Annotated in this window: 62 protein-coding genes, 10 tRNA genes, 1 rRNA gene, 4 pseudogenes, 1 riboswitch and 1 other annotated feature (2 of these 79 running past the window's edge); of the genes and pseudogenes, 23 read left to right on the top strand and 54 right to left on the bottom strand. The window is 38.5% G+C overall.

Annotation, left to right across the window (positions count from 1 at the left end):
- Positions 1-1490: ribosomal RNA gene (locus ACIFUW_RS12175) — 16S ribosomal RNA — on the bottom strand (it extends 70 nt beyond the left edge of the window).
- A 561-nt stretch (positions 1491-2051) separates the two neighbouring features.
- Here ACIFUW_RS12175 and ACIFUW_RS12180 point away from each other — a divergent pair.
- A complete protein-coding gene (locus ACIFUW_RS12180) occupies positions 2052-3011 on the top strand; it encodes an IS30-like element IS6770 family transposase (RefSeq protein WP_002297271.1) in 960 nt (319 codons plus the stop codon).
- Positions 3012-3081: 70 nt separating this feature from the next.
- Here ACIFUW_RS12180 and ACIFUW_RS12185 read toward each other — a convergent pair whose 3' ends face one another.
- The 11 genes from ACIFUW_RS12185 to ACIFUW_RS12235 all read right to left on the bottom strand — a co-directional run bounded on the left by ACIFUW_RS12185 (position 3082) and on the right by ACIFUW_RS12235 (position 15376).
- On the bottom strand, positions 3082-4392 hold the full coding sequence (locus ACIFUW_RS12185; protein ID WP_002303183.1) for a glycoside hydrolase family 28 protein: 1311 nt from the start codon (positions 4390-4392) through the stop codon (positions 3082-3084).
- A gap of 11 nt (positions 4393-4403) precedes the next feature.
- Positions 4404-5822 carry an MFS transporter gene (locus ACIFUW_RS12190; protein WP_002303182.1) on the bottom strand — a complete coding sequence of 473 codons (1419 nt, stop codon included), beginning with the start codon at positions 5820-5822 and terminating at the stop codon, positions 4404-4406.
- A 239-nt stretch (positions 5823-6061) separates the two neighbouring features.
- Entirely contained in the window at positions 6062-7630 is a 1569-nt protein-coding gene (locus tag ACIFUW_RS12195; protein ID WP_002286026.1) for a glycoside hydrolase family 43 protein, read from the bottom strand.
- Between the two features lie 3 nt (positions 7631-7633).
- Complete coding sequence (locus ACIFUW_RS12200) at positions 7634-7915, bottom strand: DUF4064 domain-containing protein (RefSeq protein WP_002303181.1); 282 nt, start codon at positions 7913-7915, stop codon at positions 7634-7636.
- On the bottom strand, positions 7912-8835 hold the full coding sequence (locus ACIFUW_RS12205; protein WP_002286024.1) for a pectinesterase family protein: 924 nt from the start codon (positions 8833-8835) through the stop codon (positions 7912-7914). Before ACIFUW_RS12205 ends, ACIFUW_RS12200 begins: the two co-directional genes overlap by 4 nt.
- Positions 8832-9710, bottom strand: a complete 879-nt coding sequence (locus ACIFUW_RS12210; RefSeq protein WP_002294494.1) for a dienelactone hydrolase family protein — start codon at positions 9708-9710, stop codon at positions 8832-8834. The genes ACIFUW_RS12205 and ACIFUW_RS12210 overlap by 4 nt, the downstream gene beginning before the upstream one ends.
- Positions 9697-11034 carry a glycoside hydrolase family 28 protein gene (locus tag ACIFUW_RS12215; protein ID WP_002303180.1) on the bottom strand — a complete coding sequence of 446 codons (1338 nt, stop codon included), beginning with the start codon at positions 11032-11034 and terminating at the stop codon, positions 9697-9699. The genes ACIFUW_RS12210 and ACIFUW_RS12215 overlap by 14 nt, the downstream gene beginning before the upstream one ends.
- A 2-nt stretch (positions 11035-11036) precedes the next feature.
- Entirely contained in the window at positions 11037-12140 is a 1104-nt protein-coding gene (locus tag ACIFUW_RS12220; protein ID WP_002286016.1) for a glycoside hydrolase family 88/105 protein, read from the bottom strand.
- 73 nt (positions 12141-12213) lie between these two features.
- Positions 12214-13722: an extracellular solute-binding protein gene (locus ACIFUW_RS12225; protein WP_002286015.1), complete on the bottom strand. Its 1509-nt coding sequence runs from the start codon at positions 13720-13722 to the stop codon at positions 12214-12216.
- Positions 13688-14380: a YesL family protein gene (locus ACIFUW_RS12230; RefSeq protein WP_002286012.1), complete on the bottom strand. Its 693-nt coding sequence runs from the start codon at positions 14378-14380 to the stop codon at positions 13688-13690. Before ACIFUW_RS12230 ends, ACIFUW_RS12225 begins: the two co-directional genes overlap by 35 nt.
- 21 nt (positions 14381-14401) lie before the next feature.
- Positions 14402-15376, bottom strand: coding sequence for an ABC transporter permease (locus ACIFUW_RS12235; protein ID WP_002286009.1), 975 nt, complete (start codon positions 15374-15376; stop codon positions 14402-14404).
- A 299-nt stretch (positions 15377-15675) separates the two neighbouring features.
- Between ACIFUW_RS12235 and ACIFUW_RS12240 the strand changes: the two genes are divergently transcribed.
- A complete protein-coding gene (locus tag ACIFUW_RS12240) occupies positions 15676-16548 on the top strand; it encodes a carbohydrate ABC transporter permease (protein ID WP_002286008.1) in 873 nt (290 codons plus the stop codon).
- 581 nt (positions 16549-17129) lie between these two features.
- Here the strand turns inward: ACIFUW_RS12240 and ACIFUW_RS12245 are convergent.
- Positions 17130-19328: a helix-turn-helix domain-containing protein gene (locus ACIFUW_RS12245; protein ID WP_002303179.1), complete on the bottom strand. Its 2199-nt coding sequence runs from the start codon at positions 19326-19328 to the stop codon at positions 17130-17132.
- Positions 19329-19559: 231 nt separating this feature from the next.
- Between ACIFUW_RS12245 and ACIFUW_RS12250 the strand changes: the two genes are divergently transcribed.
- From ACIFUW_RS12250 to ACIFUW_RS12285, 8 genes and pseudogenes are all read left to right on the top strand, one after another.
- Positions 19560-20552: a LacI family DNA-binding transcriptional regulator gene (locus ACIFUW_RS12250; RefSeq protein ID WP_002303178.1), complete on the top strand. Its 993-nt coding sequence runs from the start codon at positions 19560-19562 to the stop codon at positions 20550-20552.
- A 59-nt stretch (positions 20553-20611) separates the two neighbouring features.
- Positions 20612-22033, top strand: a pseudogene (locus ACIFUW_RS12255) (tagaturonate reductase).
- Complete coding sequence (locus ACIFUW_RS12260) at positions 22026-23525, top strand: UxaA family hydrolase (protein WP_002286002.1); 1500 nt, start codon at positions 22026-22028, stop codon at positions 23523-23525. The pseudogene ACIFUW_RS12255 and the gene ACIFUW_RS12260 overlap by 8 nt, the downstream one beginning before the upstream one ends.
- Positions 23526-23563: 38 nt before the next feature.
- On the top strand, positions 23564-24958 hold the full coding sequence (gene uxaC, locus ACIFUW_RS12265) for a glucuronate isomerase (RefSeq protein WP_002303177.1): 1395 nt from the start codon (positions 23564-23566) through the stop codon (positions 24956-24958).
- A 230-nt stretch (positions 24959-25188) separates the two neighbouring features.
- A complete protein-coding gene (locus ACIFUW_RS12270) occupies positions 25189-26484 on the top strand; it encodes an ISL3-like element ISEfa11 family transposase (protein ID WP_002297218.1) in 1296 nt (431 codons plus the stop codon).
- A 154-nt stretch (positions 26485-26638) separates the two neighbouring features.
- Positions 26639-27322 carry a rhamnogalacturonan acetylesterase gene (locus ACIFUW_RS12275; protein ID WP_002294493.1) on the top strand — a complete coding sequence of 228 codons (684 nt, stop codon included), beginning with the start codon at positions 26639-26641 and terminating at the stop codon, positions 27320-27322.
- A gap of 1 nt (position 27323) precedes the next feature.
- On the top strand, positions 27324-28160 hold the full coding sequence (locus ACIFUW_RS12280; protein ID WP_002285996.1) for a sugar phosphate isomerase/epimerase family protein: 837 nt from the start codon (positions 27324-27326) through the stop codon (positions 28158-28160).
- A gap of 10 nt (positions 28161-28170) precedes the next feature.
- Entirely contained in the window at positions 28171-29925 is a 1755-nt protein-coding gene (locus tag ACIFUW_RS12285) for an ABC transporter ATP-binding protein (protein WP_010729265.1), read from the top strand.
- A 275-nt stretch (positions 29926-30200) separates the two neighbouring features.
- Here the strand turns inward: ACIFUW_RS12285 and ACIFUW_RS12290 are convergent, their stop codons facing one another.
- Both ACIFUW_RS12290 and ACIFUW_RS12295 read right to left on the bottom strand, forming a co-directional pair.
- On the bottom strand, positions 30201-30542 hold the full coding sequence (locus tag ACIFUW_RS12290) for a YlbF family regulator (protein ID WP_002285994.1): 342 nt from the start codon (positions 30540-30542) through the stop codon (positions 30201-30203).
- A 67-nt stretch (positions 30543-30609) separates the two neighbouring features.
- Positions 30610-32781, bottom strand: coding sequence for a PBP1A family penicillin-binding protein (locus tag ACIFUW_RS12295; RefSeq protein WP_002294492.1), 2172 nt, complete (start codon positions 32779-32781; stop codon positions 30610-30612).
- A gap of 210 nt (positions 32782-32991) precedes the next feature.
- Between ACIFUW_RS12295 and ACIFUW_RS12300 the strand changes: the two genes are divergently transcribed.
- A complete protein-coding gene (locus tag ACIFUW_RS12300; RefSeq protein ID WP_002285989.1) occupies positions 32992-33849 on the top strand; it encodes an RluA family pseudouridine synthase in 858 nt (285 codons plus the stop codon).
- Between the two features lie 70 nt (positions 33850-33919).
- On the opposite strand, the gene ACIFUW_RS12305 is transcribed toward ACIFUW_RS12300, so the two are convergent.
- The 3 genes from ACIFUW_RS12305 to ACIFUW_RS12315 are packed head-to-tail and all read right to left on the bottom strand — an operon-like array spanning position 33920 to position 38766.
- Positions 33920-34777 (bottom strand): ROK family protein, encoded by an 858-nt coding sequence (locus ACIFUW_RS12305; protein ID WP_002285988.1) that lies wholly within the window; start codon positions 34775-34777, stop codon positions 33920-33922.
- Positions 34762-37464, bottom strand: a complete 2703-nt coding sequence (locus tag ACIFUW_RS12310) for an alpha-mannosidase (protein WP_002285985.1) — start codon at positions 37462-37464, stop codon at positions 34762-34764. The genes ACIFUW_RS12305 and ACIFUW_RS12310 overlap by 16 nt, the downstream gene beginning before the upstream one ends.
- Positions 37465-37476: 12 nt before the next feature.
- Positions 37477-38766, bottom strand: a complete 1290-nt coding sequence (locus ACIFUW_RS12315; RefSeq protein WP_002294491.1) for a glycoside hydrolase family 125 protein — start codon at positions 38764-38766, stop codon at positions 37477-37479.
- Positions 38767-38915: 149 nt separating this feature from the next.
- Here ACIFUW_RS12315 and ACIFUW_RS12320 point away from each other — a divergent pair, with 149 nt between their 5' ends.
- Together ACIFUW_RS12320 and ACIFUW_RS12325 are read left to right on the top strand one after the other, a co-directional pair.
- Positions 38916-39962: a GntR family transcriptional regulator gene (locus ACIFUW_RS12320; protein WP_002302559.1), complete on the top strand. Its 1047-nt coding sequence runs from the start codon at positions 38916-38918 to the stop codon at positions 39960-39962.
- 1 nt (position 39963) lies between these two features.
- Positions 39964-42117 (top strand): GH92 family glycosyl hydrolase, encoded by a 2154-nt coding sequence (locus ACIFUW_RS12325; protein ID WP_002302560.1) that lies wholly within the window; start codon positions 39964-39966, stop codon positions 42115-42117.
- A 472-nt stretch (positions 42118-42589) separates the two neighbouring features.
- Here the strand turns inward: ACIFUW_RS12325 and ACIFUW_RS12330 are convergent, their stop codons facing one another.
- From ACIFUW_RS12330 to ACIFUW_RS12365, 8 genes are all read right to left on the bottom strand, one after another.
- Positions 42590-44041: a response regulator transcription factor gene (locus tag ACIFUW_RS12330; RefSeq protein ID WP_002304851.1), complete on the bottom strand. Its 1452-nt coding sequence runs from the start codon at positions 44039-44041 to the stop codon at positions 42590-42592.
- A complete protein-coding gene (locus ACIFUW_RS12335) occupies positions 44038-45762 on the bottom strand; it encodes a sensor histidine kinase (protein WP_002285976.1) in 1725 nt (574 codons plus the stop codon). The genes ACIFUW_RS12330 and ACIFUW_RS12335 overlap by 4 nt, the downstream gene beginning before the upstream one ends.
- Positions 45755-46369, bottom strand: a complete 615-nt coding sequence (locus tag ACIFUW_RS12340) for a DUF624 domain-containing protein (protein WP_002285975.1) — start codon at positions 46367-46369, stop codon at positions 45755-45757. The genes ACIFUW_RS12335 and ACIFUW_RS12340 overlap by 8 nt, the downstream gene beginning before the upstream one ends.
- Positions 46370-46713: 344 nt before the next feature.
- A complete protein-coding gene (locus tag ACIFUW_RS12345; RefSeq protein ID WP_002285974.1) occupies positions 46714-48171 on the bottom strand; it encodes an ABC transporter substrate-binding protein in 1458 nt (485 codons plus the stop codon).
- Positions 48172-48211: 40 nt separating this feature from the next.
- Positions 48212-49132 (bottom strand): carbohydrate ABC transporter permease, encoded by a 921-nt coding sequence (locus tag ACIFUW_RS12350; RefSeq protein ID WP_002285972.1) that lies wholly within the window; start codon positions 49130-49132, stop codon positions 48212-48214.
- Positions 49133-49143: 11 nt separating this feature from the next.
- Positions 49144-50091 (bottom strand): ABC transporter permease, encoded by a 948-nt coding sequence (locus tag ACIFUW_RS12355; RefSeq protein ID WP_002285971.1) that lies wholly within the window; start codon positions 50089-50091, stop codon positions 49144-49146.
- Between the two features lie 478 nt (positions 50092-50569).
- Complete coding sequence (locus ACIFUW_RS12360; RefSeq protein WP_002285969.1) at positions 50570-51289, bottom strand: pseudouridine synthase; 720 nt, start codon at positions 51287-51289, stop codon at positions 50570-50572.
- A gap of 48 nt (positions 51290-51337) precedes the next feature.
- Positions 51338-52984, bottom strand: coding sequence for a putative polysaccharide biosynthesis protein (locus ACIFUW_RS12365; RefSeq protein WP_002285966.1), 1647 nt, complete (start codon positions 52982-52984; stop codon positions 51338-51340).
- 178 nt (positions 52985-53162) lie between these two features.
- Here ACIFUW_RS12365 and ACIFUW_RS12370 point away from each other — a divergent pair, with 178 nt between their 5' ends.
- Together ACIFUW_RS12370 and ACIFUW_RS12375 are read left to right on the top strand one after the other, a co-directional pair.
- Positions 53163-53753: a YitT family protein gene (locus ACIFUW_RS12370; RefSeq protein ID WP_002285964.1), complete on the top strand. Its 591-nt coding sequence runs from the start codon at positions 53163-53165 to the stop codon at positions 53751-53753.
- 91 nt (positions 53754-53844) lie between these two features.
- Complete coding sequence (locus ACIFUW_RS12375) at positions 53845-55350, top strand: UDP-N-acetylmuramoyl-L-alanyl-D-glutamate--L-lysine ligase (RefSeq protein ID WP_002294486.1); 1506 nt, start codon at positions 53845-53847, stop codon at positions 55348-55350.
- An 83-nt stretch (positions 55351-55433) separates the two neighbouring features.
- Here ACIFUW_RS12375 and celB read toward each other — a convergent pair whose 3' ends face one another.
- From celB to ACIFUW_RS12400, 5 genes are read right to left on the bottom strand one after another with little or no spacing between them, the layout of a single operon-like run.
- Positions 55434-56786, bottom strand: a complete 1353-nt coding sequence (gene celB, locus ACIFUW_RS12380) for a PTS cellobiose transporter subunit IIC (protein ID WP_002285961.1) — start codon at positions 56784-56786, stop codon at positions 55434-55436.
- Entirely contained in the window at positions 56786-57304 is a 519-nt protein-coding gene (locus ACIFUW_RS12385; protein WP_002285960.1) for a hypothetical protein, read from the bottom strand. The genes celB and ACIFUW_RS12385 overlap by 1 nt, the downstream gene beginning before the upstream one ends.
- A gap of 15 nt (positions 57305-57319) precedes the next feature.
- Positions 57320-57646, bottom strand: coding sequence for a PTS cellobiose transporter subunit IIA (locus ACIFUW_RS12390; protein WP_002285954.1), 327 nt, complete (start codon positions 57644-57646; stop codon positions 57320-57322).
- Between the two features lie 12 nt (positions 57647-57658).
- A complete protein-coding gene (locus ACIFUW_RS12395) occupies positions 57659-59638 on the bottom strand; it encodes a BglG family transcription antiterminator (RefSeq protein ID WP_002285949.1) in 1980 nt (659 codons plus the stop codon).
- A 20-nt stretch (positions 59639-59658) separates the two neighbouring features.
- Complete coding sequence (locus tag ACIFUW_RS12400) at positions 59659-59973, bottom strand: PTS cellobiose transporter subunit IIB (protein WP_002285948.1); 315 nt, start codon at positions 59971-59973, stop codon at positions 59659-59661.
- Between the two features lie 167 nt (positions 59974-60140).
- On the opposite strand from ACIFUW_RS12400, the gene ACIFUW_RS12405 reads away from it, so the two are divergent.
- Positions 60141-60434 carry an antibiotic biosynthesis monooxygenase family protein gene (locus ACIFUW_RS12405; RefSeq protein ID WP_002285944.1) on the top strand — a complete coding sequence of 98 codons (294 nt, stop codon included), beginning with the start codon at positions 60141-60143 and terminating at the stop codon, positions 60432-60434.
- A gap of 77 nt (positions 60435-60511) precedes the next feature.
- Here ACIFUW_RS12405 and ACIFUW_RS12410 read toward each other — a convergent pair whose 3' ends face one another.
- Positions 60512-61624, bottom strand: a complete 1113-nt coding sequence (locus tag ACIFUW_RS12410; RefSeq protein WP_002321621.1) for an FUSC family protein — start codon at positions 61622-61624, stop codon at positions 60512-60514.
- A 152-nt stretch (positions 61625-61776) separates the two neighbouring features.
- On the opposite strand from ACIFUW_RS12410, the pseudogene ACIFUW_RS12415 reads away from it, so the two are divergent.
- Positions 61777-62616: pseudogene (locus ACIFUW_RS12415) on the top strand (transposase); the annotation flags it as partial.
- 361 nt (positions 62617-62977) lie between these two features.
- On the opposite strand, the pseudogene ACIFUW_RS12420 reads toward ACIFUW_RS12415, so the two are convergent.
- The 4 genes and pseudogenes from ACIFUW_RS12420 to ACIFUW_RS12435 all read right to left on the bottom strand — a co-directional run.
- Positions 62978-64141 (bottom strand): annotated as a pseudogene (locus ACIFUW_RS12420) (MSCRAMM family protein); the annotation flags it as partial.
- A gap of 2 nt (positions 64142-64143) precedes the next feature.
- Positions 64144-67215, bottom strand: a complete 3072-nt coding sequence (locus ACIFUW_RS12425) for an MSCRAMM family protein (protein WP_016249808.1) — start codon at positions 67213-67215, stop codon at positions 64144-64146.
- Positions 67216-67886: 671 nt separating this feature from the next.
- Positions 67887-68180 (bottom strand): annotated as a pseudogene (locus tag ACIFUW_RS12430) (IS607 family transposase); the annotation flags it as partial.
- A gap of 941 nt (positions 68181-69121) precedes the next feature.
- The gene (locus tag ACIFUW_RS12435) at positions 69122-69883 is read right to left on the bottom strand and encodes a MerR family transcriptional regulator (protein WP_002285922.1); all 762 of its coding nucleotides are present in this window, start codon (positions 69881-69883) and stop codon (positions 69122-69124) included.
- Between the two features lie 99 nt (positions 69884-69982).
- Between ACIFUW_RS12435 and ACIFUW_RS12440 the strand changes: the two genes are divergently transcribed.
- Positions 69983-71704: an ABC transporter ATP-binding protein gene (locus ACIFUW_RS12440; RefSeq protein ID WP_002285920.1), complete on the top strand. Its 1722-nt coding sequence runs from the start codon at positions 69983-69985 to the stop codon at positions 71702-71704.
- A 14-nt stretch (positions 71705-71718) separates the two neighbouring features.
- Positions 71719-73503: an ABC transporter ATP-binding protein gene (locus ACIFUW_RS12445; protein WP_002285918.1), complete on the top strand. Its 1785-nt coding sequence runs from the start codon at positions 71719-71721 to the stop codon at positions 73501-73503.
- A 380-nt stretch (positions 73504-73883) separates the two neighbouring features.
- Here ACIFUW_RS12445 and ACIFUW_RS12450 read toward each other — a convergent pair whose 3' ends face one another.
- The 3 genes from ACIFUW_RS12450 to ACIFUW_RS12460 all read right to left on the bottom strand — a co-directional run bounded on the left by ACIFUW_RS12450 (position 73884) and on the right by ACIFUW_RS12460 (position 80644).
- Positions 73884-75437 (bottom strand): WD40/YVTN/BNR-like repeat-containing protein, encoded by a 1554-nt coding sequence (locus ACIFUW_RS12450; protein ID WP_002285917.1) that lies wholly within the window; start codon positions 75435-75437, stop codon positions 73884-73886.
- A gap of 347 nt (positions 75438-75784) precedes the next feature.
- Entirely contained in the window at positions 75785-78199 is a 2415-nt protein-coding gene (leuS, locus tag ACIFUW_RS12455) for a leucine--tRNA ligase (protein WP_002285916.1), read from the bottom strand.
- A 150-nt stretch (positions 78200-78349) separates the two neighbouring features.
- Positions 78350-78556 (bottom strand) — a binding site (T-box leader).
- A gap of 69 nt (positions 78557-78625) precedes the next feature.
- On the bottom strand, positions 78626-80644 hold the full coding sequence (locus ACIFUW_RS12460; protein WP_002301403.1) for a LysM peptidoglycan-binding domain-containing protein: 2019 nt from the start codon (positions 80642-80644) through the stop codon (positions 78626-78628).
- 369 nt (positions 80645-81013) lie between these two features.
- Between ACIFUW_RS12460 and ACIFUW_RS12465 the strand changes: the two genes are divergently transcribed.
- The 3 genes from ACIFUW_RS12465 to ACIFUW_RS12475 are packed head-to-tail and all read left to right on the top strand — an operon-like array spanning position 81014 to position 83192.
- Positions 81014-81670: a phosphatase PAP2 family protein gene (locus ACIFUW_RS12465; RefSeq protein WP_002285911.1), complete on the top strand. Its 657-nt coding sequence runs from the start codon at positions 81014-81016 to the stop codon at positions 81668-81670.
- On the top strand, positions 81670-82626 hold the full coding sequence (locus ACIFUW_RS12470) for a TIGR01212 family radical SAM protein (protein ID WP_002285909.1): 957 nt from the start codon (positions 81670-81672) through the stop codon (positions 82624-82626). Before ACIFUW_RS12465 ends, ACIFUW_RS12470 begins: the two co-directional genes overlap by 1 nt.
- Positions 82626-83192: a class I SAM-dependent methyltransferase gene (locus tag ACIFUW_RS12475; protein WP_002285906.1), complete on the top strand. Its 567-nt coding sequence runs from the start codon at positions 82626-82628 to the stop codon at positions 83190-83192. The genes ACIFUW_RS12470 and ACIFUW_RS12475 overlap by 1 nt, the downstream gene beginning before the upstream one ends.
- Before the next feature lie 204 nt (positions 83193-83396).
- Here the strand turns inward: ACIFUW_RS12475 and ACIFUW_RS12480 are convergent, their stop codons facing one another.
- Both ACIFUW_RS12480 and ACIFUW_RS12485 read right to left on the bottom strand, forming a co-directional pair.
- Positions 83397-85166 carry an ABC transporter ATP-binding protein gene (locus ACIFUW_RS12480; RefSeq protein WP_002303072.1) on the bottom strand — a complete coding sequence of 590 codons (1770 nt, stop codon included), beginning with the start codon at positions 85164-85166 and terminating at the stop codon, positions 83397-83399.
- A 2-nt stretch (positions 85167-85168) separates the two neighbouring features.
- The gene (locus ACIFUW_RS12485) at positions 85169-86881 is read right to left on the bottom strand and encodes an ABC transporter ATP-binding protein (RefSeq protein ID WP_002285883.1); all 1713 of its coding nucleotides are present in this window, start codon (positions 86879-86881) and stop codon (positions 85169-85171) included.
- 114 nt (positions 86882-86995) lie between these two features.
- Between ACIFUW_RS12485 and ACIFUW_RS12490 the strand changes: the two genes are divergently transcribed.
- Positions 86996-87664 (top strand): TetR/AcrR family transcriptional regulator C-terminal domain-containing protein, encoded by a 669-nt coding sequence (locus ACIFUW_RS12490; protein WP_002303070.1) that lies wholly within the window; start codon positions 86996-86998, stop codon positions 87662-87664.
- 66 nt (positions 87665-87730) lie between these two features.
- Here the strand turns inward: ACIFUW_RS12490 and ACIFUW_RS12495 are convergent, their stop codons facing one another.
- The 13 genes from ACIFUW_RS12495 to ACIFUW_RS12555 all read right to left on the bottom strand — a co-directional run.
- Positions 87731-88519, bottom strand: coding sequence for an alpha/beta hydrolase (locus ACIFUW_RS12495; protein ID WP_002295567.1), 789 nt, complete (start codon positions 88517-88519; stop codon positions 87731-87733).
- 82 nt (positions 88520-88601) lie between these two features.
- Entirely contained in the window at positions 88602-90074 is a 1473-nt protein-coding gene (locus ACIFUW_RS12500; RefSeq protein WP_002295566.1) for an MDR family MFS transporter, read from the bottom strand.
- Positions 90075-90203: 129 nt separating this feature from the next.
- Positions 90204-91397 (bottom strand): methionine adenosyltransferase, encoded by a 1194-nt coding sequence (gene metK, locus ACIFUW_RS12505; protein ID WP_002289731.1) that lies wholly within the window; start codon positions 91395-91397, stop codon positions 90204-90206.
- A riboswitch (SMK box riboswitch) is annotated at positions 91395-91474 on the bottom strand. It overlaps the preceding gene by 3 nt.
- A 188-nt stretch (positions 91475-91662) precedes the next feature.
- Positions 91663-91734: transfer RNA gene (locus ACIFUW_RS12510), tRNA-Glu, on the bottom strand.
- Positions 91735-91745: 11 nt separating this feature from the next.
- A tRNA-Ile gene (locus tag ACIFUW_RS12515) sits at positions 91746-91819 on the bottom strand.
- 12 nt (positions 91820-91831) lie between these two features.
- Positions 91832-91902, bottom strand: a tRNA-Gly gene (locus ACIFUW_RS12520).
- A 4-nt stretch (positions 91903-91906) separates the two neighbouring features.
- Positions 91907-91979, bottom strand: a tRNA-Phe gene (locus ACIFUW_RS12525).
- A gap of 3 nt (positions 91980-91982) precedes the next feature.
- A tRNA-Asp gene (locus ACIFUW_RS12530) sits at positions 91983-92055 on the bottom strand.
- Between the two features lie 18 nt (positions 92056-92073).
- Positions 92074-92147: transfer RNA gene (locus ACIFUW_RS12535), tRNA-Met, on the bottom strand.
- A 12-nt stretch (positions 92148-92159) separates the two neighbouring features.
- Positions 92160-92249: transfer RNA gene (locus ACIFUW_RS12540), tRNA-Ser, on the bottom strand.
- Positions 92250-92271: 22 nt separating this feature from the next.
- Positions 92272-92343, bottom strand: a tRNA-Glu gene (locus tag ACIFUW_RS12545).
- Between the two features lie 21 nt (positions 92344-92364).
- A tRNA-Ser gene (locus ACIFUW_RS12550) sits at positions 92365-92452 on the bottom strand.
- A 24-nt stretch (positions 92453-92476) separates the two neighbouring features.
- Positions 92477-92500 (bottom strand) — tRNA-Ile (locus ACIFUW_RS12555) (it continues 50 nt past the right edge of the window).

Consider the following 92500-nt stretch of genomic DNA (forward strand, 5'->3'; position numbering starts at 1 on the left):
ACCTTAGGCGGCTGGCTCCAAAAGGTTACCTCACCGACTTCGGGTGTTACAAACTCTCGTGGTGTGACGGGCGGTGTGTACAAGGCCCGGGAACGTATTCACCGCGGCGTGCTGATCCGCGATTACTAGCGATTCCGGCTTCATGCAGGCGAGTTGCAGCCTGCAATCCGAACTGAGAGAAGCTTTAAGAGATTAGCTTAGCCTCGCGACTTCGCAACTCGTTGTACTTCCCATTGTAGCACGTGTGTAGCCCAGGTCATAAGGGGCATGATGATTTGACGTCATCCCCACCTTCCTCCGGTTTGTCACCGGCAGTCTTGCTAGAGTGCCCAACTGAATGATGGCAACTAACAATAAGGGTTGCGCTCGTTGCGGGACTTAACCCAACATCTCACGACACGAGCTGACGACAACCATGCACCACCTGTCACTTTGCCCCCGAAGGGGAAGCTCTATCTCTAGAGTGGTCAAAGGATGTCAAGACCTGGTAAGGTTCTTCGCGTTGCTTCGAATTAAACCACATGCTCCACCGCTTGTGCGGGCCCCCGTCAATTCCTTTGAGTTTCAACCTTGCGGTCGTACTCCCCAGGCGGAGTGCTTAATGCGTTAGCTGCAGCACTGAAGGGCGGAAACCCTCCAACACTTAGCACTCATCGTTTACGGCGTGGACTACCAGGGTATCTAATCCTGTTTGCTCCCCACGCTTTCGAGCCTCAGCGTCAGTTACAGACCAGAGAGCCGCCTTCGCCACTGGTGTTCCTCCATATATCTACGCATTTCACCGCTACACATGGAATTCCACTCTCCTCTTCTGCACTCAAGTCTCCCAGTTTCCAATGACCCTCCCCGGTTGAGCCGGGGGCTTTCACATCAGACTTAAGAAACCGCCTGCGCTCGCTTTACGCCCAATAAATCCGGACAACGCTTGCCACCTACGTATTACCGCGGCTGCTGGCACGTAGTTAGCCGTGGCTTTCTGGTTAGATACCGTCAAGGGATGAACAGTTACTCTCATCCTTGTTCTTCTCTAACAACAGAGTTTTACGATCCGAAAACCTTCTTCACTCACGCGGCGTTGCTCGGTCAGACTTTCGTCCATTGCCGAAGATTCCCTACTGCTGCCTCCCGTAGGAGTTTGGGCCGTGTCTCAGTCCCAATGTGGCCGATCACCCTCTCAGGTCGGCTATGCATCGTGGCCTTGGTGAGCCGTTACCTCACCAACTAGCTAATGCACCGCGGGTCCATCCATCAGCGACACCCGAAAGCGCCTTTCAAATCAAAACCATGCGGTTTCGATTGTTATACGGTATTAGCACCTGTTTCCAAGTGTTATCCCCTTCTGATGGGCAGGTTACCCACGTGTTACTCACCCGTTCGCCACTCCTCTTTTTCCGGTGGAGCAAGCTCCGGTGGAAAAAGAAGCGTTCGACTTGCATGTATTAGGCACGCCGCCAGCGTTCGTCCTGAGCCAGGATCAAACTCTCATAAAAAGTTCGAACAATCTTGCGATTGTTAAGCTCAATTTGTTTGCTAGCATATTGCTTGCTTGTTAAAAATGTTTATTGTCTTGAATTGAATCAAGACGCCCTACACATTTGGTTTGTCTTACTTTGTTCAGTTTTCAAAGATCTACTTCATCGGGAGTGTTTCCCGATTCGTTTTTGGCTGCCGTAGCAACTTTTATATCATATCAGAGAGACAAGCGATTGTCAACTCTTTTTTAAAAGTTTTTTTCGATTTCGTTTTTCGAAATCTTTCAGCAACTCATTTATCATAACTTATCGTTTGTTATTTGTCAAGAACTTTTTTGAAGTTTTTTTTCGATAGAATCAAGCTTCGCAAGTGGTTCTTTTTAACGACTTAGTTATCTTATCACGTCTAAAAACATGTGTCAACTCTTTTTTGGAATTTTCATAAAATGTTTCAATGAAGCGCGACAACGTTGTTTAATATATCGCGAATTGTAAAATTAAGTTAGAAAAATAAAAAGGCATTTATGGTACACTCAAATTGTATTTCCGACGAAAGAAAACAAAGGAGTGTAACCATAAATGACCTACAAACATCTTACCATAGACGAACTGACAATGATAGAATCATATTATCTTCAACATAATAAGCCGGTTGAAATCGCTAACCGAATGGGACGTGCTATACAAACTATTTATAATGTAGTCAATAAGTTCAAGCAAGGCAAGACTGCTCTTGATTATTGGCACCAGTATAAAGAAAATAAGAAAAAATGTGGTAGAAAAGTCATTCAATTACCTGCTCATGAAGTAGATTACATTAAAGAGAAAGTCACTCTTGGTTGGACGCCTGACGTCATTATCGGGCGAAAAGAAAGGCCTGTTTCATGCGGTATGAGAACACTTTATCGTTTATTTTCTAAAGGAATATTTGATATTGACACACTACCGATGAAAGGTAAAAGAAAACCCAATGGCCATCAGGAAAAACGGGGAAAACAACAGTATCAGCGCTCAATCCATGATCGACCTGATAATTATCCTGATTTCAATTCTGAGTTTGGTCACCTTGAAGGTGATACGATCGTTGGCATTCATCATAAAAGTGCCGTCATTACTTTAGTTGAAAGATTATCTAAAGTCATTATCACGATTAAACCCAACGGCCGTAAGGCATTAGATATTGAAACTGCCCTTAATCAATGGTTTTCTCGCTTCCCTAAAAACTTCTTTAAATCTATTACGTTTGACTGTGGAAAAGAATTTTCTAACTGGAAAGCCATTAGTAACCAACATGATATTGATATATATTTTGCGGACCCTGGAACACCTTCTCAACGCCCATTAAACGAGAATTCTAACGGGATTCTGCGTCGTAATGGACTGCCGAAATCAATGGATTTTAGAAAAGTGAATCAGACATTTATTTCCAGTGTCAGCAATCAACGTAATCATATTCCAAGAAAATCATTGAATTACAGAACACCAATCGAAATATTTTTGAGCTATGTACAAGAAGCATTTTATTCTAGCTTAATTTGACAAATCATATATCATTAAAAAAAATAAAGGTCAAGCTAAAATATTATTTAAGCTTGACCTTATTATAATTTCAACGATTGTCAAAAGTATTGTTTGCAGCTGTGTTGCCAGTTTCTATAGATAAATCACAGCTTTTGAAACATAAGTTTTGTACTGCTTCGATTCGCCCGAATTCTTTTGCAGTTATTTGGCAATGAGAAAAGCAGACATCTTCTATAGGCTTTTCAGGAAATGCTACTAAATCAAAAGCTCGGGAAGGAAGTGAGTAACCTGGAGAAAGGCATGCCTGTACGTTTTTGATGTGTATGTCTTTGACTTTCGTCATTTGCTTTGATTCAGGTATTTCTTCAGCCACTGCTTGCCAACTTTCTGGCATTTGAGCAAGGTCATTGCTATTTTTTCTATTGTATTCATTATGCCAGTCCATTATCCAAGAAAAAGGAAATTGTACATCAATCATATTCAGATTTTCTACCCTGATATTTTCGATCACTCCCCCTCTTTCTTTTGAAGATTTCATTCGAATACCACAGTCTGACTGAAAAAAATTGATATCGTGAATATATACGTCACTAACTCCAGCACTAACTTCGCTACCAATAGTTACACCGTATCCTGAACGGATTTTACATCTAGCAACCTCGATTCTTGATGATTTTCGATTGACTCTTGCACCATTGCCATCTCTGCCAGACTTAATAGCAATACAATCATCACCACAGGCCAAATCACATTCATAGACACGCACATTTGTTGAAGAATCAATATCAATCCCATCTGTACTTGGTCCATCATTGTTGCGGATGATTACTTTTTCTACTAATACATCGTTAGAATAAGTGATTTGCAAGTTCCAAAAACCTGATTTCTGAAAAATCAAATCACGAACAACAACATGTTCTGCATGATACAGTAAACAAGCGCGTGGACGTTTAATAGCATAATCCGCAATCCAACGAAGTCCCTTTTGATCGTATTCAGCTCTTGTCCCGCTTTTTTGATCTTTTCCCCAATACAGCTCCCACCAATGGTCTCCTTGACCGTCGATTATTCCTTTTCCTTCTATAAGAATATCTTTCGCCGAGAGAACATTCAAAATCGCTGCTGGCCATTTCATTTCTACGCCGGCTACTCGTGTATCGATTTCTGGAAATGCTTCGATATCTGTTCTCCCCTTGAGGACTGCACCTTCTTCAAAGATAAGATGACTCTTATCTTTTAAAAAAAGGGCTCCGACTAAATAAATGCCTTTTGGAATAAATACAGGTAAGTGTTCTTTCGCACCTTGATCGATTGCTTTTTGCAGTATTATTGTATCATCTTGTTGAGTGTCGTTTGTTTTAAAGTTCAAAGCATTGATAATCCCTTTTTTTGTCCGCAATACGTTTCTCCCTATCTTTCATTGATTTTTTTCAATTCTTCACCAATAAATACAGTTTTTGAACGATTCAGTGGGTAACCTACTAGCAAAATGATTGCGGATACAAATAAGCAGAATGCTGGTAACAAGTTTGCCATCGTATAAATCCTTTCTTGTACTAAAACTGATTGGATGGCTCCACCTGTTGTAGACGATTGGTAACCAATGAGTGCCAGCATAAATCCGCCTACCGCTCCTGCACATGCTTGTCCTACTTTTCTCGCAAAAGAATTTACTCCATATACTGTTCCATCTTCTCTTAAGCCTGTCTTATATTGATGATAATCAATCACGTCAGTAATGAATGCCCAGACCATCAAATTGAATAAACCAGATCCTAAAGTAGCGATAAATAAAAGAATCAGATATACCCATGCATTTGTTATATGAAGGAAATACATCAGCAAGTACATACATGAAGAAGCAAGTAACGCAAATACGCTTGCTTCCTTTTTACCAAATAATTTTGTCAGCTTTGTAGCAAATGGTGCTAAAACTACTACTGTTCCGTAAGTAAATAAAAGAGCAACAGACATTGCTTGTTTATTATGGAAGTAATCATTGAATAAATAAGTCATATTCGTCCCAGCTAAAATCTGATTGATCACAATGAAAATGTCAACAATGACTAAAATAATCAGTGCTCGATTAGCTAACAAACCTTTTACCAACTGAGAAGCAGATACTTTTTCGTTTTTGACAACTCTTACTCTTTCAGTAGTCAATTTACAAGTTAACATATATGCGACAAATGCTATTGCAGCACATCCGATTGAAATCCAAAAGAAATGATTCCCTGAAACGACTTGTTGTCCACTCTTGTTATGGGTATACATTAAAATCGGAATGAAGAATCCTGTAGTTGATCCGCCAATCGCAGAACCAATGCTTCGGAACGTGGACAACGAGGTGCGGTCATTAGGATTTGAGCTAATTGCTGCTGCCATTGCTCCATACGGGATATTGATTGTTGAGAGAAAAATCCCATAAACAATGTATGAAACAAAAATATAAGCAATCTTCACCGTCATTGGAAGATGTTGGACGAATGGCAAAAACAAAATGACAGTCACTAAGCAAAATGGATACTTCATTTTTCTGATCCAAGGAATAAATCGGCCAGTTTCTGTTAACTCTGAGACATCACATAATCTTCCAACCATCACATCAGCAAACGCATCCAAAATTCTCGAAATCAAGAATAACGTACCTACGATTGCCCCTGAAACGCCAAGAACATTCGTATAATAAATCATCAAGAAACTATTGACTAAACCTAAAATAAAACAGTTACCTAGATCACCGAACATGTAGCCTATCTTATCGGAAATCCCAAATTCCTTTTTTTCTTTTTTTACTGTATTTGCTGTAACAGCATTTTGTGAAAGCATTTGAATTCCTCCTACCTCTTCTAGTAAACGTTTTCAAAATTATAACTCTTTTTTTCTTGTTTTTATATTCACAATGTTGGCTTTTTATTGCATTATCTTGACAGATAAAAAACAAAAAATAATCTAAAAACATTGATGCATAAGATTGATAACTTTTTTTACATAACAATATATACAAACAAAAAAATTCACTAACTAGTGAAAATAAGTTAGTGAACCTCATTTATTAAAGAATTAAATTACAGATGATCTTTTCCATCATACTTGAAAAACTCAAAATCAGCATAACTTCCTCTTTTTTTATTTAGATCATGCACTGCTATCCCGATAAAATTTCCAGTAAACCCTCCTGAGAGTATACACATGTTTTTTTGCGGACCTACTTTCTTCCATTCTTCAGTTGATACGTCTTTCAAATGAAACTGTGCTGTCTCTTTCTTTACAGTGACTTTCAAAAAAGTCTTCTTTTCTGTGAGTGGAATCGTCCAATCTTCTATTTGTGCTACTCCGTTTTCTGATTCTATCATACGTAGGCATTTTCCCTTGTCCTCATTCCAAGTAACATAACAATAAATATAATTGGATTCATTTAAGTACAGTACCAGTCCAGCCATCTGATTAAAATTATTAGGCATGTATTCAAATGCTGTCTCCGCATCAAAAGTAAAATCCGTTTGCCGAATAGCTAACAAATGATGTTCGAAGGTAGATTGAAGAGATTCACCGGAAATCAGACGTAAAAAACCTGGTCTACATTTTGTATCACACCAATCAGCATTTGGCAAAATGCGTCTGGCATTCCAGTTCTTCTTTAGCTCTCCTTCAAATGTATCCATAAACTGATGATCTTTTTCTTGTTGTACCTCTTCATTTGTCTCAATCATTATTTCTTCCATCGGAGTTGTCTGGCTATCTTTAAGTCTTAACCAATCGTCGGACGTCCAATACACTTCTTGAATAGCGGTTTCTCTTCCCAAAATAGCCGCACCGTTTAATGGTCTGGTACAAAGATATGTCATGTACCATCTTCCTGACGGGGTTTGTACTAAGCTCCCATGTCCTGTACATTGCAATGTAGAAGCAGGTTTGTCACTAGCTGTCAGCATAGGAAAACCAGGATCAAGCTCGTAAGGACCAGTAATATTCTTTGCTCGGCAAACTGTAACTGAATGTCCTCTTCCTGTACCGCCTTCTGCCGTCATCAAATAATAATACCCGTTACGAAAATACAAATGTGGTGCCTCCGTTTTCGCTAATTCTGTACCTGCAAATATTTTATAGATGGGACCATCAAGCTTCTTCTTCTCTGCATCATATTCTTGTAATACGATACCGCTGGATTTATTCGGTGTGTCCAGACGATAATCCCATAGTTCATTGACAAGCCATTTTTTTCCCGTTTCAAGATCATGGAACAAAGAAGGATCAAAGCCGTTACTATTTAAATAAATTGGTTCGGACCAAGGACCTGTGATCTCAGATGCAGTGATCAAATAATTGTGGACATCTTTAAACGGACGGCCTGCACTTTTGACATCTGTGTAAACAAGATAAAACAATCCATCAGCATAACTGATCTGTGGCGCCCATATACTTCCATTTGTAGGATTTCCTTGCAAAGATACTTGAGTGGTCAAAATATCCGTTGTATGTGACCAGTTGACTAAATTTTTCGACTCATATACTCGGATTCCTGGAAGCCATTCAAAAGAGGAGACAATAATGTAATACCGCTCTTTCACTCTTAATATATTAGGATCTGGATTGAATCCTCTTAAAATAGGATTTTTCACTTTGATAGTCTGCATGATTCAGGCTCCTTTTCTCATTCTTACTCGATATAAACTGAATGCCCCAGCTGCTAAAAAAGCAAGTGAAATAAACAACACAACGGCAAACAGACCAGTCATGTCCTGTAATAATCCAAATGTATTTTCTAAAGACAAAGTTGAATGATCTACAGCAAGCGACTGATAACTTTTTTTAAACTCTGACGCAGACATATTACTTAAAGTAACTGCTAACCCGCCAAAGAAAATCAAAGATAGACTGCCACCGACCATTCCTAGCAATAGTTCCCATTTTCTTTTCATTTCTGAACCCCCTGCTTTTCTAAATGTATCCATTCAGGTCTTTTGATCGATGTTTCATAATTGTTATTACGTTCAGAGAATTTGACAGTCTGTTCATTTTTCTTGTCATCCCAATTATCCCAACCAGTTGGGTGAACATGCCCACCTATCTTACACGCTTCAAATAAGACATTTGCATACGGACGCCACGGTCTTCCTAAATAGACGTTTCTAGTATCAGGTTCTGCAGTCAAGGTACAGCTTTCAAAACGATACCCTGTTTTTTGATTTTTCGGCGTAGATGCTGCTGTGATGTATCCAGGATTTTTACTGGCTAAGCTATGGATATGACACTGATGAAAAACGGCATCTGCCCCACCAAATATGAAATCCACCGTTCCTTCAATCCAGCAATATTCATAGGTCTGACGACAATACTCAGGATTGGCAGAAGCCGGTGTACAAAAAGGAGTACCATCTTTTTGCAAATCAGGCAACGGACCCGTGCATAAGGTATCCTGATAACCAGATAGTCGACAGTTTTTTAAAGATACGCGATCTCCTGAATTGAATAAAGCAACAGCCTGTCCTACCTTTTCTCCTGGACCTGCTGTATTTTCGATGTGAAGATTTTCTAATACGACATTCGATCCTTCTAAGAAAAAAGTAGCACTTCGGAAAGTCCCTAACTGGCTACCGTCAAGATACTCCTGTTTTGCAAAACGATTACCGGAGATAACTACTGTTCCTGCTCCCACAAGTTTAAAATTGGATAATCTGCTTTCTATATATTCATCATATCTTCCTTCTTTTACTATCAAGACCTTTGGATGGCTATCCGGCAGGCCTGCCAAATAATCGATTCCTTCTTGGATAGTTTCAAAATCCGTCGGGGTATCTATAGCATTCTTTCCAATTATCAGTTTGTCTTTCATCCTCATAAATGCTCCCTTATGAATTGTTTCCAAATATTTCTCATTTCTTGTGTTTCCATATGACCGCCTGTTAAAGAAAAAGAAGAAAAGTTTTCTGGACTACCCATTGATTGATACTTTTTGTCCAGCCCTTTTCTCAGCTTCAGTACGCCTTCGTCCAAGCACATCGTATCGTTTTTTCCAACTAAGCTAAGACGAGGGCGCGGAGCGATTTTTTCTTGGATTGCTAACGTTGTATAAGCTGTCAATAGATTTGGCACATAGTAATAAAACCCATGATGATCTAGGCGGCGATGTAGCAAAAGTGTTTCGATGTCCACCTGTGCCGCTAGATCAATACAAACTTTGACACGAGAATCCAATGCTGTCACCCACCAGCTTAATAAGCCTCCCATAGAAAGACCAATCGTTGCGAGCCGTTGAGTATCTGTGTCTTCCCTTGTCTCCAAATAATCGATCAAGCTGATCACATCATAAATACGCATTCCCCATAACGTTTTTCCTGTTAATAAAAATTGTTTGAACAACTCGCTTTCAGAAATACCTCCGCGTTCTTCAAATCCCCAAGCATCAATCGACCAAACAGCATATCCCATTCCTGTCAGTACTTCTGCAAAAGATGGAGAAGCTAAGTAAGGAGCACCATGGATCAATTCACTTTTCCCGACTGAAAAATCTCCGCCGTGAGAATGCAGGTAAAGGACCGTCGGAAACGGTCCTTCTTTTTCTGGATAAGCATAGAGGGCTGGTACTGTTTCCAATTCATTTAAGTACAATTGATAGTATTCAAGCATAAAACCGTTTTGTTTTTCTCGGTATAATCGTTTTCCACTAGGGGTATGTCTGCTAGATGGAGCACCTAAAAAATCATTCAACTGCATAAGCAAAGTTTTTACGAACAACCAGTTCATCCATATTTTCTGATTGATTTGATTGGAATTTCTCAATACTGATTTCTTTAGTATTTTCTAATAGAAATGCTGGTCCCTCGTGATTTTCAATCGACATCTGGTTAAAGGAAACCTTACCCGCAAAGCCAATATAAAATCCTTGTCTGCTCATTTCCTCTATTCCTGTCATCATAGCAGGAACACCGGGAACTGCATCTTGGGCCATCGAGACATCGATATTGTCAAATGTGATTTCTTGTATGAATTGTTCCGCTAATCCATAAATAAAACCTGCAGAAGCATGGACATTCCTTGCCGTGATATTCGAAAAATGGATCCTTCTGAATGCTGATGTCCGTTCATCTATCGGATAAGCCTTTTTTTCCCATACATACGGTTCTTTCCCTCGCGGACCACAGAAATAATAAAGATTCAGTATAAATGGACACATCACATTATCCATGACTATATTGGATACTCGAATATCTTCAACGATCCCGCCTCGACCTCGTCTAGATTTCAATCGTATTCCTCGATCAGTTTCTTGGAAGATACAATTTGAAATGGTAATATTACGAATACTACCACTCATTTCACTTCCTAATACGACACCGCCATGTCCATGGACCATCGTGCAATTTGTGATCGTGATATTTTCGCAAGCGATCCTTTCGTACGTATCTTCAGTCCCTGCCTTGATTGCAATACAGTCATCTCCCACGTCAATATGGCAATTACTAATACGCACATTTTTGCATGATTCTGGATCAATTCCGTCTGTATTTGGTGAATCCGCTGGGTTCAAGATCGTCAAGTTATCAAACGTTGCATTACTGCAAAGAATCGGGTTGATCGTCCAACTTGGTGACTGGATCAATTTAATATCTTTCACAGTAATTCGATGACAGTTATGGAAACTCATCAATTTAGGACGAGGATAAGCGAGATTATCTGGTTCATTTCTAAAAGTATGCCACCATTTTTTTCCATTTCCATCTAATGTACCGAAACCAGTGACAGAGATGTTCTCTACATTTTGAGCATAGATACAGGAAGCATAAACTTTTCGATGGACTCCTTCCCAACGTGAATGAACAACAGGATAATCTTTTGGATCGTCAGAGAATTTCAGAACCGCTCCTGCGCTTAAATGAAGTTCGACATTGCTTTTTAAAAATAAAGCTCCTGTTAGAAATTCACCTGCTGGAACAACTACGGTCCCGCCTCCGTCACTTGCTGCAGCATCAATGGCTTGTTGTATTGCTTCAGTATTCAATTCATCAATTGATGCGCCAAATGTCAAAATATCATACATATTTATAATGCCTCCACTTCAATCAATGCTTGCAAGAATGCACCAACGCCTTTTTGATCATTACAAATAATTGGTTCACTGATGTAGTAAGCATATGAACCATCTCGCTGATCTGCTCCGCCTAACCCTGCTACTTGACAGTTTTTATTCAAGTTCAGCCAGCCTTCTTTTGTTTCCAGAACAAATTCATCAAGTAATCCTTGATGTGATTTCTTCACTTGTGGAAGCCATTCTTCTTTGTTCAGCAGTCCCAAACGTATTCCTTTAGCCATTGCGTAAACAAACATACTACTGCCGGAAGCTTCCAGATAATTTCCTTTCCGTTTTGTTTCTGTTGTTACTTGATACCATGTCCCGCTGTTTTCTTCTTGATATGGAAGTAATGCAGCCAGTGTCTTTTCTAGAATTTCTTTCAGCAAAGAACAATCTGTTTCTTCATGAAGTAATTCATAGGTATCTGCTGCAGCCATCAAATACCAGCCAATCGATCGGCTCCAAAAATGATGGGATAGACCTGTTTTTGGATCAGCCCATGGTTGGACCTTCTTTTCATCCCATGCATGAATCAGCAAATTTGTTTTTGGATCGAATAGATGTTTATAACTGATTTCAAACTGTCTCAAAACATCTTGGTAATCTTTTTCTTCACTAAAATTCTGGATAAATTCAGCATAAAAAGGAGAACCCATATATAAGCCATCCAACCAAATTTGATAAGGATAAATTTCTTTATGCCAAAAAGCTCCTTCGGATGTGCGTGGATGGTTTGCCAACTGCTGGGAAAGGAGTTCTGCTGCTTTTTTATATTTTTCTTCGCCTGTTTCTTTGTACAATAAAAAGAAAAGCTTTCCTGTATTTACATGGTCGATATTGTATTCTTCAACGCTGTAGCCACGGATCGTTCCATCTTCTTGCACGAAATAGTCGATATTGTCTTTTATGAAATCAAAATAAATTTTTTCTTGGGTTCGTTCCCAAAGTAATTGGAACCCTTTAAGTACGACGCCATAGTCATAAGACCATTTTCCTTTATACCACTTTTCTTCATATAAGCGAGGTGTTCTTTCCATGATACTTTTTGCTAATTTCTTTGACCAGTTTTCCATTATTTGCTCTCCTTTAAAAATTAAAATAGGATTTGGGACAAATACCAAGAAGTATTTGTCCCAATCGTCTATATTACTGTGCCGCTGCTTTGTATGCTTCCTCGTACTCTTGTGTGATTCGATCGCCTCCTTGTGCTTTCCAGTCTTCTACAGCTTTTTTGAATCCATCTTCGTCAAGCTGTCCCATGATGTATTGCACCGTAGCATCAATGACGATTTTTTCAATTTCTGATCCTACTTCATTGTTCGTCGGTGAATCCAATGGCACAGAAGGATCCATTACAGCAAATTCTTCATTTTCTTTGATCAATTGATTAGAGAATTCTTTTTCAGGGTCTGTATCTTTGAAAGAGAACGTCACTTCACTAGGACGAGAGCTTGATAACGGTTGCACCTCTTGTTGCCAAAGATCCATATCGATAAATTCGATAGAACCATCATCATTCAATTCATAATGCGTTCCTTCGATACCGCCAGTCATCAATTTATACACATCTTCTTCTAAAAGATCATCAACAAATTGAAGTAATTTCTTCAATTGTGCTTCGTCTTTTACTTGAGATTTGGGAAATGCTAGCAAGCCGCCAATACCATTTCCTTCTGACCAAACATGATAACCGCCGCCTTCACCATCTGAGATCTTGTTTACAGGCACTAATTCCATATCATCTTGAATACCTTGACCCATCGTCTTCAGATTCTTGATATCCACCATTCCAGTGTAGATTCCAGTTCTTCCTTGTGCAAATTGTTCTTGCTGATCAGTCTTTTGGGTAACTGCAAAGTCTTGTGCCAAATAGCCATTCTCAAATAGATCTCTTGAAAAATTCAAAGCTTTCATATACTCTTCTGTATCAAATTCTGGAGTGAATTTGCCATTATCGTCTACAGCCCAGCCATTTGGTGCTCCAAAATAAGAAGTGAAAAGTTTAAAGCTGGTATAACGAATATCACTAGGCGCACGATCGCCAAAACCAACTGTGTCGTCCACACCATTTCCATCAGGATCGTTTTCTGTAAATTGTTTAGCTACTTCATAAAGCTCATCCATGGTAGTTGGAACATCTAGTCCTAGATTATCCAACCAGTCTTTTCGAATGACTAAGCCAGCACGAGCGTAGTCTTTTTGTATCGGTACGCCGTACAAGGCACCGTCGATACTCGCAGCTTCGATTCTATCTTCAGAAATTTGACTTAAATTTTTATAGTCTTTTAAATATTCTGATACATCCCAGAATACGCCTGATTTTAACGCATTGCGGACAGAAGAGTTTTTCAACATCGCAATTTGAAGTGTAACGATATCTCCTAGTTCATCAGAAGCCAATGCAGTTGTTAATCTTTCTTCTTTTGAAGCATCAGGAATCCAGTTGAATGTCAGTTCCGTATCGGTTTTTTCTTCGATCAAGTTCACAATCGTGTCTGTAGGCGGTGAAGCATGATGCAAAATATTTAACCAAGTGATTTTAGCTTTTCCATCTTCTGTCTCTGAAGAACTGTTACTTGAACTGCTGCCGCATGCGGCAAGTGCTAGAATTCCTGCAAAACTAAGACCTAATTTTACGAGCGTTGCTTTTTTCATAAATTTTCTCCTTCACTGTTTTAATAATATTTTTGTTTTCTTCTGTTTTTTCTGTATATGAGTTCTTCCATTCCAAATGGCAAAATATAGAATTTGCTGTCCACGTGACTGCGGAAAAGAAGAGACTGCCACCGATAAAGGTTAAAACACCTGGCATTGTTTGGATGATCATCAGATAAATCCCTACCATACTTAATATCAACACTAATGAGTAATGAAGATGTGAGAATCCGAATAAAAATGCCATTTTCATTTTGAAAAAATATCCTTTCCAATCATAATGAGCCATGATTGGGAAAATATAGAGTGCTGAGAGCACATATATGAACGCAGCAATATACAAAGCGATCCTAAGATACCAATTGTGTATGAAAGAAAGATCCACAAGTAAAACAATCCCGATGGCGCCATATATCCAGCTCATCAGCAAGGTTTCACGATAGTTTTCTTTAAAATATGTGAAGTACGTTTTCGTCAAAGGAAACGTTTCTTTTGAGCGCAGCCATTTTCTAATCACTGCAACCATCGCATACGATGCAGGACCGAAAGTAAAAACTCCCAAACCTGCGATGACTAAACCGCCCCACAGAAAATTCAAATAAACCAACTGTAAAATACGATTTAGCCTTCCGTTTATTTTATCTAATGACTGCAGCATATCTTTCCCTCTCTTTCTATCTTAGTAAACGCCGTCTTCTCCTAGCTTTTTGGCAATCTTATTAGCTAAAATTACCATAAACAATCCTACGACCCCTTTAAACAATCCCATTGCTGTACTGAAACTTAACTGTCCATTCTTCAATCCAGCTGTATAAATATAGGTGTCGAAAATTTCTGCAACGCTTCGATTCAATGAATTCAATAACAAGTACATATGCTCGAACCCTAAGTCTAATGTCTGACCGATTTTTAGAATCAGCAAGGTAATGATTACTGGACGAATTGCCGGCAATGTAACATGCCATGTTTTGCGTAAGCGTCCTGCTCCATCCATTTCTGCAGCTTCATACAACTGTGTATCGACTGCAGTTATCGCTGAAAGGTAGATGATCGTAGACCAGCCCAACTCTTTCCAGATCACTTGTCCGATATATACTGTGCGTGTCCATTCAGGGGATGTTAGAAAACTGATTTTTTCAAATCCCATTGTTGCAAGGAATTCATTCAATACCCCTCCGTCAACATTCAAAAATACATAAGTAATCGAAACAATGATTACCCAAGACATGAAGTGAGGGATGTAAATGATCGTTTGAATCCCGTTTTTCAATCGTTTGTTCGTTACTTCATTTAATAGTAAAGACAAAATGATTGGCATCGGAAAAAACACGAAGATATTTAATCCGAACAAGATCAACGTATTTCTTAATAATGTAAAGAATGTCGGTTCTGTAAACAAACGAATGAAATGTTTGAAACCGACCCAAGGACTTCCCATTATTCCTAAAAATGGTTGATAATCTTGAAAAGCAATAACGAGTCCCCCCATAGGAAGATACCTAAAAATCAAGAAATAAAGGACTCCCGGCAGAATCATCACATATAAAAATTTATTCGTTTTGATTCCTGCAATTATTTTTTTTCGTCTTCTGAGCTTTTCTTCTTTTTTCGATAGCGTCAGTTGAAATGGTTCTTGTTTCTTTACACTTTCCATAAGCCCCTCCTTAGTTTTGTGAATGTTTGCTGCTTATGACTTCATGATAGATAACTATCTGAATTACGTATATAATCATTTTTATCGTAAGTAAAAACGCTTACATAGCAATGATTTTTGTGCTATACAAAACGATAAAGTGTATTTTTTCACAAATAAACTACGCATAGCAAACCTTCTATTTTTTTCTATCTGACACTTAGCATAGGAAATGATTATATACGTAATCTTTCACCGATGATAAATTGAACATATAGAAACAGAAACATTTAATTTATTTTGAGGAGGAGCCTATCTATATGAAAAAGAAAGTCTCTATAGGAGAAAGAAGTTTTACACTTTTCAACAATACGTTTCTAATTTTGCTAGCTTTGATCTGTATCGTTCCTTTTTTAAATATCATCGCTACATCTTTTGCTTCTACACAAGAAGTCGTCGCGAAAAAGTTTATCCTTTTTCCTACTACCTTTTCTTTAGACGCGTATCGCTACATTCTTTCTACGCCGACCATTTTTAGAGCACTTGCTGTTTCGATTGGTGTTACAGGTGTCGGAACGATCGTCAGTATGTGTGCAACTTCACTGATGGCCTACGGTCTTTCCAGAAAGTATTTGTTTGGTCGAGGTTTCGTCAACTTTCTTGTTGTATTTTCTATGTTGTTCAGCGGGGGGATGATTCCAACGTTCTTAGTTGTTCGTTCTCTAGGGCTGGTCAATTCTTACTGGGCCATGATCCTGCCTGTGGCTGTTAATGCAATGAATATGATCATTATGAGAAACTTTTTCCAAGCCTTGCCGGATAGTTTGGAAGAATCAGCAAAAATGGATGGTTGCACAGATTTTGGTGTATTTTTCAAAATTATGCTGCCATTAGCTTTACCGTCTATTGCTACTATCTCGCTTTTTTATGCTGTTACTTACTGGAACACTTATATGACTGCTATTTTGTATATCAACGATTCATCTAAATGGCCGATACAGATTCTTTTACGCCAAATCGTCATTGTATCAAGTGGGATGCAAGCAGAAAGTAGTGCCGTTGATGTGATTCCACCAGCACAAACAGTTAAAATGGCTGTTATCGTTATTGCAACAGTGCCTATGCTGATTGTTTATCCTTTTGTTCAGAAATATTTTGTCAAAGGAGCACTCGTAGGTTCTGTCAAAGGGTGATTATGTACTGAACGCAAAATGGTAGTTGTGTCAGAAGTGGTCAGCTTCAAGAAATAAGAAGGCATTTACGAAAATTGCTTCTTAAATTTTTGTGAAATTTCGGCTTATTTTTCGAAGAATCTACTCCTGGAACACCGTGTATCAGAGGTTGTGAAAGAGACGTTCAGCCTTGAGCGATGATAAAAACTCTCACAAACATTGCGACGAGTAACCCACAGGAGCAATAAGAAGCGATTTTGAAAAATAGCTTCCCATATTTCACAAAATTATGCCTTATTGTCGATAGCCTGTCTCTTGAACGCCATTTATTCGTAAAAAAGAACTGTGACAAGACTTTTGTCACAGTTCTTTTTGCGTGCTTAGCCTTGAAATTTAACTATCCATAAATACAAATACTAGGGTTATTCTAACTTCTTTTATTGCTTGAATCAGTCCACAAGAAAAACAGCCTCTTGATTAAACGGCGTTTATCTTGTTGATTCTGCGGCAATAAAATCAGCCAGCAGCAAAACATGAAGTGCTGTTTTTTGCTGTCCTCTTTTATTGCTTGAATCAGATCACAAGAAAAACAGCCTCTTGATTCACAAATATTTTTTTCGATATTCTCCCGGCGTAATCGATTCCTTCTTTTTAAAGAAACGAATAAAATTTTGCGGATTTCGATATTGCAATCTTTCTGCAATCTCTTTTACGGAGAGGTTAGTCTCTTTCAACCATTTTTTTGCTACCTCTAAACGATGATTTTGAACAAAATCACCAAATTTTTCTCCTGTTTCCTTTTTAAATACATTACTTAAATAGTTAGGGTTATAATGCAACCTATCAGCGATCACATCTAAAGACAGATCACGATCATATTCTGTGTAGACGATATGCATAATATTCTCCGACAAATTTTTAAATTCATGATCAGTGATTGCTTGAGAGCATTCTGTGATTGGCAGAACTAATTGTTCTAAAACAAGTTTTTCTAGTTCTTTGGGATGATAATTGTTCAGTGCTTTTACATAAATTTGTTTCATGTTATCAAAGTTTTTTGAATCTACTCCCAATAACTGTCCTAATTGAACGAGTTCATTGATCAAGCGGACCGAAACTACTTCCCGACTCAAAGGATTTTTATTTTGTGCAAACAATGCATCAATCAATTCATGTACTAAATTCTTCACTTCCTGATTTCCAGAACGAATGGCTTCAAACAATCGATTTTGTTCTTCTATCGGATATCTAATAAGTGTTTTTTCATGAGCAGCAGGAACGATTTCCTGATAAAAAATAATTGAACTTGGACCAGTATTTACACGATAATACAGGGCTTCTTTTGCCCGATCAACCGATTGCTTGCTTTCATTCAGCGTTTCGAACCGGTTACTGATGCCTATACTGATAGTTAAATTCAAGTATTCTTTTACACGTTTTTGAATGAGTCGGCAATACTCCATGACTTTTTTGCTTGCTTCTGCATCATCTTTATCCATTCGATAAATAGTGGCTTGCATTTCTTCATTCAAAACGATCGGCAGCATTCGATTTTCCTTTGGCACAATTTCCGTGATCATGTTGTTGATCGCTAAAAGTAGCAAATCACGCTCCCCACCGTGACTATCTTCTAACAGATCGATTTGAACCAAAGCTGTATAATAGCAGTCATTTTGAGAACTATAACCAAATTGCTGCAACCGCTGATCTAGTTCTCGCCTTTCTACTCGATTTCTAAATAAACTAAGTACAAATAGCGTTTCCAGCTGTGGCTTTTGGGTAACTAAGTGTGCACTTAACGCTTCTTTTTCTCCTATGATCCGACTGACTGATTGAGCGACCAAATCTAGTTCTTTCCCACTGAATCCTTTTGATTTAAGATTCAGACGTTCCTGTATTTGAGAAATCGGACGGGCAAATCTGTCCGAAAATAAGTAGGAAAAAAGACCAATGAGTCCTACCAGTGTTAAAGACACTGCAACTAGCCCGATTCTCAGATTGCGGATCATTGCGCCAATTGCACTAGAGTCAACTTCTAATCTGTAAATCCAATTATTATAATCTGATTTCAGTACTATATACGTTTTATCTTTTTCTCTTATCACTTTCAGCTGATTGTAATCTAGATCCACGTCCGTTAATACAGTTGGTTGCTCTTTATTTTTTACTGTCTGAGTAGTAAAAAGGTTGCCAACTTCGTTTTCAATAGAAAGTATGTCTTCTCCACTTTCACCAACAACTTGTTCTATTGTATGTTTCTCTATCGTAGCAATTCCCAATGCATATTTTTCTTTTTCAAACATTGGCAAAGAAATCACCATTTCGATTCCTTTGTTTTTCTTTTGCCAAAATAAATTATTTTTGTTATTTATGTACTTCTGTTGATACTTTTCAACTTCCTCTTCGGTCAGTTGACTCAACGATCCATTGATTACTCCCCATTTACCAGCCAAACTGACTAAATCATAATTATTATCATCCATAACAATCGTTTCTATAAAATTTAGTTCTTTCCTGATTTCAGAATAAGTGGAGTAATCTGTATATGTCAGCGGATGCTTGAATATGTCCGAGAAATTTTTGGTCGAACCATACGTAGAAAACGAATATTCAATCGTTCTAATTTTCCATTCAACGTTAGTTTTAACTTGCCTGAGCAAATTCTTTTTGTCTGTTAAATAACTCGATTCGATCGATTCATAGGTATTCTGGTAAATGAATAAACTAAATCCTATGACAAGTACGGCTCCTAATAAAAACATCGGTAAAAATATTTTATAAAATACTGTACTTTTCTTCATTTTCTTCCTCTCCTCCTTTTAAAATAAAAGGCTTTCATTTTTCTGTAAAATTGATACTCATCTAATTAAATGAGCATTCCCCGCTTTCAAGAATAGCATAATTAAAAATAAAAATCCAAGTAATTTTTAACGTGTGCAATCTTTTCATATCAAAGATCTATTGACTTATCGTAGTTATCGTAATATGATGAATGCGTTAACAAAAAGTGAAAAAGTAAGGAAAATGATGGAATGGTAACGATCAAAGATATCGCTAAAGCAGCTGGCGTTTCTCATACGACAGTTTCTCGTGCTTTGAATAACAGCAGTTTAATAAAAAATGAAACAAAACAAAAAATACGACAACTAGCTAAGGAAATGAATTATTCGCCAAACTATAGTGCAAAAGGTTTAGTGAATCAAAAAAAATATCTAATCGGACTATTTTTCTCAAGTTTGCATAAAGGAACTTCATCAAATTTCCTAGCAGATTCCATTGCAGGCATCCATTCAGTATTAGACACAAATTACAGTTTATCTGTTGAAAGTATCGATGTTGTTGATTTAACAGAAATCAACCTGCAACGCTACGATGGACTGATCGTTATGAGTCAAAGTGATGATGATCAGCCTTTCATCGACTATCTCAAAGAAAAAGAATTTCCTTTCGTTGTTGTCAATCGTCACATCAATGATCCAGCGGTTATCAACGTCACTGCCGATGATGCGGCCGGTGTTATGCAGGCAGTAGATTACGGTATTGGATGCGGACATACGAAGATCGCTTATATTGGCGGAAAGAAAAATTTTCGTTCGACAAAAGAACGGGAAAAAGGGGTATTGAAAAGTCTAAAAAAAGCGAGCATCCCTGTCAATCTAGCCTATTTTTTAACAGGAGATTACAGCTTAGAAAGCGGCCTCCAAAACATGGAATACCTATTATCACTTTCTGACCTGCCTACTCTGGTTTTTTGCGGCAACGACGACATAGCGATTGGTGCATTGAGAGCTGTACATTTAGCTGGCCTCCGTGTTCCCCAGAACATTTCTCTGATCGGGTTCGATGATTCTCCAGTCGTCTCCTATCTCAATCCGCCGCTTACCACCGTACGTAAGCCTTTGAAAGAAATGTGTCAAGAAGGAACAAAGCTTTTACTAGATTTGATCGAAGGCAGGACGATCGAACAATCTAAAATTGAGCTCTCCACCTTGTTGATCCTTCGTGAGTCGATCAATTACTTGTAAACTACAAGTAATTTTATATAAAAATGTTAACGTGTGCATAACACAGAAAGGAAGTTTATATGAAAAAACTGACAAAAGAATTAGTGAAAAAAAACGAAGCACCTGTAAAAGTTCTTTAGTTTGGTGAAGGCAATTTTATGCGTGGATTTATTGATTGGCAGATTCAGCAGCTGAATAACCAACAATTGTTTAAAGGTAATGTTGCAATCATTCAACCTTTAGAACAAGGTCTTGGAAATATGATGAACCAGCAAGATAATTTATATACGGTCATTTTACAAGGACTCAGCAATGGCGAAATCGTTGATACTTCCGAGATTATCACCGTAGTAGAACAAATGATCAATCCTTATGATGAATGGGATGCTTATCTATCTCTAGCAGAAAATGACGACTTGGCCTATATCGTCTCCAATACAACAGAGGCAGGAATCCAATTCGTGGAGACTGATAATTTAACAGATACTCCCCCACAGAGCTTCCCGGGCAAACTGACAGCCTTTTTATACCGACGTTTCAAATTAAACAAAGCTGGCTTTACCATCATTCCTTGCGAACTGATTGACAGAAACGGCGAACGTCTAAAAGAAATCATTTTACGCTACGCAGAAAAATGGGATTTAGAACCTGCTTTTGTTGAGTGGTTAGAAAAAGAAAATGTTTTCTGTTGTAGTTTAGTTGATCGCATCGTCCCAGGTTATCCTCGCGAAGATGCAGGTGTTTTCAATCAACGGCATAACTATGAAGATCAATTGATGGTCAAAGCAGAACCATTCATGCTTTGGGTGATCGAAGGGCCTAAAGAATTGGAGAATCAACTACCATTCAAACAGGCTGGCTTGAATGTCATCATCACAGATGATATGACTCCTTATCGTGAACGTAAGGTGCATTTGCTTAATGGACCGCATACAGCGATGGTCCCTCTTGCTTTGTTGGCGGAATTGGAAACTGTAGAAGAAGTAATGAAAGATCCTTTATTCTCCGCATATGTTGATCAGTTATTCAATCTAGAATTGATTCCTATGCTTTCTTTACCTAAAGATGAATTAGCCATTTATGCTGACCAAATCAAAGAACGTTTCTTGAATCCTTTTGCCCATCACAAATTAGAAGCGATTTCATTAAATAGTGTTTCAAAGTTCAGCACCCGTCTGCTTCCAGTGTTCAAGAAGTATATCGAAGAACAAAATCAGGTACCACCGTTAATCACTGTTTCACTAGCTGCGCTACTTCTTATGTATCGAGGCGATCAAGTAAAGCCACATGATGATGAAAAGACGATAAGCGAATTTACTGATGCTTGGTCTGATAATGGAACAGCTATTCCTCGATTATTGCAAAACGCTGCGCTTTGGGGAGAAGATTTGTCTCAAATACCGAATGTGACAGATACAGTTCAAGAAATAGCTGCAAAGATCGATCAAAAAGGTGTCCGGTCAGTATTACAAGAAATGAAAGGAACGATGGTCCATGCTTGAAACCCTGCAACCAACAATGAAATTAAATCGACGAGACAGTGTGGTCGTCGCATTAACCCCTATTCCAAAACAAACACAACTGACGATTGATCAGCAAACGATCACCACTCTTGAAGATATCCCGCAAGGTCATAAGATTGCATTGGGTGATTTGAAAGCTGGAGACAACGTGATCAAATATGGCTATCCAATCGGTCATGTGACGACAGACGTAACTGCCGGTCAATGGCTGCACACTCATAATGTAAAAACCAATCTTTCTGGTGAATTGGATTATCGATATGAAAAAGATGTCCATCCAAGTCATTACCTTTTTGAGAACCGAACATTTCAAGGTTACTTGCGAAAAAATGGAAAAGTAGGGATTCGTAATGATTTGTTTTTAGTACCTACCGTTGGGTGTGTGAATGGCATTGCTGAACTGATCGTCAAACAGTTCAAGGAAAAACATCCAGATCTGGGACAGTTTGACCATATTACGATTTTAAAGCATCCTTATGGCTGTTCGCAGCTTGGAAAAGATCATCAAAATACTCGAGAAATTTTAGCGGACGCAGTAAATCATCCCAATGCCGGAGGAGTTTTAGTATTTGGATTAGGTTGTGAGAACAATACAGTTCCTGAATTCAAAAAAATTTTAGGTGAATATGATGAAGAACGAGTGAAATTTCTAGTGGCTCAAGATGTTTACGATGAGATCGAACAAGGTGTGGCTCTATTAGAAGAGCTTTTAACAGCGGCGGAAAATGACCAGCGCATATCAGTCCCGCTCTCTAAGTTGAATGTCGGTTTGAAATGCGGCGGTTCTGATGGTCTATCGGGAATAACTGCTAATCCTTTACTTGGTGCATTTTCTGACTACTTGATTGCTCAAGGAGGCAGCACGATCTTAACAGAAGTGCCAGAAATGTTTGGCGCAGAACAAGTATTGATGGCACGAGCGGAAAATGAAGAAGTTTTTGACTCAATCGTTGACTTGATCAATGACTTCAAACAGTATTTCTTGTCTTACGGGGAACCAGTTTACGAAAACCCATCTCCTGGTAATAAAGCAGGTGGGATCACTACATTAGAAGATAAGTCTTTAGGCTGCACGCAAAAATCAGGAAGCTCTCCTGTCGTTGATGTGCTACAATATGGCGAAAAAATCAGAAAACCAGGGCTTAGTTTATTGCAAGCTCCCGGGAATGATCTTGTAGCTGCCTCTGCTCTTGCTTCATCCGATTGCCAGTTGGTCTTGTTTACCACAGGAAGAGGGACTCCGTTTGGCTCATATGTCCCAACGGTCAAGGTATCTACGAATACAACTCTTTTTGAACGCAAAGGTCATTGGATGGATTTTAATGCAGGCGTCTTATTAGAACAACCAATGGAAGTAATCTTAGAATCGTTTGTTCAAAAAATCATCGCTGTAGCTAGTGGAGAAGAAACGAAAAATGAACAAAATGACGTTCGAGAAATTGCCATTTTTAAAAACGGAGTAACACTTTGATTTTCATAAAACAGTATAAAAAGAAAGAAGGAAGATTTATGTTTTTATCTGATGATTTTTTATTAAAAGACGATTGGGCGAAAAAGCTTTACCATTCCTACGCAAAAAACATGCCCATTATTGATTATCACTGTCACTTAGATCCAAAAGAAATTTACGAAAACAACAATTTCAGCAATCTGACAGAAGCTTGGTTAGGAGGCGATCATTACAAATGGCGCTTGATGCGAGCTTGCGGCGTGCCTGAAGAAAAAATCACAGGAAATGCTTCTGATTTTGAAAAATTTTTAGCTTGGTGTCAAACCGTACCAAAAATTATCGGAAATCCGCTTTACAGTTGGTCACATCTTGAATTGAAGCGTTTCTTCGGTATTGACTTGTTGATAAATGAAGAAAATGCAGAGAAAATTTGGACACAAGCAAATGAAATTTTGGCAGCTCCTGATTTTCGCCGTCGGGAAATCGCAAAAAAATCGAATGTAGAAGTGATTTGTACAACAGATGATCCCGCAGACGACTTGCACTATCATCAGTTGCTTGCTCATGAAGAACCAGATTTGAAGGTTCTACCTTCATTCCGTCCAGATAAAGCACTCAATATTGAAAAAGAAGGATTTAATGCATGGGTCACACTACTGGAAGAAGCAGCTGACCAAACGATCACCACCTATCAAGAACTGATAGAAGTCTTAGGGCAGCGGATAGAATACTTCCATCAACATGGATGTCGTGTTTCCGACCACGCTTTAGACATCTTACGCTATAAAGAAGCGGATGAAACAGTATTAGAAGAGATTTTTCAAAAAGCACGAGCTAACAAACTATTATCTTCAGATGAAATCGATGCTTATCTTACAGAAACACTGATACATTTGACCCACTTCTATCATTCTCATAATTGGACGATGCAGCTGCACATCCATGCTTATCGTAACTGTAATACACAAATGTTGGAAAAATTAGGGCCCGATACCGGCTATGATGGAATGAATGATCTTTCTTTGACTATTCCTCTGCAAAAATTATTGAACCGTGCAGAAGAAACGGATCAGTTGCCAAAGACGATCCTTTATTCATTGAATCCGAATGACTATCCTGCGATTTTAGCTTTGATGGGCTGTTTCCAAAAAGAACAGAATGGAAAACTGCAGTTAGGTTCTGGATGGTGGTACAACGATACTCGAGCTGGTATGCGCGATCAATTGACACAATTTGCTGATGGTAGTGCTTTGGGGAATTTTGTCGGCATGCTGACAGATTCAAGAAGTTTCCTGTCCTACACTAGACATGAATATTTCCGTCGTGTTCTTTGTGAATTTTTAGGCGAAATGGTCATGCGAGGAGAAGCACCTGAAGATGAACAACTTTTAGGAAGTCTAGTTCAAGCGATTAGTTATACAAATGCTAAAAATTACTTTGGCTTTTTTGCCTAATTGATTAATAGTAACAGTAACGAATCAAAAACAGGATAGTGAAATAACGGAATCCGTTTATCCACGTTTTAGAGAAGAAGACGGACCAAATTTGGGCTCTATAATTTATGGGACTGATGAATCAGAATTGATTCTTCAGCCCCATTTTCATTTTAGGTATTAAAAAACATATCGTTCTCTAGTATGATTAAATCACCACAAAATAAACAACTGAGAGGACGATACGCTATATGAATGATTCTATCAAAAAAATGCTGAGAATAACAGAGAAAGATTTGATGATTACAGAGGTCTCTTACGAGACCCTTCAGAAGAAAAAGACGTTGGTCGTCGATGCTGTTCTCTCGCCTACTCCTCGTGCTTGTAGAAGTTGTGGTTCTACTGTGGTAGATGGAAACGGGAAAGCAATTATAGTGAAAAATGGAAAAAAGGAAACGATTGTCCGTTTTGAACAATACAATCATATGCCTTTGGTTATGCGCCTAAAAAAGCAACGCTATACCTGTAAAAACTGTCGCACCCATTGGACGGCTCAAAGTTATTTTGTCCAACCCAGACATTCAATCGCAAATCATGTTAGATATAAAATTGCTTCTTTACTGACTGAAAAAGTATCTTTATCTTTTATTGCGAAAAGCTGTCAGGTATCTTTGACCACCGTTATTCGTACATTGAAAGAGTTTAAAAGCTATTTACCAAAGCAATCTAAGAAGATCCTCCCCAGAGTATTGATGGTTGACGAATTTCGTTCGCATGCTTCCATAGAAGATAAGATGAGCTTTATTTGCGCGGATGGCGAAACAGGAAAATTAATAGATGTTTTGCCTACGCGTAAATTACCTCGATTAACAAGCTATTTCTTAGGTTGTACCAATCCAGAAGAAGTAGAATTCTTGGTGACAGACATGAACGCCGCCTACTTCCAGCTCACCAAACGTGTTCTGCCAAATGCGAAAGTCGTGATTGATCGGTTTCATATTGTCAAACACATGAATCAAGCGTTCAATGAGTTGCGTATCCGTGAAATGAATGAACTTCGTAAAGCCGGACAGAAAAGCCAGGCAGAAAAACTGAAAAAGAACTGGCGCTTTTTGCTAAAAAATCGTGCAAACATCAACCATTATGAATACAAAACATGGAAAAGTTTCCGAGCACCAAAATACCCATTTCTTACTGAAGCAATGATGATTGATCGATTGCTTGAGTTTTCTCCGCCCCTAAAGGAGGCGTATCCCTTTTTTCATGAATTAGTTGAAGCCTTTCGAGACAAAGACCCTGACTTATTTTTCTCCTTATTGGCAGAACTTCCCGAAACGTTAGATGACAGCTTTCGGGAAAAGCTTCAAAACCTTCTGACCTATGAAGAAGGCATCACCAACGCAATGATCTATCCTTATTCCAATGGAAAAATAGAAGCGAAGAATACCCACATAAAGACAATGAAACGAGTATCCTACGGATTTAAATCATTTGAGAACATGAGAATTAGAATCTTTTTGATCAATCAATTAATCAATGTAAGATAACAAAAAATCTGAGCCAGAATGTGGTTCATTCTGACTCAGATTTGATTTTGCACAACTCATCAGTCCTTATTGACAAAGAGCCCAAATTTGCTCCGTCTTCTTCTCTTGCTGTTCTGCTTCATTGCCTATAAACCTTTATGAAAGAAGAGATAACATGCCTACTATCCATATTGCCGGTGATTCTACTGCGGCAGAAAAAGATGAAAACAAGCGTCCCGAGACAGGTTGGGGAGAAAAAATCTCTGCTTATTTTTCACCCGAGATCCAGATCAATAACCAAGCAAAGAATGGACGCAGCACCAAATCATTTATCCAGGAAGGAAGGTTAGCCCGTCTAGCTTCACAGTTTCAGCCGAATGATTTCTTATTTGTACAATTTGGACATAACGACCAGAAAATCCAAGAAGAAAGAGGTACGCTTCCCTTCGGTAGCTATTTAAAAAATCTGCAGATATTTTTTGAATGCGCAAAAAAAGCGAACGTCCAAATGGTCTTACTGACATCTGTGACGCGACGAGATTACTTAGAAAACGGAACATTGAATCCAGATATACTTGGAGACTATCCAAAAGCGATGCGTGCATTTGCTGAGAAACACCATATTCCTCTTTTAGATGTGTTCTCAAGATCACAAGAATTGTTCCAGACCTTCTCAAAAGAAGAGACAAAAAAATTCTACCTGCATCTTATGCCTGATACTTGTAAAAATTACCCAGAAGGACTAAAAGACAATACCCACTTTAGTCCAGAAGGCGCTGATAAAGTTGCCCGAATAATTGTTGAATTGATAAAAGAATCCCGTCTGCCTCTTGCTAATTATTTACAAAAAGGAGTTTGAGATGTTTCCATTAAATTTAGGCATCCGTGCCCACGATTTAGATGTTCGAAATCGTGAAGAAATCGTTCAAAAAGTATCACAGCTTCACTTGTCCCATATCCAATTTGCACCACAAAAAGCATTTCCTGAACAACTTAAATTAACTGACATGACACTTGGGAGTGCTGCCTATTTTGGTGAATACTTCCAAAAAAACAATATCGAACTTTCCATTTTAGGATGCTATATCAACCTATCCAGCAAAAATCAAGAAGTTCGTGCACAAGCATTGGCAACTTTCAAACAGCAAATTGCTCTGTGCTCTGCCTATCAAGCCAAGATGATTGCTACGGAAACCGGTAGTGTCTCTGTCGGTTACACAAAAGAAAATTTTACTGAAGAAGCTTATCAGATCGCCAGAAATTCTATCATTGAATTAGTCGCTCATGCAGAAAATTTTGGCGTAACTGTTGCTGTTGAAGCAGGGATCAATCATCCAATCTATAACTATCAGTTAGCTAAACGTTTAATCGATGAAGTAGCTTCACCAAATTTAAAAATCATTTTAGATTGTGCGAATTTGATGCATAAAGAAAATCATGCTGATCAGGAAAAAGTGATCCGAGGTGCCTTGGACAATTTACATGGTTATATTACAGCGCTTCATCTCAAAGACTATATCATGGAAAATGGAAAGATCCGCATGGTACCTGTTGGCAAGGGCTGTTTAGATTTCCGCCCGGTACTGCATTATATCAAATATGAGCGTCCTCTAATGTACGCCACTCTTGAAGCTACTCCTGAGATTTATGTTCCTGAAGCAATAGAACACTTGCAGTTTATTTACCAAGATTGTTAAGGAGAAGATTATGGAGGAACGAATACAGAAAAGTTATCAAAAATATCATGCAAATGCTTTTCAGACATTGCTGCATCTTTATCAGGGAAATTATTGGCGTTTTGCCATGTCAGGACTCTTTTTTATTATCAAACATCTTCCATCTTGGTTAATGCCGATCGCTATTGCCAATGTAATCAATGCAGCTTCATCGAAAGATTCTTCTCAGTTGCAGGCCATTTATTTCAACGCTTTTTTGATGGCTTGTCTGATTGGTCAAAATATATTGACGAATTATTTTCATGTAAAATACCATAGCACTTCGATCCGTCAAGTAGAAGCTGGACTAAGAGCGACCCTTATCAAGAAAATCCAAGAACTATCTATTCCTTATCAAAAAGAATTGCAATCTGGACGAATCCAGTCAAAGATCATCCGTGATGTAGAAGCTATCCAAACGTTGTCCTCTCAAGTATTTGTCAGCGGATTAAATATCGCTGTCAATTTATTCGTAGCTTTAGGTATCACGCTTTATAAAAGTCCTGTTGTTTTCATGTTTTTCTTATTGACTGTTCCTCTCGCCGCATTCGTTACTCTCTTTTTCCGTAAAAGGATCAGACAGTCCAACTCAGACTTCAGGCAAGAAATGGAAGAGACTTCTGCAAAAGTGATCGAAGTGATCGAATTAGCACCGATTGCTCGAGCTCATGGGTTAGAAAAACACGAAACAACTCGCTTAAATAAGCATTTTACTCAAATCTATGAAAAAGGATTCCACTTAGATATCCTGCAATCTGTTTTCGGATCAGTCAGCTGGGCTAGTTTTCAGATATTTCAGCTGATTTGTTTGAGTTTCACTGGGATATTAGCTTTACAAGGGCGCATCCAACCCGGCGATGTCGTGATGTATCAGACGTATTTCACGACGATCGTCAATTCCGTTTCTGGAATGATCACGCTGATTCCTACGATTTCAAAAGGCATGGAATCTATCACTTCTATTGGCGAACTGTTGATTGCTGGCGATGTAGAAACTTATCACGGTAAGAAAAAAATCCAACATTTGGATGGAAATTTTCGTTTTGAGGATGTTTCTTTTCTTTATCCGGACTCACTCAAACCGATTATCGATCATTTTTCTCTAGAGGTGAAAGCTGGAGAAACAATTGCTTTTGTTGGGCCATCTGGCTCTGGAAAATCTACACTCCTTAACTTATTGATTGGATTTATCCAGCCGACTTCAGGAAAAATTTTTCTAGATGATCAGCCTTTGGATGAACTGGATATGCGAAGTGTGCGAAATTATTTAGCCGTTGTTCCTCAAACCACTTTGTTGTTCTCCGCTTCGATCAAAGAGAACATCACTTATGGCTTGAAAAACGTATCAAAAGAACGTTTAGATGAAGTCATCGAAGCTGCGCAACTTTCTTCACTGATTGACCAGCTTCCTGATGGTCTGGATACCTTAGTAGGCGAACATGGCAACAAGCTGTCTGGTGGCCAAAAGCAATGTATCTCCATTGCACGAGCGTTGATACGTCAGCCAAAAATCATTTTGCTAGATGAAGCAACCTCAGCTTTAGATAACCAGTCAGAGAAAAAAATCCAGCAAGCCCTGAATTACCTGACAGAAACACCCACTACTTTTATTGTGGCTCATCGGCTTTCAACGATCAAAGAGGCAGATAAAATCGTTGTGATCGATGAAGGAAAAATCGTTGAAATAGGTACTTACGAAAAACTGTTAGCTCAAAAAGGCTATTTCTACCGCTTGAAAAATGAATGACAAAAAATAGGAGCTATGACAAGACTTTTGTCGTAGCTCCTATTTCTGAATAAACGGTGTTCTCCTGCCAACTCCTCGGTCACAAGTCACAATAGTCATCAAACATGAGAAGCTGTTTTTTGAAATTGTTCCTTGTAACTCAGAGTTAAACGGTAGGCTCACGACCTCTTGGTAAATGGTGTTCAAGAGACAGCCTATCGGCAATAAGAAGCAATTTTGTCATCGCTCAAGGCCGAACGTCTCTTTCACACCCTCTGTTGTTTCATAAAATAGTTTTATTCGCTGTAAAGGTCGCGAACTGGTGTCATGATGATACGGTTCAAGTCATTGATGATTGTACTGAAGCCTTGCTCTTTTTGCATCAAGTCATTGATTACTTCTTCTGATTGGATTTTCACAGCCATTTCTTGTGCTTTCATTGCATCTTCGTCGCTGAACTCTTGTCCACTCATTTGTTTTTCTTGTAATTCGATTTGCATCGCTTGGAAGTCTTTGAACAGTTTGTGTGCTTCTTCGTTTGCTTGTACTTTCTCGTACGCTTCTTTCAACGCTTTGAATTCTGGTAATTCACGGATCTCACGTTCGATTTGATTCGCGCTATCGTAGATGTTTGACATGTTATGCCCTCTTTTCTTTTAGTAGTTACTCTCTATTGTAACATGGGGTTATTCGTTTTCAAAGGGGCTACTCTCCTTGATATTTCCGCCAGAGGTCTTTAGCCGCTTCACCAATTCCCTGAACGCCTTCTTTCACCATATCGCCGAAGTTTTTCAGCCCTTCTTTTGCTTGTTCACCATATTGATTCAAGTTATCTTGCCAATTTCCAGACTCTCCATTAGAATTTCCTGTGTTTCCAACTTGATCTGCAGCTACCACTTGTCCTCCTGTGGCATAGGCATCTGCTACACTAAATCCTGTTTTTGAAGTATACGGAAGGATGCCTTCTGCCGCTGATTTGAAGACTTTCCCGACAACATTTCCACTTGTCCCTTCCAAATAGTGCAGCTTGCTGGATTCTTCGTAACCCATCCATGTCGAAATCACTACGTCTGGCGTGTAACCGATCATCCATTGGTCATTTGCTTTTGTGGCATCGAAATTAGTTTCTGTGGTTCCTGTTTTCCCTGCTATCGTATAACCTGCAGGATTCGCAGCAGCCGCTGTTCCATTTGAAAATGTACCAAGAAGCATGCTGGTCATTTCATCGGCTGTTTCCTTTGATATGACCTGTTTTGGTTTTTTGTTTGTGTTATCGACGATCACCGCTCCAGTCGAATCAACGATTTTCGTGATAAGATGCGGCGTATACATCTGACCATCATTGGCAAATGCACTGTAAGCACCCGCCATGATCAATGGAGATACTCCTTTTTCCAGTCCACCAAGGGCTAAGCCATAATACTTATCAGATTTTGCTAAAGGCAGGCCGAATTCTTCTGCTTTATCATATCCTTTTTGTAAACCGATCTCATGCAAAAGCCATACAGCAGGCAAATTCAAACTTTGTGCAACAGCTTGATACATCGGTACTTCTCCTTGGTATGTCCCGTCAAAATTATGCGCATCGTAATAACTTTGCGGTTCGTCTTTCAAGATACTGGAAGGCTTGTATCCAGCTTCCAGTGCTGGTGTATATACGCTTAATGGTTTGATCGTTGATCCTGGTGAACGACGCATCTGTGTAGCAAAGCTGAATCCTCTAAAGACATGATCTCCTCTTCGTCCTACTAGTGCTTGTACACCACCTGTATTCGGATCTAAAGCTACTGAAGCAGATTGGACCATGGCACCATCTGAAGCATTTGCTGGGAATAATGCACTGTTTTGATAAGTAGCTTCTAATTGCTTTTGATAATCCTGATCTAAAGCTGTATAGATTTTATAGCCTTTATTCATGACATCTTCTTCATCAAGACCATACTCGTTAACTGCTTCATCGATCACTGCATCAAAATAATAAGGATAACGATAACCAGAATCTGAATTATCGTATGTGTCATTAAGATACGCGCTGATATCTGTCTGGCTTTCTGCTTGTTCTTGTTCTTTTGTGATTTTTCCGTTTTCTTCCATTACACTTAGTACTGTGTTTTTCCGATCATTCGCATTTTTTGGGTGATCGATCGGATTATAAATACCAGGACCTTTCAGCATTCCTGCCAAAGTAGCAGCCTCAGACAGCGTAACATTCGTTGCATCTACTCCAAAATACTTTCTGGAAGCGTCTTGGACACCCCATACCCCGTTGCCAAAATAGGCATTGTTAAGATACATGGTCAAGATTTCTTCTTTGCTGTACTTCTTTTCGATCTCGATTGCCAAAAATAATTCCTTCGCTTTTCGATCAAACGTTTGGTCTAATGTCAGATACGCATTTTTGGCAAGCTGCTGAGTGATCGTACTTCCTCCGCCCCCTGATGTTCCGCCAGACAAGACCATTCGGACTGCTGCACGGGCAATCCCTTTGATATCAAACCCGTGATGCTCGTAAAAATTCCTATCTTCTGTCGAGATTACTGCATCTTGGATATAGGGAGAAATCGCGTTTAATTCTACATATGTTCCTTTTTGGGCGTACAGTGTGCCAGCTTCTTCGTTTTTCTTATCATAAATGACTGTCGATTGGCTTAATCCTGATTTTAACGTTTCGACATTTGCTTGTTTTGCTAAAATAAAGAGGTAGATACTTGTCACTAAGACACAGATCAAACCAATCAGCAAAATCAATTTGTTCACATGATATTTTTTCCAGATGCGCTTTCGCCATCGATGGAATTGTCCGAGATATGGTCTGATCCAACGCCAAAAACTGATCAAAGCAGCTTTTATCTTTTCTAAAATGCTTTGAAAATCCATTTGCTTCTTCTCCTGTCTATTTGATTCAATCGTCTTATTTTACCATAGTGAAAGAGTGTTTTCTTCCTGCTTAAGTTGTAGTTCAATATGTTTTTTTACGTTAGTGCAAGTAGAGTAACATAAGAATGAACAGAAAAATGTAAGTTTTTTCTTAAATATGTTTTAAAAATGGTACAATTAGTCTGCAATTGCACTGAAAGGAGTACACTTGTGAAAATCACGATCACTTTACCTATGAACCATCCTGAAACAACAATTCGCGACTTGCTTGAAAAGGAATGGTTAGTTCCTAGAAAGGTTCGACACTTTTTGCGTATACGTAAAAACGTTTGGATCAATCAACAACCTGCTTTGTTCCATCATGAAGTAAAGGGCAATGACCAGATCACATTGTTATTCGAAGAAACAGATTATAATTATCAAGAAGTTCAATTAGGAGATGCGAAGCACATCCGTGTTTTATATGAAGATGAGCATTTGATTATAGTGGATAAGCCTGCAGGAATGAAGACTCATCCAAATGAACCGACAGAAAACAGTACCTTACTCAATCATTTAGCTGCTTATCTCGACACTAAACAGCAACGACCTTACGTTGTCCACCGCTTGGACAAAGAAACAAGCGGTGCCGTTTTATTTGCAAAAAATCCATTTGTCTTGCCGATACTTGGAAGAATGTTGGAACAAAAAATGATCTATCGGAGATATCAAGCCATCGTATGGGGAGAAATTGCCAAAGATATGACCATCACCAATAAAATTGGACGAGATCGCCATGATCGGAGAAAAAGGGTCGTAGATGATAAAAATGGTCAGAGCGCCTTGACACATGTCACTGTCAACAAAGTACTTTCTGAACAAACACAAGTCTATTGTGTTTTGGAAACCGGACGTACACACCAGATCAGAGTTCATTTAGCTCATAAGGGACATCCGATCGTTGGAGACCCTCTCTACCAAAATAGAACAGCTGAACGACTGATGCTCCATGCATTAGAACTGCACATGATCCATCCATTTACTCAAGAAAAAATAGTCGGTAAAGCTTTACCTGGATTATGGGAATAGAAATAAAAAAGAACAGAGTCTTATCAGCAGATAATGATAAGACTCTGTTCTTTTTGTGTAATTTGTCTGCTTACTTTTGATGTTCGTGTTCTGCTAACAGCAAACTACCGATAATCCCACTTTCATTCGGCAGTCCCCAACGAACGATATATTCACTTACTTGAGGTGTTTCCATATAACCACCCATCAATTCAACAAATTGCTGACGGATTTTTTGAAGGAGATGATCCTGATTCATTACCCCACCGCCTAAAATAATCTTTTCAGGTGCTAACGTCAACGTATAGTTGATCAGTGCTTGAGCAATATAATAAGCCTGAATAGCCCAAACAGGATGATCTTGCGGCAGATCTTGCCCTTTGATCCCTGTGCGTGCCTCAATAGACGGTCCTGCTGCTAATCCTTCTAAACAATCTTTATGATAAGGACAAGTACCTTCATAATGGTCATCTGGATGGCGTTTCACCCAAATATGTCCCATTTCAGGATGTGCGATCCCTGAAAAAATTTCTTCATTGATCACGACACCTGCACCGATTCCTGTTCCCACGGTAAGGTAAATACAACTATTTTTTCCTTGTGCTGCTCCTTGCTTCAATTCCCCATATGCAGCAGCATTGACATCCGTTGTCCAAGCAGCAGGAATATTGTAGCGTTCCTTGATTGTGCCAAGAAAATCGAATTGTGCCCACCCTTTTTTGGGAGTTGCCAAAACGTATCCGTAATTATCTTTTGTTTTGTCGATACCAATCGGGCCGAATGAGCCAATCCCGATTCCCTTCAATTCATAACGATCAAAAAATTCAAATACCTGATCCAATGTTTCTTCTGGTGTTGTGGTAGGGATACTTAATTTTTCTAAAATTTCTCCACCATCTGAAACCGCACACACAAATTTTGTTCCGCCTGCTTCTATTCCGCCATACATTCGTTTTCCTCCTCGAATCCGATTGTCCGAATCTCATAAGGTTGGATTATTGGGACAACCGCTTGCTTCGTTGGTTCTTCAAGCAGATTCAATATGACAGTTTTTCCATTGTCTTTAGTTATTTCCAATTTTTCTAAATGACTAGACATATTGAAACCTCTTACTACTACTTTATCACTAAACTTGCTGCGTTTCAAAGCTGTAATTGCAAACGTTTCACTTTTTATCGTTAAATATTGTTGTTTTGAAATCAATGTTCCTTCATGATGTTTGATTTGTTGAGTGGAAAAAGGAATCTGTGCTGCGTATGCATGCAAATAAGTAGAGAATTTTTCTTCTGGTCCATGTAGTTCAATGCTGTAATTGAACCGATGCTCACCTAGACACTGTGCTTCTGGTGTTGGAAAATATCCCCAATCGCCTAGTTCTCCCACACTGCGAAGTAGCGTCACTGCGATTTGTCCGTCTTCTGTTACTTCATATTCATTCAAACCAAAGTTTCCGACTGTTACACCGTACTCTTCATCATGAATATTGACAAATGCTTGCTGATGTTGCGGATTCGTGGGGTTTTCCCAACTTTTAGACACATGGTTTGGGCGCTTCACCACTTCAAAAATACTATCTGCTTCGTGATGTTCCACATGTAACTTTGTAGGAAACAAGACACGTAAGCGATGATCTTTCATCTGATTGTCGAGAGTCGTTTCAAAGTCGATTTTTTTACTATCTTTTCTGATTGTCATGATTGTTTTTATTTGAAGGATTCGTTTTTCTTTGGATCGTTCTGCTTTTCGATAACGAAATTCCACAACCATCTGCTGTTCTTTTTCTAAACGCTCGTCTGCAGAAACAGGGATTTCCATTTCCTGTAGAATACTTATTTTTGCTATTTCCGGTGTATCTACTAATACTTTTACTTCAGAGTTTTCTTTGTTACTGGATAGGATTGGCTGATCACAGAAAGGTTGTTTAAAGATATACTCATTTCCTATATCGCCGATATCTTCAAAAATATGCAGATTATTCAACTTTCGTTTGTTTTTGCGATCTTCCATTGTAATGGTACCATTTTTTTCAATCGTCAAATGTAGAGGGCCGTTTTCGATGATTCGTCCACTCTGATGAATCATTGTTTCCTTTTCTTCTGCTTTCGCTTCCCCTTCTACAAGCGCGAATGTTTCCCAAGAAAATGCTGGCATGTTTTCTAATGGTAAAGTCACTTTGATCATTCTTGCCATATATGGCACACGGAAACGGTCTTTCGGCAAATCATAACCAAATTGGACAGTTTCTTCAGATAAAATAGCTGGTATAGTGGCCCCACTTTTTGTTTCTACATGATACTTACGTTTAGGCAAATTTTCTAACTCTTGATATAGTTGTTCAGGTATTCCTTCAGCGAATCTTTTTCTTTCTAATTCGATGGTTATTTCTGCTTCACCAGTTTTATCCATTCCTGCAGTATTTACAATGACAAATGGAAAGCTGTCTTTTGGGAATCCGGTCGTATCGATTGCTGCGGTCAGCTGTTCTAAGGAATCTTGTGCAAGATACTTTCCAACTTCATCTGCTTTTTCAAAACGAGGTATCATTTCCCGATGGACAGAATCGACTGAACAACCGCAAATACTGTCGTGAGGATGATTTTGCATTAATGTCTTCCAAGCATAATCTAATTGATCATGGGGATAGTTTCCACTAACTTCATAAGCCATCGTCGCAAGTGGTTCTGTAATATTTTCTAGCTGTCGCTGGACCTTGGTATTCCATTGTTTTAAGTAAACCCGAGCAGATGCTGTATTGGCTAAAGTATACCAGCCATCCGTTTCTTGACTTGTCAATTCTCCTTCTACTGAGCCTAAGTCTTCTGGCACATCTTTTTGAACTGCTTCCAGATAGTCAGTAAAATTAGAATGAATAAACTCGTAATCTGGAAACAGTTCATTTGCGAGATGGATTGCTTTTGATATATCTTTTTGTACCGGTTGATGATCAACACCATTCATCATCAATAAGTGGTTCGTAGAGGCATATTGTTCTGCATCCGCTAATTTTTGCTTCCAAAAGGCAAGAGCTGCTTCTTTTTCTACTGGAATCTCATTCCCGTTGCTATACCAATTGGCAAATAGCAGACCAAAGATTGCTGTTTGATCAGGGCCTTTCCACCACATCTCTGAGTATTGGGAAGAATAGTTTTCTGCTTCCAAAACTTGATTATCAAAGCCAATTGGTTTTACACCACGGCCAAACGCTGCTGCTGAAATACCAGCTTGTTTCATTAATTGAGGCGTCTGTCCCATATTTCCAAATGTATCGGGAAAATAGCCTAACATGACAGGGGTTCCCCATTTACGGCTTTCTTCCATGCCAATCAGCATATTTCTCACGTTCGATTCCGAGCTGATAAGAAAATCATCTTGCAAGATATAAAATGGTCCAATTCTCAATTTTCCTTCATTGATTGCTTGTTGGATTGCCTGTCTTTTTTCTGGCCTTACTTGAAGATAGTCATCTAAAATAATCGTTTGCCCATCCAAATGAAAACTGTTGAAGGACGGATCAACTTCAAATAGCTCTAGTAGATCGTCTATCAATTCAATCAGTCGCATGTGATGCTGTTCGTAAGCCATGTACCATTCACGATCCCAGTGGCTATGAGAAATGATATATACTTTCTTTTTCATTTACGATACCTCCTACTTTTCTACTCTAATATCAAAGTAATCCATGACTAATTCGCAAAACATCATATTTGCCCAAGAAAACCATTCTCTCGTATAATTTTCAGGATTGTTCACATCGAATCCTTCGTGCATAAGGTGTGTTCCTGCGTCAGTTGCTACAAGTAAATTCAATATCCGCTCTTTTTCAGATTTGTCTGACGTTGTCATTCCTTCCATAGCTAATGCAATCGGCCAAACGTATTTTTCTGGCGTATGGGAGGATCCAATTCCTTTTGCGTACTTTCCTTCATAGAAATATGGATTTTCTTTACTCAACAATGTTCTTCTTGTTTGCAGATAATCTTCCTCTTGTTCAGAACAATATCCCAAGTAAGGTGCGGCGATCAGATTGGGCACATTACTGTCATCCATGACTGTGGCGTTTCCCATTCCATCTACTTCATATGCATAAATCGTTTGCCCTTTTTGATTAACCGTTCGTCCGTGATTCTGAATCCCCTCTTGGATCTCTTTCTTCAATTTCTGTGTTTGCTGTACAATTTCTTTATCATCGAGTATCGTTTGAAAAATTTCTTCCACATAACCTAACACGACCACCGCAAACATATTGGATGGTACCAGATATCCATAACGGCAAGCATCATCGCTAGGACGGAAACCAGACCATGTCATTCCTGTAAAAGCTGTTTTTGCACCTCGCCCGTCATTGATCAGCGTATCTTCTTTTCTTGTCGTGTCTCGTACAAATGTATAAGGAGAGTGTTCATGATCTTGCTCTGTTTTGAACACGTCCAAGATTTTTTTGATACCTTCAATAAAAGATTGATTGAATTGATCAGTTTTTCCTGTATTTTTGTAAAGAAGATAGGCCAACTGTATTGGGTAGCATAAAGAATCAATTTCATATTTTCTTTCCCAGATCCAATCGTTCATTTTTGTATGATCTGTTTGGTGGCCAGCACCGTTAGCTTCTTCGTTGAAGGCATTCGCATATGGATCGATATTGATATAAAAAAATTGCTTTTTGACTAACCCGCTGATCATGTCAGCTAATTCCTCATCTTCTTTTGCAATCACTAAATAAGGACGAACTTGTGCAGTAGAGTCTCTTAACCACATCGCTGGAATGTCTCCCGTCAATAAAAAGGTGGTTCCGTCATTTTGCTTTTTGACTGTTGTCAACAGAGTATTGGCAAATGCTGCTGTAAAATTCTTTGCCCAGTCCGCATGGATATCCCCACATTTTTGTGTGATATCTTCCATAAATTTCTGCACCGATTTTGGTATATCTTTATAAACCACTAATAAAACCTTCTTTCTATTTGATATATCTTTAAAGATTATACTTCATACAGCCAATTATGTCTACGCTTTCAAAAAATATCTTTTTATTTACTTTTTCATCCATTATGGTATTATTTGAATATGATATATCATTAAGAGGTGTTTATATGACTCAACCATTGTACCAGACAATATTTAATGATTTGCAAACGGCTATTTTAACTGGTGAATTACCTGTAGACAGCCAACTACCAACTGAAAAAGAACTTTCACGTACCTATAAAGTAAGCAGAATCACTTCCAAACGTGCATTGACTGAATTAGAGCAATTAGGACTTATTTATCGCGTTCGCGGGAAAGGCAGTTTCGTTAAATCCGCTTCTCCGGAACAGATTCTTGCTTCTCCTACAAAAACACGACGGATTCTGTTTCTTCTTCCATATGTCGCTGATTTGTCTGTTGGTGATTTTAGCAAGGGATTGAACCCTGTGATGCAAGATAAACAGATTGATGTCATGATGACGACGCTTGACTTTCTACAAAATAAAACAGCAAAAGAGCTAATCAATGAATTTGACGGATTGATTTATTATGCTCTTGATACAGAACAACATCTTGACTTACTTTTTGAGCTTTCATTGAAAGAATTCCCTGTCGTCATATTAGATAAAAAAATCTATGAGTTACCTTTTCCTACCGTTCTTTCCGATAATTTCCAAGGCGGTGCGCTTGCTGCCTCTTATTTGATCGAACAGGGACATTCAAAAATCGCTTATTTGTTTGGTACGCAGACTCATCCACAATCCGTTCGACAGCGTTACCTTGGTTACCTTGAAGCATTGGACAAAGCTGGTTTGACTTTCCACACTTCACTGGATGACAAAAGCGCGACATTAGATGAATTGCTTTCTTATATCACTAAGTATGAAGTAACTGCTTTTGTTTGTGAAAACGATGTTGTCGCTATCCAGACCATGAATCTCTTGAGACAGCATGGTTATCATATCCCTGAAGATTTTTCAATTATCGGATTTGATGATATCCAAGCAGCAGCTCTTGTTGACCCGCCACTGACAACCATCGCACAAGATTTTGAACAGTTAGGTAAGCTTGCGGGAGATGCTTTGGTCACTTGGTTAGAGACAAAAGATCGACCATCCGATAGTAAATTTCCAGTTTCATTCATCAAAAGACAATCAACAAAGGAGAAATAAAATGAATATCGGTCAAATAGATACTAGACATGCAACAGCGAATCAGCCAAATTTCTCTAATGGGAACTGCCAGCCTTATACTGGCGTTCCTTTTGGGATGAATTATTTTGCACCGCAAACTACGGATCAAAACGGCAGCTGGTGGTTTCATCCTGATGACCGCGTTTTTCAAGGCTACCGTCTTACCCATCAACCAAGTCCTTGGATGGGTGATTTCAGTCATATGCTGTTTACGCCGATCAATGGAAAACTACAGGAGAACACCCTTTTCCATGCTCAAAGTTCTTACCGCCCAGAAGAAAGTATATTTTGCCCGACTCATCTGTCGATCTGTCAATTACGTTATGGCATCTGTTCTACATTGATACCTAGCATGTATGGCGGAATCTTATCTATTGATTACAGCAAAAATGACAGCGGTTTACTTTTATCCTTTCCGGGACGCCATCAGCTCTTTGTTATAGATCCTTACACAGTGGAAGGAAAAATCACACATTTTGCTGGTTCAGAAGATCCTGATTTTTCTTTTTATTTTATATTGAGATTTGAATATCCTTTAACAATTGATGAGTTAGCTGTTTCCAACAAAAATAGCGACTCGATCCCGTTGTATTTTGAACAGACAAAAAAACAAACTATCCGATTTGGGACATCTTTTATCAGCTCGGAACAAGCAGCTTATAACCTGGAACTAGAACAAAACCAAAGCAAAGAGACTTACCTTGCTCACAGTCAAGAACAATGGCAGTCCTATTTTGATCGTATACAGCTCACACACCATGATCAACAACAATTGCGGACGTTTTATCATAATTTATATCGGGTGTTTTTATTTCCACAAACATTTTATGAAATTGATCCTAGTGGGCAAAAAATCCACTATGATACGACTAGTCGATCTATAAAACCTGGTGTTCTCTATACAAATAATGGGTTTTGGGATACGTATAAAACGGTTTATCCTCTTTATTCTTTGATTGCTGTAGAAAAATACGAAGAAATGCTGGAAGGTTTTTTGAACAGCTATAGAGAAAGTGGCTATTTGCCAAAATGGCTGTCTCCTGATGAACGTGGACTTATGCCTGGGACATTGATCGATGCGGTCATTGCAGATGCTGCTGTAAAAGATATCCGACGAGACTTGATGCCTGAATTTCTAACGGCAATGGAAAAAGGTGCTACGGTTCAAAGCAAACATCCAAATTATGGACGCCAAGGAACAGAAGATTACTTGACATATGGCTATGTTCCTAATCACTACCACGAATCAGTCAATCACACATTAGACTATGCTTATAGCGATTTTTGTATTAGCCAAGTTGCCAAGGTACTAGAAGAAGAGGAAATGACGAAGAAATATCAGCAGCAATCATTGAACTATCAAAATATCTTTGACTATGAGTCAGGATTTATGCGTTCAAAAGATAAAGATGGCAAGTTCAGAGAACCATTTTCAGCTAATCGTTGGGGACAAGATTATGCAGAAGGAAGTGCTTGGCAAAGCAGCTTTGCTGTTTATCACGATTTTTCAGGACTGATCGGAAAATATGGTGGCAGTGAGAGATATAAAGAAAAACTCATTGAGCTGTGCAATCAGCCCCCAACGTTTGACCCAGGAGGATATGGTTTTGAGATCCACGAAATGAGTGAGATGGCCGCGATAGAATTTGGACAATTAGCTATTTCAAACCAGCCAAGTTTTCACTATCCTTACTTGTTCAGTTATATAGGACAACCTGAAATGGCACAGCCACTGCTTAAACAGTTGATGACTCAGACCTTCGACGATTCTCCAATGGGTTACCCTGGAGATGAGGACAATGGAAGTATGGCCGCTTGGTATATCTTCAATAGTCTGGGATTTTATCCTGTCACGCCTGGAACCGGTGAATATGTTATCGGTATGCCATTAATTGACAAGGCTGTTTTGCTTTTGTCAAATGGAAAGGAATTGACGATTGAAGCAACGCCTAATCGGCCGCAGCAACAATTTATCCATAAAATCAAACGGATGGACAGAGAATATACGAAATTATATTTTACCCATCAAGATTTGCTGAAAGGCGGCACGATCTCTTACCAATTAGGGATCATCCCTCACCCTAAGAAATATCAAGCAAAAGATTTGCCTTTTTCCTTATCAAACTATAATTAACAAGAGGTTGTGAAAAAGCTGTCCTGCATCAAGTAATAAGAACAGCCAAGCAAAAATAGATCCTCATATTTTTCGTTTGGTTGGTCTTATTACCGCAGATGCAAGCTTTTGAACACCGTTTATTGAGAGGTTGTGAAATCAGCGTTCTGACCTGAGTATTAGAGAGACAAATGGCAAAATAGTTCCTCATATTTTGCCATTTTTTGAGCTAATACCGAGGGTCAGCTGATTGAACACCATTTAGTGGAGAGGTCGTGAAAAAGCTGTTTAGTTTCGAGTATTAAGAAAAATTTTGTGAAAATGGCTTTCCACATTTTTGCATAAATTTGGCTTAATACCGAGAAACTGGCTTTTGAACTCCGTTTATCGAGAGGTCATGAAAAAGCTGCCTTGCCTCAAGTAATAAGAACAGCCCAAAATTAGATTTCTAGACAATTTTTTATAAGTTATTTCATTACATTGGCTTTTTTTTTTATGATTCTCCACTGTTTTCTCGGTACTCTTTAGGGGATCTGCCGACGATTTTCTTGAATAATTTAGAGAAATACGTGGTGTTGTTGTAGCCAATCTCACTTGCTATCTCATTGATGTTTTGATTACTGTGCAAAAGCAGTTGTTTCGCTTTTTCCATACGTAAATGGTTCAAATAAGCTGAAAAACTTTTTTTCGTTTCTTTTTTGAACAGCTGTCCTAGATACATGACATTTAAATGCAGGTTTTCTGACACTTCTTTGAGTGTAAGTGGTTCTTGATAATGCTGGTGCAGGATTACGATTACTTTTTCCACATTGTCACTGTACTTTTTCTGTCTCTGATGCTTTTTGATGAATGACAGAAGTAGCTGCTGAAGTTCTTGCACCGTTTTTGCCTGATGGATTTTTTCGATTCCTTGTAAATATTCCTCATCTTCCAGATCAATCAATTCCCGTTGAATCTCCATAAACAGTAAAAAACTGGAATATCGTATATCTTCCGGCATCATGGCTGCTAACTGAAACTGTTCAAAAAAATCAGTGATCATTTTTTGAGCGACTTCCAATTGTTTATTTTGCAGCACGCGTCTGAAACTTGAAAAATCGATGGTTTGATCTTTTGTTTCTGCTTGTACTGCGTAAAAAACATGCTCGTCTTTATCTCCATAAAATTGATGCAACTGTAGATTGTCTTTCGCTTGTTGGAATGTTTCAGGGATTTTGTCCAAAGAATCTGTCTCTTCCCCGATACTGATCAGCCATTCCTGATCAGGAAAGTTTTCTTGAACAAAACAACAGAAGCCATCAACTTCATCTGCCTCCAACAACAACGTGATCAATACACGGTCTCCGTAATTTCGTTGATAGTAAAAGATTTGTTGCCGTTCTTGCAACCATCTATTGATAAGAGTATCATGAGTTCTTGCCAGTTGAATCAATACTATCCTATGCTGCTTCTCACTTATTTGTCCTATTATTTCTTCTTCACTTATTTCATCCAATTCTTCATTCAACCATTGACTGAATAACAGTTCTTGATAGATTTCTTGTTGATTTTTTTGTTCATTTTGCTGATCTAACCGTGTTTTGATTTTCTTGAGGCTTTCAACCAATTCGAACTTATTCACGGGTTTCATCAAATAATTCACGGCGCCTAATTGCATACCTCCTTTCAAATAATCGAATTCTTGGTATCCTGATAAAATCATAAATTCAAAATTATGACGTTCTTTTTGAGCCGCTTCAATAAATTCCAGTCCATTTATTTCTGGCATTGTCACATCCGTTACTACTAAATCAATCTGTCGCTGTTCAAGTACAGCTAGTCCTTCTTTGGCATTCTCTGCTGTTGCTACTATTTGAAAGCCTAAACTTTGCCAATCAATTATCTTTTTTAACCCATTCAAAATCATGTATTCATCATCTACCAATAACACTTGATACACGCTCATCCCTCCTTGAATGTAATAGAAACGGTCAGTCCACCTGTCTCATTATTCTCAAGCGACATATAATAACTGCTGCCGAAGCTGGCACGTAAACGTTCATTCACGTTTTGCAGACCGATAGAACCGTGAAGTTCCACTTTAGGATGAGACAGTTTTTCTTCAATCTGTTTTAGCCGTTTTTCAGTCATCCCTTTTCCATTATCTTTGATGATGATCCTTACCCGTTTGCCTTCCTGCAAGACTTTGACACTTAGCGCATTATCGAATCGAGTAAAATCAATACCGTGTTTAAAATAATTTTCAACTAATGGCTGGATCACAAATTTAGGTACTTCGATCTTTTCCAAATCAGGATCGATCATAAAATGATAGGCTACTCGATTAGGATAACGCATTTGATACAAATAGACATATTTTTCGCAAAAGTCCAGTTCTTCTTTTAAAGTGATCGTTTTCTCTTGATTCGTATTGTTTCGAAGCAAAGCGGAAAACGCATACACAACATCTGCTAATTCTTCACTTCCTTCGCTGATTGCATACATTCGGATATATTCTAATGTATTATATAAAAAGTGTGGATTGATCTGTGCTTGAAGCGCCCGCATATGTGCGTCTTGCTGTTTGATTTCTAATTTGTAGATGTCTTCTACAAACTGATTGATGCTATCCAACATTTCGTTGATACCGATTGAAAGTTCCTTCAGTTCATATTCCGTGTTTGTTATGTCGATCCGCGTCTCTAAATTCCCTGCTGCTGTTTGATCCATGGCCTGCATGACGATAGATACTTGCTGTGAATATCGTTTGAATGTTTTATAAAGAAAGATAAGCAGTATATTGTCTAAAATAATGATACCAATGATCAGCGGGGCAAGATTTTTTCCCGTTTCGATTTTTACACTTTTTTTATCTAGTACAGCTAATATACGATAATCATCAGACAGTTCTTGGTGTTGAACAAAATTGTTTTTTTCCAGATCGTCAATCGGCAATTGTGAATTTTTCTTCAGACTCTCTGTGATGATCATTTCTTGTCTTTCAAACGTTTCTTTAGCTATTTTATTATCATGGAATGTGTATAGTCGATTTGTCGTTCCAGAAATCATGTATAAAGAGAGTCCATTGAATGACGTTAGATTTTCTAAAATCATATCTAGTTCTTTCTTTTGAAAACCAATAAAAATACTTCCTGACTCAGCTCCTCCTTGTGTGATAGGCAACTTGATATAAAAGGCGTCTAGTAATTTTGGTGTCCCCTTTTTTATTTCCCCACCTTTGTTTTCTCTAGAAGATTCATAATACTCCGGTAGTTGATTCAACACGATATATATCGCACTTAGTTCTTCATAATTTGCGTAGAGATCTTTGATTTGATTTGGGAAAGAAACTAATTCATCGGTACTGTTTTGCTGTTCGTATACATACATCAGATACTGATCTATGGGTTTTGTTAAGTAGGTCGTCACATTTTCGATCTTTTCGGAATTCCCTACAAGCTGGTTTTTGATGATCCTACTCAAGGTTGTTTTATCATTCAGCATTCTGCTTGTGCTTTGAACGGCATCACTTGTCATGTTTTCTGCCTGTTTTTGATTTTGTTCCCAAGTATGGATACTAAAAATAACGGTAGCAGTCATCGTTACACCGATCATGATAACCGCGTATTTCCGCAACAGACGATTTAGTAAGGTTCCTTTTGAAAATAGAATCCGAAACTTATTCATAACTTTCCAACTGTTTATCTAATTCTTCACGCCAATGTGTTGTCATCGTACCATTCCAAACCGTCAAAAGACCAATGACACCAAACAGGATCAATCCTTTGAATTGCCAAGTCACGCCTAAAATTATACCGCTACCAATAATTATTTTTAGAAAAGACGAAAAGCTGGAAAAAACCGAAATAAAACTTAGCTTTAGCAGATTAGGAACAGAGATCGTATATTCACTATCTAAAATCATACTGTATTGATAAGTAGCAAATAGGCAGAGCAAGGCAAAAAGTAAAATAAAATCAATAGCTAAAAAAATGAGCCCTTTGATTTGAACAGATAAATATAAATTGTAACTCAATAAAGCAGTACCAGATAAAAATAAACTAAATAGCAGATTGCCTCTTAAAAAATTTCTTTTATATATATTCCAGCCTCTTTTTATTGTGATTTCTTTATACTCGAATCCGTACAAATAAAATAGTTCATTGACTGTTTTCCATGCCGCACCTAATCCAAAGATGATCCCGCCGGCAAATGTATATATCCAGAAATACAAGGTTAGTTTTATAATGACCCAGATCCGGATAAATAACTCTTCCAAAACCTTCCCTAACATATCTTCTCCTCCAAACATTAAGTTTATACTTTCTCATTATACAAAAAAAGGTTGGGCAATCAGCACCTTGACCTGATTATTAGAGAAACAAACGGAAAAATAGTTCCTCATATTTTGTCGTTTTGTGAGCGAATACCGAGGGTCAGCTGATTGAACACCGTTTACCAAGAGTTTGTGAAATAGCCGCTTAGTTTCGAGTAGTAAGAAAAATTTTGTGAATATGGCTTTCCACATTTTTACATATATTTAGCTTAATACCGAGAAACTGGCTTTTGAACACCGTTTATTCGGAACAAGAGGTTGTGACACGTCTTTTGTCACAACCCCTTTGTCTTTATTCATTATTATTCTTGTCGGAACTCATCATATTGTTTTTGCATTTCTTTCAATACCTTATCATAGCCAGCCTTGTCCAAAGCGTCTTTCAATTTCGGTAATGTTTCATCTGGATCAACAGTCCCTGTATTCAATCCATCTAAATATTGATTCATGACATTAGAAATATTACTTAATTCTGTTTTGACACTGTCAGTGTTGAAGCTGAATCCTAAAATCGGTGAAGTTTCTGCATCAGCAATCGATTGATCACGTTTGGCAATCATGTCATCCGTAATAGACTCTTGTGTATATAGAATCTTGTTGTTTCCTGTATTCCAAGCAGACATATGTGTATTTGGCTGATAACCATCTAGCAATTTGATTTTATCATCTGAACCATCGACTTTTTCCCATGCTTCTCCCTCGATCCCCCAAACAAGCCCATTCAATAATTCTGGATCACTGTTAAGCAGCCCTAGAAGTTCTACTGATTTTTCTTTATTTTTTGAAGTATTTGATACGACAAAATTTGCCATTTGTGCTTGAGCTGTAGATTTTAGTGGAACAGTAATTGCTTTTGAGACAAGTTCTTGTTTTGCTGCATTTGTCAAAATTGTATCGCCATAATCATACGGTCCTTGTGTTTCTCCACGCATTAGCCAAGTATTTCCTTCTAGTGGATAATCCTTATTGCTCGTTGCAGCGTCACTTGGAATGAGTCCTTGTTTGTACCAGCTATGCATTGTACGTAACAGTCCGATATACGTTTCATTATCGTATTGGTTGATGATTTTCGAATCATCTCCATCCAGATCAATAGCAAATGGTAACGTATTCCCTAAAGGATAATCAAAGTTCCCTTGGACTTTGAAGCCTTGTCCAATGGCAAAAGCTGCCGTGTTTGGTTCTTTTTCATGGAATTCCTTCAAGACTTTTTCTGCATCAGCGTAAGATTGGATTCCATCAATTGAAAGATCGTATTTATCTAGTAAAGCTTTGTTAAAAGTAAGTACTTGTTGAGCAAAGACATTTCCATTGACTGGGAAAGCATATAATTTTCCATTGACCAGATTTCCTTTAATATATGCTTCATCTAAATCATTATAAGCTTTTTCAGCGTACTTAGGCGCTAATTCAGTCAAATCAGCAAAGGCTCCTTTTTGGGCATTGGAAACATAGTTGTTCGCAAAGGCGATATCATAATTTTCCCCGGAAGAAATGATGACGTTCATTTTCTTTTCGTAATCGCCCCAGCCAATGTAATTGATATTGACTTTTACACCGATCTCTTTTTCGATTCGTTTGTTTGCTACTTCCATCAATTGATCGAAATTATCTGGTTTATCTCCGATTTGATACATCTGCAAAGTGTCCGAATTGCTAGCTTCTGCCTGGTCTTTAGAACCAGAACCTCCGCATGCTGCTAATGTTCCCAACAACAACGCTGAAACACCTGTAAAGGCTAGTTTCTTCCATAACTTCATTTTTCTTCCTCCTAATTTTATGATTTATATTTTTGTTTCTTTATTCTTTTACTCCGCCGATTGTTAGACCTTTGACAAAATGCTTCTGGAAAAATGGATAGCTGATCGCAATAGGCAACGTCGAGATGACTACGATCGCCATTCTGGCAGATTCTCCTGGAACTGAGGCTAATCCGCCTGTCAATTGGCTTCCTGCTCCTGAATTTTGTGTCAGATATTGAATATTACTTTGGATTTTCATCAAAAGATACTGTAGTGGAACTAGCTTATCATCTTGGATGTATAGTAAAGCATTGAACCAGTCATTCCAGTAACCCAATGCGGCAAATAAACTGATTGTCGCAATACCTGGAACAGCTAACGGTAAAACGATCTGAACAAATATTCGCAGTTCGCTAGCTCCATCGATCCGTGCCGATTCAATAATCGAATCAGAGACCGAACGTTTAAAGAATGTGCGCATCACAATAATATTGAAGGGACTGACAGCCATTGGCAAGATCAATGCCCAAATCGTATCTTTTAACTGAAGAAGATTTGTCATAACAAGATAATTGGCCACCATCCCTGGTGAGAACAACATCGTAATCAAACAAAAAACGGTAAAAAAACGACGGAATGGAAAGTTTGACCGTGAAATCGCATAAGCATATAAAGAAGTAGCCGTGCTATTGATCAGTGTACCTAAAACAGTAACAAGTACAGTGACGAAAAGCGCTTGGAAAATTTTATCCTGCATCTGGTCGAACAAGTACGTATAACCAAATATACTGAACTTTTCTGGCCAAAAACTGTACCCGTGAGTCGACAATATGGACTCATCGGTAAAAGAGATGGCGATAACAAATATAAATGGCAAAATACAGGAAATAGCAAAGAGTGCAATCATTATATTAGAGAAAAAATTAGCCGTCTTATTGAAAGAGCGGACTTGGACTCTCTCCACTTTCTTTTTTTTCATTTTTTTCCTCCTTAGAATAATGCAGAATCGCTATCAAAACGTCGGGCGATCGTATTTGTGATCATCAACAAGACAAAGCCGACAACTGATTGGTAAAGTCCTGCAGCAGCCGTCATACCAAAATCTCCTGTGGATGTCAGGCCATTGTAGATATACGTATCCAAAACTTGAGTCACATCATATAATGCACCGGAATTCCTAGGAATGTTATAAAACAGGCCAAAATCAGCTCGGAAAATGTTTCCTACGGCTAAAATCGTTAAAATCGTCATTAGTGGAATAAGTTGTGGTATCGTCACATGTTTGATCTGCTGCCATTTGCTAGCTCCATCAACCATAGCAGCTTCATAATAAGTCGGATCGATTCCCATAACAGATGCAAAGTAAATAATGCTGTTATAACCAATCCCTTTCCATGTACCAATGAACACCAAGATAAACGGCCAATATTTCGGTTCATTATACCAATTGACAGCTTCTCCTCCATGTCCAGTGATCCACTGATTGAATATTCCTTTGTCAGGACTTAAAAAAGCGTAAACAAAGTAACTGATAATGACCCAAGATAGAAAATAAGGTAGTAAGGACATCGTTTGATAAACTTTAACGAGTCGTTTATTTCTCAACTCGCTCATAATGATTGCAAATACGACTGAGATCAGCAGATTCAAAAGGATAAATGCTACATTATATAAAATTGTATTTTTAGTGATGAGAAATGCTTGATCCGAAGAAAATAAAAATTTGAAATTTTCCCAACCCACCCAAGGACTTTCCCTCAAGCTAGCCAAGAACCCATCTGCTGAAATATGAAAATTTTTGAATGCTACGACATTCGCCATTACAGGTATGTAAAAGAAAAAAATCATCCAAAGCATACCCGGTACAGCCATCAGGACAAGTGCTTTATAACGCCATAGATTCATAAAAAAATGATTGAACCCCTTTCGTTTTTTCATCTAAAAACCCCTTTCGATTCATTCGCAACGTAATTATAGCGCTTTCAATAATGAGAATAAATAAACAAAGTATAGGGAAAATGAAACAAAGTATAGGAGAGGTTGTGAAATCAGCGTTTTGGCCTGAGTATTAGAGAAAAAAACGGGAAAATAGTTCCTCATATTTTGCCGTTTTTTGAGCTAATACCGAGGGTCAGCTGATTGAACACCGTTTATCAGAGGTTGTGAATTCAGCGTTTTGGCCTGAGTATTAGGGAGATCGTGTCCTTACTATCTAACTCTGAGTCACAAGGAACAATGGGGACTGTAACAAAAGTCTTGTCACAGTCCCTTATTCCGAACAAACGGTGTTCCAGAAGTAGCTTCTACGGAAATAAGCCGAAATTTCACAAAAAAGCCATCCGAAAGTCAGACGGACAAGTCTGCTTTTCAGATGGCGCTACAACTACTCTGCTTATTCTTTTAGCTATCCATTCAATTATTTTTCTCTCACTTGTTCTAGCTCTTCTTTGGTCATGGGTCGATATTGCCCTTTATTCAAATCTTTAGGCAGCCAAAATTTTCCCATACGGATTCTTTTTAAATATAAGACTTCTTTTCCTACTGCTTTGACCATTCGCTTAACTTGGTGAAACTTTCCTTCATGCAAAATCAGACGGATAATTGAAGTTTCTGTCTCTTGATCTACTTGATCAATTTGGAGTTTTGCCGGCAATGTCTGCTCATCGCCATCAATAATCAGTCCTTCTGCAAATAAACGGATATCTTCTTCTGTCATTATACCGCTAACCTCAGCTAGATATTCTTTCTCCACATGTTTTTTAGGTGATAGTAACTGATGGGCAAACACCCCGTCATTCGTTAAAATCAAGAGGCCCTCTGTGTCTTTATCTAATCGGCCGACTGGAAAAAGATCTTCCCGATAATCCTGGTCTTCCAATAAATCGATTACGGTTTGATCATGATTATCCTGAGTAGCAGAAATGACTCCTGCAGGTTTATGCAAAATGTAGTAAAAATCTTTTTGATACGTAATGATTTCTCCTAAATAAGTAACCGCATCTTCGAATTCATTTACTTGCGCTTTATCGCTTTTCACCACTTGTCCATTGACTTCGATCGTTCCTTTTTTGATCAATCCTTTGACTTCTTTGCGGCTGCCAAGTCCCATATCTGCTAAAAACTTATCTAAACGCATGCGTTTCCCCCATTTCAAAAGAGCATCAATCTAGCTCTTCTGATTCACTTATTTTATTTTTAATTTATGTCGTAAACGCGCTATTCCTGGTCCTAGTAGTCTTTCTGCCAAGCGGATTTTCAAAGCTAAATAACCATACACTAAAGCCCCTATACCTGCTACTACAAGAATCAACAATAGAGACTGGAATTTGCTATCTTCGTTTAAAAAAGCACCAAAAATCATCTTTGTGATCCACGAAGCCAAAAGCATAATCAAGGTAAGAATAAAGATCAGCAATGTCCTGCGCCAGACAAAACTTGGTTTAAAGCGGGCTACTTCATGGATTCTCTTTAAGATCAAGGTACAAGACACAGCAAATCCGATCATTGTCGCCAATAAAGGGCCGTATACTTCAAATAAACGAATGGCTGGGTATTGAAGAAGGAGTTTCACTAGAAACCCAATAACCAAATAATTAATTGCCGCCTTGTTTTCAAACATTCCTTGCAGCATGTTGGAAACTAGCATATATAGTCCTAGGAAGAGTCCTACAAAACTTGCTTGGATCAGTACATTACTTCCTAGAGAATCCGGTGTATAAAATAATGTATTTAGCGGATAGGCAAGTAACATAACACCAAATGTCGCCGGAAACATAAAAAATGAAAACAACTGTAAATTTCCGCTTGTCAATTTTGCCAGACCTACTCGATCTTTCAACGTAACAGCTTCTGTAATCAACGGTAACCCAGTAGACGCGATCGATGTTGCCAATGCAATAACTACCATCGTCAACTTATCTGGATTGGCACTAAAAATCGAAAAAAGATCCAGTAACTGTGCATTGGAATACTCGGTGGATGCAGACATGATCTTCATAAAAGTGAACTGATCGACTAATTTGAAGATCGTTACCCCTGAACCCACAATAATAAACGGAATCGCTTCTTTAACGGTATCTAACAACAATTCCTTCGTTGCAATATTTATTTTGTTTTCGCTGTAGTGAATAAACGCCGATGTATACGCTTGATGTTTCTTCAAAAAATACAAAAGGACAAGAATACTTGCTAGCATACCGATAAATGCCGCGAAAGTTGATTGCGTGACCGCCGTCACATAGTCACCATCCATGACTTTCATGATGATGAATGTAGCCAATAGCATATAAAAAATACGTGCCACCTGTTCTACAATCTGCGACAGCGCATAAGGCATCATTTCTTGATTGCCTTGAAAATACCCTCGTATCACACTCATACAAGGAAAAACCAATACAGCGATACTCAAAGAACGCATCGTTGGAATCAGTTCTTCTCCGCCACCAGAAGCATGAGCTAGCCAAGGAGAGGCGATGTACATGAACAAAGCAAACAACAGGCCTAGCCCGCCCATCATCTGTAATGCACGGATAAATAATCGTCGTGAAGTGCCATATTCATTCAATGAATTATAGCGTGCAGTTTGTTTTGCAATCGCAGCAGGTATTCCTGCTGTAGAGATCAGTAGAAACAATGCATATATATTGTATCCCATATTGAATAATCCATTGGCAGCCTTAGCATTTTCGCCCATCCAAGCATACCAGGGAATGATATAGACAGCGCCTAGCAATCTTGAAATGATATTACTGGCGGTCATCCAAGCAGAGCCTCGTGCCATTTTTTCTTGCGGTGTTAATTGATCTAATGCTGGTTTTCTTTGATTATCCATCGGTCAGATTCCAACTTTCTACAAAACATTACTATCATTTTAATTGGTAAAACAGAAACTGGCAATCGATTTTATATAACTTTTATAAGAACAATTGTTTTTTTGAATTCGGTTTCGTTTTTTTGGTAAAGTAAAGAAATATACAGCCTTTTATGGCTAACATTTATAGGAGATATCAATGACACAAGAAATAAAAAAACTACCCGTTATATTTTTAGGTCTTTTCTTTATCACAGTTGGATTGAATTGGTTCTTGCTCCCTCACGATATAGCTTCCGCCGGAGTGGGCGCCATCGGACATTTAGTTGAAACGGCCTTTTCTATCCAACGCTCAGTTACTGTTTGGAGCATCAATCTTATGATGCTGCTTCTAGCCGCTGTCCTATTAGGAAAATCAGTATTTTTTAAGACTGTAGCGGGAAGTCTGCTTTTTCCTGTTGTTTTAGAGATTGTTCCAAAAGTGGAAATGATCTCCTCACATTTCTTTTCACTGATTTCAGGAAGTCTTTTGTTCAGTCTTGGGGTTTACACATTGTACACAGTCGGGGCCTCAAATGGCGGTATAACGATACCGCCGATTATTTTCCACAAATTTTTTCGGCTTCCAATGCCGCAAGGACTTTTACTTACCAATAGTCTTATCGTCTTTTTGAATTATTATGTTTTTGGATTGTTGGAGACACTATTCGTTCTCCTATCTATTACAGTCAGTTCATTGTTTATGAAAATACTCATCCGCTTGTCCCCTGTGTCAAGAAAATTTGAATAAAGCTGGATTTTGTCATAGCGGAAACAAACGATATATTAAAAAGAGTGTGCTATAATAAACCAAGAAATTGAATAAAGCGAGGGATCAATCAATGAGCTTCTCTTTAGAAGACATCCGTCATTTACTATTAAAAGAAAATCTATTAAAAGAATTTGTTTCAACAAGAGGCTGGCATCTTGATGTACCAGAAAAAGCTGAATTTCTTCAGTTAAGTTATGATTCAAGAAAAGCTGATGCTTCTACTTTGTTTTTCTGTAAAGGAATGAATTTCAAAGAAGAATATTTGGATTCAGCAATCGAACAGGGTATTCAATATTATGTATCAGAACAACCATACGAAAATTCAGCAGTAGGAATCATCGTAACGGATATCCGTAAAGCAATGGCGCTTCTTGCTATGGCTTTTTACGACTATCCGCAAAATAAATTGAAAGTGATCGGATTCACTGGAACAAAAGGTAAAACAACTGCTGCGTACTTTACAAAAGCAATCTTGGATCACACAACAAATAAAAAAACAGCATTGCTTTCTACTATGAATACAACGTTAGATGGCAAAACATATTTCAAATCCCATTTGACAACGCCTGAGTCATTAGATTTATATCGTATGATGTCAGAAGCAGTTGAAAATGGTATGACTCATCTAGTGATGGAAGTTTCTTCACAAGCTTACAAAACACAACGCGTATACGGCTTGACTTTAGATGTCGGAATCTTCTTGAATATCTCGCCTGACCATATCAGTCCGATCGAACATCCGACATTTGATGACTATTTCTATTGCAAGCGACAATTGATCTTGAATTCAAAAACAGTTGTTTTAAATCATGAAAGTGACTATTTTGATTTACTTAGGGAAACAGCCGATCTATTCCAGATTCCAACGATCACTTATGGTCGTTCGGAAGAAAGCAATTATCAAGTGATCCGTTCAGATAAAGGTACTCACGGTTTTACTTTATCTTCTCATGAAGATCGCTTAGCTATCTGCGATACTGCTTATGATATTTTGCTGGCTGGAGGATTCAACCAAGAAAATGCAGCCAGTGCGATCATTGCCGCAGCACTAACAGGTGCCTCCAGTCAAGATGCACAAGACGGATTAAAAGAAGCTCGTGTACCAGGCCGAATGGATCAATTGATCCAATCCAATGGAGCGCATGTCTATGTGGACTATGCACATAATTATCTAAGCTTGAAAACATTGCTGGAATTTGCCAAAAATGAACATCCAGATGGCCGTGTAATTGTTGTATTAGGCAGCCCAGGAAACAAAGCAATCTCCCGTCGACATGATTTTGGAAAAGTGCTATCAGAAACAGCTGACATCGCCTTTTTGACGGCAGATGACCCAGCATTTGAAGATCCGAAAAAAATCGCGGAAGAAATCAATGAAGCAATTACTAATCCAGATTTGATCGTTCATTATGAAATGGATCGTCCTGAAGCGATTCGACGCGCTTTAGCAGAAAGCGCTCCGCAAGATTCAGTCGTTATTGCGGGAAAAGGCGTGGATCCCTATCAAAAAATCAATGGTGTAGATGAACCTTATGAAGGGGATTATGCAATCGTGAAGCGGTTGATTGAAGAATAATGGTATTTATATACTAGTGGTTTCCCATTTCTAAGAAAAAAAGGGACTGTGATTTTTTGTCACAGTTCCTTTTTTCTTAGAAATCATTTTAACTTTTCACTAGCTAATTCTGCTGCCTTTTCTCTTTCTTCATTTAATAATTTATTATCATAGAATTTGATAAATGGGAACCAGATAATGAATGCGATGATTGCACAAATGACTGCTAACACAGCAGCTTTCCAATCACCACCACTACCAACAAATGCTCCGATCCCGACTGGTGAAGGCCACGGCATCTGTGCAAGCATCGGTTTGACGATTTCCAGCCGAATGGCAAAATAAGCGAGTGTAGCAGAAGCCATCGGAGCTAAGAAAAACGGAACCGCTAAATAGGGATTGTAGACGATTGGCATCCCGAAAATGATTGGTTCATTGATATTGAATAATCCTGGTACAAGTGAGGCTTTTCCTAACACTTTCAGCTGATCAGATTTCGCGAGGAATGCAATAAAGATGATCAATCCTAAAGTCGCACCTGATCCACCAACGGTTACATAAGAATTGTTGAATTCTCCTGCCAACGGATAATTTGCGCCTTGTGCGTTAGCTGCCATATTAGCTAATACGATCGGGGTCAAGAAAGAAGTGATGATATTCGCTCCATGGATCCCTACGATCCACAATGCATGGATCAAGAAATAAATCACCATGACACCAAGCCATGTATTCGTCAACTGCGTAACAAACCCAAATGGGATAGCAATCATTTTGAAGATATCCGTTCCTAGTGCAACTAATAATCCATTGATGATCATCACCACAAACGCAATGACAAATGTTGGGATCAGAGCAGTGAAAGAACGAGAAACTCCTGGCGGAACAACATCTGGCATTTTTATGACCCAATTTCTCTTGACACACATACAATACAATTCGACCGCAATAATCGACATAATAATAGCTGTAAAGATTCCTGAAGTTCCTAAACGTTCGACAAAAGAGCCCATCCTAATACCATTTACTACAGTTTCTGTCTCATTGATAGAAGCAATCAAGCTGATTTTACCATCAGTCATGATCAATTCAGGGATACACATAAAGAATGCAAAAACAGATAGTAATGCCCCCGTGAGCGGATTAACATTTAATTTTTGTTCATCTCGTTCAATTGACGTTAATTCATAAGCAAACACAATGGCAAAGTAAATAGATAAAATCCCCATCGTCATTGTATTGACGATCATGTACAAGTCACTAACTTTGAAAAAAGTTGCATTAAAAAATCCTTCTAAAAATGGGAACGGTAATGGCAAAATATTTAAAACCAAAAACATCGAGCCTACAATCGTGAAAGGAATAGAAGCCATCCCCGCTGCCATGACAGCCCGAACGATTTTAAGTTGCGCAATTTTCCCCATAGGTCCCATCAGGTATTTCTGCAAAAAATCAAACATTAGTTATTCTCCTTTCCTAAATATAACGCTTTTTCATATTGTTTAATACGGATATACTGTTGGTCTTGGTTGAGTGAAATTTTCTTTAAACGATACTGTATAAATGCACTGGCAAAAATACCGCTTACAACAAGAATGAAAACAAATAACTGTCCTCCATTGTTATTTGCCATAAAAGGATACAAGAATGTAAATCCTGAGGTAAACAACACTGGAATCACTAATAAATTAAAGACACTCTGGAACAAAAAATACCACTTTGTCCATGGAACGTTCGTTTGGTGTTTTCGATAAAGCTTTACTTGTTCTCCTACTGCAGGCAAAATAGCTAAAATCAGAATCATCGGTAAACTACTTCCTAAACTTTTAGCTGATAGAAGCAGAATCATCCATTGCATGTTCATGAAAAAGAAAAAGGCAGTCAGGTAACGTACGATTAGATAACGATTGAAATACATGTTTTTCAAACTAAGTTGCTTTTTTTCTAATTCGATTTTCCTTTTTACTGTATCCTGCACAATGATCCTTCCTTTCTATTTATTTTTTTGATACAAATAATTCATTTCCTGTGCAACTTCCAATAATGTCATCGTCGTCATCAGATGATCTTGTGCATGGACCATGATAATTTCCATTTCTATTTTTGTCCCGCTGGCATATTCTTTCAGAAGTTGAGTTTGTGACTGATGCGCATGAAGAATCTCTTCATTTGCTTGTCGCAACTTCTCTTCTACTTCTTCAAACATCTCTTTACGCATCGAGCGAAATGCTTCATGTATCAGTGTCCGTGCATTTCCGCTATGGAAAATGATATCAAAAGAAGTCACTTGTAGTGTTTCACTGTTTATTTTTTCAGCCATCTGTTTTCCTCCTTATTCGATCAGTTTGATAAATTTACTGCTGAAATTCTCAAAAATAGGTTCAGCTAAGATTTCCTGCTGTACTTTTAGCTGGTCAACTAACCTAACGATTGCTTTAGTCACGACCGTAATTCCTTCATTTTCGACATAAGAAGGCGAAACTAAAAAAACAAAATGAATTTCTTGATATTGATCCCACTGCATCCCAGAAGGAATCAATGCAACGGCTACCTTTGTTTCGATTCCAACTGGAACAGCGGGATGTGGGACTGCCACTGTATCACTGAATATGATTTGTCCCATATTTTCACGTTGCTGGATCTGCTTTCGCATTTCTCTTATATATCCTTCTTCTTCATTTATGCTCAGCTTTTGCAGCAAATCATGAAGAATTTCTTCCTTTTTCGGTTCGTACGTATAAGTCTTGAAAAATTTTTCAGACAACTGTTCGGTGTAAATCTGCTTTTTTTGCTGTAGAGAAAATGCTGGTATCGGTCTATCTGAGGAATGATAGGGTATAGATTCTCCAACTACCTTTCGTATTTTACGAACATCATCTTCATTCAAAAAAATACTGACATGTAAAACTGGAATTTTGAAAAACATTGTCGAAAGATCAATAGAAGAAATAATCAGGTCGATTCCTTTTAAAGTTGTTTCATTGATCTCATAATAGCCTTTTACACTTACCACTGTAATATTTTTACCGAATTCACTGACTACGCGATTCTTTAATAGTTGGGCACTGCCGTAACCCGTTGCACAGATAATCAATGCATGTAGTTTATGCGCAGCTCTTTCTTTTTCCAATGCCGCCATGAGATGCAAAGCCAAATAGGCCCATTCATCTTCATTGATGGTATAGTTTTTCAAAGCCGGCATGTTGCTGAAATGCCTTTTTACTGCGTCAAAGACTTTGGGATTTTCTTTCTTTATCTCCTCAGTCAATGGGTTCTCAATGCGAATACCTCGGCTCAATCGAATCATCATCGGTGACAAATGATCGAGTAGTCCATTGAAAAGCTGGAGATCCTCTACTAATGAAAAATGAAATTCCTGAGACAATCTTTTCAGAACTTTCGCTAATTCCTTTGATAGTTCCTGATCATTTTGATTTTCTTTGTGATTCGACTTAGCCATGAGATGTAATGTCAAATAAGCAATTTCTTCTTCGGGAAACGATACACCTGCGATTACCTCAATACGTTGAACGATCCGCTGCGCCACTTGATACTCTACTCGCTTAGAAACTTCTTGTTCGATGCCTAATTCCTTGATTTCAAACCCTTCTCGGAGCCGTTTGATCCCCAAAGCCAAGTGTAAAGTCAGATTCTGTATGATAAAATCCGAAACTTTTAACTTAGCTTCTCTTGTTTCATCGAGAATGATAATGACTAGCTCTTCAAAACTGATGTCTGGGAAAAAACGGCTTTGCCCTAAATATTCTTTCAATGAATTTCCATAATGGTTTCCAAAAAAAGTATCCATGATAAAATGCCGTCGATTTCTTTCTTCCCCTTCGATCCATGTCCCTTGACCATGCTTAGAAACGATTTTTAGTGAATATGGAATCAATCGCTCCTTGATTTCTTGCATGTCCTTTGTCAAACTGGAACGACTGATATAAAGCTCTTCTGCCAAATCATCCATAAAAAGAATGGCATCTTCCAAAAGCAATTGGTTCAATATATACTTTTGTCGATCTTCGGACTCATAAAATCCTTGCGGTTCTCTAGCATATCCAGGTACTATTTCTTGCCGACTCAAAAACAAGTCAAATGTCAGTCTTTGTAAAATATGCAGTTGGTAGCCATAACCTGGTTTAGCAATGATCTTACCTCCGTTTTTTTCTACTAACTCTTTGATCCGCTGCAAGTAATTACGGATTGTCCGATCAGATAATAACAATTCAGAAGCTAAACGTTGACTGGTGACATACTCCTTCTTGTGATCAATCAAATATCTCAACAGCAATTTTTCCTTCTGTTTCATTATCATCCACTCCTATTCCATCATATGTTCTCTTCGATCACCTCTGCTAACTTCTGGATGCCTGTAGGGATTGGGACATACGCTTGGAAAGGGATACTAACAACAGGCTTTCCAACAGATTCTCCTAATTTTTTGAATTTATCCAAAAACATCGTCGTTTGCGGGCTGATCAGAAATAAATCAAAATCACTATTCTTAATCATATTATCGCCTTCTGTAGCTGAAACTGCATCTACGAGTACCTCTTCTCTTTTTTGCTTAAAGAAATCCGTTGTCTTTGAGGCCATCATCGAGGATGACATTCCTGCCGCACAAATAATCAATGCTTTTTTCATAAATCAATCACTCCTTTTATTTTTATAAACCAAGCATATCTTGTAAGCGTTTTCTATTCAAAATATATATTTCCGTAGCATTGCGGAAAAAATGTGTATCATATCTTGAATAATAATTTCTGGCACCGTGATATACTAGTGATAGAATTTTTTCAGGAGGGGATTTAGTGAGTATCACAGTGAATATTTTGTATACAAGTACAAATGGACAAGCCAGAAAATTTGCAGAAGAAATGGTCGAAAGAAACATTGTCAAAGCGATTCGTGCAGAAGAAGGAAACGAGAAATATGACTATTACTTTCCACTAGAAGATCCAGAATCTCTTTTACTGATCGACCGTTGGAAAGATGAAGAAGCAATCGAAAAGCATCACAAATCCGAAATGATGGCTCAAATAAACGAACTCCGTAAAAAGTATAAATTAAAAATGAAAGTCGAACGTTTCACTGATTTACCGTAAAAAGATACACATGGAATGATAGCAATTTATCATCCATGTGTATCTTCACTTTTTCCTTATTTTTTATTCGATCTCATCTAATGATTCAAACCGTGTTTTTCTCTTATTTTTCGGATAAGTATTTCAGTCACCCCAATATACATGATTCCTAAACATACCCCAAGGATATTCTCAAAAATGCGGATCGTTACTGCTCCTGGAACCCCGAATAAACTGGCAGTGATTGCCAAAGCACCAAAAGAATTAAAAACTGTTTTATATCTATAGGTAGAACAAACACCTAAAGCTAGACCACCTAATATACCGACCCAGTTAAAAGGAATAAATTGGCTGATACCAATAAATAAAACACATCCAATCAATGAGCCAATGATTCGGTCTACTGCTCGTTCTTTGAAACCAATCGACATCAATCCATAGCTAGATACAATAGAAGAAAATGCAAACCCTGCCCACATCAATCGCTGAAAAGGGACATACTCTCCTGCAACGATCAAAAGACTAATGCCAAATGCATAGATGAGCATCCAAATTTTTTCCTGCGAATACATGCCTTTCAAAAAAATCTCTTTAAACAAGCTTTTGTCTTTGTTCTTTTCTCGATGTTTTCTGTAAAGAAGAACTGAAAACCAACAAAAAAACAAAAATAATAAGCTACTTGTTTGTGTAAAGAAATTCTTGTTCAACGAATCTTTAGGTAACGAATAAACAATAAAGAGATATGAAAAGCCGTACAAAGAAGCATTCCCCATTTTGGGATCACTAGCGGTTGCCATTAATATGCTGCTTAGTAAAATAAAATGAATCAACATGCCCATAACTGACCATTTGATCAGCTGGACATACGGTGCTACTAATAGTGAGAACATGACGATTGCTAAACCTATGATCGAATGGGAAATCTTATAACCAAAGTCAACAAAACGAATACTCATCAACATACAGAATAAAACCACAGCGTATGGTTTATGCTTCGATTCAAATAATGTTGTAATTATAATGATAAAACAAATGGCAAACAATACGATGAATAATGATCGTAAAAACAATGAACAAATATACATGCACTTTTCTTTTTTAGAAGCTGCTTCTCGTATTTTTTGTTTTAAAATAAACGGATCTAGTTGTAGAGACTGATAAAAATCCACCTGTTGTCGTCCTTTCTTTTTACTTTTATTTTTTACAGTCATCTATGACAGGTTGTAAATACTATGGAACATCATATGGCGTTGTCATTTTCTTGTCAACTATTTTTCCTATTCATGTTTTTATAAAAAAACATATCGTTTTCTTGTATGATTAAATCACCACAAAATAAACAACTGAGAGAACGATATGCTTTATGAATGGTTCTATCAAAAAAATTCTGAGATCAATAGACAAAAATTTGATGATTACAGAGGTCTCTTACGAAACCTTACAGAAGAAAAAAACATTGATCGTTGCTGCAGTTCTCTTCCCTGCTCCATGTGTCTGTAGAAATTGTGGTTCTGCTGTGGTAGATGGAAATAGGAAATTAATGGTGGTGAAAAACAAGAAGAAGGAAACCATTGTCCACTTTGAATAATATAATCATATGCCAATGGTTATACGCCTAAAAAAGCAGCGCTATACCTGTAAAAACTGTCGAAGCCATTGGAACGCTCAAAGTTATTTTATCCGTCCAAGGCACTCGATTTCAAATCATGTCAGACATAAAATCACTTCTTTACTGACTGAAAAAGTGTCGTTATTTTTTATTTCGAAAAGTTGTTAGGTATCTTTGACAACCGTTATTCGCACATTGAAAGAGTTGAGAAGCTATTTACCAAAGTCTTCCAAAAGAATTCTGTCTTGAGTGTTGAGGGTTGTGAATTTCGTTCTCACGTTTCCGTTGAGGATAAACTGAGTTTTATTTCCGCGGATGGCGAGACAGAAAAATTAATCGAGAAAATTTACCTACACAAAAAATTCCTCGATTAACAAACTATTTCCTTAGCTGCACTAATCCTAAAGAAATAGAATTCTTAGTTACAGACATGAACGCCACCTACTTTCAGCTCACCAAACATGTTCTACCAAATGCGAAATTGGTGATTGATCGATTACTTGGTTTTTCCACGCCTTTCAAGGAGGCGTAACCTTTATTCACGAGTTGGTTGAAGCTTTCCGAGACAAAAGACCCGACTTGTTTTTCTCCTTATTGACAAAGAGCCATTAAAACTAGAGAAAAAATTACAACTGATCGCTGATTATTTGTAGAAAGAAAATCAAAGTATTACCCAATAAACTTGAGTCATTAGGCAAAAAACACTGCGAAACTCAAGAATGATTTTCGCAGTGTTTTTGTATATTTTTTATTAACTAGTATTACTACAAAGGTTTATTTTTCACTTCTCAACGCAGCACAAAATTGTCTTTACTTATTTACTGGTTGGGTTCAACCTTCTCTACTCCGATACTAATATTTGTTTGTATACCCCTTCTAAAATCGGTAGTTTCCATTCAATTGATGGGTACTAGTTGATTTTAAAAACTATGCTTATTCAATTTTTTATTTTAGCTCATATATTTCGTTTCTTTCTAAATTTTATACTGATGAAAACAAGTAGCACACCCAATATTGACAATATAAACTGGCTAATGATGGTTTCTCCAGTTTTTGGAAGATGCTTATTTCCACTGCTTGTTGGATTGTTTCCTCTTATATCTGAGCTATCAGCAACTTTTCTATTCTCTTTTGTTAAAAAGATCGCCACTTCTTGTTCTTTTTCGATCTTGAAAGTTACTGGTGTCGCATCCAATTCATACCCCGTTGGCGCTTGAGTTTCTACCAGCTGATATGCTCCTGGTGCTAAGCCATCTATCGCCAGTTTTCCATCTGCTCCTGTGGTTAGACCTGACTGCAGAACGGTTCCATTGGCATCTTGTAACTCAAAAACAGCTCCTTGCAGGACTTCTCCGCTTTGGTCATCGATCTTTGTCAACACGACACCGCCTGGTGTAAGTCGATTTTCTTTCGTCAATTCTACCACCGCTGTCTGACTTCTTTCGATCTCAAACTCGATTGGTGTCGCATCCAATTCATACCCCGTTGGCGCTTGGGTTTCTACCAGCTGATACACTCCTGGTGCTAAGCCGTCAATCGCCAGTTTTCCATCTGCTCCTGTGGTTAGACCTGACTGCAGAACGGTTCCATTGGCATCTTGTAACTCAAAAACAGCTCCTTGCAGGACTTCTCCGCTTTGGTCATCGATCTTTGTCAACACGACACCGCCTGGTGTAAGTCGATTTTCTTTCGTCAATTCTACCACCGCTGTCTGACTTCTTTCGATCTCAAACTCGATTGGTGTCGCATCCAATTCATACCCCGTTGGCGCTTGGGTTTCTACCAGCTGATACACTCCTGGTGCTAAGCCGTCAATCGCCAGTTTTCCATCTGCTCCTGTGGTTAGACCTGACTGCAGAACGGTTCCATTGGCATCTTGTAACTCAAAAACAGCTCCTTGCAGGACTTCCCCGCTTTGGTCATCGATCTTTGTCAACACGACACCGCCTGGTGTAAGTCGGTTTGCTTTCGTCAATTCTACCACCGCTGTCTGACTTCTTTCGATCTCAAACTCGATCGGTGTCGCATCTAATTCATACCCCGTTGGCGCTTGAGTTTCTACCAGCTGATATGCTCCTGGTGCTAAACCGTCAATTGCCAGTTTTCCATCTTCTCCTGTAGTTAGACCGGTTTGTAGCGTTTCTCCTTCTCGGTTCTGTAACTCAAAAACAGCTCCTGCAGGATTTCCCCGCTTTGGTCATCGATCTTTGTCAACACGACACCGCCTGGTGTAAGTCGGTTTTCTTTCGTTAATTCTACCACCGCTGTCTGACTTCTTTCGATCTCAAACTCGATTGGTGTCGCATCTAATTCATACCCTATTGGCGCTTGAGTTTCTACCAGCTGATATGCTCCTGGTGCTAAACCGTCAATTGCCAGTTTTCCATCTTCTCCTGTAGTTAGACCGGTTTGTAGCGTTTCTCCTTCTCGGTTCTGTAACTCAAAAACAGCTCCTTGCAGGATTTCCCCGCTTTGGTCATCGATCTTTGTCAACACGACACCGCCTGGTGTAAGTCGGTTTTCTTTCGTCAATTCTACCACCGCTGTCTGACTTCTTTCGATCTCAAACTCGATCGGTGTCGCATCTAATTCATACCCTATTGGCGCTTGGGTTTCTACCAGCTGATATGTTCCTGGTGCTAAACCGTCAATTGCCAGTTTTCCATCTTCTCCTGTAGTTAGACCGGTTTGTAGCGTTTCTCCTTCTCGGTTCTGTAACTCAAAAACAGCTCCTTGCAGGATTTCCCCGCTTTGGTCATCGATCTTTGTCAACACGACACCGCCTGGTGTAAGTCGGTTTTCTTTCGTCAATTCTACCACCGCTGTCTGACTTCTTTCGATCTCAAACTCGATTGGTGTCGCATCTAATTCATACCCTATTGGCGCTTGAGTTTCTACCAGCTGATATGCTCCTGGTGCTAAACCGTCAATTGCCAGTTTTCCATCTTCTCCTGTAGTTAAACCGGTTTGTAGCGTTTCTCCTTCTCGGTTCTGTAACTCAAAAACAGCTCCTTGAAGGACTTCACCACTGCCTTCAGCATGTTTAATTAGTTCAACACCACCCGTATCAAGGATGTTTTCAATGGTTAACGTCACTTCTTCTATGGAGTATTCATTTATAAAAACATCATGTACCGTCGCATCTAAAAGATACCCTTCCGGTGCTTCTGTTTCTCGGACTTGATAGCTACCTACAGGAAGCGGTTCACTTAAAAATTCTCCGTTTTCTGCCGTTATACCTTCTTGTATCACTTGTGAATCGCTTGATAAAATTTCAAATTTTGCTCCTGCCAGCCTTTGGCCATTCTCATCAGTTTTAATTACTTTAATACGCCCATCGATTTTCCTTGTTCTTACAGTACTCGTATTCAATCGATTGTCACTATTCACAAGCGTTGCAAAGTTTAAAATTTGATCGCCGACCGCATACGCCTCTACATTGACCTTAAAAGAGAGGGTAAAACTTGTCGGACCACCAATCGTATTATTCGCACTGAAACGAACTATTCCATTATTGACTTCGGCATCAATGAAAGAGGGAATATCTGATAGAAATGACACAAATTCCATGCCTTCTTCCAAAACATCTTCAATAACAAGCGTATTGCTTGTTCCAGAAAACATCGAGACATGCAGAGTATACGTTAGTTCATTTTCATTGAGATTGATAACATTTTTGTCCACACTTTTTCTTAAAGAGATTGCCGGAAGATTACTTTCAGGGATTCTCAAGCGGTAGTCTCGGCTCATTACCTGATTATTGTAGGTCATACTCGCTCGATTCCGAGAAAACCCATCCTCTTGTCTTCCTTCATTGAACAAGTCGACATCGGTCACTTCAAGAGCATATTCAATAAAATACGATTGACCCTCTGCTAGATTACCAAAGTCCACAACAAGTGTATTCGTTTCCTTATTAAAAGATACTTTGTCCACAAATTCCTCGGAAACATAATGAGTTCTAACGTTTGCTTCACCTGGATTCGTTACTTCTGCGATCCGAACCCCACCTGAAATAGGTTCTCTATTTCCAGTGGAACTCCATGTAGTCGGATTCGGTGCCAAAGTTGTTCCTTGCGGTAGTACATCGGTAACCACTACACCGTCTTTTCGTGATCCTTCATAATTTACCTGCAAAATAAATTTATTACTGTTGGTCACGTCTTGCCCGTCAATCAGCAGATTCCCAAGATTTCCTTGGCTGTCGATTTCTCTAGAGCCATAGTATAATTTCGAAAAAATGGGTCTTGATGAAGGAATAGGCGTAATTGAAAATTCCGTGTTTGCTGCTCGCTCAGCATAAGTAAGACTCACTTGAAAGTCATTATTTGGCTCAGTACCGCCTGATTGAAAGAAAGCAACTTCAAACGTGATACTGAATGTATACGACTGAGCGGCTTCATTTAATCCTTCATAATCAAAGGTAAATGGAAAAACAACGTCTGTGCCTTCTTGGTAAAATGCCAGTGGCTTTAAAGGTGAATCATCAGCGACCTCCACTCTAATGAACTCAATTAAGCCAATCGATGCTCTAGGAACTCGTACGACCATCTCCCCATATTCTTCAAGAATATCGCCAGCGCCTCCTTGAATGTATCCCTTTAACGTTTGTGTATGCCTGCTCGGCAAAGTGGGGCGCTCAGCAGAGATGCCGATGTCATAATTCAAGAGCTCCTCTTGTCTTTCAATCTGAGATTCCTGCGTTATAGATGGCTCAGATGATCTGGCTTCATTAAAAGATTCACTTAAGCTTTCTTCTGGTATATTAAAAGATTCACTTGTGCTTTCTTCTGGTACATTAAAAGACTCACTTGTGCTTTCTTCTGGTACACTGATTTCTATTGAGACCGTATTTGATTGAATATCACCGCTTCTTGCGGTCAATTCGTATTTACCTGAATGCTGGGAAGAATAAGTAATCAGACGTTCGTAATCATTGAGTTGCTTCACTTCCCCTTCAATCAAATCCTCACTCTTATCAATGACCAATGCATTTAGCAGGTCTGGTGTTCCTCTGACTCGCAACTGGAACTGCTCACCCAAAGCAGCCTCCTCTTGATCAACTTCGATCGTCAGCGAACGCTCTGGCTGTTCTGCTAAAGACTCAGCTAGAACCGTTATGTTCCCAAATTGATTGATCACAATAAGCATAACTAGAAACATACTTAACAGTTTATGAAATTTGTTCCTCACTATTACTCCCCCTTATAATTTTGACTAAACAACAAGGTACCCGATAATTTTCTAAAAAGATTCCCCAACTCAAAATGGCTGCGTTACCTCCCTCGTATTTTCGGTTCAACTCAAGCGTTGCAATGTAAGCTGTAAACAAAGCTAATGATTGCCGATTGTCTTCTGTTGATTGATTCGATAGCTTTGTATGACTTTTAGTTGTCCGTGTGGCTTAACCATAATTATGATTTCACGATTCCTCCTGCCAGTGCCTTGCACAAGCTGGAGCGTAACCCTAATAGTTATTTTGTTAATGTACTTATATACTTTTATACTTTTCCATTAGAAACAATCACTAAATCGTTGATACCAAGGTCAGACTCTAGAATTTCATCAGTGAGTCCCTGTATTGGTTAACCTTCATCAATCCCAAAAAAATATATCAATGCTTAGCATCAAAATGAATATATAGTTTAGAATACTTGGGATTCATCGATAACTGATCGCTTATTTGGCCATATTATTTGGCACTTGGTTCAACTAAACGCATTTAGGATGTTCCTTCATTCTCGTCATGGATGTTCTCAAACCGTCATTACTAATAAACTGTCCACCGAATCGATGGTTCATTTCTTGCATTTTCCACGTCCAATTACTCTTTTTGCTCTTTATTTGGGCGTAGTTTTACTTTCTTAACTTGTATCGTCTTCCATCAACTCCTTAATCATCTTCTTAGCTTTATTGGCTCGGTTTCCTTGTAAAAGGTATCTACAAATAGTGACAATCTGTATTAAATCTTCATCATTTTCTGTAATGTCAATAATTTCTATATTCTGTACCATATATTGCAAAGGGTTTCACTAAGTTCATAACCGAAGCGAATTAAACAACTTTTGTATAGAATAACTACCTTTTCTATTTTTCCATTGGTAATTCTATCTATTAATTGGTTTAATCCTTTTGTTGTAGTTGATTCCACTACCAAGATGATTCTCTCGAATTTTAAAGCTTGAAGATGTATTGCTATTTTTGCTAACTGGCGTATTTGCAACTATTTTTCCCTTCTATTCTTCCTTCATTGATTCCCCTCTAAAATTACTATCCATAAAAAATTGCATAAATGACAATAGTATTTATATTAGTCATACTGCTTTTTAACACAGCAAATTCCAGAAAAACATTCGTTACATATTTGTGAATTTTTCCAAAAAATAACATTTTTATAAAACAACGAAAAATAAATCACTACCAGTCAACTTCTATAATATTACCAAATAACAAACTAACTATCCATCAATAACGTGTTTTATTTTTTAAAATTTCTATAAAAAAATAATCATTCTTAAAAAGAATATATAAAAATAACAATAACCTTTGTGATTTTTCTTGTTTGAAGAATGTTAGAAGAAAAATCTCTAAATACTTATAATTATTTTATAAGCAAAAAAATGCTATCGGTAGTATCACCGATAGCTGAGGAAAGTCACAGTAGGGACTATTTGATTAAAAAATATGTTTATTCAATCCATCTATTTATTTTTGCCTTATTAACATATTGTAATAATGTAAGCAACAATGTATTTTAAGTGTAATGCTTTTATGCACCTATTTAATTTATCATTCTCATCTGATACAATCTCACTCATAACAATATGAATTTTTCTTCTCATTAGTCTCAGTTCACCATGAATTATACATAACACCCAATACAATTATTTTTCCATACTTTTTTAAGAGGACAATTACATCGTATATATCGCTAAGAATTGCAACCATTCCATTTTTAAAGACATATTTCCTCTAAAAAACTAAAATTCTATCTATCCACGACTAATAATCCCCCACATTAAACCCGTAATCGAACCAGAAAATTTTTCTTTATAACTAAAACAACCATCATTTTCGAGTTATCTTAAACACATATTTCCTATTTTTTCATTTCTATCCATGCATGATAATATTCAGTTCTGATATTGTTTTCATCCGTATTCGTCAATAGATACTGGCCGATCACTTCTCCTGTTTTCCATCCTTTTTCATACATTCTTTCTCTGATTTCTAAAATATTATTACGTTCCGCATGGTTCATCTCGGATTTCAATAAGAATCGACGATAAACAGCCGTATCTTTTTTCTCCCAAATCACGTCTTGAGTAAATAAATGTACTTCACTAGGGTCGATAAAAAATCCATACATCGTCTGTGAACTGGAAGCTGGCATACTCATCATCCCAAAGCTTGAATAGTTAGGTAGAAATTTTTTGATTTCCACAATATCTTCAAACTCCGTTGAGATCATACAGTCAAAAGGGATCTCTTCTACAGGAAATTCTTCCTCGTTTGTATCGATCATCAATTTCAACTGTTTTTTTCGCTCCCTTATCTCTTTTTGTTTTTGTTTCATCACCACCAGTTCTTTATGGATTCTTCTTTCTGTTTCATCAAGTGTCTCATATAACTCCGTCAATGTTTTTCCATATAAATTCTTCATCTGTTTGATCGGTATATCTAATTTTCTATAAAAAACGATATCATAAAGCATAAAAATATCATCGATATCAAACAATCGATAATCATTCTCTTCTTGTCTACTTGAACGGATTAATCCTTGTTCATCCCAATAGCGGATCGTTGATTTTGGCAAATCAAATAGTTCCGATACTTGGCCAATCGTATACATTTTTTTCATTTTTTCTCACCTCTTTTTCAGTTTATTCTTTTTTCTATTGACCTTCAAGTTACTTGAAGGTATAGAATCGAAAAGTATCAGGAAAAAAGGAGGAATAATATGTCTATCTTAAAAACATTCTTACAGAAAAACAAAGGACTCGCTCTCCTTACCTTTGTGATGATCTGTTTACAAATCGCCGGTACATTAGGTGTACCAAAATTAGTAGCAAAGCTGATCGACACAGGTATAGCAAGTGGCGAAGCCTCAGTTATAAAAAAAATTGGAGTTGAAATGCTGCTTGTAGCGTTTCTAGGAACAATCGCTGCAGTTGCCTCTAGTTACTTTTCAGCATTGGCTTCCGCTAGGTTTGGATTCCAAACGCGGGAGAAATATTTCCGTAAATTCCAACAGCTGTCAATGAAGGATATCAGTCGTTTTAGTTCTGGATCTCTTTTGACAAGAATGACGAATGATGTCGATAATGTCCAGCAAATGATTGTTTTATTTTGCCAAATGATCTTACCAGCACCGGTTATTTGCGTTTTCACCATTCTCATGATGTTTCGTTATTCTCTATTACTAACATGGGTTACATTGATCTCTGTTGTTTTTTATGTATGGATTGTTTATCGACTGATGAAACGAGGGGCACCTTTATCTTTGAGTATCCAGCCAAAAATGGATCGGATCACCATCACATTGAGAGAATTCTTTACTGGGATTAATATGATCCGTGCCTTTGATAATCAATCATATGAAGAAAAGCGAACGAATAAGAGCTTTGCTGACTATGCTAATCAAATGATCAAAGTGAACCGAATATTTGCTTGGGTCACTCCAATTGCTTTTTTGCTCATGGGAATCGTTTATGCTTCTATTTTGTGGTTTGGCGGAAATCTTGTAGCAGAAGGAGCATTACAAATCGGTGTCGTGACTGCTGTAGTCGAATACTCTATGCTGACACTTGCTTACTTGATGATCGCAGCTATGGTATTGGTCATTATCCCTAAATCGTTTGCCTCATTACGACGGATAGAAGAAATACTGCAAGCAGAGATCGAAATTGAGGAAGAGACGATCAAAACAGTAGCTGAACCAACCTTTGATCAGACAAATGCAGCTGCTTTTGAACATGTCACATTTAAATATACTGAAATCTCTGATCCAGTTCTAGAAGATATTGATTTCACAATACCTAAAGGAAAAACAACAGCGATCGTTGGCGGGACCGGATCTGGAAAAAGTAGTTTGGCGAAACTTCTCTTGAGACTTAGTGACCCTACGATAGGAAAAGTAACCCTTGGTGGTATTCCTCTTACTCAAATGACTCAAGAACAGATCCGCTCCCACATCAGTTATGTCCCTCAGAAGGCTTTCTTATTCAGCGGGACAATTTTAAGCAACTTGCAGATGGGAAATGAATATGCCTCAACAGAAGAGTTGTCTAAAGCGATCAAGATCGCTCAATTAGAAGAACTAGTGGACACCCTTCCTGACGGATTGGACAGCTTTGTTGCTCAAGGCGGTTCTAATTATTCAGGGGGCCAGAAACAGCGGATATGTATTGCTCGAGCGTTGATCAAACCAGCAGAGATCTATGTATTCGATGATAGTTTCTCCGCTTTAGACTATAAAACAGATGCAGCATTAAGAGCAGCCCTTCATAAACACATGTCGGAGAAAACTCTCGTGATTGTTGCTCAACGCCTCAGTACAATCCAACAAGCAGATAACATCATTGTTTTAGATGAAGGAAAAATCGTTGGACAAGGTACTCATGAAGAACTACTGTCTAATTGCCAAACTTATCAGGAGTTTGCAAAATCACAAGGAATATAGAAAGAAGGGATACGATGGAAAAGAAAAAAACGTTGAACACGCGTGCTTTGATACGTTTTTGGAAAATGATCAAACCTGAACATAAATATTTTTACGGATTGTTTCTATGCAGTTTATTCGGGAACCTATTAGTCGTAGCCATGCCCTTGATCATGGGAATCGGGATCGATGATCTCTTATCAGAAATAAGAAAAACAGGTATTGGACAGCTTTCTTTCAGTGATATCAAACAAGCATTGTTGTTCCCTGTCTTATTGCTGATCGGCTGTTCAGTCTTAAGCAGCATCACTTCATTTATTCAGGAACGGACAATGGCAGCGTTAAGCGAAAAGATCACATTGAGGGTGCGAAAAGAAATCACAAAAAAATTCAAAACATTACCGATGTCGTTTTTTGACAATCATCAAGTAGGTGACATCATTAGTCGGACAACTACCGGTCTCAATCAACTTTCTCAAGTGTTATTGACAGGTATCAATCAATTTTTTACTTCTGTCGTAACAATAGCTGCTGCTGGTCTGATGCTGTTTTATATCGAAAGCAAGCTTACTTTGCTCGTCTTATTGCTGATCGTTGGCAGTTCAATTGTTACAACTAAGATTGCGAACAAAAACAAACAGATTTCTGAACAGAATCAGTATGAACTGGGTGTTTTAAATAATCGAATGGAAGAAATCTTAGCTGGTAATCTAGTGGTCAAAACATTCAATCAGCAAGCTCATGCAGAAGCTGCTATACACGAAGTAAATAAAAAGCAATACAACGCTTTTAAACGTGCTCAATTTATGAACTTTGCTATCTATCCGGCCATTCGTTTCATTAATCAACTCGCCTTCATCATAAGTGCGGTATTCGGTGCTATGCTTGTTCTATCAGGTGGTGTGACGATCGGCTTCTTACAAGCTTATCTTCAGTACATCAATCAGATTTCTGAACCAATTTCTACCGCTTCTTATGTGATCAACTCGATCCAATCCGCAATGGCAGCAATCGATAGGATATTTGAGATATTAGATGAAACAGATGAAATTCCAGACCTTCCAGATGCAAGACTTTTAGAACAACCGAAAGGAAAAATAGCTTTCAAAAATGTACAGTTTGGTTACACATCAGATAAAATATTGATGAATCAAGTCGATTTTTCAGTAAAGCCAAAACAAACGGTAGCGATCGTTGGTCCAACTGGTGCAGGAAAAACGACTTTAGTCAATCTGCTGATGCGTTTTTATGAACTGAATAAAGGAAAGATCGAATTCGACGGTCTTGATATTACCAAGCTTTCACGTGGAGAACTACGTCGTTCTTTTGGGATGGTTTTACAAAATACCTGGCTGTTTGAAGGAACGGTAGCTGATAATATCGCCTACGGGAAAATGGATGCCACAAGAGAACAAATTATCGAAGCGGCTGAAATCGCACAATGTGATCACTTTATTCGAACACTGCCAGACGGATATGATACGATCATTTCTAGCGAAAACGGCACGTTATCTCAAGGACAGCAACAATTATTGACAATTGCTCGAGTCATTCTAGCGAATCCTCCTGTCGTTATTTTAGATGAAGCAACTTCTAGCGTAGATACACGAACAGAAGCATTGATTCAGCAAGCAATGGAAGCTGTGACAAAAGATAGGACAAGTTTTGTGATTGCACACCGTTTGTCAACGATTGAAAATGCAGACATGATCCTTGTAATGAAGAATGGCGATATCGTCGAAAAAGGAACACATTCTGAACTACTCCAATCACCAACGCTTTATGCCAGTCTTTATAATAGTCAATTTCAGATAGCGTAACAAACATTATCTAAAAAGCTATCGATCATGTATGATTAGTCCATGATCGATAGCTTTTTTAAATGTACTAGTGGTGCCACTAGAAACACAAAGAATAATACTAATGATACTTTTTGGATAGCTCCTTCAGTTTCGTTCGGTAAGTAGTGACAAAAGACTTGTCACAATCCCTTTTTACGAATAAACGGTGTTCAAGAGACAACCTATCGGCAATAAGACACGATCTTGTAAAATACGAGAAGCTATACTTCAAAATCGCTTCTTGTTGCTCTTGTCAACTCCGAATCACGAGTTACACTATTCAACAAATATGAGAAGCTGTTTTTTGAATTTGTTTCTTGTGACTCGGTGCTGAACGTCAGGCTCACAATCTCTCTTCTTTAATCTCCTTGTTCTACTTGCGATAGTTGCTGAACGAATTGCCATGTTTCCCCGTTATCAGTTGAACGGAAGAGGCAGGCAAACATTTTCCCTGCATCGATTGGTCCTTTTTTCAACAAATAAAATTTTGTCTCTAACGTATTCGCGCTTATTTGAGTAACTTCATTTGGTGATTGAAAAAGATCTATCCCCCCTGTCTGATAGTTTTCCGGAATCGACAGAACTGATTCTTTGAATGAGCGTCCTCCGTTGTTTGTATAAAACAAACTTTCACGTGTCGAAACAAAACCTAAAGAAGTTGTAACGAAGCTGACATTTTGTACTGGCTGATTGATCATTGTACTTCCACTTTTTATCCAAGTGATTCCGCCATCCATAGTAGTGTAAATGTACAAAGTTTCTGCAGACATCCCACTGGCTGATGTACAGATAAATAGACCATCGTTGCCATAAAATACCGCTTTTCGATAACGTATCGGCTGAACTGATTGGGTGATAATAGACGTTTGCCATGTTTTACCATTATCTCTTGAAGTCAGCAGACGTACATCATCCCCAGAAGAATAGATAAACCATGAGAAATCGGCGGAAATATCATATGTGTTGTCCATCCAATAACCTTCAGGAATCAGCCCCGTTGTCAGGGTGTATTCGCCAAAACGCAACCATTGCGAATCAATCGGCACAAATACCCAATTAGCACCACTATCTGTTGTCATATAGAGAGAGTGCGTCTCTGTATCAAGTTTGAGATCATTTATCTTTTGTGTTGTCAAATTTACCTTTTGCTTAGGATCAGCTAACAACCCTTCATTTGTCTTTTGTATATGCGTATCGTTAGTTGAGTTCATTGTCATGTGAGAAGCAGCATTTATATGAGAAGACATTTTTGGCTGAGTGTATCTCCCATAATAGATTGTTCCAGCTAAAAGAATGAGGAAAAAACCAGTGACTAATGTACTCATCTTAGTTGTCAGGTATCCACCAGGCGAAGACTGGCTTTTTTCCCATCTGGGTTCGTTTTCTAGTAAAAAAATATGGAATGTGTTCATTCCGAATTTTGATTTGCTTTCGCCTAAGTAGATAGGTAAATCATCAAGTGATCTCAGCAATAACTGGCAATCACTTTTTTGTATCCGAAAAGCTTGACTCGTCGAAGTCTTCTCAAAATAAAGATAGTCATCATCTTGAGAAGTTGGTTTATTATGTAAAAACTGTTGTGCTCTTTGACTAAGCCATTGATCGAAATGACGCGACAATTGATGGTAACGGAGCCAAATAAGTAGAAGAAAAACAATAAGCACAACAATTGTTATTCCGCCAACTCCCCACGAAAAGTGATACAAATTATTTAATTTTTGCATCCCTTCAGCTGAACGGACTACTGCACTCATATGGCGATATAGGAACGATACAGCTCCGAAAAAAAGCAAACCAGAGAAAAATACTAAGCTTAAAAGCTTGAACATTATTCTTTTCGCTCTTTTTTTCGCTTTCTCGATAATTTTTTGTTTAGCTGATAATACTTCGATAATAAATAGTTCTTGATCCATTTGTCTCTCCTTTTCTCATACTTCATTCATTATGCGTCAAAATCCATACAATCACTAGTCCCACTAATAAAAAATTTATGAATTTGGTATGTACTCTCAATTTCAGGTAGTTTATACATCAAAAAATACTAAGATTAATAGACAAAAATTTGATGATTACAGAGATCTCTTACAAGACCATTCAGAAGAAAAAGACATTGAACGTGTTTGAGAACATGAAAATCAAAACCTTTTTGATCAATCAATTAATCAATTTGAAATAACAAAAAATCTGAGACAGAATGAAGTTCATTCTGGCCCAGATTTGATTTTGCACAACTCATCAGTCCTTATTGACAAAGAGCCAATTAATTAGCAACGATATTGACTAACTTGTTTGGTACCGCAATAACTTTTCTGACTGTTTTGCCTTCAATATATTCTTGCACTATTTCATTGGCTAATGCTGCTTTTTCTAGCTCATCTTTTCCTAAGTCTCGGGGAACATTGCTTTTCGCACGAACTTTACCGTTTACTTGGAAAACAACTTCTACTTCGTCTTCAACAAGTGCTGCTTCATCGTATGTTGGCCATGGTGCGTAAGAAATACCACCATCATTTCCAAGGATTGCCCATAGTTCTTCACCCATGTGAGGAGCAATCGGTGCGAGTAGTTGAACAAATCCTTCGATATATTCATAAGGCAGAGCGTCCACTTTATAGGCTTCATTGATAAAGACCATCAATTGGGAGATTGCTGTATTGAAATGAAGATTTTCATAGTCTTCTGTCACTTTTTTCACTGTTTGATGATACACTTTATCAAGCTTGCCATCATTCAATGTAGTGATACGGTCACGCATTTTATTGTTCTCATCAACGATCAAACGCCATACACGATCCAAGAATTTACGGCTTCCTTCTAAGCCATTTTCGCTCCAAGCAATCGAAGCATCTAATGGCCCCATGAACATTTCGTACATGCGCAGTGTATCTGCACCGTAAGTTTCGACCACATCATCAGGATTGACTACATTACCACGAGATTTTGACATTTTTTCGTTGTTTTCGCCTAAGATCATTCCTTGATTGTATAGTTTTTGGAATGGTTCTTTTGTAGGAACAACACCGATATCGTATAAGAATTTATGCCAGAATCGTGCATATAGTAAATGAAGTACCGCATGTTCTGCTCCACCAATGTAGATGTCAACTGGTAGCCAACGCTTCAACTTTTCATAATCTGCTAGTTCTTTTTTGTTATGAGGGTCGATATAACGCAGGTAATACCATGAGCTTCCTGCCCATTGTGGCATTGTATTCGTTTCGCGACGGCCTTTTTTACCTGTTACAGGATCAACGACATTGACCCACTCCTCGATATTTGCTAATGGAGATTCTCCAGTACCGCTTGGCTTGATGTTTTTTGTCTTAGGCAACCGTAATGGTAGCTCTTCTTCTGGGACAGCTGTGACTGTTCCGTCCTCCCAATGGATGATTGGGATTGGTTCACCCCAGTAACGTTGACGGGAGAATAGCCAGTCACGTAAGCGATAGCTGACTTCTTTTTTCCCTACGCCATTTTCTTCTAGCCATTCATTCATTTTATCGATTGCTTCTTGTTTGTTCATGCCGTCTAGAAATTCAGAGTTGATGTGCGTACCATCTTCTGTGTAAGCAGCTTTTTCAACATCTCCACCTTCGATAACTGGAAGAATTTCTAGTCCGAAAGTTTGAGCGAATTCAAAGTCACGTTCATCATGTGCTGGAACAGCCATGATGGCTCCTGTGCCGTATGAAGATAATACATAATCGGCGATCCAGATTGGGATTTCCTTGCCATTAACTGGATTGATTGCATAAGCACCAGTAAATACTCCTGTTTTTTCTTTTGCAAGATCCGTTCTCTTTAGATCTGATTTTTTAGCTGTCTCTTCGATATAAGCTTCTACAGCAGCTTTTTGTTCAGGGGTCGTAATTTCTCTAACAAGATCTAGTTCAGGTGCAAGAACCGAGTAAGTTGCACCGAATAGAGTATCTGGTCGTGTCGTAAATACGGTATAGGATTTATCCGTACCAGCCACTTTAAATTCAATATTTGCTCCTACTGAACGACCGATCCAATTTCTTTGCATTTCTTTAATGCTTTCTGGCCAATCAACTAATTCTAGATCATCCAATAAGCGATCAGCATAAGCAGTGATTTTCAGCATCCATTGGCGCATTGGTTTTCTGACTACATCATAGCCACCACGTTCACTTTTCCCATCGATCACTTCTTCATTTGAAATAACTGTTCCTAATTCAGGTACCCAGTTTACCGCTACTTCTGCTTCATAAGCTAGACCTTTTTCATAAAGCTTCGTAAAGATCCATTGTGTCCATTTATAATACTCCGGATCAGTTGTATTCACTTCGCGATTCCAGTCATAACTAAATCCTAAAGAATTGATTTGGCGTCGGAATGTTTCGATATTTTTTTGGGTAAACTCAGCTGGATCGTTTCCTGTATCTAGCGCATATTGTTCAGCAGGCAGACCGAATGCATCCCACCCCATTGGATGCAGCACGTTGTATCCTTGACTTCTTTTCACACGTGAAAGGATATCCGTTGCCGTATAACCTTCAGGATGCCCTACATGTAGCCCTTGACCGGATGGATAGGGAAACATATCCAGTGCGTAAAATTTTGGCTTTTCAGGATCATCATGGGTGTTGAAAGTATTCGTTTTTGCCCAGTATTTTTGCCATTTTTTCTCAATTTCTTTATGATTGTAACTCATTTGCTGTCCTCCTGTTCTATTGAAAACACTTGTTTCTATTATAAATATAACGAAAAAACCGGCAGAATCTGTTTATTTTTATTTCCTTTTGCTTTGTTTTCTCAAACTTCACAAAAGAAATAAAAAAATCCTATAAAAAGATTGCTCTTTTTATAGGACGTAATCTACGCGGTACCACCTAATTTTACCTTAGTGAAAAGGCCTCGAACGTTGTAACGGCCGTCACCGCCGCTTGCTTACTCGGGTATTCAGCAAGGGCAACTCAAAGGCGAGTTCAAAAGCATCCGTGCACATTCTCACCAGCCATGCGCTCTCTGAAACTTCAGTCTTTTTACTACTTCCTTTTCAAGTGTTGTCATATTTAAGTAGCCTTATAGTAACAAATATTTTTGTGGAATTCAATCGTTATTTCTTCGAACAGCTATTTTATTTAGCTACAATCAACGTTTGACCTGGATAAATAAAGTTGTTCTTAATATTGTTCCATTCGATTAGTTGAGCCATTGTAATTCCATGACTGTCAGCAACACTCCAAACAGATTCTCCAGATTTCACAGTATAGGTTTTCGAACCAGTAACTGATTGTTGGTTTGTTGATTGAGATGAACCTTTCTTCACAATCACTTGCTGTCCTGGATAGATGAAATTATTTTTGATATTATTCCATTCGATTAACTGATCCATCGTGATATGATGTTTGTTCGCTACGCTCCAAACTGACTCGCCCGCTTTCACGGTATACATCGTATTACCAGTGGATGATGTACTTGTCGTAGCAGACGTATTCGGTGTATTTGGTTTCGCTGCAGAAGTAGTTGAACCTGTATTTGTATTTGCCGAAGTTCCACCTTTAACGATCAATTGCTGTCCTGGATAAATGAAGTTGTTTTTGATATTATTCCATTCGATTAACTGATCCATCGTGATGCCGTTTTTATTTGCCACGCTCCAAACAGATTCACCTGCTTTCACGGTATAAGTGCCTTGAGACGAACTGCTGCCAGTATTAACTGAACTGCTGTTATTTGTATTGGTTGACGAACCTGTATTACCTGACGTGCTGTTTGTTGATCCACTGTTTGAAACAGTCAGTTGTTGTCCTGGGTAGATAAAGTTATTTTGGATATTGTTCCATTGGATTAGCTGAGCCATCGTAATTCCGTATTTATTTGAGACGCTCCAAACAGAGTCTCCGGCTTTAACTGTATATTTCGTTCCTGAAGCTGTATTAGAAGAACTTGAGCTGGACGAACTAGAGCCACTTGTATTCCCAGTATTTGAGCCAGTATTTGCTCCAGCATTAGAAGAACCGCCATTTGATACGATTAGCTGTTGTCCTGGATAAACGAAATTGTTCTTGATATTGTTCCATTCAATCAATTGAGCCATCGTAATTCCGTGATCATTTGAGATCTTCCAAACAGAATCACCAGATTGAACAGTGTATTTCGCACCAGTTGTTTGTCCTCCGTTTGATGTACCAGCATTTCCTGAAGAATTGGTATTGTTACCGGAATTATTCGTCGAAGAGCCATTTTCCTGGCTACCTTTGATTGTCAGTTTTTGTCCTGGATAAATGAAATTGTTTTGGATGTTGTTCCATTGGATCAATTGATCCATTGTGATACCGAATTTATTTGAGATTCCCCAAACAGAATCACCAGATTGGACAGTATAAGTGGTCGAAGTTGCTGAACCTGAGTTTGTATTACCAGAATTGCTTGAACCGCCAGTACTACCTGCACTTCCAGTATTATTGCCACCTGTAGTCGCTCCACCGCCTGCGTTTCCGCTAGCTGGTGTATCATATTGGGTCAATCCGTAAGTTGCGATGATATTATTTAATTTGCCTGCGTAACCAGGATCAGTCGCATAACGCCCTGTCAAACAAGCTGTCGCATCTGTATAGGATTTCGTGTTGCTCTTCCAAGTACCGGCATAGTAATAACCGTTGCCAAATGAAGTATTTCTAAGTACATAGGCATTGTCATTGAAAGATTCAGCAAAAGAAGGATATTGTCGGAAAGGCTCCTTTTTATTTACCCATTGATTATTTAAAAATTCAAGCGTATCCATGTAGACGGTTTGTCCTTGATAGCTGCCTTTTATCCCAAAAAGATTATAATAAGGTGCTTGAGATAACGCACTACTGCCCCAACCGCTTTCTACAACTGCTTGTGCGATCATCACTGATGCATATAGATCGTTGGCTTGAGCGATTGGTTGAGCATAAGTAGCAATTTCTGTGATAAATGCCGCTGTATTGATTCTTGCGCCGAACTGAACAGGTGTTTCATCCGCTTGAACAGGAACCGGCTGTACTAATGGGGCAGCGACAGAACAGCCTACCATCGCAGTTCCCACGATTGCTGCCCCTCGTTTTGCTTTTCGAAAACGTTTGGTCTGTTCTAAACGTCTCCGTTCTTTTCTTGCAATGTTTTCCATCTTCTATCCTCCAACTTCAATTTATCTATTATTAATAATTATAACTTCTCTTAATATTTATTAAAAGTTATTTAAGAGCTTTGTTGTTTTTTGTAATCATATTGTAATTTACCGTAATGAACAACTTCTGTTCATTTTCAAGTTCTTCCTACGTCTACGTTCTTGTTTAAAAGGATTTCGAAAAACACTGATTTTATTTCCCTAACATTTCATTTGCATTACCAAAAAATGTCTTTCCGATTACAGTTATTTTTTTTATAAGAATATTGGTTATTCAAAGAGGAATCATACATTGGTTTTATCTCTTTACCGTTTTTTTCGCTGGACCAAAAATGCTATAATAAGTCATTGCTTCAAAGGAGGAATTGTATGAAATATAAAACATCATTTCAGGTGGCTGGTAGCTTCTTTCTTGTCCTGTTTTTCATTTTGGGCTGGATCGTAAAGTTCCATCTGTCGTGGCTTTCTGGTTTCGATCAGTGGTTTACAGGCATTGTCAGAGCTTCTTATCCTGATCTGAACAGCTACCAACTCTTTATGACTAAATTCGGTAATCCTCTTACCGTCATCATTTTATTTGCTTGTGCGGCTTTATGGATGTGGTATAAGAAAAAAAGGGCAGAAACATTTTGGTTCGTTTCTGGATTTATTGTAATTGCTGGAATCATCAACCCGGTGATCAAACTATTTTTCATGCGAGAGCGTCCTTCATTGGCGCACTTAGTAGTTGAAACAAGTTACAGTTTCCCTAGTGGACATGCAGCAGGCAGTATGATTCTTTACGGTTCTTTACTATTTCTGCTTCCAGCTTTTGTTCAAAAAAGAACCTTACGCACATTGCTTCAATTGCTGATGATGTTTATTATAGTAAGTGTCGGGATAAGCCGCATTTATCTGGGCGTTCATTTTCCTACTGATATCATCGGCGGTTACTTACTCAGTCTTTCTTGGCTGTGCCTGACTTATCCAGTGTATAGAGAAAAAAGAAAACAAATAGATAACTCTTACAGAAAGAAGGACTTTTAATGACTTTTCCTTATTCAGAAGGAAATAAAAGATATCATTCTTGGAATTACGCTTTACGAAATGAGTTTGGCGGGAAAATTTTCAAGGTGCCGATCGATGGAGGATTTGACTGTCCGAATCGAGATGGGACTGTTGCCCATGGCGGTTGTACTTTTTGCAGTGTATCTGGTTCGGGAGACATGATCGTTGCACCTGAAGACCCTCTTCCAATCCAATTCCAGAAAGAAATCGACATGATGCATCAAAAATGGCCTCATGTCCAACAATACATCGTTTATTTCCAAAATTTTACAAACACCCATGCGCCAGTTGAAATAATCAAAGAACGATTTGAGCAAGTAGTCAATTTACCAGGTGTCGTAGGATTATCAGTCGGTACACGACCGGATTGTCTGCCAGATGAAGTAGTTGATTACCTTGCTGAACTGAACGAGCGGATGTATTTATGGGTAGAACTTGGATTGCAAACAACTTTTGAAGAAACTTCAAAACTGATCAACCGAGCACATGATTATCAAACTTATTTAGATGGCGTGGCTAAATTACGCAAACATAATATCCGTGTTTGTACGCATTTGATCAACGGATTACCAGGCGAAAGTTTAGAAATGATGAAAGAAAATGTCAGACGCACCATTTTAGATTCAGATATCCAAGGAATCAAGCTCCATTTGATGCATCTGATGCGCAAAACGAGAATGTTGCGGGACTATCATGAAGGTCGCCTTCAATTAATGAGCCGTCCTGACTATGTCAATGTCATTTGCGACCAGCTGGAAATGATACCAAAAGAGATCATCATCCATCGTTTGACAGGGGATGCGCCGTGGGATTCCTTGATTGGACCAATGTGGAGCTTGAAAAAATGGGAAGTCTTGAATGCAATTGATGAAGAACTTCTTCGCAGAGATAGCTTCCAAGGAAAATATGATGTACGGAAAAAGGTGAGCGTCTGATGTTGCAAACTGCTTTGCATTTCAGCCATACATTACTGCAAGAAATCTTGCAACCAGGGGATCACGTCGTAGATGCAACGATGGGCAATGGCCACGATACGGTTTTTCTAGCAGAACACATCGGAAAAACTGGTCATGTCTATAGTTTTGATATCCAGCAACAAGCAATCGATGCTACTCGTGAAAGGCTAGAACAGCGTCAGTTAGAAGAACGTGTCTCATTGTTTCTACAAGGCCACGAAACGTTAGGAGAAGTGATAGCTGAACAACAAAATCTCAAAGCAGGGATTTTCAATCTAGGGTATCTCCCAAAAAGTGATAAAGCAATCATCACTATGCCAGAGACTACACGCACAGCTATGGAAGAAATATTGAAACGACTTGTGCCTCGCGGACGATTGATCCTTGTCGTCTACTATGGTCATGAAGGTGGAGAAAAAGAACTGGATATGGTTGATTCTTTTTGTTCCAAACTGCCACAGGAAACATATAATGTGCTGAATTATCGGTTTATCAACCAAAAGAACCAGCCGCCTATTTTATATTGTATTGAGAAAAAAAGATAAATAAAAAACGCAAAACATAAATGATATGTTTTGCGTTTTTTTCTCTAATACTCAGGTTAGAGCGTTGATTTCATAACCTCTTTATTCACGGTGCTCAAAAGCTTATATCTGCGGTAATAAGTCCAACCAAATCAAAAACATGAGAAGCTGTTTTTGATTGGCTGTTCTTATTACTTGATGCAGGACAGCTTTTTCACAACCTCTTTATTCAAATACAAATTGATTATGATAAAGTTCCGCATAAAATCCATTTTCTGCTAATAACTCGTGATGACTGCCTTCTTCAATGACTTCCCCATCACGCAAGACAACGATTCTATCTGCATTCAAGATTGTTTTCAGCCGGTGAGCAATCACAAAGCTGGTTCTTCCTTTGATTGCTTCATCCATTGCTTTTTGGATCCTTGCTTCTGTTACCGTGTCTACATTACTTGTTGCTTCATCCAAAATCAATAAAGATGGATTTGTGATGATCGTTCGAGCAATACTGATCAACTGCTTTTGACCTGTACTGAATAAGTTATTTTCTTCGGATATCTCTGTATCATAACCTTTTTCTAACGTCATGATGAAGTCATGAATATTCGCTTGTTTTGCTGCATTGATGACTTCTTCATCTGAAGCGTCCGGTTTGCCGAATGTGATATTGTCTTTGATCGTTCCGGAGAACAATACAGATTCTTGCAAAACGATTCCTACATGTCTACGTAATGCATCAAGATCATAATCTCGGATATCTATTCCATCGATGACTACTGAACCATCATTGACATCGTAAAAACGGTTTAGCAGATTCATGATCGTCGTTTTCCCCGATCCTGTTGGACCAACAAGAGCAACCATTTCTCCTTTGTCCACATTGATCGAGACATCTTTCAAGACTAGTTTTTCTGGAGAATAACCAAAATCTACGTGCTGCAACGCAAGACCTTTTTCAACACCATCAAATGCTTTACAGTTTTCTGGTTTGACTTCATCTTTTTCATCAAATATTTCATTCAATCGTCTTGCCCCTGTAATCGCTAATTGGATCATGCTGTATCCAGATGAAATCTGCATCAGTGGTTGGTAATATTGTTGTGAATACTGGACGAATGTCACAACTAAGCCTAATGCCACCGAACGTTCCAAATCACCATTTAATGCTAACCAGCCGCCGAAAAAGATAACTATCGCTGTATTGACCAGTGACATTCCTTGCATCATCGGAAATAGTAGACCAGAATAAGCTTGTCCTTTGAAGGTTGCTTCGCGAACACTTTGATTATGCTCTAAGAATCCTTCAATCGTTTCTTCTTGTAAGCCATTTGTGATGATGACACGTTGTCCGCTGATTTTTTCATCCATATAACCATTTAGTTTCCCCACTTCATCTTGCTGAAGATCCACATATTTCCGTGCTTTGCGGATAATCAAGACAGCTATCAAAACGGCTACTGGAGTGGAAGCAATTGTAGCCCAAGCTAACTCTACATTTTGGCGGAACATCATGATCAAGATCCCGACAAGTAAAACAGCATTCGTGATGACTTGAAGCAAAGCTTGGTTCAAACTATTTTGAATATTATCTAAGTCACTGGTAAAACGACTTAAAATTTCACCGTCTTGATGAGAATCAAAGAAACGGATCGTCAATTTTTCCAATTTGTTGAATAGACCGATACGCATTCGGTTCGTTGACTTCCCTACTACTTGTGTGAACAAAATACTATAGATAAAGTTGGCTGCACTAGCTAGTACATAAAACAGCAAGAGTTTCCATATTACAGAAACAAATTTGCTTTTATCGTCTACGCCTTGCATCAAGCCTCCTACGTAATTAGCTAATTCTTGAAAAGCTTCCCCGATGTATTGAGGTGCCTTTACTTGTAGATAGGTAGCAATGATCACTGTGATAAAGATAAAGAAAAAGGAGAGTTTGTACCGCTTCAAATAGTGATAGAAAAATTTACTTGCTTTTATTAGATCAGTCATACTTACTCCTCCGTTCCTTTTTGAGTTTCAAAGATTTCCTGATAGACACGGTTTCCAGCTACCAATTCCTCATGGGTTCCTTCGCCGACTAATCTGCCTTCATCCAATACTAAGATGCGGTCTGCTTTGACAACAGAAGCAATTTTTTGTGCGATGACAATCGTCGTTGTTCCCTTCAAATCTCGATCGAGTGCTTCTCGGACCAGCTTTTCAGAGCGAGCATCCAGTGCACTCGTACTGTCATCTAGGATCAAGATCTTTGGATTACCGATAACGCCACGAGTAATGGATAAACGTTGCTTTTGACCACCAGAAAAGTTACTGCTACGTTCTTCTATTGGTGCTTCGTAACGATCAGATAACTTTTCGATGAATTCTTTTGCTTGAGCAATAGAAGAAGCATGTTCCATCTCTTTTTCTGTTGCATTCTTTTTCCCTTGGCGCAAGTTTTGAGCAATCGTTCCTGAGAATAAAATTGCTTTTTGCAAAACAAAGGAAACCGTTTGTCTTAAACTCTTTTCATTTACTTGACGAAGATCTACACCACCTACTTCAACTTTGCCTTCTGTCGGATCAAATAGACGAGGGATCAATTGTGCTAGTGTTGACTTCCCGGCACCAGTCGCCCCGACGATACCAACCATTTCTCCAGGTTTGATAGAAAAGCTGATATCTTTAAGCGTATCTGTATCCTCACCAGGATAACGAAAAGAAACATGGTCAAAAGTGACAGAACCCGTCAACTCTTGTTCTGGAACGTCTAAATAAGTAAGATCTGGTTCAGCATCTAAAATTTCCGCAATCCGCTTCAGCGATACGGCTGCTCTTGAAGTCATCATCATCATCATTCCGCCAATAATGATTGCCATCATAATCTGCATCAAGTAGTTCATGAATGAAGCAATTCCACCAATTAACGTAGGATCATCTTTAACAAGATCGCTCACAAAAAAGATCGCCCCAACCACAGCCAAATTGGCAGCCAGCATGAAGGACGGGATCATCACAGAAAATAATGTACCGACTATGATGTTGTGTTTTGTTAAGTCCTCACTTACTTTGCTGAATGACTTCAATTGGTTTTCTTCTTGTACAAAAGATTTCACTACACGAATCCCTAGTAAGTTTTCTTTTGCAATGCTATTCACACGATCAATCAGTTTTTGAATGATCATGAAGTGCTTGCCCATCCTTGTAAATGAAAGTGCCGTAATCAGAAATACCGTAACGATAAGCGCTACGATGATCCACCATAATTGCGGCATCGTGATCATAGCTAAAATGAAGGCACCAATAAATAAGAATGGAATTCGAAAAAGTGATTGCAAAGAAATCATCACTAAATTTTGGATTTGCGTGATATCATTTGTTAGACGAACAACAAGATTTCCAGCAGAGAACTGTTCGATATTTCCAAATGAAAATGTCTGGATCTTTCGAAATGCTTCTTCTCGGATATCTGCACTTACGCCTTGAGCTACTTTTGCAGAGAAAATCGTGTTCGTTACACCTGCGGCTAATCCTAGCAAAGCCAGACTGATCAGGTAAATACCAATTGTTTTCATTTCATCATTATCTTCTGTAATAATAGCTTCCAATACTTGCTGTAGTAACTTAGGTTGCCATAATGCTGCTGCAACCATGACTGCTACGGACAGCAAGGAAATAAAAACAGCTACTTTATATTTTTTCGCATGTCGTAAGATTAATTTCATTCGTTGATTACACCCCTTTGTTTAAATTGACAGGACTAATTTAACACTGTAAAATTAGACCGACTAACAATTTACCATGTTTAAAAAGATAATGCAATACACGAGGTTGATAAAATGGAAATAAAGCTTTCTCAAGCAATCATCATTCAGGCCGCCTTTGATATCCTGGCTGAAACACAAGCTCTTTCGCAGCTTTCCATGCGAAACATCGCAAACAGAATTCATGTTCAAGCACCTGCTTTATATTGGTATTTCAAAAACAAACAACAGCTCTTGCAAATAATGGCTGAAACAATGGAAGAAGAATTAGCGCTTCCAGATCCAACTTTGCCTTGGAATGAACAGTTGCTGCAGTATATGGAAAATTACTATGACCTTTATACACGTTTCCCTTGTGGGGCAGAATTAGAAATCAATACTGTGCCCGCTTTTCCGAGTCGATTAGAACATTTGGAGCAAATGATCCAATTACTTGTTCGTGAAGGATTTTCAGTCACCCAAAGTCATCAGGCCATTGCCTCTCTCCACAATTTATTGATTGGACAGTTAATGGATCAGCAGCATGAACAGCAGCTTCGACAAAAAATTATGGACGGAAATGAATTTTTGAAAGAAACAGTTCTATTTATGCGTAATTATGTAGTTGAAAATCAATTAGAGGGATTTAAAGAAAGTATGCAGTCCCATGCAGAATTGAATGAAAAAGCACTCTTTCTAACGAGTGCACAAACCTATATTGAAGGCTTATGCCAACAAAATAAAAGAAGAGAAAACGAGCAGTAAAAAAGCTCCTATAGAGATCACTATGTTTGTGATCTCTATAGGAGCTATCTTTTTAAGACTCTTTTTTTATTTTTCTTCCATTAGCCACGCCAATGCACGTTGAATCCATTGGTCCCAGAAGATCCAGTTATGATCGCCAGGTCCTTGTTCAAAGGTGACCGCCAAGCCTTGTTCCTGCATAGCAGATACCATTTCCTGATTTGCCTGATAAAGAAAATCAGATTCCCCACAAGCCATATAAAATCTTGGAACTGGTTTTCCGCTTTTTACTAGTTCTTTCAATAAGTATTGCGGATCATTTTTTGAACCTTCGATTTGATCCAATGGTCCAAAGATCCCTTCCCAAAAAGATGCTTTACGAACCATCAAAAGATCATCCATTCGATTTCCTACAGAAACAGCGCCTGAAAGAGAGATTACTGCTGCGAAATTTTCTGATTTTGCAAGGCCTAGTTTTAACGCGCCATATCCGCCCATCGATAATCCAGCGGCATATGTTTTTTCTCTTTTTCTTGTTAATTGCGGGAATAATTCATGACAAATCTCAGGTAGCTCTTCTGCAATGAATGTCCAATACTTCATGTCATAAACTGTATCTGTGTACCAGCCAAGATCAGTAGATGGCATGATGACAGCTAATCCGTAGTTTGCTACATAACGTTCAATCGACGTACGTCTTTCCCATACACTATGATTGCCACCCATTCCATGAAGTAAATATAAAACAGGTATATCCGTTGTCTCTTGCTCTGAACTGGTGCCAATCACCTTTTTTGTTGTTTGCGGTAGTATCACATTTAGATTGACTTCCATTTCTAACACATTCGAATAAATATTTGCTTGAATAAATGCCATATTTTCGCCTTCCTTAGTAAGAAGTTATTTTTGAATAACTTTAAATTTGAATGATTCGGCTACGTACATATCTTAACCGAAACTACTGTTTTATTTTACCACTTTTTTCATGAACGAAAAGCGTTAAGACCAAAGCAATGATCACGAGTAACAAGCCAACTAGATAAACGGAATGTAACCCATCATAAAGAATTTTTCTTAATGGTAACAAAATATCCGCATCAATATATTTAGCCGTTTGTGGATTCACCAGTTTATTCATGATATCTGCATCATTTGTTAAATTTGCTGCTGCAAGTTCTCGTTTAGTTACCCCATTTATCAATAAACCAAAAATAGAAACCATGACTGTTTGACCAATTGTTCGAACTAACGTATTAAAAGAAGTTGCTACACCAAGCTGGTCACGAGATACACTATTTTGTGCACTGACAGTCGAGGTAGTCATGGTCACACCTAAGCCTATACCGATGACCGTTGATATAGCAAAAAACCATAAATAGTTACTTCTGAAAGGCATAAGATACAACCAAGCGCCCCCAATAGCTGCGATTAGTAGTCCAATTCTCAAGACCCAATGAGTTTTCATTTGAGTCATCCACTTGCTTGCAAGGAAAGAACCGACCATCCAGACTAGTGATAATGGTGCTAATACCAGCCCACCAATTGCTGCATTCAGCCCTAATACACCTTGCATCCACATAGGGATATAAACATCGATTCCCATCAAAAAACCACTAGCCAATGCTGCAGCCAAGTTGACCACAACAAATAGTGGATTTTTGAATAAATGCATCATGATGACAGGATCTTTAGCTCTTTTTTCGGCAAAAACAAAAATACCTAACATTACGATACTACCTAGCAGCAAAGCAGAAACAAGCGGACTCATTCCTTCGTCTCCTAATAATTGGAACCCTAACAGCAATGAGACAAGCATGGCCATCAAACTAAAACTACCAAAAATATCCATTGGTTTAGACTCATGTATGATTTTTGGTTCATTTAAATATAGCCAAATCAAAATAATTAATAGAATTCCGATCGGCACATTGATAAAAAAGATCCAGTGCCAGCTGATCGTTTCAACGATGAATCCTCCCGCAAGCGGTCCAAAAACACTGGCAATCCCCCAGGCTGAACTATTCAAACCTAAAACTTTTGCTCGCTTTTCAATAGAATAAAGATCGCCGATGATCGTCAAAGCTACTGGCATCATTGCCCCAGCACCCATCCCTTGAATCGCACGAGCAGCAATCAACCCAATCATGCTTTGAGATAAACCGCAAAATAACGAACCGATAATAAACAATAATGTCCCAAAAATAAAGATTGGTTTCCGTCCCACTTTATCCGCAAGTTTTCCGTAAATCGGAGTAAGCATAGCGTTTGTCAGCAAATAAATCGAAAATACCCAGTTCATGATTTCCATTCCATGTAATGAACCGACAATCGTTGGCATAGCGGTTGTTACGATTGTACCTTCAATAGCCGTCATGAACGTTGCAATGAAAATACTCACTGTGACCAAAGTAACATTTGTTTCTTTTTTCATCTTATTCCTCCCTTTCATTATGACAGGATCTAAAAATAGATAAATAATTACTATCTTTTTCAAGAGGTTAACTGCCATAAAAAAAGCTGGAACAACCACCACTTGGCGATCGTTCCAGCTGAATATAACTTATTTTGCTAAACTTGCTTTCAACGCATCTACTTTGTCCGTATGTTCCCAAGGCAAATCTACATCTGTACGACCAAAATGACCGTAAGCAGCTGTTTGTTTGTAAATCGGACGACGCAAATCAAGCATCTCGATGATTCCTGCTGGCCGAAGATCGAAGTTTTCTCTCACTGCAGCAATCAGTTCTTCTTCCGGAACCGTTCCAGTACCGAAAGTATTGATTGAGATCGAAACAGGTTGAGCAACACCAATCGCATAAGCTAGCTGTACTTCTGCTTTGCGAGCAAGCCCTGCTGCAACAATGTTTTTAGCAATATAACGTGCAGCATAGCTGGCAGAACGGTCAACTTTTGTCGCATCTTTACCAGAAAAAGCACCGCCACCATGACGAGCATAACCGCCATACGTATCAACAATGATTTTTCTTCCTGTTAATCCGGCATCCCCTTGAGGACCACCAATGACAAATCGGCCAGTCGGATTGATATAATATTTCGTTTGATCATCTAATAATTCAGCTGGAATAACTTCCTTCACTACTTTTTCGATGACATCATGACGAATTGTTTCATTATCTACTGCATCATCATGCTGTGTTGAAATAACGATTGTATCTACGCGTTCCGGTTGTCCTTGATCATCATATTCAACCGTTACTTGAGATTTTGCATCTGGACGTAAATACGTTAATTCATTTGATTTACGCAAATCTGCCAAGCGTCGTACCAGACGATGACTCAAAGCGATTGGTAAAGGCATCAATTCTGGTGTTTCATCTACAGCAAACCCAAACATTAAACCTTGGTCACCAGCACCAATCTCATCTAATACGTCTTTTTTATCTTCATCCCGGATCTCAAGTGCTTCATCAACTCCTTGAGCAATATCAGGAGATTGTTCATCAATTGCAACCAATACAGCTGCTGTATCTCCATCAAATCCGAATTTTGCACGTGTATAACCAATTTCTTTTATTGTTTCCCGTACGACTTTTTGAATATCTACATATGCCGTCGTAGATATTTCTCCAAATACTAAAACAAGACCAGTTGTTACAGACGTTTCACACGCTACTCGTGCTGTTGGATCTTGTTTTAAAATTGCATCCAAGATTGCATCACTGATTTGGTCAGCAATTTTATCTGGATGTCCTTCAGAAACAGATTCTGATGTAAATAAGTGTCTTTCTACCATTATAATGATTCCCCCTAGTTAAATTCGGTTACAAGGCATCTCCGTCCTGCGGATCCTTTCGGGAACTTGCAACGAACCAAGTATAGCAGATAAAACAGTTTTCTGCTCGTATTTTTTCATTTTTTTGCTTAAAAAATATAAAAATATTTTACATTAGAACTGTCCAAAAAAGCTTAGCACAATCATCCATAAAGATAACTCTGCTAAGCTTTTTAAAATCATTCTTTCAGATAAAAAGAAAAAGATACTCAAAAAGTATCTTCCATGACCCGTACGGGATTCGAACCCGTGTTACCGCCGTGAAAGGGCGGTGTCTTAACCGCTTGACCAACGGGCCAATAAAATAAATGGGCCTAAATGGACTCGAACCATCGACCTCACGCTTATCAGGCGTGCGCTCTAACCAGCTGAGCTATAGGCCCATAAAAACTAAAAGCGGGTGACGAGAATCGAACTCGCGACAACAGCTTGGAAGGCTGTGGTTTTACCACTAAACTACACCCGCATAATGGCGCGGGACAGAATCGAACTGCCGACACATGGAGCTTCAATCCATTGCTCTACCAACTGAGCTACCGAGCCAAACGGTTCCGACGGGAATCGAACCCGCGATCTCCTGCGTGACAGGCAGGCATGTTAACCCCTACACCACGGAACCAATGTTTTTAGTTTTTAATTGCGGGAGCAGGATTTGAACCTACGACCTTCGGGTTATGAGCCCGACGAGCTACCAGACTGCTCCATCCCGCGATAATATGAAAAAGGAGGATAAGGGATTCGAACCCTTGCACGGTTTTACCCGCCTGACGGTTTTCAAGACCGTTCCCTTCAGCCGGACTTGGGTAATCCTCCATGTAAAACTATATTAAATTAATGACCCGTACGGGATTCGAACCCGTGTTACCGCCGTGAAAGGGCGGTGTCTTAACCGCTTGACCAACGGGCCAGGTAAAACAAAATATTGAAACGGAGAAGGAGGGATTTGAACCCTCGCGCCGGTTTCCCGACCTACACCCTTAGCAGGGGCGCCTCTTCAGCCACTTGAGTACTTCCCCAAAACCAATAAGATTTTGTACTAATGGGCCTAAATGGACTCGAACCAT

The organism is Enterococcus sp. PLH-Efm8 (assembly GCF_053011625.1).

Bases quoted from the DNA above. Each gene is read 5' to 3' on its own strand.
- celB (WP_002285961.1), bottom strand. From the start codon at position 56,786: ATGTTTGATTTTTTGCAGAAATACCTGATGGGACCTATGGGGAAAATT.
- ACIFUW_RS12435 (WP_002285922.1), bottom strand. From the start codon at position 69,883: ATGAAAAAAATGTATACGATTGGCCAAGTATCGGAACTATTTGATTTG.
- ACIFUW_RS12400 (WP_002285948.1), bottom strand. From the start codon at position 59,973: ATGAAAAAAGCATTGATTATTTGTGCGGCAGGAATGTCATCCTCGATG.
- ACIFUW_RS12310 (WP_002285985.1), bottom strand. From the start codon at position 37,464: ATGAAAAAGAAAGTATATATCATTTCTCATAGCCACTGGGATCGTGAA.
- uxaC (WP_002303177.1), top strand. From the start codon at position 23,564: ATGTTTTTATCTGATGATTTTTTATTAAAAGACGATTGGGCGAAAAAG.
- ACIFUW_RS12340 (WP_002285975.1), bottom strand. From the start codon at position 46,369: ATGTTAGGGAAGGTTTTGGAAGAGTTATTTATCCGGATCTGGGTCATT.
- ACIFUW_RS12200 (WP_002303181.1), bottom strand. From the start codon at position 7,915: ATGAAAAGAAAATGGGAACTATTGCTAGGAATGGTCGGTGGCAGTCTA.
- ACIFUW_RS12490 (WP_002303070.1), top strand. From the start codon at position 86,996: ATGGAAATAAAGCTTTCTCAAGCAATCATCATTCAGGCCGCCTTTGAT.
- ACIFUW_RS12205 (WP_002286024.1), bottom strand. From the start codon at position 8,835: ATGAGGATGAAAGACAAACTGATAATTGGAAAGAATGCTATAGATACC.
- ACIFUW_RS12485 (WP_002285883.1), bottom strand. From the start codon at position 86,881: ATGAAATTAATCTTACGACATGCGAAAAAATATAAAGTAGCTGTTTTT.
- ACIFUW_RS12450 (WP_002285917.1), bottom strand. From the start codon at position 75,437: ATGGATCAAGAACTATTTATTATCGAAGTATTATCAGCTAAACAAAAA.
- ACIFUW_RS12395 (WP_002285949.1), bottom strand. From the start codon at position 59,638: ATGAAACAGAAGGAAAAATTGCTGTTGAGATATTTGATTGATCACAAG.
- ACIFUW_RS12475 (WP_002285906.1), top strand. From the start codon at position 82,626: ATGTTGCAAACTGCTTTGCATTTCAGCCATACATTACTGCAAGAAATC.
- ACIFUW_RS12460 (WP_002301403.1), bottom strand. From the start codon at position 80,644: ATGGAAAACATTGCAAGAAAAGAACGGAGACGTTTAGAACAGACCAAA.
- ACIFUW_RS12230 (WP_002286012.1), bottom strand. From the start codon at position 14,380: ATGCTGCAGTCATTAGATAAAATAAACGGAAGGCTAAATCGTATTTTA.
- ACIFUW_RS12345 (WP_002285974.1), bottom strand. From the start codon at position 48,171: ATGAAGTTATGGAAGAAACTAGCCTTTACAGGTGTTTCAGCGTTGTTG.
- ACIFUW_RS12470 (WP_002285909.1), top strand. From the start codon at position 81,670: ATGACTTTTCCTTATTCAGAAGGAAATAAAAGATATCATTCTTGGAAT.
- ACIFUW_RS12220 (WP_002286016.1), bottom strand. From the start codon at position 12,140: ATGGAAAACTGGTCAAAGAAATTAGCAAAAAGTATCATGGAAAGAACA.
- ACIFUW_RS12370 (WP_002285964.1), top strand. From the start codon at position 53,163: ATGACACAAGAAATAAAAAAACTACCCGTTATATTTTTAGGTCTTTTC.
- ACIFUW_RS12270 (WP_002297218.1), top strand. From the start codon at position 25,189: ATGAATGATTCTATCAAAAAAATGCTGAGAATAACAGAGAAAGATTTG.
- ACIFUW_RS12350 (WP_002285972.1), bottom strand. From the start codon at position 49,132: ATGAAAAAAAAGAAAGTGGAGAGAGTCCAAGTCCGCTCTTTCAATAAG.
- ACIFUW_RS12260 (WP_002286002.1), top strand. From the start codon at position 22,026: ATGCTTGAAACCCTGCAACCAACAATGAAATTAAATCGACGAGACAGT.
- ACIFUW_RS12245 (WP_002303179.1), bottom strand. From the start codon at position 19,328: ATGAAGAAAAGTACAGTATTTTATAAAATATTTTTACCGATGTTTTTA.
- ACIFUW_RS12275 (WP_002294493.1), top strand. From the start codon at position 26,639: ATGCCTACTATCCATATTGCCGGTGATTCTACTGCGGCAGAAAAAGAT.
- ACIFUW_RS12250 (WP_002303178.1), top strand. From the start codon at position 19,560: ATGGTAACGATCAAAGATATCGCTAAAGCAGCTGGCGTTTCTCATACG.
- ACIFUW_RS12440 (WP_002285920.1), top strand. From the start codon at position 69,983: ATGTCTATCTTAAAAACATTCTTACAGAAAAACAAAGGACTCGCTCTC.
- ACIFUW_RS12355 (WP_002285971.1), bottom strand. From the start codon at position 50,091: ATGAAAAAACGAAAGGGGTTCAATCATTTTTTTATGAATCTATGGCGT.
- leuS (WP_002285916.1), bottom strand. From the start codon at position 78,199: ATGAGTTACAATCATAAAGAAATTGAGAAAAAATGGCAAAAATACTGG.
- ACIFUW_RS12295 (WP_002294492.1), bottom strand. From the start codon at position 32,781: ATGGATTTTCAAAGCATTTTAGAAAAGATAAAAGCTGCTTTGATCAGT.
- ACIFUW_RS12500 (WP_002295566.1), bottom strand. From the start codon at position 90,074: ATGAAAAAAGAAACAAATGTTACTTTGGTCACAGTGAGTATTTTCATT.
- ACIFUW_RS12190 (WP_002303182.1), bottom strand. From the start codon at position 5,822: ATGCTTTCACAAAATGCTGTTACAGCAAATACAGTAAAAAAAGAAAAA.
- ACIFUW_RS12290 (WP_002285994.1), bottom strand. From the start codon at position 30,542: ATGTCAAACATCTACGATAGCGCGAATCAAATCGAACGTGAGATCCGT.
- ACIFUW_RS12195 (WP_002286026.1), bottom strand. From the start codon at position 7,630: ATGCAGACTATCAAAGTGAAAAATCCTATTTTAAGAGGATTCAATCCA.
- ACIFUW_RS12240 (WP_002286008.1), top strand. From the start codon at position 15,676: ATGAAAAAGAAAGTCTCTATAGGAGAAAGAAGTTTTACACTTTTCAAC.
- metK (WP_002289731.1), bottom strand. From the start codon at position 91,397: ATGGTAGAAAGACACTTATTTACATCAGAATCTGTTTCTGAAGGACAT.
- ACIFUW_RS12305 (WP_002285988.1), bottom strand. From the start codon at position 34,777: ATGTATGGCGGAATAGAAGCAGGCGGAACAAAATTTGTGTGTGCGGTT.
- ACIFUW_RS12285 (WP_010729265.1), top strand. From the start codon at position 28,171: ATGGAGGAACGAATACAGAAAAGTTATCAAAAATATCATGCAAATGCT.
- ACIFUW_RS12215 (WP_002303180.1), bottom strand. From the start codon at position 11,034: ATGTATGATATTTTGACATTTGGCGCATCAATTGATGAATTGAATACT.
- ACIFUW_RS12365 (WP_002285966.1), bottom strand. From the start codon at position 52,984: ATGGATAATCAAAGAAAACCAGCATTAGATCAATTAACACCGCAAGAA.
- ACIFUW_RS12480 (WP_002303072.1), bottom strand. From the start codon at position 85,166: ATGACTGATCTAATAAAAGCAAGTAAATTTTTCTATCACTATTTGAAG.
- ACIFUW_RS12410 (WP_002321621.1), bottom strand. From the start codon at position 61,624: ATGACTGTAAAAAATAAAAGTAAAAAGAAAGGACGACAACAGGTGGAT.
- ACIFUW_RS12325 (WP_002302560.1), top strand. From the start codon at position 39,964: ATGAATATCGGTCAAATAGATACTAGACATGCAACAGCGAATCAGCCA.
- ACIFUW_RS12330 (WP_002304851.1), bottom strand. From the start codon at position 44,041: ATGAGCGTGTATCAAGTGTTATTGGTAGATGATGAATACATGATTTTG.
- ACIFUW_RS12235 (WP_002286009.1), bottom strand. From the start codon at position 15,376: ATGGAAAGTGTAAAGAAACAAGAACCATTTCAACTGACGCTATCGAAA.
- ACIFUW_RS12320 (WP_002302559.1), top strand. From the start codon at position 38,916: ATGACTCAACCATTGTACCAGACAATATTTAATGATTTGCAAACGGCT.
- ACIFUW_RS12495 (WP_002295567.1), bottom strand. From the start codon at position 88,519: ATGGCATTTATTCAAGCAAATATTTATTCGAATGTGTTAGAAATGGAA.
- ACIFUW_RS12180 (WP_002297271.1), top strand. From the start codon at position 2,052: ATGACCTACAAACATCTTACCATAGACGAACTGACAATGATAGAATCA.
- ACIFUW_RS12465 (WP_002285911.1), top strand. From the start codon at position 81,014: ATGAAATATAAAACATCATTTCAGGTGGCTGGTAGCTTCTTTCTTGTC.
- ACIFUW_RS12360 (WP_002285969.1), bottom strand. From the start codon at position 51,289: ATGCGTTTAGATAAGTTTTTAGCAGATATGGGACTTGGCAGCCGCAAA.
- ACIFUW_RS12280 (WP_002285996.1), top strand. From the start codon at position 27,324: ATGTTTCCATTAAATTTAGGCATCCGTGCCCACGATTTAGATGTTCGA.
- ACIFUW_RS12390 (WP_002285954.1), bottom strand. From the start codon at position 57,646: ATGGCTGAAAAAATAAACAGTGAAACACTACAAGTGACTTCTTTTGAT.
- ACIFUW_RS12445 (WP_002285918.1), top strand. From the start codon at position 71,719: ATGGAAAAGAAAAAAACGTTGAACACGCGTGCTTTGATACGTTTTTGG.
- ACIFUW_RS12210 (WP_002294494.1), bottom strand. From the start codon at position 9,710: ATGCAGTTGAATGATTTTTTAGGTGCTCCATCTAGCAGACATACCCCT.
- ACIFUW_RS12375 (WP_002294486.1), top strand. From the start codon at position 53,845: ATGAGCTTCTCTTTAGAAGACATCCGTCATTTACTATTAAAAGAAAAT.
- ACIFUW_RS12335 (WP_002285976.1), bottom strand. From the start codon at position 45,762: ATGAATAAGTTTCGGATTCTATTTTCAAAAGGAACCTTACTAAATCGT.
- ACIFUW_RS12225 (WP_002286015.1), bottom strand. From the start codon at position 13,722: ATGAAAAAAGCAACGCTCGTAAAATTAGGTCTTAGTTTTGCAGGAATT.